The 115,343-nt window shown below is 44.8% G+C and carries 110 protein-coding genes and 7 pseudogenes (1 of these 117 running past the window's edge); 85 read left to right on the top strand and 32 right to left on the bottom strand.

The annotated features are described in order from the left end of the window. The 11 genes from trpD to C9991_RS14500 form a co-directional block, all read left to right on the top strand. Positions 1–976: the 3' portion of an anthranilate phosphoribosyltransferase gene (gene trpD, locus C9991_RS14550; protein ID WP_106813218.1), read on the top strand. The gene continues 23 nt to the left of window position 1, outside the view; only the last 976 of its 999 coding nucleotides appear in the window; the start codon falls outside the window, past its left edge; it ends in the stop codon at positions 974–976. Between the two features lie 15 nt (positions 977–991). Beyond that, positions 992–1,777, top strand: a complete 786-nt coding sequence (trpC, locus tag C9991_RS14545) for an indole-3-glycerol phosphate synthase TrpC (protein WP_106813217.1) — start codon at positions 992–994, stop codon at positions 1,775–1,777. Positions 1,778–1,852: 75 nt separating this feature from the next. After that, entirely contained in the window at positions 1,853–2,611 is a 759-nt protein-coding gene (locus C9991_RS14540) for a phosphoribosylanthranilate isomerase (protein WP_232823360.1), read from the top strand. Between the two features lie 96 nt (positions 2,612–2,707). Then, positions 2,708–3,484 carry a tryptophan synthase subunit alpha gene (gene trpA / locus C9991_RS14535; protein ID WP_106813216.1) on the top strand — a complete coding sequence of 259 codons (777 nt, stop codon included), beginning with the start codon at positions 2,708–2,710 and terminating at the stop codon, positions 3,482–3,484. A gap of 44 nt (positions 3,485–3,528) precedes the next feature. Continuing rightward, positions 3,529–4,740: a tryptophan synthase subunit beta gene (trpB, locus tag C9991_RS14530; RefSeq protein WP_106813215.1), complete on the top strand. Its 1,212-nt coding sequence runs from the start codon at positions 3,529–3,531 to the stop codon at positions 4,738–4,740. Further along, the gene (locus C9991_RS14525; protein WP_106813370.1) at positions 4,727–6,124 is read left to right on the top strand and encodes an anthranilate synthase component I family protein; all 1,398 of its coding nucleotides are present in this window, start codon (positions 4,727–4,729) and stop codon (positions 6,122–6,124) included. Before trpB ends, C9991_RS14525 begins: the two co-directional genes overlap by 14 nt. Positions 6,125–6,199: 75 nt before the next feature. Continuing rightward, a complete protein-coding gene (locus C9991_RS14520; protein WP_106813214.1) occupies positions 6,200–6,763 on the top strand; it encodes an anthranilate synthase component II in 564 nt (187 codons plus the stop codon). Positions 6,764–7,015: 252 nt separating this feature from the next. Beyond that, entirely contained in the window at positions 7,016–8,575 is a 1,560-nt protein-coding gene (locus tag C9991_RS14515; RefSeq protein WP_106813213.1) for an alpha-L-fucosidase, read from the top strand. Between the two features lie 26 nt (positions 8,576–8,601). Continuing rightward, on the top strand, positions 8,602–9,621 hold the full coding sequence (locus C9991_RS14510) for a hypothetical protein (protein WP_157949500.1): 1,020 nt from the start codon (positions 8,602–8,604) through the stop codon (positions 9,619–9,621). 54 nt (positions 9,622–9,675) lie between these two features. Continuing rightward, the gene (locus tag C9991_RS14505) at positions 9,676–11,223 is read left to right on the top strand and encodes an arylsulfatase (RefSeq protein WP_106813211.1); all 1,548 of its coding nucleotides are present in this window, start codon (positions 9,676–9,678) and stop codon (positions 11,221–11,223) included. 32 nt (positions 11,224–11,255) lie between these two features. Continuing rightward, a complete protein-coding gene (locus C9991_RS14500; RefSeq protein WP_106813210.1) occupies positions 11,256–12,941 on the top strand; it encodes a sulfatase family protein in 1,686 nt (561 codons plus the stop codon). Positions 12,942–13,079: 138 nt separating this feature from the next. On the opposite strand, the gene serB is transcribed toward C9991_RS14500, so the two are convergent. After that, positions 13,080–14,309: a phosphoserine phosphatase SerB gene (gene serB / locus C9991_RS14495; protein ID WP_106813209.1), complete on the bottom strand. Its 1,230-nt coding sequence runs from the start codon at positions 14,307–14,309 to the stop codon at positions 13,080–13,082. 81 nt (positions 14,310–14,390) lie between these two features. Further along, the gene (locus C9991_RS14490) at positions 14,391–15,302 is read right to left on the bottom strand and encodes an AEC family transporter (RefSeq protein WP_106813208.1); all 912 of its coding nucleotides are present in this window, start codon (positions 15,300–15,302) and stop codon (positions 14,391–14,393) included. A 240-nt stretch (positions 15,303–15,542) separates the two neighbouring features. Here C9991_RS14490 and C9991_RS14485 point away from each other — a divergent pair, with 240 nt between their 5' ends. The 3 genes from C9991_RS14485 to C9991_RS14475 all read left to right on the top strand — a co-directional run bounded on the left by C9991_RS14485 (position 15,543) and on the right by C9991_RS14475 (position 20,951). After that, on the top strand, positions 15,543–17,447 hold the full coding sequence (locus C9991_RS14485; protein ID WP_157949499.1) for a TlpA family protein disulfide reductase: 1,905 nt from the start codon (positions 15,543–15,545) through the stop codon (positions 17,445–17,447). Between the two features lie 207 nt (positions 17,448–17,654). Further along, a complete protein-coding gene (locus C9991_RS14480) occupies positions 17,655–18,131 on the top strand; it encodes a hypothetical protein (RefSeq protein ID WP_106813206.1) in 477 nt (158 codons plus the stop codon). A gap of 141 nt (positions 18,132–18,272) precedes the next feature. Next, on the top strand, positions 18,273–20,951 hold the full coding sequence (locus C9991_RS14475) for a leucine-rich repeat domain-containing protein (RefSeq protein WP_106813205.1): 2,679 nt from the start codon (positions 18,273–18,275) through the stop codon (positions 20,949–20,951). Positions 20,952–20,981: 30 nt separating this feature from the next. Here C9991_RS14475 and C9991_RS14470 read toward each other — a convergent pair whose 3' ends face one another. Together C9991_RS14470 and C9991_RS14465 are read right to left on the bottom strand one after the other, a co-directional pair. Then, on the bottom strand, positions 20,982–21,578 hold the full coding sequence (locus C9991_RS14470) for an IS630 family transposase (protein WP_232823346.1): 597 nt from the start codon (positions 21,576–21,578) through the stop codon (positions 20,982–20,984). Then, positions 21,575–21,991 (bottom strand): helix-turn-helix domain-containing protein, encoded by a 417-nt coding sequence (locus C9991_RS14465; RefSeq protein WP_106812837.1) that lies wholly within the window; start codon positions 21,989–21,991, stop codon positions 21,575–21,577. The genes C9991_RS14470 and C9991_RS14465 overlap by 4 nt, the downstream gene beginning before the upstream one ends. Positions 21,992–22,357: 366 nt before the next feature. Here C9991_RS14465 and C9991_RS14460 point away from each other — a divergent pair, with 366 nt between their 5' ends. Both C9991_RS14460 and C9991_RS14455 read left to right on the top strand, forming a co-directional pair. Next, complete coding sequence (locus C9991_RS14460) at positions 22,358–25,195, top strand: TonB-dependent receptor (RefSeq protein ID WP_368356642.1); 2,838 nt, start codon at positions 22,358–22,360, stop codon at positions 25,193–25,195. Positions 25,196–25,213: 18 nt separating this feature from the next. Then, the gene (locus tag C9991_RS14455; RefSeq protein ID WP_198643830.1) at positions 25,214–26,743 is read left to right on the top strand and encodes a beta-helix domain-containing protein; all 1,530 of its coding nucleotides are present in this window, start codon (positions 25,214–25,216) and stop codon (positions 26,741–26,743) included. A gap of 121 nt (positions 26,744–26,864) precedes the next feature. Here C9991_RS14455 and C9991_RS14450 read toward each other — a convergent pair whose 3' ends face one another. Continuing rightward, positions 26,865–27,167 (bottom strand): hypothetical protein, encoded by a 303-nt coding sequence (locus C9991_RS14450; protein ID WP_106813203.1) that lies wholly within the window; start codon positions 27,165–27,167, stop codon positions 26,865–26,867. Positions 27,168–27,339: 172 nt separating this feature from the next. On the opposite strand from C9991_RS14450, the gene C9991_RS14445 reads away from it, so the two are divergent. From C9991_RS14445 to C9991_RS14435, 3 genes are all read left to right on the top strand, one after another. Continuing rightward, a complete protein-coding gene (locus C9991_RS14445; protein WP_106813202.1) occupies positions 27,340–29,136 on the top strand; it encodes a 1-deoxy-D-xylulose-5-phosphate synthase in 1,797 nt (598 codons plus the stop codon). 165 nt (positions 29,137–29,301) lie between these two features. Then, positions 29,302–30,075 carry a class I SAM-dependent methyltransferase gene (locus tag C9991_RS14440; protein WP_106813201.1) on the top strand — a complete coding sequence of 258 codons (774 nt, stop codon included), beginning with the start codon at positions 29,302–29,304 and terminating at the stop codon, positions 30,073–30,075. Between the two features lie 19 nt (positions 30,076–30,094). Further along, complete coding sequence (locus tag C9991_RS14435; RefSeq protein WP_106813200.1) at positions 30,095–30,823, top strand: SDR family NAD(P)-dependent oxidoreductase; 729 nt, start codon at positions 30,095–30,097, stop codon at positions 30,821–30,823. Between the two features lie 25 nt (positions 30,824–30,848). Here the strand turns inward: C9991_RS14435 and C9991_RS14430 are convergent, their stop codons facing one another. Beyond that, positions 30,849–32,426, bottom strand: coding sequence for an ATP-binding protein (locus C9991_RS14430; protein WP_106813199.1), 1,578 nt, complete (start codon positions 32,424–32,426; stop codon positions 30,849–30,851). Between the two features lie 228 nt (positions 32,427–32,654). On the opposite strand from C9991_RS14430, the gene mgtA reads away from it, so the two are divergent. Continuing rightward, positions 32,655–35,324: a magnesium-translocating P-type ATPase gene (gene mgtA / locus C9991_RS14425; protein ID WP_438269230.1), complete on the top strand. Its 2,670-nt coding sequence runs from the start codon at positions 32,655–32,657 to the stop codon at positions 35,322–35,324. 267 nt (positions 35,325–35,591) lie between these two features. Here the strand turns inward: mgtA and C9991_RS14415 are convergent, their stop codons facing one another. Then, positions 35,592–36,287: an MgtC/SapB family protein gene (locus tag C9991_RS14415; RefSeq protein WP_106813197.1), complete on the bottom strand. Its 696-nt coding sequence runs from the start codon at positions 36,285–36,287 to the stop codon at positions 35,592–35,594. Between the two features lie 177 nt (positions 36,288–36,464). Between C9991_RS14415 and C9991_RS14410 the strand changes: the two genes are divergently transcribed. From C9991_RS14410 to C9991_RS14395, 4 genes are all read left to right on the top strand, one after another. After that, a complete protein-coding gene (locus tag C9991_RS14410; RefSeq protein WP_106813196.1) occupies positions 36,465–37,160 on the top strand; it encodes a response regulator transcription factor in 696 nt (231 codons plus the stop codon). A gap of 67 nt (positions 37,161–37,227) precedes the next feature. Then, positions 37,228–38,598: a sensor histidine kinase gene (locus tag C9991_RS14405; protein WP_106813195.1), complete on the top strand. Its 1,371-nt coding sequence runs from the start codon at positions 37,228–37,230 to the stop codon at positions 38,596–38,598. Between the two features lie 665 nt (positions 38,599–39,263). Beyond that, positions 39,264–39,893 carry a hypothetical protein gene (locus tag C9991_RS14400; RefSeq protein ID WP_106813194.1) on the top strand — a complete coding sequence of 210 codons (630 nt, stop codon included), beginning with the start codon at positions 39,264–39,266 and terminating at the stop codon, positions 39,891–39,893. Then, positions 39,887–40,174: a winged helix-turn-helix domain-containing protein gene (locus C9991_RS14395; protein WP_106813193.1), complete on the top strand. Its 288-nt coding sequence runs from the start codon at positions 39,887–39,889 to the stop codon at positions 40,172–40,174. The genes C9991_RS14400 and C9991_RS14395 overlap by 7 nt, the downstream gene beginning before the upstream one ends. Before the next feature lie 156 nt (positions 40,175–40,330). Here C9991_RS14395 and C9991_RS14390 read toward each other — a convergent pair whose 3' ends face one another. Together C9991_RS14390 and C9991_RS14385 are read right to left on the bottom strand one after the other, a co-directional pair. Beyond that, positions 40,331–41,431 (bottom strand): type II toxin-antitoxin system HipA family toxin, encoded by a 1,101-nt coding sequence (locus C9991_RS14390; RefSeq protein WP_438269221.1) that lies wholly within the window; start codon positions 41,429–41,431, stop codon positions 40,331–40,333. Between the two features lie 18 nt (positions 41,432–41,449). Then, complete coding sequence (locus tag C9991_RS14385; protein ID WP_106813191.1) at positions 41,450–41,788, bottom strand: helix-turn-helix domain-containing protein; 339 nt, start codon at positions 41,786–41,788, stop codon at positions 41,450–41,452. 182 nt (positions 41,789–41,970) lie between these two features. Between C9991_RS14385 and C9991_RS14380 the strand changes: the two genes are divergently transcribed. The 6 genes from C9991_RS14380 to C9991_RS14360 all read left to right on the top strand — a co-directional run bounded on the left by C9991_RS14380 (position 41,971) and on the right by C9991_RS14360 (position 47,231). Then, positions 41,971–42,669, top strand: coding sequence for a helix-turn-helix domain-containing protein (locus tag C9991_RS14380; RefSeq protein ID WP_106813190.1), 699 nt, complete (start codon positions 41,971–41,973; stop codon positions 42,667–42,669). Between the two features lie 104 nt (positions 42,670–42,773). After that, positions 42,774–43,820, top strand: coding sequence for a TonB-dependent receptor (locus tag C9991_RS17110; RefSeq protein WP_232823359.1), 1,047 nt, complete (start codon positions 42,774–42,776; stop codon positions 43,818–43,820). Positions 43,821–43,859: 39 nt separating this feature from the next. Next, entirely contained in the window at positions 43,860–44,819 is a 960-nt protein-coding gene (locus C9991_RS17105) for a porin family protein (protein WP_232823358.1), read from the top strand. A gap of 109 nt (positions 44,820–44,928) precedes the next feature. Continuing rightward, complete coding sequence (locus C9991_RS14370; RefSeq protein ID WP_106813189.1) at positions 44,929–46,074, top strand: hypothetical protein; 1,146 nt, start codon at positions 44,929–44,931, stop codon at positions 46,072–46,074. A 246-nt stretch (positions 46,075–46,320) separates the two neighbouring features. After that, a complete protein-coding gene (locus C9991_RS14365) occupies positions 46,321–46,947 on the top strand; it encodes a hypothetical protein (protein WP_106813188.1) in 627 nt (208 codons plus the stop codon). Continuing rightward, positions 46,944–47,231: a winged helix-turn-helix domain-containing protein gene (locus C9991_RS14360; protein WP_176452265.1), complete on the top strand. Its 288-nt coding sequence runs from the start codon at positions 46,944–46,946 to the stop codon at positions 47,229–47,231. The genes C9991_RS14365 and C9991_RS14360 overlap by 4 nt, the downstream gene beginning before the upstream one ends. Before the next feature lie 227 nt (positions 47,232–47,458). On the opposite strand, the gene C9991_RS14355 is transcribed toward C9991_RS14360, so the two are convergent. After that, positions 47,459–47,935: an Lrp/AsnC family transcriptional regulator gene (locus C9991_RS14355; protein ID WP_021991194.1), complete on the bottom strand. Its 477-nt coding sequence runs from the start codon at positions 47,933–47,935 to the stop codon at positions 47,459–47,461. 149 nt (positions 47,936–48,084) lie between these two features. On the opposite strand from C9991_RS14355, the gene C9991_RS14350 reads away from it, so the two are divergent. Further along, on the top strand, positions 48,085–49,170 hold the full coding sequence (locus C9991_RS14350; RefSeq protein WP_198643829.1) for a 5-methyltetrahydropteroyltriglutamate--homocysteine S-methyltransferase: 1,086 nt from the start codon (positions 48,085–48,087) through the stop codon (positions 49,168–49,170). A 119-nt stretch (positions 49,171–49,289) separates the two neighbouring features. Here the strand turns inward: C9991_RS14350 and tatC are convergent, their stop codons facing one another. The 6 genes from tatC to C9991_RS17320 form a co-directional block, all read right to left on the bottom strand. Next, positions 49,290–50,081: a twin-arginine translocase subunit TatC gene (gene tatC / locus C9991_RS14345; protein WP_106813187.1), complete on the bottom strand. Its 792-nt coding sequence runs from the start codon at positions 50,079–50,081 to the stop codon at positions 49,290–49,292. Beyond that, the gene (locus tag C9991_RS14340) at positions 50,071–50,334 is read right to left on the bottom strand and encodes a Sec-independent protein translocase subunit TatA/TatB (RefSeq protein ID WP_232823357.1); all 264 of its coding nucleotides are present in this window, start codon (positions 50,332–50,334) and stop codon (positions 50,071–50,073) included. Before C9991_RS14340 ends, tatC begins: the two co-directional genes overlap by 11 nt. A 4-nt stretch (positions 50,335–50,338) precedes the next feature. Further along, positions 50,339–50,614, bottom strand: a complete 276-nt coding sequence (locus tag C9991_RS14335; RefSeq protein ID WP_308228278.1) for a CXXX repeat peptide modification system protein — start codon at positions 50,612–50,614, stop codon at positions 50,339–50,341. A 22-nt stretch (positions 50,615–50,636) separates the two neighbouring features. Further along, positions 50,637–51,602 (bottom strand): CXXX repeat peptide maturase, encoded by a 966-nt coding sequence (locus C9991_RS14330; RefSeq protein WP_106813186.1) that lies wholly within the window; start codon positions 51,600–51,602, stop codon positions 50,637–50,639. After that, the gene (locus C9991_RS14325; protein ID WP_106813185.1) at positions 51,599–52,807 is read right to left on the bottom strand and encodes a radical SAM peptide maturase, CXXX-repeat target family; all 1,209 of its coding nucleotides are present in this window, start codon (positions 52,805–52,807) and stop codon (positions 51,599–51,601) included. Before C9991_RS14325 ends, C9991_RS14330 begins: the two co-directional genes overlap by 4 nt. A gap of 547 nt (positions 52,808–53,354) precedes the next feature. Beyond that, a complete protein-coding gene (locus tag C9991_RS17320) occupies positions 53,355–53,627 on the bottom strand; it encodes a Cys-Xaa-Xaa-Xaa repeat radical SAM target protein (RefSeq protein ID WP_106813183.1) in 273 nt (90 codons plus the stop codon). Positions 53,628–54,057: 430 nt separating this feature from the next. Here C9991_RS17320 and C9991_RS14295 point away from each other — a divergent pair, with 430 nt between their 5' ends. The 17 genes and pseudogenes from C9991_RS14295 to C9991_RS14215 all read left to right on the top strand — a co-directional run bounded on the left by C9991_RS14295 (position 54,058) and on the right by C9991_RS14215 (position 69,008). Beyond that, positions 54,058–56,274 (top strand): site-specific integrase, encoded by a 2,217-nt coding sequence (locus C9991_RS14295; RefSeq protein WP_438269219.1) that lies wholly within the window; start codon positions 54,058–54,060, stop codon positions 56,272–56,274. 123 nt (positions 56,275–56,397) lie between these two features. Continuing rightward, entirely contained in the window at positions 56,398–57,144 is a 747-nt protein-coding gene (locus C9991_RS14290) for a hypothetical protein (RefSeq protein WP_106813182.1), read from the top strand. Between the two features lie 157 nt (positions 57,145–57,301). After that, positions 57,302–57,766 carry a helix-turn-helix domain-containing protein gene (locus C9991_RS14285; protein ID WP_411269388.1) on the top strand — a complete coding sequence of 155 codons (465 nt, stop codon included), beginning with the start codon at positions 57,302–57,304 and terminating at the stop codon, positions 57,764–57,766. Next, positions 57,763–58,881 carry an AAA family ATPase gene (locus tag C9991_RS14280; RefSeq protein ID WP_106813181.1) on the top strand — a complete coding sequence of 373 codons (1,119 nt, stop codon included), beginning with the start codon at positions 57,763–57,765 and terminating at the stop codon, positions 58,879–58,881. Before C9991_RS14285 ends, C9991_RS14280 begins: the two co-directional genes overlap by 4 nt. Positions 58,882–59,072: 191 nt before the next feature. Further along, on the top strand, positions 59,073–59,981 hold the full coding sequence (locus tag C9991_RS14275) for a DUF8464 domain-containing protein (RefSeq protein ID WP_106813180.1): 909 nt from the start codon (positions 59,073–59,075) through the stop codon (positions 59,979–59,981). A 151-nt stretch (positions 59,982–60,132) separates the two neighbouring features. Then, complete coding sequence (locus C9991_RS14270) at positions 60,133–60,696, top strand: type IV toxin-antitoxin system AbiEi family antitoxin domain-containing protein (protein WP_094881057.1); 564 nt, start codon at positions 60,133–60,135, stop codon at positions 60,694–60,696. Positions 60,697–60,706: 10 nt separating this feature from the next. Then, entirely contained in the window at positions 60,707–61,561 is an 855-nt protein-coding gene (locus C9991_RS14265; protein ID WP_106813179.1) for a nucleotidyl transferase AbiEii/AbiGii toxin family protein, read from the top strand. A gap of 265 nt (positions 61,562–61,826) precedes the next feature. Further along, complete coding sequence (locus C9991_RS14260; RefSeq protein ID WP_157949498.1) at positions 61,827–62,363, top strand: hypothetical protein; 537 nt, start codon at positions 61,827–61,829, stop codon at positions 62,361–62,363. Then, entirely contained in the window at positions 62,353–62,691 is a 339-nt protein-coding gene (locus C9991_RS14255) for a DUF4134 domain-containing protein (RefSeq protein ID WP_106813177.1), read from the top strand. Before C9991_RS14260 ends, C9991_RS14255 begins: the two co-directional genes overlap by 11 nt. A gap of 104 nt (positions 62,692–62,795) precedes the next feature. Further along, positions 62,796–62,972 (top strand): annotated as a pseudogene (locus C9991_RS14250) (conjugal transfer protein TraE); the annotation flags it as partial. A 228-nt stretch (positions 62,973–63,200) separates the two neighbouring features. Continuing rightward, positions 63,201–64,514, top strand: a complete 1,314-nt coding sequence (locus tag C9991_RS14245; protein WP_106813176.1) for a tyrosine-type recombinase/integrase — start codon at positions 63,201–63,203, stop codon at positions 64,512–64,514. A 5-nt stretch (positions 64,515–64,519) separates the two neighbouring features. Next, positions 64,520–65,836, top strand: a complete 1,317-nt coding sequence (locus tag C9991_RS14240) for a tyrosine-type recombinase/integrase (protein ID WP_106813175.1) — start codon at positions 64,520–64,522, stop codon at positions 65,834–65,836. 41 nt (positions 65,837–65,877) lie between these two features. Continuing rightward, on the top strand, positions 65,878–66,186 hold the full coding sequence (locus C9991_RS14235; RefSeq protein WP_157949497.1) for a helix-turn-helix domain-containing protein: 309 nt from the start codon (positions 65,878–65,880) through the stop codon (positions 66,184–66,186). Between the two features lie 248 nt (positions 66,187–66,434). Continuing rightward, positions 66,435–66,806, top strand: coding sequence for a MobC family plasmid mobilization relaxosome protein (locus C9991_RS14230; protein ID WP_106813173.1), 372 nt, complete (start codon positions 66,435–66,437; stop codon positions 66,804–66,806). Between the two features lie 3 nt (positions 66,807–66,809). Beyond that, positions 66,810–67,877, top strand: coding sequence for a relaxase/mobilization nuclease domain-containing protein (locus C9991_RS14225; RefSeq protein WP_106813172.1), 1,068 nt, complete (start codon positions 66,810–66,812; stop codon positions 67,875–67,877). Positions 67,878–67,879: 2 nt separating this feature from the next. Continuing rightward, positions 67,880–68,698, top strand: coding sequence for a hypothetical protein (locus tag C9991_RS14220; RefSeq protein WP_157949496.1), 819 nt, complete (start codon positions 67,880–67,882; stop codon positions 68,696–68,698). A gap of 7 nt (positions 68,699–68,705) precedes the next feature. Then, positions 68,706–69,008 (top strand): hypothetical protein, encoded by a 303-nt coding sequence (locus tag C9991_RS14215; RefSeq protein ID WP_106813170.1) that lies wholly within the window; start codon positions 68,706–68,708, stop codon positions 69,006–69,008. On the opposite strand, the gene C9991_RS14210 is transcribed toward C9991_RS14215, so the two are convergent. From C9991_RS14210 to C9991_RS14200, 3 genes are all read right to left on the bottom strand, one after another. Beyond that, entirely contained in the window at positions 68,995–70,116 is a 1,122-nt protein-coding gene (locus C9991_RS14210) for a PstS family phosphate ABC transporter substrate-binding protein (RefSeq protein ID WP_106813169.1), read from the bottom strand. The two genes, C9991_RS14215 and C9991_RS14210, sit on opposite strands and share 14 nt — an antisense overlap. Positions 70,117–70,340: 224 nt before the next feature. Beyond that, positions 70,341–70,673, bottom strand: a complete 333-nt coding sequence (locus C9991_RS14205) for a helix-turn-helix domain-containing protein (protein ID WP_106813168.1) — start codon at positions 70,671–70,673, stop codon at positions 70,341–70,343. A gap of 4 nt (positions 70,674–70,677) precedes the next feature. Further along, positions 70,678–71,022, bottom strand: a complete 345-nt coding sequence (locus C9991_RS14200; RefSeq protein WP_106813167.1) for a type II toxin-antitoxin system RelE/ParE family toxin — start codon at positions 71,020–71,022, stop codon at positions 70,678–70,680. Between the two features lie 477 nt (positions 71,023–71,499). On the opposite strand from C9991_RS14200, the pseudogene C9991_RS14195 reads away from it, so the two are divergent. The 10 genes and pseudogenes from C9991_RS14195 to C9991_RS14150 all read left to right on the top strand — a co-directional run. Further along, a pseudogene (locus C9991_RS14195) lies at positions 71,500–71,772 on the top strand (DUF4134 family protein); the annotation flags it as partial. A 198-nt stretch (positions 71,773–71,970) separates the two neighbouring features. Further along, positions 71,971–73,143: a site-specific integrase gene (locus C9991_RS14190; RefSeq protein ID WP_106813166.1), complete on the top strand. Its 1,173-nt coding sequence runs from the start codon at positions 71,971–71,973 to the stop codon at positions 73,141–73,143. 26 nt (positions 73,144–73,169) lie between these two features. Continuing rightward, complete coding sequence (locus C9991_RS14185; protein ID WP_106813165.1) at positions 73,170–74,438, top strand: site-specific integrase; 1,269 nt, start codon at positions 73,170–73,172, stop codon at positions 74,436–74,438. Between the two features lie 140 nt (positions 74,439–74,578). Further along, a complete protein-coding gene (locus tag C9991_RS14180; RefSeq protein WP_004302115.1) occupies positions 74,579–74,896 on the top strand; it encodes a helix-turn-helix domain-containing protein in 318 nt (105 codons plus the stop codon). A 2-nt stretch (positions 74,897–74,898) separates the two neighbouring features. Further along, positions 74,899–75,216, top strand: coding sequence for a hypothetical protein (locus tag C9991_RS14175; protein ID WP_198643828.1), 318 nt, complete (start codon positions 74,899–74,901; stop codon positions 75,214–75,216). A gap of 64 nt (positions 75,217–75,280) precedes the next feature. Further along, a complete protein-coding gene (locus C9991_RS14170) occupies positions 75,281–76,105 on the top strand; it encodes a hypothetical protein (protein ID WP_106813164.1) in 825 nt (274 codons plus the stop codon). Positions 76,106–76,389: 284 nt separating this feature from the next. Next, positions 76,390–76,779 carry a plasmid mobilization protein gene (locus tag C9991_RS14165; RefSeq protein WP_106813163.1) on the top strand — a complete coding sequence of 130 codons (390 nt, stop codon included), beginning with the start codon at positions 76,390–76,392 and terminating at the stop codon, positions 76,777–76,779. Positions 76,780–76,781: 2 nt separating this feature from the next. Then, positions 76,782–78,014 (top strand): relaxase family protein, encoded by a 1,233-nt coding sequence (locus tag C9991_RS14160; protein WP_106813162.1) that lies wholly within the window; start codon positions 76,782–76,784, stop codon positions 78,012–78,014. A gap of 12 nt (positions 78,015–78,026) precedes the next feature. After that, entirely contained in the window at positions 78,027–78,629 is a 603-nt protein-coding gene (locus tag C9991_RS14155; RefSeq protein WP_106813161.1) for a hypothetical protein, read from the top strand. A 122-nt stretch (positions 78,630–78,751) separates the two neighbouring features. Further along, positions 78,752–78,957, top strand: a pseudogene (locus C9991_RS14150) (transposase); the annotation flags it as partial. A gap of 325 nt (positions 78,958–79,282) precedes the next feature. Here the strand turns inward: C9991_RS14150 and C9991_RS14145 are convergent. Further along, positions 79,283–79,786 carry an immunoglobulin-like domain-containing protein gene (locus C9991_RS14145; protein WP_157949495.1) on the bottom strand — a complete coding sequence of 168 codons (504 nt, stop codon included), beginning with the start codon at positions 79,784–79,786 and terminating at the stop codon, positions 79,283–79,285. Between the two features lie 4 nt (positions 79,787–79,790). Then, positions 79,791–81,089, bottom strand: a complete 1,299-nt coding sequence (locus C9991_RS14140) for a chymotrypsin family serine protease (RefSeq protein WP_157949494.1) — start codon at positions 81,087–81,089, stop codon at positions 79,791–79,793. Between the two features lie 105 nt (positions 81,090–81,194). Here C9991_RS14140 and C9991_RS14135 point away from each other — a divergent pair. The 13 genes and pseudogenes from C9991_RS14135 to traN (C9991_RS14075) all read left to right on the top strand — a co-directional run. Beyond that, a pseudogene (locus C9991_RS14135) lies at positions 81,195–81,542 on the top strand (IS110 family transposase); the annotation flags it as partial. A 112-nt stretch (positions 81,543–81,654) separates the two neighbouring features. Continuing rightward, positions 81,655–81,780 carry a DUF4134 family protein gene (locus C9991_RS17195; RefSeq protein ID WP_420196823.1) on the top strand — a complete coding sequence of 42 codons (126 nt, stop codon included), beginning with the start codon at positions 81,655–81,657 and terminating at the stop codon, positions 81,778–81,780. A 51-nt stretch (positions 81,781–81,831) separates the two neighbouring features. Next, on the top strand, positions 81,832–82,134 hold the full coding sequence (locus C9991_RS14125; RefSeq protein WP_106813158.1) for a DUF4133 domain-containing protein: 303 nt from the start codon (positions 81,832–81,834) through the stop codon (positions 82,132–82,134). A gap of 151 nt (positions 82,135–82,285) precedes the next feature. Beyond that, complete coding sequence (locus C9991_RS14120) at positions 82,286–82,567, top strand: hypothetical protein (protein ID WP_106813157.1); 282 nt, start codon at positions 82,286–82,288, stop codon at positions 82,565–82,567. A gap of 6 nt (positions 82,568–82,573) precedes the next feature. Beyond that, complete coding sequence (locus tag C9991_RS14115; RefSeq protein WP_106813156.1) at positions 82,574–85,132, top strand: TraG family conjugative transposon ATPase; 2,559 nt, start codon at positions 82,574–82,576, stop codon at positions 85,130–85,132. Positions 85,133–85,138: 6 nt separating this feature from the next. Continuing rightward, positions 85,139–87,700 carry a hypothetical protein gene (locus C9991_RS14110; RefSeq protein WP_106813155.1) on the top strand — a complete coding sequence of 854 codons (2,562 nt, stop codon included), beginning with the start codon at positions 85,139–85,141 and terminating at the stop codon, positions 87,698–87,700. 67 nt (positions 87,701–87,767) lie between these two features. After that, positions 87,768–88,490 carry a hypothetical protein gene (locus C9991_RS14105; protein ID WP_106813364.1) on the top strand — a complete coding sequence of 241 codons (723 nt, stop codon included), beginning with the start codon at positions 87,768–87,770 and terminating at the stop codon, positions 88,488–88,490. Positions 88,491–88,533: 43 nt separating this feature from the next. Continuing rightward, complete coding sequence (locus C9991_RS14100; RefSeq protein WP_438269218.1) at positions 88,534–89,319, top strand: DUF5045 domain-containing protein; 786 nt, start codon at positions 88,534–88,536, stop codon at positions 89,317–89,319. A gap of 6 nt (positions 89,320–89,325) precedes the next feature. After that, entirely contained in the window at positions 89,326–90,462 is a 1,137-nt protein-coding gene (locus tag C9991_RS14095; RefSeq protein ID WP_106813154.1) for a hypothetical protein, read from the top strand. A gap of 48 nt (positions 90,463–90,510) precedes the next feature. Further along, a complete protein-coding gene (gene traK, locus C9991_RS14090) occupies positions 90,511–91,125 on the top strand; it encodes a conjugative transposon protein TraK (RefSeq protein ID WP_106813153.1) in 615 nt (204 codons plus the stop codon). Between the two features lie 43 nt (positions 91,126–91,168). Next, positions 91,169–91,555 (top strand): hypothetical protein, encoded by a 387-nt coding sequence (locus C9991_RS14085; protein ID WP_106813152.1) that lies wholly within the window; start codon positions 91,169–91,171, stop codon positions 91,553–91,555. A 2-nt stretch (positions 91,556–91,557) separates the two neighbouring features. Continuing rightward, positions 91,558–92,733, top strand: a complete 1,176-nt coding sequence (traM, locus tag C9991_RS14080) for a conjugative transposon protein TraM (protein WP_106813151.1) — start codon at positions 91,558–91,560, stop codon at positions 92,731–92,733. A 34-nt stretch (positions 92,734–92,767) separates the two neighbouring features. After that, the gene (gene traN, locus C9991_RS14075; protein WP_106813150.1) at positions 92,768–93,634 is read left to right on the top strand and encodes a conjugative transposon protein TraN; all 867 of its coding nucleotides are present in this window, start codon (positions 92,768–92,770) and stop codon (positions 93,632–93,634) included. Positions 93,635–93,636: 2 nt separating this feature from the next. Here traN (C9991_RS14075) and C9991_RS14070 read toward each other — a convergent pair whose 3' ends face one another. Together C9991_RS14070 and C9991_RS14065 are read right to left on the bottom strand one after the other, a co-directional pair. Continuing rightward, complete coding sequence (locus tag C9991_RS14070) at positions 93,637–93,945, bottom strand: helix-turn-helix domain-containing protein (protein ID WP_029425402.1); 309 nt, start codon at positions 93,943–93,945, stop codon at positions 93,637–93,639. Positions 93,946–93,958: 13 nt separating this feature from the next. Further along, positions 93,959–94,510, bottom strand: coding sequence for a hypothetical protein (locus tag C9991_RS14065; protein WP_106813149.1), 552 nt, complete (start codon positions 94,508–94,510; stop codon positions 93,959–93,961). 80 nt (positions 94,511–94,590) lie between these two features. Here C9991_RS14065 and C9991_RS14060 point away from each other — a divergent pair, with 80 nt between their 5' ends. The 14 genes and pseudogenes from C9991_RS14060 to C9991_RS13985 all read left to right on the top strand — a co-directional run bounded on the left by C9991_RS14060 (position 94,591) and on the right by C9991_RS13985 (position 104,265). Further along, entirely contained in the window at positions 94,591–96,774 is a 2,184-nt protein-coding gene (locus tag C9991_RS14060; protein ID WP_106813148.1) for a type IV secretory system conjugative DNA transfer family protein, read from the top strand. A 42-nt stretch (positions 96,775–96,816) separates the two neighbouring features. Then, positions 96,817–97,359, top strand: a complete 543-nt coding sequence (locus C9991_RS14055) for a glycoside hydrolase family protein (RefSeq protein WP_106813147.1) — start codon at positions 96,817–96,819, stop codon at positions 97,357–97,359. Positions 97,360–98,161: 802 nt separating this feature from the next. Continuing rightward, the gene (locus C9991_RS14050) at positions 98,162–98,890 is read left to right on the top strand and encodes a UpxY family transcription antiterminator (protein ID WP_106813146.1); all 729 of its coding nucleotides are present in this window, start codon (positions 98,162–98,164) and stop codon (positions 98,888–98,890) included. A 17-nt stretch (positions 98,891–98,907) separates the two neighbouring features. After that, positions 98,908–99,039, top strand: a pseudogene (locus C9991_RS14045) (SDR family NAD(P)-dependent oxidoreductase); the annotation flags it as partial. Positions 99,040–99,043: 4 nt separating this feature from the next. Then, a complete protein-coding gene (locus tag C9991_RS14040) occupies positions 99,044–99,793 on the top strand; it encodes a class I SAM-dependent methyltransferase (protein ID WP_057256617.1) in 750 nt (249 codons plus the stop codon). A gap of 578 nt (positions 99,794–100,371) precedes the next feature. Beyond that, the gene (locus C9991_RS14030; protein WP_009126113.1) at positions 100,372–100,758 is read left to right on the top strand and encodes a hypothetical protein; all 387 of its coding nucleotides are present in this window, start codon (positions 100,372–100,374) and stop codon (positions 100,756–100,758) included. Between the two features lie 161 nt (positions 100,759–100,919). Continuing rightward, complete coding sequence (locus C9991_RS14020; protein ID WP_004291535.1) at positions 100,920–101,135, top strand: hypothetical protein; 216 nt, start codon at positions 100,920–100,922, stop codon at positions 101,133–101,135. Between the two features lie 11 nt (positions 101,136–101,146). Beyond that, complete coding sequence (locus tag C9991_RS14015; RefSeq protein ID WP_004291534.1) at positions 101,147–101,368, top strand: hypothetical protein; 222 nt, start codon at positions 101,147–101,149, stop codon at positions 101,366–101,368. Positions 101,369–101,381: 13 nt separating this feature from the next. After that, complete coding sequence (locus tag C9991_RS14010) at positions 101,382–101,798, top strand: PcfK-like family protein (protein ID WP_004291533.1); 417 nt, start codon at positions 101,382–101,384, stop codon at positions 101,796–101,798. Further along, on the top strand, positions 101,795–103,126 hold the full coding sequence (locus C9991_RS14005) for a PcfJ domain-containing protein (protein ID WP_106813144.1): 1,332 nt from the start codon (positions 101,795–101,797) through the stop codon (positions 103,124–103,126). Before C9991_RS14010 ends, C9991_RS14005 begins: the two co-directional genes overlap by 4 nt. 24 nt (positions 103,127–103,150) lie before the next feature. Continuing rightward, positions 103,151–103,408, top strand: coding sequence for a DUF8466 domain-containing protein (locus tag C9991_RS14000; RefSeq protein WP_004291531.1), 258 nt, complete (start codon positions 103,151–103,153; stop codon positions 103,406–103,408). Between the two features lie 19 nt (positions 103,409–103,427). After that, positions 103,428–103,661, top strand: coding sequence for a DUF3873 domain-containing protein (locus C9991_RS13995; protein ID WP_004304291.1), 234 nt, complete (start codon positions 103,428–103,430; stop codon positions 103,659–103,661). Continuing rightward, a complete protein-coding gene (locus C9991_RS13990) occupies positions 103,658–103,903 on the top strand; it encodes a DUF6956 domain-containing protein (RefSeq protein ID WP_004291529.1) in 246 nt (81 codons plus the stop codon). The genes C9991_RS13995 and C9991_RS13990 overlap by 4 nt, the downstream gene beginning before the upstream one ends. A 53-nt stretch (positions 103,904–103,956) precedes the next feature. Further along, positions 103,957–104,265 (top strand): hypothetical protein, encoded by a 309-nt coding sequence (locus C9991_RS13985; RefSeq protein WP_004304290.1) that lies wholly within the window; start codon positions 103,957–103,959, stop codon positions 104,263–104,265. A 33-nt stretch (positions 104,266–104,298) separates the two neighbouring features. On the opposite strand, the gene C9991_RS17310 is transcribed toward C9991_RS13985, so the two are convergent. From C9991_RS17310 to C9991_RS13940, 9 genes and pseudogenes are all read right to left on the bottom strand, one after another. After that, positions 104,299–104,688: a hypothetical protein gene (locus C9991_RS17310; RefSeq protein ID WP_004291527.1), complete on the bottom strand. Its 390-nt coding sequence runs from the start codon at positions 104,686–104,688 to the stop codon at positions 104,299–104,301. A gap of 64 nt (positions 104,689–104,752) precedes the next feature. After that, positions 104,753–105,280 (bottom strand): glycoside hydrolase family protein, encoded by a 528-nt coding sequence (locus tag C9991_RS13975; protein ID WP_004291526.1) that lies wholly within the window; start codon positions 105,278–105,280, stop codon positions 104,753–104,755. Further along, complete coding sequence (locus C9991_RS13970) at positions 105,277–105,780, bottom strand: DUF3872 domain-containing protein (protein WP_004291525.1); 504 nt, start codon at positions 105,778–105,780, stop codon at positions 105,277–105,279. The genes C9991_RS13975 and C9991_RS13970 overlap by 4 nt, the downstream gene beginning before the upstream one ends. Further along, entirely contained in the window at positions 105,777–106,679 is a 903-nt protein-coding gene (locus tag C9991_RS13965; protein ID WP_004291524.1) for a DUF8464 domain-containing protein, read from the bottom strand. The genes C9991_RS13970 and C9991_RS13965 overlap by 4 nt, the downstream gene beginning before the upstream one ends. A 7-nt stretch (positions 106,680–106,686) precedes the next feature. Continuing rightward, positions 106,687–107,262 carry a conjugal transfer protein TraO gene (locus tag C9991_RS13960; RefSeq protein ID WP_106813143.1) on the bottom strand — a complete coding sequence of 192 codons (576 nt, stop codon included), beginning with the start codon at positions 107,260–107,262 and terminating at the stop codon, positions 106,687–106,689. Positions 107,263–107,264: 2 nt separating this feature from the next. Further along, a pseudogene (traN, locus tag C9991_RS13955) lies at positions 107,265–107,723 on the bottom strand (conjugative transposon protein TraN); the annotation flags it as partial. Continuing rightward, a pseudogene (locus C9991_RS13950) lies at positions 107,707–109,422 on the bottom strand (sensor histidine kinase); the annotation flags it as partial. The pseudogenes C9991_RS13950 and traN (C9991_RS13955), both read right to left, overlap by 17 nt. Further along, entirely contained in the window at positions 109,422–111,347 is a 1,926-nt protein-coding gene (gene tet(Q), locus C9991_RS13945) for a tetracycline resistance ribosomal protection protein Tet(Q) (RefSeq protein ID WP_106813142.1), read from the bottom strand. The gene tet(Q) and the pseudogene C9991_RS13950, both read right to left, overlap by 1 nt. A 659-nt stretch (positions 111,348–112,006) precedes the next feature. After that, on the bottom strand, positions 112,007–115,343 hold a 3,337-nt coding region (locus tag C9991_RS13940; protein WP_255414807.1), incomplete at its 5' end, for a helicase-like domain-containing protein.

The raw sequence follows: 115,343 nt of genomic DNA, 5'->3' as shown, positions 1-115,343 counted from the left end.
GCTTGCTGGCGAGAAGCTTCAGCGCGATGAAACTAAGGATATATTGCTCGGCATAACACGTGACGAGTATCCAGCCGAACAGATATCGGCTTTGCTCACAGCTATTCAGATGCGTGGCATTACAGTTGACGAACTGTTAGGTTTTCGTGATGGTATACTCGAGACTGGTGTTCCTGCCTTACTGGATAGCGACCGCTATATCGACGTAGTAGGAACAGGAGGCGACCGCAAGAATACATTCAATATATCTACAACATCTTGTTTTGTTATAGCAGGAGCAGGATACAAGGTGGCAAAGCATGGTAATTATTCTGCCACATCCACCTCAGGAGCTTCGAATGTTATTGAGCAGCACGGAGTAAAGTTTACGGCCGACCTCGACCAATTGAACCGTTCGCTTAACGAGTGTGGCATAGTTTACTTGCATGCTCAACTATTTGCGCGAGCAATGAAGTTTGTCGGTCCTATACGCAAGGCATTGCAGTTTCCAACATGCTTTAATCTCCTTGGTCCGCTTGTCAATCCGTCGCAGCCCAAATGTCAGTTGCTTGGTGTTGCAACGCTTGAGCAGATGAAACTTTATAGTGAGGTGTTCCATCGTATAGGTACCGATTATGCCATAGTAAACAGTATTGACGGATATGATGAGATTTCGCTTACGGGCGACTTCAAGGTTGCTACCAATTCATATGAACGCATCTTCTCGCCTTCCGATCTTGGCTTGCGCAAGGCTCTTCCCGAGGAACTTGTTGCCGGAGCTACCGAGCACGAGGCTGCAGAGATATTTGATGCCGTACTTGAGAACCGCGCTCTTCAGGCACAAAAGGATATAGTTATAGCCAATGCAGCCTTTGGTATACAAACTTTCGAGCGAGGAAAGAAGTCGATAGAAGAGTGTATAGCTATTGCACGTGAGTCGTTAGAGAGTGGCAAAGCATTGGCTACGTTCAAGAAGTTCAGAGAGATAAACAGTTAAGCAAGCATTTAAGCTATGGATATATTAGAAGAAATAGTTGCCCGCAAGCGTATAGACCTCGACCATCTAAAGACAGTATATACCGAGCACTACATCCACCGCGAAGTAGAGAAACTTATGGATGAGGGCAATCCGGTTGCGTCTATGCGCAAGGCTCTAATGCAGAGCAAGACAGGAATAATAGCCGAGTTCAAGCGTCGTTCGCCTTCAAAGGGATGGATAAAGGAGGATGCAGATGCAAGTATAATACCTCTTGCCTATCAGCAGTCTGGAGCTTCGGCACTTAGCATTCTTACTGATTTGCCTTATTTTGGCGGCAAAGACAAAGACATACGTATGGCTCGACAGTCGGGTGTAACGTTGCCTGTGCTATATAAGAATTTCATCATTGACGAGTATCAGTTATTCGAGGCTCGCCTCTGTGGAGCTTCGGCTGTGTTGCTTATAGCTGCCTGTCTTAAGAAAGACGAATGCAAGACTTTGCTAAATATGGCTCACCAGCTTGGTTTGGAGGTATTGCTTGAGATGCACAATGAGGCCGAAACCGAATATGCCGACCTTCAACCCGACCTATGCGGTATAAACAACCGCAATCTTGGAACTTTCCATACAGATGTGCAAAACTCATTCCTTCTTGCAAGTCGACTGCCAAAAGATGCTTGTCGTGTTAGTGAGAGCGGACTTAATGATGCAGCAACACTCGAAGCCTTGCGACTGGCTGGATACAATGGTTTCCTTATGGGCGAAAGGTTTATGAAGGAAGCAAATCCGGGCGAAGCGTTGAAAGAGTTTATTGTGTAATTGTAGTAGATGGATTAGTATCTGCCCCACACTAAAGCAAAATAAATATTAGAAACAAAGATATAACAATACATTATGACCAAGAATCTGCTTATAAAAGTATGTGGTATGCGCCAACCCGATAATATACGCGCAGTATCGCAATTGCCTATCCAGTATATGGGATTCATATTCTATCCCAAGAGCAGTCGTTATGTAGGCATGACATCGTCGGGAACTGGTTTGCTGCCAGATATTGCTGATAAGGCTATAAGCTGTTTTGATAACACGCAAATAAGTGATATTGGTGATAAGTATGTAGCAAGTTGTATCAACGGAGAGAAACAGCCAAACGGAAGTACATATATAAATAAGGTGGGAGTGTTTGTCGATGCCTCCGTTCAAGACATTATCACCCATGTGGTAAACTTCGGTCTTGATGCCATACAGCTTCACGGTTCAGAGTCTCCTACATTTATCCGCAACCTTAAGGCAACGCTTGTTCCAGATATATGTCCAAAGATAAAAATCTTCAAGGCAATAAGCATAGCGTCGGCAGAAGATTTCGATAGATGTAGCCTGTATGATGGAATTGTCGATATGTTTGTATTCGATACTAAATGTGTGGGCCATGGTGGAAGTGGCAAACAATTTGACTGGTCGGTACTTGACAGCTATAAAGGCAATACTCCTTTCTTGCTGAGTGGCGGCATAGGCTTTGAGGATGCAGAAAGGATAAAGAGCATACAACATCCACAGTTGGTTGGCATCGATCTCAACTCACGTTTTGAAATAGAACCAGGCTTGAAGGACGTGGAGCTTCTCGAGGCTTTTATCAACAATACTCTTGCATGACAAATGGTATTCTTAAAATAAAGTACTGAGACTCTTACTATAAAGTTTAGAGTCACTTTTCTCCCCGTAATAATAAAAACCATAAAAATAGCTATTATGAATAAGATAAATAGATTGTTTTCAGAGCGTGGCGACCGCAAGCTGTTGTCGTTGTATTTCTGTGCCGGCTGTCCGAAGCTTGACATGACAGCTGATGTGATACTAAGTCTACAGAGTCATGGCATCGACATGATAGAGGTTGGCATTCCTTTCAGCGATCCTTTGGCAGATGGTCCGGTAATACAGAGTGCGGGAACTGTTGCATTAAAGAATGGAATGACTCTTGAGAAACTCTTCGCACAGCTTGACGCTATAAAGAGCGAGGTAAAGATACCTCTTGTGCTTATGGGTTATCTTAATGTGATAATGCATTATGGTTACGAGCGTTTCTGCAAGCGTTGTGTAGAGTGTGGTGTGTCAGGCTTCATCATCCCCGATCTTCCCTTCGACGATTACTTGCGTGAGATAAAGCCACTTGCCGACCGTTACGACCTGCGTTGTGTGATGATGATAACGCCTGAGACATCCGAGGAGCGAATCCGTTTTATCGACGATCATACAGATGGCTTTATTTATATGGTTAGTTCGGCAAGCATCACAGGAGCGCAAAAGAGTTTTGATGAGGCTAAGCAGCAGTATTTCCGCCGCATCAACGCCATGCAGTTGCGCAATCCTCGTATGATAGGTTTCGGTATAAGCAATCGTCAGACTCTTGAGAGTGCCCAACAGAATGCAGCTGGCGCGATAATAGGCAGCAAGTTCGTTACATTGCTTAGAGAGAAGGAGAACCCCACAGAAGCGGTAGAACAATTGTTGGAGGACTTAAAGAAGTAAGAATATATACATAAAGCCCCACTTCCCAATAAATAAAATACAATATGACAAAGAGTTATAAATCCACCCCAACCAATGGCTTTTATGGACGTTTTGGCGGAGCCTACGTCCCCGAGATACTTCACAAGTGTGTAACCGATTTGCAACAGGCTTATCTGCCTATTATCGAGAGCGAGGAGTTTAAGAAAGAATACCGTTCGCTCTTGCGCGATTATGTGGGTCGTCCCTCACCTTTATATTATGCACGTCGTATGAGCGAGAAGTATGGATGTCAGCTATATCTAAAGCGCGAGGACCTGAACCATACCGGTGCCCACAAGATAAACAATACCATCGGTCAGATACTAATGGCAAAGAAGATGGGTAAGACGCGCATTATTGCCGAGACCGGTGCTGGTCAGCATGGTGTTGCCACAGCCACAGTATGCGCACTTATGGATATGAAGTGCGAGATATTTATGGGCAAGACAGATGTAGAGCGTCAGCACACCAATGTAGAGCGTATGCGTATGCTTGGAGCTACCGTGCATCCCGTAACTACTGGCAATATGACCTTGAGCGATGCTTGCTCCGAGGCTATACGCGACTGGTGTTGCCATCCGCAAGACACGTTCTATATCGTTGGCTCAACAATGGGACCACATCCTTATCCTGATATTGTTGCCCGTATGCAGAGCATCATTTCCGAAGAGATAAAATGGCAGTTGCAAGAGAAGATTGGTCGCGACTATCCCGACTGTCTTGTTGCATGCATAGGTGGCGGAAGCAATGCAGCCGGAACAATATATCATTATGTGGATAACGACAAGGTGAAGATAGTGCTTGCCGAGGCTGCCGGACATGGTATCGATACCAACTATACCGCCGCAACAATACATTGTGGCAAGGAGGGCATACTGCATGGAGCACGCACACTTGTTATGCAGACAGAAGATGGACAGATAGAAGAGGCGTTCACCATATCTGCCGGACTCGATTATCCTGGAGTTGGTCCTATGCACGCCAATCTTGCCGAGCAAGGTAGGGTTAAGGTACTTGCCATAAAGGACGATGAGGCTATACGTGGAGGCTACGAACTAACACGCATGGAGGGTATTATCCCAGCCATTGAATCGGCACATGCCATAGCTGCCTTGCAGCATCTCAAGTTCAAGAAGGATGATGTAGTGGTACTTACTGTTAGCGGTCGCGGCGACAAGGATGTGGAAACTTATCTCAATAACAAAGAAATGGCAGGAGAATATGGAAAATTCTAAACTGAAATATACAACAATGTCGCAAGACATTCTTGCCGACATTTACACCCCCGTATCTTTGTACATGCGCCTTAGATATAAGGGTGTGCAGAGTGCGCTTATGGAATGTTCCGACTATCACGACCGACAAAGCAGTCGCTCGTTTATAGCTACGCATCCGCTCGGAAGTGTATCTATAGCACACGGAGTGGCAACCTTGCGATTGCCAGGAGGTATAGTCGAGAAGCACGACATAGACGATAATTATACCTGCGATTGTGCAATAAATGCCTTTATGTCGCGTTTTGAGATAGAAGGCGACAATGCTGAAGTGTTCGGACTCTTTGGTTACACAACGTTCAATGCCGTGCGCTACTTTGAGCACATCGATGTTAAGGACGAGACTCAGGCCGAAAACGACGCTCCCGACATATTGTATATAATGTATAGGGACATAGTTGTGATAGACCATTTCAACAGTAGACTGACCCTTACAACGCTTGGTGGCAAGGAGGCTCTTGAAGATTTGTTGAAAACAATAAACAATCCTGCCGAGCAAGACTTTGGTTTTAAGGCTGTTGGCGAGTGCACTTCGCCATTGACCGATGATGAGCATCGTGCCAACATACGCCGTGGTATACAGCATTGTTTGCGAGGTGATGTGTTTCAGGTAGTTTTGTCGCGACGCTTTATACAGCATTATGAGGGCGACGACTTTAAGCTATACCGCACCCTGCGAAGTATTAATCCCAGTCCGTACTTGTTTTACTTCGACTTTGGAGGATTCCGTATATTCGGTTCTTCGCCCGAGACACATTGCCGCATAGACAATGGCAAGGCGTATATAGACCCAATTGCAGGTACAACAAAGCGTACGGGCGATGACGATGCAGACCGTCGTGCAGCCGAGTTTCTGCGTGCCGACCCTAAGGAGAATGCTGAGCATGTGATGCTTGTAGACTTGGCTCGCAATGATCTTTCGCGCAATTGTCATGGTGTAAAGGTCGACTTCTACAAGGATTTGCAATACTACTCGCATGTGGTTCATCTTGTTAGTCGTGTAAGTGGAACGCTTGATGAGGGCGCCGATCCCGTTAAGGCTTTTATCGATACATTCCCTGCCGGAACTCTTTCGGGTGCGCCAAAGGTAAGAGCAATGCAGATTATCTCCGAACTTGAGCCGCACAACCGTGGAGCTTATGGTGGCTGTGTTGGCTTTATCGGACTAAATGGCAACCTAAACCAAGCCATAACCATACGCACATTTGTTAGCCGTGGTGGCGAACTATGGTTTCAGGCAGGTGGCGGCATTGTTGCAAAGAGCAATGTGGAATACGAGTTGCAGGAAGTGAACAACAAGCTTGGCGCCTTAAGAAAGGCAATAAAGGAAGCCGAGGCCTACTAAGATTTATCACCGCCAATGGCGTATGAACAATTATGTGGTGGCTTTCTGTATAAACAACGAATTAAACAAAAACAAATGAAAACGGTAATAATCGACAACTACGACTCGTTCACCTACAATCTCTCTCATCTCCTAAAGGAGCTTGGAGCCGAGGTTACGGTGGTGCGCAACGACAAGTTCAAGATGGAAGACCTCGAGTCTTTTGACAAGATAATACTTAGTCCTGGTCCTGGCATCCCGTCAGAAGCAGGACAGTTGCTTGATGTAATACGCACGTATGCCGGCAAGAAACCCATTCTTGGCGTATGCTTGGGACATCAGGCTATAGGCGAGGTGTTTGGCGCACGCCTTGAGAATCTGAAGGATGTATATCATGGAGTGCAGACCGAAGGCACCCAACTGGGCAATGACTATATATTCCGAGGCTTGCCAGAGCGTGTAATGATGGGACGTTATCACAGTTGGGTTGTGGCACGCGATAGTATGCCCGATGTACTTGAGGTAACTGCAATGTCGGATGATGGCGAAATAATGGCCTTGCGACATCGCCAATACGACATTCATGGCATACAGTTCCATCCCGAGAGCGTACTAACACCCGAAGGTCATACTATAATAAACAACTTTCTTAAGGGATAACCACGGACAATAATGGATAATCCCTTGACAAAAATATACACACAATGACTTAATACAGATTTACTTTATACTCATTTTTAATTATTAAAACCGTGTAAAGAAAATCTGTATTAAGTCATTATGCCATGATATAACGCCCTTTTTATTTCTTTGTTTAATCGTTTGTATTTCATCTTTTTTATATAACTTTGCAAACGAACCACTATACTACTTATTTTTTTTGTACTGAACAATCAAATATAATATATTAATATGAAATTTTCACGCGCTATCTTATTTGGTATGTGCCTTGCTGTAGCTCCGGTTGCAGTTGTGGCTCAAACCAACAAATCGGAATTTGAACTGATGCAAAGCATCGTTGCCAATCCCGACAACACACCACGTCCGGTATTTCCTGTTCCGAGTCGTCGCCAGTTGTTGTGGAACGAAACAGAGTTTTATGCCTTCTTCCATTATGGTATGGACACATATACAGGCAAGGAGTGGGGCGACGGCACCGAGGACGAATCGACATTTGCCCCAACACGTGTGCCCGACCCAGCCCAATGGTTGCGTGTGGCCAAGCAAGCTGGAATGAAAGGAGGCATAGCCGTGGTTAAGCATCACGATGGATTCTGCCTTTGGCCAACAGCCACAACCACACACAGCATACTTAGCTCGTCGAGCGAGAACGCGCGTAAGACCAATATTCCGCGCGACTTTGCATGCGCAGCCCGCAAACTTAATATGAAGTATGGCTTTTATGTGTCCCCTTGGGACCTAAGTAGCAAGTATTGGGGCGAGAAGGATGCCGACGGCAACTATACCGACAACTATGCCAAGAAGGTGTTCTTTCCACAATGTGTAGAGCTTGCCAAATATGGTGCCGATCAGTTTGAGATGTGGTTTGACGGCGCTACCGGTGGCGACCATGCTGGCTATTATGGTGGCGAATATGGTGGTAAAGGCACTACAGGCTACCGCAAGATAGACAATGCACAGACCTTCTACGACATGCCAAACCTTCGCGACTCGATTCATGCCTTGCTTCCTAACGTAATAATGTGGGGCTTGGGAGGCGAGGTACGCTGGATAGGCAATGAGGCAGGATATAGTGGCGAGACATGTTGGTCAATGGGTAATGCCGAGAATGGTGACGAGAATGGATGGTTGTGGCATCCTGGCGAGAGCGATGCCAAGGCTACTACCGGCGGATGGTTTTGGAAGAAGAACGAAAAGGTGTTGTCTGCTGAACGCTTGTTTCAAATGTATCTTGAGACAGTAGGACGCAATGCCACACTAATACTTAACCTTCCTCCCGATGTTAATGGTCTGGTACCCGAAGCTACAGCAAAGCGTATGGCCGAACTTGGCAATATGCTGCGTACACGTCTTGGCGTAGACCTTGCACGCAAGGCTATAATAACTGCCAGCGAGGAACGTGTTGCTGGACAACACCGCAACTATTCGGTGCGCAACATGACCGATGGTAAGCGCGACACATATTGGGCTACCAACGACGGTACAACCAAGGCCTCTATAACTCTAACCTGGGCTAAACCCACAACTGTGCGATATGTGCAGCTGATGGAGCACATAAAACTTGGACAACGTGTACGATCGTTCACGGTAGAGACAAGCGAGGATGGTGTCAACTATACACAGCGTGCCACCAATATAGCCACAACCACAATAGGCTACAAGCGCATAATTCCGCTCAATGGCTCAACGCAAAAGAGCTATGACGGCGAAGGTTATAAGGTGCGTGCTATGCGTATAACCATCAACGACAGCAAGGCTTGTCCGCTGATTGAGAACCTCTCAGTTTATTAAAAACCACAATCTAAATGAATCTAAATATGAATTGTTTAAGATATACAGTAAAGATGGTAGCCCTCTGTATTGGCTTCCTTTCGTCGTCGTCGTTGTCTGCACAGATAGCAGAGCAGAAGTTGTGCGACTTTGAGTCGGCCAATTCCTACACATCCATCTCAGTATATGACACATGGGAGAATTCGCCCTTTCGCAATGGCACACTTTCTGGCAATGTGCGTGTAGTAGCCAATCATCTTACAGATATAGACCCTATACGTGGCTTCGTCCCTAATCCGTCGTCAAAGATACTTGCCTTGCAGCGCTCGCGTTTTGGCAGCAATACCTTCGGAGCACTTGTAGGGCTGAAGCAACCAATTGCACAAACCAAGCGCACACAGTATATACACGTTAAGATATATTCGCCAAAGGCGGCTCAGGCTATGCTCATAGGTCTTGGCAATCGCGACGATCGTCCTAATCAGTCGCCACTAACCGAGCAGTTCTGGAGCATTACATCGCAGCCACTTGTAGCCAACCAATGGAACGATGCTGTGTTTGCCGTGTCTGGCTCAAACGGTATAACCATACGCAATCTGCTTATCGTGCCCGACGCTACCTCTACACACAACCTTAACGACGACTTTGCCGTGTACATCGACGATATTGTATTGAGCCAAGACGAGGCTCCCTTCTTCTCTGCAAGCGGCAAGAGTGCCGTTAAGAGTTATAAGGCAGGCGATGTAGTAAGCCTAAGTCGTGGTGTAGACGGACAAGGTGGCGGCTTGAATGGCGACATACTTCTTGCCGATGGCACGCCACTTACGGGCAAGACAGCAATATGCGGCAAGCCGTTTAAGGTAAAGGCTGTGCCGGCACCCGGATTTAGATTCTCAAAGCTCGTAATACGTCATGGCCGAAATCTTGATGGCGATAAACAGCACAATTGGACTGAGACAACCATTGGCGTGGCTGAGTTCCGCAACGGAGAGTATAGAATTCCAGCCAACATAGTAGATGGCGATATGCGCTTTATTCCGTATTTCAGCAGCGAGACTGCCAAGTAATAGCTGTAGGAACGGCAATAAACATCTGAAGAACCAAACTATAACACTTTATTAATGAACAACAAAATACTATTCTTTTCAGCAGGATTGATGTGCATCCCAGTATTGCTCACAGCCAAGACTGTAAAGAAGCAGAAGGACAACAAGCAACGCCCCAATATTATATTCATAATGTGCGACGATATGGGATATGGCGACCTTGCATGCTATGGTCAGCCCTTTATCTCGACACCAAATATCGACCTCATGGCAAGCGAGGGTATGCGCTTTACACAGGCATATGCGGGCTCGCCAGTATCGGCTCCGTCGCGTGCCACACTTATGACCGGACAGCATTCGGGTCATACTCATGTGCGTGGCAATAAGGAGTATTGGTCGAATAGCAAGACTGTGATGTATGGCAATAATGTAGACTATGCCGTTGTAGGACAAGAGCCCTACGACCCTGCACATAAAATTCTGCCGGAGATACTTCATGACAATGGCTATCGCACTGGATTGTTCGGCAAGTGGGCAGGAGGTTACGAGGGGTCGGCTTCTACGCCCGACAAGCGTGGCATAGACGAGTTTTATGGATATATATGCCAGTTCCAGGCTCATCTTTATTATCCCAACTTCCTAAACCGCTACTCTCGTGCTATGGGCGACACGGCTGTTGTGCGCGAGGTTTTGAAGGACAACATCAAGTATCCTATGTTTGGCCGCGACTACTACAAACGTACCCAGTATTCGGCACGTATCATCCACGACAAGGCTCTTGAGTGGATTGACCGTCAAGACGCGCAGCATCCGTTTGTGGGGTTCTTTACCTACACGTTGCCTCATGCCGAACTTGCACAGCCAGACGACCAAATTCTTGAAGGATATAAGAAGAAGTTCTTTGTAGACAAGACATGGGGCGGACAGCAAGGTTCGCGATATAATGCTGTGGAGCATACACATGCCCAGTTTGCCGGAATGATAACCCGACTCGACGCTTATGTGGGCGAGATTATGGCCAAGCTTAAGGCTAAGGGATTGGACAAGAACACGCTCGTGATATTTACATCAGACAACGGACCTCATGAGGAAGGTGGCGCCGATCCGGCATACTTCGGACGCGATGGCAAATTGCGTGGCCTTAAACGCCAATGCTACGAGGGCGGCATACGCATACCTTTCATAGCATGGTGGCCAGAGCATATCAAGGCAGGCTCGGTTAGCCACCTACAGTTTGCATTCTACGACCTTATGCCAACCTTCTGCGATGTAGCGGGCATACGCAATTTCAGCAAGCGCTATACCAATCGCACTTTGCCAGGAGATGGATTCGACGGACTGTCAATAGCTCCTACATTGCTTGGCAATGACGCTGCCCAGCAACATCACGATCATTTGTATTGGGAGTTTCACGAGACCAATCAGATAGGTGTGCGCAGAGGCGACTGGAAACTAATTGTGGTAAAGGGCACCCCCAGACTATACAATCTTGCCAACGACATTCATGAGGATAACGATGTGGCAGCACAACATCCCGACATCGTGAACGAACTTGTCGACATAATACGAAAAGAGCATACCGACAGCCCAATGTTCAAGGTAACGCTGCCATACAATAACTGAAATTTCTATTAATCACAACTTATCTATAAAAGATGAACAAATCAATCTTATCTATCGCGGCTCTGTCGTGCCTTGCCTCTTCTATGCAGGCACAGCAAAAGGCAGCTGCCCAGCGTCCTAACATTGTGTATATTATGTGCGACGACCATGCTTTCCAGTGTATTAGTGCTTACGGACATGGTATATCCAAGCTTGCCCCTACACCTAACATAGACCGTATTGCCCAGCGTGGTATGCGTTTTGACAAGGCATTTGTTGAGAATTCTCTTTCTACACCTTCGCGTGCATGTCTTATGACTGGACTGTACAGCCATCAAAACGGACAGCGCCAACTTGGCGAAGGCATCGATACATCACGTACCTTCTTCACCGAATTGCTTCAGCAGGCAGGCTATCAAACTGGCATTGTGGGCAAGTGGCATATGGGATGCGACCCTAAGGGATTTGACTATTATCACATCTACAACGATCAGGGTCAGTACTGGAACCCACAATACCGCGGCACCGATACTCCTAACGGCAAGTTTATAGTAGAGCAAGGCTACAGCACCGACCTTACAACCGACCATGCCATAGAGTTTATGGAGAAGCGCGACAAGCAGAAGCCTTTCTGCCTTATGCTTCATCACAAGGCTCCACACCGCAACTGGCAAGCCAATCTTAAGTATCTTGGCATGTACGACAATGTGGAGTTTCCTATGCCCGATACCTTCTACGACGACTATGCCACACGTGGTTCGGCTGTACGCACACAGAAGATGTTGGTAACACAGCATATGCGCTGGGAGCAGGACTTTAAGGTGCCCGAGATGCTCGACCTTAACAACGAGGACAGCAAAGACTCTTACAACGCTCTGATGGGCGAGATAAACCGCATGACTCCTGCACAGCGTTCGGCATGGGGCAGATACTACTTCCCGCGCAACCGCAAGCTGCTTGAGGCCAACCTCAAGGGCAAGGACCTTGACAACTGGAAGTATCAGGCCTATATACGCGACTATATGTCTGTAATAGCAAGTGTTGACGAGAGTGTGGGGCGTGTGCTCGACTATCTTGACAAGAATGGTCTGACCGACAACACCATTATTGTATATACATCCGACCAAGGTTTCTATATGGGCGAGCATGGATGGTTTGACAAGCGATTTATGTATGAGGAGTCGCTACGCACACCACTCATCATTAGTTATCCTGGACATACCAAGCCTGGTAGCGTATGCACCAAGCTTGTTCAGAATATCGATTATGCCCCAACATTCCTTGATCTTGCTGGCATACAGAAGCCTAAGGACATGGTAGGTCAGTCGCTTGTGCCTGTACTTGATAATGGTGATGCACAGAAAAAGTGGCGCAGCAGCATCTACTACCACTACTACGACTATCCAACATATCATATGGTGCGCAAGCACGACGGAGTACGCACCGACCGCTATAAGCTTATTCATTTCTATGGCAAGGGCGGTCTCGACGCTGTACCCGAGAACAAGTATCAGGGTATTGAGGGCACAGTAGAGAACAATACCTTGAAGTCGCTCATCGATATTAAGTACTTTGAGCCTAAAGACGAGGCAGTGAATTACAACGAGTTGTACGACCTTCAGAACGACCCACACGAGCTTAACAACCTTTATGGTAAGCCTGGTTACGAGAAGATAACCAAGCAGCTGCAGAAGGAGCTTGACGCATACCGCAAGGCCCAGAAGGTTGACGAGTATTAATAAAAGGGAGTTAAGGAGTTAAGAAGTTAAGGAGTTAAGAAGTTAAGAAGTTAAGCCAAATGCTTTAATGCTATAAATCAAGCAAAAAAACTAATGGCTTAACTCCTTAACTTCTTAACTCCATAACTCCTAAATTCCTTAGAACTTGCCCTGCTCACCCAGGTAGCTGTCCTTAAAGCCAAGGAAGTAGAGCACACCGTCAATGCCTATAGTGTTGATGCTCTGCTTGGCATTGGCAACAACACGTGGCTTGGCATGAAAAGCAATACCAAGTCCGGCTTCGCCAAGCATAGGCAAGTCGTTGGCACCATCGCCTACAGCAATTGTTTGTGCAAGGTTCACCTTCTCCACTTGTGCAATAAGCTTCAGAAGTTCTGCCTTGCGTTGTCCGTCAACAATCTCGCCTACATATCTACCCGTAAGCTTACCGTCGTCGTCAATCTCAAGTTCGTTGGCATAAACATAATCTATGCCATATTTGCGCTGCAAGAACTCGCCAAAGTAGGTAAATCCACCGCTAAGAATCGCTATCTTGTATCCACAACGCTTAAGCACAGCCATCAGACGGTCTACTCCTTCGGTAATAGGCATCTTATTGGCTATCTCCTCAAATACACTTGAGTCAAGACCCTTAAGCAAAGCCACACGGCGTGTAAAGCTCTCCTTAAAGTCAATCTCGCCACGCATAGCACTCTCGGTAATAGCTTTCACCTGGTTGCCAACACCAGCACGTTCGGCCAGTTCGTCAATACACTCGGTCTGTATAAGCGTAGAGTCCATATCAAAGCATATAAGTCGGCGCATACGTCGATACATATCATCCTTCTGGAACGAGAAGTCAATCTCCATATCAGCAGATATATGCATCAGTTCCTCTTGCATTGCAGTGCGGTCGGTAGGCGTGCCACGCAGCGAGAATTCTATGCAAGCCCTCATATTGTGCTCAGGATGTTTGATGCTCATACGTCCGGTAAGTCGTAGAATAGAGTCGATGTTCAGTCCTTGCTTGCATATAATCTTTGTAGCAGCCTCAATCTGTTTTGCAGTAAGTGTGCGGCCAATAAGCGTAAGTATATATCTGTTCTTGCCCTGCTGATTAACCCAATTCTCGTATTCGTCGTCGGTTACGGGCGAGAAACCTATTTGCACACCAAGTTCGGTAGCCTTAAACAGCAATTCCTTCATAACCTGGCCAGAAGCCTCCTCGCTTATGCGTATAAGTATACCCAACGATAGGGTAGAGTGGATATCGGCCTGGCCAATATCCAGGATGTTAGCATTCTTGCTTGCAAGAATCTCCATAATCGAGGCAGTAAGACCAGGTCGGTCGTTACCCGTTATTCTTATTAGGATTTGTTCTTCTTTAATGCTGTTTTTATATTTAAACCTGTTATTGAACTTTCATTCTTCACTTAACTATTGGATTTTTCCCTTTTCCCTTTTCCCTTTTCACTTTTCAAACAGCAACGTTATAAGTGGTATTGTAAGTATTGACGCCACGGTTGTTATGAATGTAATTTCGGTCATAAGCGATGGGTTGCGTCCATACTTCATGCAGAACATTGTGCCGAACGAGGCAACGGGCATGGCAATAACCACGGTGTTGATGTTGTTGATAATATCGCTCACGCCACACAGCTTAAATAGAAAATAGACAGATACAGGCACAACTGCCAGGCGCAAGAACGAAGCCACATACACCTTAGGGCTACCTATAATCTCCTTAAGCGGTAGACGTGCCATCGACGAACCAATAATCATCAATGCTGCAGGAACAGTGATATTGCCAACCATTGTAACAGGGCGTGCTATTATGTCGGGCGTGTGAATGCCGAAAGCCACAATAAGCGCAGCTATAAAAGCGGCTATCATTGCCGGCGAGAACAACACCTTGGGGTTGAGGCTCTTGATGCTGTATTCGCCCTTCACGAGCATCACACCCGCCGTGAATATGAAGAAGGTGTTGGGCATATTAAGCAAGGCGGCATAAAAGATGGATTCAGGACCGAAGATTGACGAGACGATAGGGTAGCCTATGAATCCCACATTGGCAAACATCAATGCAAACCCTATCATGCCTTGTTCGTCGCGGTTTTTGCTAACAAGACGTGGCACCCAGAATCCAAACACAAGCAGAAGTATATAGGTAAGAAAACCTACTCCGAGTAGAGGTAAGATTAATGTGCGGTCGGGCAATTCCTTACCCATTACCGACGACAAAATCAATGCCGGACATGTTATGTCTATAACTATTGACGATAACTTCTGGTCGAATCGGTCGCCCATGTAGCCAAGCTTGCACAAGGTATAGCCCAGCACAACAATGATGAATAGAATCACCATTACTTCGATGTTTTCCATATAGCTGTTGTTTTTTTACTTACACTAGATATTCCGTGGCATGCCGAGGTGCAGCCTATCTTATGCAAAGATAGTGCAAACCGAGCGCAATGAAGCTTGCTTCAATTGCCGAGGTGCAGCCTATCTTATGCAAAGTTAGTGAAAGTCTTTCAGAAAAGCGTAGTTTTTATAATGAATAGTCGTTTTATTTTGTACTTTTGCAACACCATTTTATTTATTGCAAACAAAACCAGTAATAACATGAACACAAAGCATTCACGTCAGAAAGCCTTATCGCTTGTTGCCTTTCTGATGTTGCTTGTTGCTACGACGGCACAAGCCAAGCGAGTAGTTGAGCGTCCTTACTTCTTAGGCTCAAACAATCACAAATTAGAGATTGAGTGTGTGACGCTCGACAAGAAAGCTACCCTTCTTGACGTGAAAATATATCAGGCGAGTGGCGATGTAGGCATAGATTCTCATGCCTCTATTATGGCAAATGGAGTGAAATATGACTATATAGGCAGCAAGCAGTTGCCTAAAGGTGTATTTGTGAAAGTGCCCGAATGTGGATATGTTGCAGCCACATTGCGCTTTAAACCAATGCCCGAGACAACGACAGAGTTTGACTTTCGTGAAATAGCCGACAATTCAGGTTGGAACATTTATGGTGTGCGTCTCGATGGCAAACGTCCGCAGGCCGACATTCCGCAACACTTACTGCAGCAAGCGCTTGATAAGAACAGCAAGTTGCCATCAACCGACCTTAATCTTGGCAAGACAGTTGTAGCCGTGCGCTTGCTTGGATATAAACCAGAATACAAGACCACGCTCGATATTATTGCTGACAATTGGTTCTCGCCATACCGCATGCCATACGAACATGACTCTATAAGCGTAGATGGTACTTGTCAAGTCAGCGCCAATGCGATATTGCCAACTGTAGCAACAATACGTGTAAACAGAACGGAGATACCATTTTTTGCCGTACCTAATGACACTACAACCGTAACCATCGACCTGCCTACACTTACTCTTGCCGCAACGCATCTTTTTGCAAACGATGCTAACGTCAAAAACTATGTGTGGTTTGAAGGCAAACACGCTGCTATAGATACCGAATTGCAGAGCGTAAAGACAAAGATTGATGTGTTTGGCGTTACATCCTTTGATGATATTTGTGGTATGACACCGTTGCAATACCGCGATTATGTGCAGCAGAGTTATGAACGACTATTGGCAGCCATCAATTCCAATGCAGCTATTGGCTCTGCCACCCGAACATTGGCGCAGAGCATCCTGTCTATGAATTATGCCTCGGCTCTGTTTGGCTTTAAGAACAATATATCTATGGCCCCAATGATAGCTGGTAAAAGAGGTGTGCCACGTGCCGACATGAGTATTGACACCGTGTCTTACTTCAAGCCGCTGGAAAAACTCGCTTTACTTCACTCCAAGAATCAACGGTATTATTCTTATCTCAGGGACTTCACGTCTGCTCTTCGTCGTAAATATATGTCTGCCGACCCATTGCTTGACGATATAGCTGTGGGCAAGCGTCTAAGTCGTTCGTTCAACCGCAAGCGTCCTCTCACCGAGCAACAGATGGCAGCGGCTCATGACAGCATTGCCAATGATATGGTGCGCGAATTGCTTTTTGCCAACAACGAAGACTTGAAGTCGCAACTGTCGGCTGCCGACGAAAAAATGGCAGAGATTAAAAAGACAGCCAATACCTCTTCTTCATACTTATCTATTATTGACATAGACCCCAAGATGTCTGCCCAGCAGATATTGCCCACAATAACAGATAGGTATAAAGGTAAAGCTATACTCATCGATTTTTGGAACACGTGGTGCATACCATGCAAGGCAGCAATGACTACCATTCGTCCTTTGAAAGAACAACTTACTGATGTGGTGTATGTTTATATAGCCGATGCCTCATCGCCTGTAGATAAATGGGGCGAGATGATAAAGACAATTAGTGGTGTGCATGTGCGATTGACTGAAGAACAGGCTGACGCTCTTGCCAAAATATATAAGTTCTCAGGCATCCCTACGTATTTTGTTGTAAATAAGGAAGGAAAGATAACCTATCAAAAGACAAGCTTTCCTGGAGTGGAAACGTTAAGGGAGCAACTGGTGTCTGCCATGCAGCGATGACGTTGCTCATGTGTCGTCTTGTCAAACAGCGTTTTGCACCTACGAGAAATACTTGTTTTACTGTTGCATAACAATATTTTTAATGTATAAATTTGTGTTATTAGCCCAACGTTGCTACTTTTGTAATTAGATGGAAACCAATACTACAACGAGTTTGATAGTAGGAATAACATATACTTAGTTACTAACTAAAATATTTTTTATTTTATGAGAAAAACAATCGTTACAGCCGTTATTATTTCTGGTATAATTGTATTTTCTGCATGTGGCAACAAGACTACTGCAACGCACCACAGCAAGGATTCTGTTCAAACAAGCGACACTTTGTCAACTGACTCATCGGTTGCGCAAGCCGAAACAGCGGAAATGTCTGTTAATGAAAAGAAAGCGGCAGCAGACGCTCCTACTGCCAAAAGCATTGAGGCGGGCGGAACGACAATAACTGTAGGCGCACCGCTCGCCGAAACTCTGAAGAAGGCTAAGGGCGCAAGGTTTGAATACAATGCCGACTTCGGCGTTGATGTGGTTGTGGGCAACGTGATGATAAGAATCCCCGACGAGGACATAACGAAGGAGGGACAGGACTTTGTGAATGCCATACCGTCGGATATGGATCCGGACATCGCCTTCAAAATCTCCTTCATCAAGCCGTCGGCAAAGATAAAGGACTTTGAAAAGATTTAACCCAGATTGGTCATTTGGCCGTTTTGGTTTTAAGTCCATACAATAGAAAAAAACGAATTGTCGCTCTCGCCCTTGTGCCGGATCACGATGCAAGAGCGGGAGCGATTTCATTATTAACACACTAATACATTATATATTCTTATGACTATAAGAAAAACCCTTTCCTTGCTCCTCCTCTTTATAGCCACACACGCATTGGCACAGCAGGAGTTCAGTTTTGAAAATACATATATATTTGAGGCTTTTGACATCTCTACCGACAGTGAAAGCTTCTACTACATGATTGATAAGGATGAGAATGGCGAGATTATCACGTTTGTCAACAATGATGATGTGAACCACGAGGTGACCATCACGTCAAAAGAGCGCTACCATGTAACCAGTCTGTCAATATGCGGCGAAGCAAAATCGGCAAAGGCTGTGCGTAGGCTGAGGGTTGAGGGCATGGAATGTCCGGAGCTGCGGGACCAGAAGGATCCTTACGTGTTCTACCCCAAACGCACCTACACGTTTGAAGGCGATATGACAGGAAAAATAGAAATCAAGTTCCGCGTATACAAAGGACAGACCTTCATTCTGAAAAGCATCAAATTCAACGGCAACAAGGATGCCGGTGTGAAGTTCGCCACAGAGTCGATAGAGCTGAACCAAGGCGAGACCCAGCTGTTGCCCGACCTCACATCAGAGAACTATCGGGTGAACTTCGAGTATATCGAGGTGGATGACCCGTCGGTCATTGCCCTTTATTCCAACCAGTCGTCCAACCTTTATATCGACTATTCCGCCATCGCACTGAAACCTGGCACAACGAATGTCATAGCCCATTATGGCAAGTACTCGGACTATCCGGCAGGCACGGCGACACTGAAGGTAACAGTGAAGCCTGTTGACGTGGCTATCGATGGCGAGCCGGTGAACATAAAGCTCGATGAGGCAGGAACGCTGCGCGAGAAATGCGTTGACCTCGATGTGGAGGAGATAACGAATCTTATTGTCAGCGGTCCGGTAAACTCCGAAGACCTTGCCTATATCCGCAGCATGGCAGGCAGGATGGCAAACTTACAGAGCGTTGACCTCAGCGGCATCACACTGGTTGCCGACGGCGGATGCTACTCCACGGTGCTTGAATCATACCGCGATGTTGGCTTCAGTGAGGCTGCAACGAAATGGTATCTCTCTACAGAGGAGAAGGAAGAGGAGAGCAGCAGCTCCAACGGACTCGGCGGCGGCAGCTCCGTTACAAAGATATACACGATGGACCTTGGCGGACTCTTCGCCAATATGAAGACACTGAAGCGCGTGGTATTGCCGGAGGGTTTACCTCGGGTGGGCAAATATATTTGCTTCAATAGTAGTGTTGTAAGTATAACTGTGCCGCAGACTGTGGAGAGCGTTGGAGAGAAAGCTTTCAGCGGTTGTACAAAACTCGTGTATCATAACATTCCGGCAGTAAAGGAAATCGGCGAGTACGCCTTCAAGGATGCAGCCGTCACCACATTAGACCTGAGCCGTGCGGAGAAGATAGGCTTCAGTGCCTTCAATGGTTCAAACATCACAGCTGCCGACCTCTCCAATGTCGACTCCATACCGGATTGGGCATTTAGGCAATGTTATGCCTTGAGCGACCTGAAATTGTCGGACAAACTTTACTATGTTGGCGGAAACGCTTTCAGTGTATGCGAATCGTTGGGCAGTGTGGTGCTGCCGGAGTCATTGGGATATATCGGTGTATATGCCTTTGTGGGATCTGGGCTGAAGAACATAGAGTCGCATCTGCCGGCAACATGCGAGATTGAAAAAGACGCATTTGAGGGGACTCCATGGTATGAAACCAACGCAAAGGAGAACGAGATTCTGTATCTCGGCAATGCTGCCATTAAATATTATTACCAAGACAATCCTGTAGTTGCCGAGAAATGGGTGCTGCGTGAGGGAACGGAGAATATAGCAAATGAAATGGTTACGGATAGGTACAGAGATTATTTTGCCAATCTGAAGACCATCGTACTGCCGTCTACGATAAAGAGAATAGGTAAAAAATTCTGCCCTGAGTATGTGGAGAAATGTGATTTGCCCGACGGCATTGAGATTATTGGCTCTGAAGCGTTCCAATCGACGAAGCTGAAGAGTGTTACTGTGCCGGCATCGGTAAGGCAGATAGGCTACAGTGCTTTCGCAAATAACAGTTCGCTCATCTCCGTGGTGTATAACGCCAGCGGCGAGTGGGGGAAGGATTACAACTACGCTAAGAATATCGGTCTGTTCGAATTCTGCACTGGACTGGAGAAGGTGACGATAGGCAAGGATGTGAAGTTCTTTCCAGAATCGATGTTTGCCGGTTGCTCTGCCCTCGTCAAGCTGAATTTCGAAGCCAATTCTGCCTTGGAGAGCATTGGCGACTATGCTTTCTCTGGCTGCACAGCATTGAAGAACATCTCGTTGCCCTATACGCTGAACTATATCGCCAACAACGCCTTCAACGGCTGCAAGCTGAAGTCCATATACAACTATATGCCCGTGCCATACGGTTTCACCGACAAGGGCAGCAACACCGTCATATCATGGATAACGAAAGACGTTACGGTGTATGTGCTTCCGCAGTATCTTGAGACCTATAAGGCTGACCCTCTGTGGGGCTCCTGCAACATACAACCTATGGACGATGAGCATATCGCCCTTGGCATCGGTTCTGTTGCTGCAGACGGCGGCAAAATGCCGGCAGCTGTGTACGACTTGAACGGCAACAGAATACAGAGCCTGCAGAAGGGGCTGAACATCGTTCGCCAGCAGGATGGCAGCGTGGTGAAGATATACAAATAAATATTGTTAAGTAACTGTTCAAAATTAATTTTACAAATATGAATAATTCACGAATAAGTTCGTACCCACAGAGGCCAAGGCCCTGTTCGTACAATAGAAAAGCGAGTCCGTAGTCTCGTAATCTATCGGTCTTATCCATTTGCCCTTAAGTATACGCCAAAGAATCTCGGCAGGATTAAGTTCTGGAGAATAAGGTGGAAGATAGACGAGGAACAATCCTCTATTCTCCCAAATTTTCCTCAGTTCTTTCACCTTCCGATTTCTATGAACAGAAGCATTGTCCAAGACAATTACAGTCTTCTTCGTGACATTGAAAGAGAATCTGTCAAGATAGTCCACAATCTTGTCTGCGTTGATGGACTCTTTTGTGGTAAAGCCTTTATATTGGTTCCTTTTGGTAATCATACCAAAGATATTAAGCCGGGCAGCTTTCTCGGATGGGATGTAAACATCCTCATTCTTGAATTGCCAGCCATATGGAACATATCCATTTGTACAGACATGGCTTTCGTCGGCATAATATAGCACAAGTTCCCCTTTGGAATCAAGTTCTTCAAGTTCTTGCAACTTCTCTTTCTTGTATGCGTAGAGCTGCGGTGAGGGTTTGCCCCTTGGGCGTTTTCTTATACGCTTATATCTTGCACCAATGTTTCTAAAAAACGTTTGAAGGTAATGTCACTGGCTTCTTTGCCAGTCGCATTCTGCCATGCCTCACGTGCTTTAGACACGCTTTGACGGTCTTCCTCAATTGCCTTGCGGACTGCTTCTTCATCAGAACAATCCATAATAGGCTTTCGACCCTGACCAGGACGTGTCTCCAAGCCTTTGATGCCATTTTCTTCATAACGTTTTACCCATGCGTAGACAGTAGGTACAGTCACCTCAAGCATTTCTGCTATTTTGGGAGCTGATTTACCTTCTGACTTCAGCAATATGGATTTGCATCTGATACGAAAACTATGAGTAGGGCCATTATGATAGCCTTTCTCTAATTTGAGGCGATCAACCTCTGATAATTCAAGTACTTTTATTGGTTTCATAATTCTACTTTTTCTATAAAACGGAAAATGAACCATATTAGTACTGATATATATAAATAATTTAGATCACTTACTTAAGTAACTGTTCAAATTATCTATAAAGCGTGAAATGCCCCATATTAGTACTGATATATATATAAATAATTTAGATCACTTACTTAATAAGCTTTTTTAAATAAACATAAAGGGCTGTACACTTTTGTGGTTCAGCCCTTTATGTTTTTTGTTTTTAGGTGTTCTCATTGTCCGATTGTGCCTGTAGCCTTTTCTTAACTTCTTCGTTAACCTTTTTCAACCCTCGTGCAATGCTGCTGCAACATCATACCCTTAACTTTGCAACCGTAAAAAGTTAGCAAGTTAAAGACAATGACGAAACGCAACAAAAGGATAACCATTGCAGCCACAGCGCTGATGATGCTTGGCTCTACCACGACTGCCCTTGCCCAGCAGATTAAGGGCAGTGTGGTCGACAAAAACTCGCATGAGACTCTCATTGGTGCGGTAGTGACCGTTGAGGGCAGCAAGCTCAAGGCCATCACCGACATTGATGGTAACTTCCAACTCAATGGACTTAAGAAAGGAACCTACACCTTATACATCAATTATGTAGGATACAAACCCCAACGAATTGACGGGGTTCGGGTGACGGACGCAGCAGCGGAAGATGCATTGAGCATCGCTATGCTTCCCGACGAACAGCAGCTGAAGGAGGTAGTTGTAACTGCCGTGGAGCGACGCTCTACAGATGCGGCAATGATACAGGTAGCCAAGAACAGTCCCGTCATAGTGAGCAATGTTTCGGCACAAGAGATAAGCCGGACGCAGGACACCAATGCAGGTGAGGTGATACGCCGTGTGCCGGGTGTGAGCCTTATCGACGACAAGTTTGTAATGGTGCGCGGACTTTCGCAGCGTTACAACAATGTTTGGGTTAATGGCGGTGCCGTGCCTTCGAGTGAAGCCGACTCAAGAGCCTTCTCGTTCGACATCATCCCAAGCTCGCAAATAGACAATCTTACCATAGTGAAATCGCCATCTGCAGAATATCCTGCCGACTATTCGGGCGGCTTCATAATCGTCAATACTAAGGAAATACCTACTGAAAACAATCTTACCTTTTCCGTCGGTGGCAACTGGAACACGTCAACAGTATTCAAGAATTTCAGTTATGCTAAAGGCTCTGCCACCGACTTTCTTGCTTTTGATAACGGCTTACGCAGTCTGCGTGGCGGTATTGATGCCTCGCTCAACCAGCTTACCGACGTTGCGGGCAATAAGGTTGGTGACAACCTATATAGTCTTCGCGGTAACGGGCTCAACAATGATTGGCGTATAAAGAGCCGCAATCCTATAGGCGACATTAAGTTTGCCACGAGTATGACTCGCCAATGGAACATCAGCGGACGTACGCTTGGACTGCTTGCCGCCATTAATTACACCAACGAGTATCGCACATATACCAATATGAAGAACAATCTCTTCGGTATATACGATGCCGTAAATGACCGCTCCAATTATCTGCGTCATTCTACTGACGACCAGTATAATAATAATGTACGTCTTGGAGCGATGCTCAATCTTACCTTCCTCTCACGAGACGGCAAACACAAGTATCAGCTAAAGAACATATTTAACCAACTTTCAACAAACCGCTACACATGGCGTGAGGGAGAAGACGCACAGTCGAATATGGAACATAGTGCCGAATACTACTACCGCTCGCGCACCACCTATAACGGTCAGCTCGCAGGTAAACATACCTTCACTGGCGATGCCCTTGATTGGAGTGTCGGGTATGCGTATGCCAACCGTCGTTTGCCTGACCGTAGGCGATACCTCCTCAACGATATGCAGAACCCTGGCGACATAGCTCTGCATACTGGCAACGATATATCCCGCGAATGGACACAGCTCGATGAGCATATTTTATCCGTTGGCATTAACGACAAACATCAGTTCGACTTCTATGGATGGACTCCATACTTGCAGGTGGGTGGCTACGGAGAATATCGCACACGCAAGTATTTCACCCGCTTGTTCTACTATCAGTGGAACCCAGCAGCCAACACTTTGCCTTCCGATTTCCAGCACTTGGATATAACATCATTGTTGAGCGACGAACAGTATATGGGTTACAATAAACTGTATATGTTCGAGCAACAACAGATGCGCAACAATTATTGCGGTCATAATACTCTTGGTGCCGGATACTTGTCAGCCTCATTGCCTTTTGGTAAACTTGGAATACATGCTGGTGTGCGATTCGAGCATAACGACATGGAGCTGATATCCAATACACGCGACTATGAGAAGAGCGAGACAAGCCAACACTACCGCACCAACGACCTATTTCCTTCGGTAAATGCCACATACAAGTTTAACGACAAACATCAATTGCGCCTCTCGTACGGACGCAGTATTAACCGACCTGAGTTTCGCGAGGTGTCGTCATCAGTATTCTATGATTTCGACCTTGCAAGTGATGTGCAAGGCAACACCGAGCTAAAGAGTTGCTATGTTGACAATGTAGACTTGCGTTATGAGTTTTATCCATCACGTGGCGAGATAATCTCTCTTGCAGCTTTCTATAAGGACTTCGACTCGCCTATAGAGTGGACCTATACAGTGGCTGGCGGCACCAATCTTATATACTCTTACAAGAATGCCAATAGCGCAGACAACTATGGCTTGGAGCTTGACATACGAAAGGATCTCTCGTTCATTGGTTTGCGAGGTTTCAGCTGGTCGTTCAATGGAGCCTTGATTAAGAGTAAAGTGAAGTTTGAGAAAGGCTCAAAGGAGGAAGACCGACCAATGCAAGGACAGTCGCCATATCTTATAAACACAGGTCTGTTCTATAAGAACGAACCTATGCAGCTGGATATAGCCCTGCTATACAACCGTATAGGCAAGCGTATCATTGGGGTAGGTCGCAGCGAGGGCAGTTCTGCAAACGATGATAACGCTCGTGTTCCGCATAGTTATGAAATGCCTCGCAACACCATTGACTTCTCAGTAGGCAAGAAATGGGGCAAACACTTTGAACTGAAGTTCAATATACGCGACCTACTTGCCGAGCGTGTCTACTACAAGCAGTTTGCCAAGGTCAACAATGCCGACGGCACACACAAGACAATAGACGAGGTTTCGCGCTGCTATAAGCCAGGTCGCAACATCGGATTACAGGCTGTATATAAATTCTAATCAATATATTTAAACATTATGAACAAGACGTATCTTTTTGGATGCATGGGCATCCTGATGATGGCTGCAACAATGGGCAGCTGTAGTGACAACGACGATCCGACTCCTAATCCAGATGTCAACTACACATGGACCACAGACGGTGGCATAAAAGCTTGTGACCATCTGCTCTTCGGCGAGGATGGTAAGGATAATGCCGAAGGAACTGTAATAGGTAATGGCGACCAGCAGCTTGTGTTTAAAGGTAAGCAGACTCTGAAGAAAGGCGTTTACACCCTAAAGGGATGGGTATATATAGGCGAAGGCTCTGAACTAACAATTGAGCCGGGTACAATTATTAAGGGCGATAAGGTTACAAAGGCAGCCCTTATTGTTGAGCGTGGTGGCAAACTAATAGCTCAAGGTACAGCCGAGGCTCCTATAGTATTTACATCAGCACAGCCTGCTGGACAGCGTAGACCTGGCGACTGGGGTGGCGTTATTATCTGTGGTAAGGCCCGCAACAACCAGACCGAGATGCAGATAGAGGGTGGCCCACGTACCAAGCACGGTGGTGACGACGATGCAGATAATTCTGGTGTCTTGAGCTATGTACGTATTGAGTTTGCCGGATATCCTTTCAAGGCCGATCAAGAGATTAATGGCTTGACACTCGGTTCGGTTGGTTCGGGTACAAAGATAGACCACGTGCAGGTGTCTTTCTCTAACGACGACTCTTTCGAGTGGTTTGGTGGAGCCGTAAATTGTAAGTATCTCATTGCTTATAAGGGTTGGGATGACGATTTTGATACAGATAATGGTTTCTCTGGCAAGGTGCAGTTCGGTCTGTCCGTACGCGACCCACGTATAGCTGACCAAAGCCAGAGCAATGGTTTTGAGAGTGACAATTGTGCCGATGGTGCCCAGGTGTTGCCATATACTACAGCAACATTCTCCAATATTACATTTGTTGGTCCTAAGTCATCCAACGACTTCCAAAACAACAACTCTTACATAACTGCTGGTTCTTACTTCCCCAACAACGGCTCAGGACTTGGCAAGTTCCAGGCGGCCATGCAGATTCGCCGCTCATCACGCCTTAATTGTGTAAACTCTGTAGTTTGCGATTGGCCTATAGGTTTGATTATCGACGGCGAGAAGGGCGACACCCCGGCACAGGCTAAGGCTGGCAAGCTACGTCTACAGAATGTATTCGTTGCTAATGCAGATATTCTTGGTTCTGATGCCAACAAATGCTACGAGGACAAAGAATACGACTTCAGCAAGAAGGCTGTTAAGGCTGACAGCAAGCAGTCTTACTCGCACACTTTCTTTGAGGCTCAGACAGGCAACCGCTACTTTGTCGACAAGTCTTCGTTTCTGCTAACAGACGGCAAGGGTGTTGGTGTTCCATTCATGCCGCAGACTGGTAGCAACCTCTTCGGAGCACAAAACTTCAGTGGTCTTGATTCATGGTTCGACCAGGTAACCTACATTGGAGCCTTTAACGCTGGCGACAACTGGCTTGATGGATGGACATGCTTCGACCCGCAGAACGCACAGTACTAAATTGGCAGGAAACAATATTTTTAATTCATAAAAGATTCTTACACGGCAAAGTCTCACCCCCTTTGTCGTGTAAGTTTTTTCTTATTATTCCGAAGTTTTTGGGAATGTTGGCTATTATTTGTTATTTCGCGTTTGCCGAATCCCTCTCCACAGCATGCGCTTTAAGGTCTTTCAACTTCTTCGGCTTAGCGTCTTTCTGCTTCTTCTGCTTTGAGCCTTTCTGTTTTTTAGGTTTCTTGGCTTTCTGTTTGGCTACGGGCTGGTTGTAAGTCTCGGTAGCCGTGGTAATGGCATCTATATCGTTTTGGGTTGTAGAATTGTAGACAGCCGTATTGTTTGCAAACACGCCGATAGCCAATGCAGCTACGGGGATGATGAGCAACGCCTTGGGCATTGTCCATCGATTAGATTTCTTTGTGTTCATCCTGATAAATATTAGTTTTTTCGATGTGCAAAGTTACGACAAATTTTTATTAGTAGAATAATAGAACCAATAAAAAAGCCATTGTGGTAATATATTCTGAATTTGAGGTATAAAGAGAAACCGATATTATGTGTATCTTTGCATAAAATATATAACCAATAACAATAAAGCAATGTATATAGAGAAGATACAGAGTCCTGCCGATTTGAAGAAGCTGGACATCAAAGCCCTTGAGGTTGTGGCCGACGAGACACGCCAGGCTGTGCTCAATCGTGTGAGCAAGCATGGCGGACACGTAGGTCCTAATCTTGGATTTGTAGAAGCAACGGTAGCTTTGCACTATGTGTTCAATGCGCCAGAGGATAAGTTTGTGTTTGATGTCAGCCACCAATGCTATCCGCATAAAGTATTGACCGGTCGTGCAGCTGGATTCCTTGGCAACGTAGACGACATGAATGCCATATCTGGCTATTCTTCTCCAGCAGAGTGTCCCGAATACGACAACTTTGAGGTGGGCCACACTTCCACATCCATCAGTCTTGCAACTGGACTGCAGAAGGCACGCGACGTGAAGGGAACCAAGGAGAATATCATAGCCATTATTGGCGACGGTTCGCTGTCGGGCGGTGAAGCATTCGAAGGACTTGATGAGGCTTCGGAGCTTGGCACGGGCATCATCATCGTTGTAAACGACAACGAGATGTCTATTGCCGAGAACCATGGCGGTATATACAAGAATCTGCGTGCGCTTCGCGAGAGCCGTGGCGAGTGTGAGCACAACTGGTTTAAGGCATGGGGATTTGAGTATAAGTATCTGGAGGAAGGCAACGACATAGAACGCCTAATAGAAGTGTTCCGTAGTGTGAAGGATACCAACCGCCCTACAGTTGTTCATATCCACACAGAGAAAGGTCACGGCTATGCCCCTGCCGTAAACGACAAGGAAGCTTGGCATTGGGGAATGCCGTTCAATCTTGATGATGGTAGTCGACCGGTTCGCAATGCCGATGGAACAATGCCCGAGGTAAAACCATGCGAGACATATCCTGAGCTCTTCTCTGACTGGATGCTGAGCGAGATGAAGCATGACAAAACCCTCATTGCCGTCACAGCAGGAACGCCTACAGCTGCAGGCTTTACTGCCGACAAGCGCAAGGAGGCTGGCTCGCAACATCTTGACATGGGTATTGCCGAAGAGCAGGCTGTGGCTATGATTTCGGGTATGGCTAAGGGTGGACTGCGTCCGGTATGGACGGTATATAGCACATTCATCCAGCGCACTTACGACCAGATAGCACAGGATCTCTGCATCAACTCCAACCCAGCAGTAATCAATGTAGTAGGAGGCGGGGTGAACTCGATGAACGACATCACCCACATCTGCCTCTTCGACATACCGATGCTTTGCAGCATTCCGGGACTCATCTATCTCGCTCCTACCACATGCGAGGAGTATTTCGCCATGATGCGTTGGGCAATACTTCAGGACAAGAAGCCTATAGCCATTCGTGTGCCGAGCAACGGCGTAGTTCATACAACAGATAATGTGGACGAAGAGTATAGTTATGAGTCAAAATATAAGGTGATGCACAATGGTTCTGAGGTGGCTGTCATTGCTTCAGGCTCGTTCTATCAGAAGGGTGAGAACGTGGTGCGTATGCTTGCCGATAAGGGTATTGATGCTACGCTCATCAATCCACGCTACCTGAATGATGTGGATGCCGAAGCGCTCGAAGCCTTGAAGATGAACCATAAGCTTGTTGTAACACTTGAAGACGGCTGCAAGGATGGTGGCTTTGGCGAACGCATAGCTTCATATTACGGTACGTCAGATATGAAGGTGCTTGTATGTGGCATCAAGAAAGGACTCTACGACAGATACGATGTGGAGCAGTTGCTTAAGGACAACCGTTTGCTCGACGAGCAAATCGTGGAGGATGTATTAAGCGTTGAGAGAGTTGAGAGTTGAGAAAGTTGAGAATTGAGAGTTGGGAATTGAAAGTTATGATTACCTTTGTTGGGTGTTATCGTTGTTAGAAGAAACAGCATATCAAAACTCTCAACTCTCAACTCTCAATTCTCAACTCTCAACTCTCAACTCTCATCTTTCAACTCTCAACTCTCAACTTATATTATGGCATTATCCAACATAGAGAAACATTACAACAAGCATCCCGAAGACCTTCGCTTGCAGCGTAGGCACGGCATAGTAGAGTTTGAAACCACAATGCATCATTTGCGTAGGTTCATCAATCCCGACATGCAGCTGCTTGACATTGGTGCCGGAACAGGTCGCTACACATCGGCTCTTATGGCAGAAGGCTTTAAGGTTAAGGCTGTAGAACTGGTGCGTCGCAACATCGAGGTGTTCCTAAAGCGTGAGCCAACAGCCGATGTTGTGCAAGGCGACGCACGCAACATGCTGTTCCTGCCAACAGCAACAGCCGACGTAACGTTATTGCTCGGTCCGCTCTATCATCTTATTGGCGATGAGGAGAAGCTTAAGGCACTTAACGAGGCAAAGCGCGTAACCAAACCTGGTGGACTGATATTTGTGGCTTACTTGATGAACGAATATAGCATTCTGTCGTATTGCTTCGACGAGGACCGGATTGAAGGATTAATGGAGCGTGATGCAGTAGACAAGAACTTCCATATACAGGCACAGCCCGACGAGCTGTACGATTATGTGCGTATTGAAGACATCAATCGTCTGGATGAATGTGCAGGCTTGGAACGTGTCACTATATTCTCGCCTGATGGGGCTTCCGACTATATGCGCACACGACTCAACCGTATGAGCGACGAGACATTTGCCCGTTTCATAGAATATCAGAAGTGCATATCTGAGCGTGCCGACTTGATAGGGGCAGGTAGCCATGTGGTAGATGTAGTGAGAGTTCCATAATAATAATGTATACGAGTCAATGAAAAAAGCAATAGTAATAGGAGCCACTTCGGGTATAGGACTCGAAGTGGCTCGGCTTCTTGCCGAGCGAGGATATATTGTAGGTGTAGCAGGACGACGTGTTGATAGGCTTGAAGCTATAGTCAAGTCAAACGAGAACATCAAGGCTTATCGACAGATAGACGTAAGGGATGAGGTTGCGCCACAGCAGCTCAATGAACTTATAACCGAGCTTGGCGGTATGGATCTCTATTTCCATAGCTCGGGAATAGGGTGGGAGAACTGCGAGCTTGACATCGACCGCGAGATGAAGACCGTGGAGACCAACGGCTTGGGCTTCACACGTATGGTTACGGCAGCATACAGTTGGCTTGCCAATAATAATAAAGGTGGACAAATGGCTTGCATCACCTCCATAGCACGCACACGTGGATTGGGAGCAGCACCGGCCTATTCAGCCACCAAGCGTTTTCAGTCGCACTATCTTGAATGTCTTGCCCAGCAGTCGCGCATGCGCCGACTCGGTATCCATATCACCGACATACGTCCCGGCTTCGTAGCTACCGACCTTATAGCCGGAAGCCATTTCCCCTTGCAACTCTCGGCTAATAGTGTTGCACGCTCCATAGTCAAGGCTGTGATGCAAGGCAAAGAGACCGTAACAATCGACTGGCGCTATCGCATGCTTGTGGCTGTATGGGCAATGATACCACGATGGTTGTGGACAAGGCTGAGGTTTGTTAAGTAGAATATGATATGATTTAAAATCTTATTTAATCCACTTCCTTCCAGTCTACCAATCCTTTTCCTTTCTCGTCCAGTTCTATGGCAAGAGCAACAACTTTTTGTTTGTCAGCTTTGAACGGCTCAATATATTGCTTGGCTCTTATTTGCTCGGTTGCTGCGTCAATACCGCCATTGTTACTTAGCTTCAGTTCCAATACATATATATAATTGGTAGTTTGTACAACCATATCTATTCTGCCAGTAGCAATCATCTTCTCTACTTCCACGCGGCAACCGATAGCATTGAATATTGTGCTCATAATAAGGCGGTAGCGCTCCTCCATATCCATGCTTGCAAGCTTCTTGTTGCTATAGGGTACATCCGCGATGAGAGCCTTCAGGCATTTCATGGCTTCGGGGAGATTGCCCACGCTGAGGTAGAGATTAAGAAAAGCCTGTGTCGATTGCATGTCGTTACTCTTGCGCATGGCAAGCGTAGGCAATACAATTTCGTTTAATGCTTGTTTTACCTCAAAGTTAGGAATGCCCAAAAGGTAAGTTCCGTTCATGTAACCCTTAATAGTGAGATAGCCCGATTGGTAAAGAAACAGCTCCGGTCCGCCGCCCGTCACGTCAGAAGTTTCTATAATTGTGCTTAATAAGGCACAATTATCAAAATCTTTCAAACGAATCTCCATATCATCCACAAACTTAGGAAGCAACGAGGTTGCACCAGACGAAGCCCAGTAGTTCTTAAGGTCAGAATCAGCCAGTGCATTGATAAGGCTGAAAGGACTGAATACGTCCACCATGTTGCGGCGACTGAAATGATAGCCGTCGTAATATGCAGTCAACTGTGCTACTGCTTCATCGAATGTCCAGCCCTCATATTCTGCCAGCTTATTGATTTCTGGCTTGAAATCATGCAGCACCTCTTCCTTGGTAATACCGCAGATGGCAGCATATTCTGGCTCAAAACTGATGTTGCTCAGATTGTTGAGCACAGAGAATAGCGATATTTGCGTAAACTTGGTGATACCTGTGATAAAGACAAACTTCTCGTATTTGTCGTCGGCTTTCAATATGGCAAACACCTCTCTATATATAGAGGTGCATGCTTCATGCTGTGGAGTCTTCCATGAATGTTGCAATGGAGAGTCGTATTCGTCTATGAGGATAGCCACTTGCTGTCCAGTTTTGTTGTAAGCACCCTCAATGATATTATTGAATCTTACGGCAAGAGAACTATCTTGGCGTACAACAATTTCATACTCTGTTTCTAAAGTATGAAAAGCATTGTCCAGATAACTACGCACAGTTTCAGGTCCAGCGCCAGCCTGACTCATATCGAGCCTTATGACAGGTCGCTTCACCCATTCCTTCTCCATTTCCATTATCTTCAATCCCTCGAATAGTTCCTTCTTTCCCATGAAGTAAGCTTCGAGAGTATCGACAAGCACCGACTTGCCAAAGCGGCGTGGGCGGCTCAGGTAATTATACTTCTTTCCACTATTGGCAAGTTGCCAAATGATATCTGTCTTGTCAACATAAAGGTATCCTTCTTTTCTAATTACATCAAAAGACTGGATGCCTACTGGCAATCTTCTATTGTTTGTCTTTACCATAATATCCAACTCGTTGGTTTCTTATTGCAAATATACAATGGTTTTTTCAAATATCCATGCTTTTTCTTCTTTCTTTGTAGATTAATGTGTAGTGGCGATTATATGTGGAGCAGTGGCTCTAATAACTTTCTAATACCGTTCTAATAAATTTCTAACTGATGCTACGGAATACTTTGAGTAGTTTTGCATCGCGAAACAAAAAACATAGTAAATCCATAAAAGAAAAGCATTATGTGGAATACTAAAAAGAACAAAGTACAGAAGACCTTCAATGCCGAGAGGGTATTGATGGCAGCAAAGACACCAATTGAGGAAGTGTTTGCTTACTTCCAGACCACATCGTTAGGACTCGTCGACGAAGAGGTTGAGAAGCGTCAGTCGCTTTATGGAAAGAACGAGATTGAGCACGAAAAGAAGAAGCGTCCGTTGGTGATGCTTGCCAAGGCGTTCATCAATCCCTTTGTGGGTGTGCTCACCGTGTTGGTGGCTGTCTCGTTTGTCATGGATGTGTGGATGGCTGATCCGGCCGACAAGGATTGGACTTCAATCATCGTCGTTTCGACCATGATAATCCTTAGTACCATACTTCGCTTCTGCCAGGAGTGGAAAGCCAACCGTTCGAGTGAGGCATTGCAGAAGATGGTGACAAATACTTGTTATGTGATTAGAGCAGGAGCTGCAAGTCGTGGCGGTTCACCTGGCGATGAGATAAGCAATGAGGAACTTGTGCCAGGCGATGTTGTCATGCTCTCGGCAGGCGACATGATACCTGCCGACATACGCATCATAGAGTCGAAAGACTTGTTTGTAAGCCAGTCGAGCTTGTCGGGTGAGTCGGATTCTATTGAGAAATATCCCAATCTGTCAAGACAGCGCAAGCACTCGGGCTGTATTGTTGACTTGGACAACATCTGCTTTATGGGCTCGAATGTGGTAAGTGGTTCTGCCAAGGGCATAGTCTTTGCGACGGGCAACCATACCTATCTTGGTACAATAGCCAAGAGCATGGCTGGACATCGTGCAGCTACGGCTTTCGACAAGGGCATTACCAAGGTGAGCCTGTTGCTCATACGCTTTATGTTGATAATGGTTCCAGTCGTGTTTCTTGTGAATGGCATCACCAAAGGCGACTGGATGGATGCCTTCATCTTTGCCATATCCGTGGCTGTGGGTCTTACGCCCGAGATGCTTCCAATGATAGTAACCGCCAACCTTTCAAAGGGAGCGATGATGATGTCAAGGAAGAAAACCATCGTTAAGGACTTGAATGCCATACAGAACTTTGGCGCAATGAACATTCTTTGCACCGATAAGACAGGAACACTTACGCAAGACCATATCGTGCTGGAGCGTCATGTAAATGTAGACGGAACTGAGGATAAGGCGAACCGCATCCTGCGACATGCCTATTTCAATAGTTACTTTCAGACGGGACTGAAGAATCTGATGGATCGTGCCATCCTCTCGCATGTCAAGGAACTTGGACTTGAGACTTTAAGCAGCTCGTATAAAAAGGTGGACGAGATACCGTTTGACTTTACAAGAAGACGTATGTCGGTGGTAGTGGAGGACATGAATGGCAAGCGGCAGATTATCACCAAGGGAGCCGTTGAGGAAATGCTCACGGTATGCGCGTATGCTGAATATGATGGCGAGGTGCTGCCTTTGACTGATGTAATGCGCAGCAAGGCTCAACGTATCGTAACGGAGATGAATGCTCAAGGCATGAGAGTGCTGGCATTGGCACAAAAGAGCTTCTTGAGTAAGGAGAACAACTTTGCCATTGATGACGAGAAGGACATGGTGCTCATTGGTTATCTTGCCTTTCTCGACCCGCCAAAGGAGTCGGCAGCACAGGCTATAAGCCAGTTGCATGAGCATGGAGTGGAGGTGAAAGTGCTTTCGGGAGACAATGAGGCTGTAGTGAAAGCAATATCACGACAAGTGGGCATTAATACCTCTGCCTCTATCACAGGTCCTGAACTTGAAGTTATGAGCCGTGAGGCTAAGATGAAGACCGTGACCGAGTGCGTCATCTTCTCAAAGCTCACTCCCATGCAGAAAGCCGAGATAATCCAACTGCTGCAAGCAAGTAATAATACGGTTGGTTTTCTTGGCGATGGCATTAATGATGCTGCTGCCTTGAGAGAGTCGGATATTGGTATTTCGGTTGATTCGGCTGTTGATATAGCGAAGGAGAGTGCCGACATCATCCTGCTTGAGAAGGACTTAATGGTATTGGAGAATGGTGTGCTTGAAGGTCGTAAGACATTTGGTAATATCGTAAAGTACGTCAAGATGACAGCCAGTTCTAACTTTGGCAATATGTTTAGTGTGTTGGCTGCGAGTGCATTCTTGCCATTCCTTCCGATGCTGCCTATTCATCTCTTGATTCAGAATTTGCTATACGATATATCTCAGACCACCATTCCATTCGACCGTATGGATAGCGAGTATCTGCGCAAACCACGTGTTTGGGATTCTGGCGATTTGAGTAGGTTTATGATATGGATAGGTCCTATCAGTTCGATATTCGATATTGCTACGTATTTGCTTATGTGGTGGGTGTTCAAGTGTCAAGGTCCGGATATGGAATCGCTGTTCCAGTCGGGATGGTTTGTTGAGGGCTTGCTGTCTCAAACGCTTATTGTACATATGATTCGCACACGCAAAGTGCCATTCATACAAAGTTCAGCCTCATGGCCCGTAATGCTCATGACCTTCTCTATCATGGCAATAGGCATCTGCATACCATTTACATCGTTCGGTAGCTCAATAGGTCTCACACCTCTGCCTCTATCGTATTTCCCATGGCTCATAGGCATCCTGTTGTCGTATTGCGTGTTGACACAATGGTTGAAGACACGATATATAAGGGTATTTAAGCGTTGGTTGTAAGGGAGAGTTGCCATTAAATAATAAAAACAATCGGTCAGGCAAAGATCTTATCTATAAAAACTTGATAAGTCTTTTTTCATATACTACAGATGGCTCGGGTGTAAAACCCCGAACCATCTGTAGTATGACAGACACGGGACGCAATGCCATGATGAAATATGTGGAGGCATTGAAGACATACTCCTTGATTTTTTCAGAAGACTTTGGAGCGAAGGCATATGATATCAGTATTACACAAAGTTGTCCCTTTAATAATTCCAAATATTGTCAGAAGTCTTCTTGCGGCGACTCCTTTTTCTCCCAACCCACACTATATACTTCTGAGCGTGAGCGAAGTCGTGACACAACAAGGTCTAACAGAACTTTGTGCTCGCCTAATGTTGCCATGTCGCAGCATACTGTGACACGCTCGTCGTCGCCTTTGTAGAACAGAGAGTTAAGCTGTACATCTTGGTCGAAAGCGAGAGTGTCCATTATAAGCTTTTGTATGCTGTTCGATGCGTTTCGCTGACATTCGGCACGTATAGAATAGTGGTATACTTTGGCTGTGCGTTTTTCAAGAAGTGCGCATAGCGGACGGAAAAGGCAATGAGTCAACAATACACATATTACCAATATGGCTGCCTCTTTATAGAGTCCGACTCCAGAAAGAGTGCCACATGCTGCCGAACACCATATAGTGGCAGCTGTATTCAGACCTCTCACCGTTAATCCGTCCTTTAGAATGAGTCCTCCACCCAAGAAACCAATACCCGAAACTATCTGTGCTGCTACACGAGAAGGGTCGCCGTTGCCAGTAGTCATAGAGTAGGACAAAATAGTAAATGCTGCTGCACCTATCGACACTAAAATATTGGTACGCAGTCCAGCATTACGCTGGCGTATTTGTCGTTCCACTCCAATAAATGTGCCCATCACGAAGGCACATCCTATTCTTGTAAGATATTCAGAAAACAGAATCATAACTATTTGTTTTTTTTTGCAAAGATATCGTGTTTTATTGGTAGTGGGTATTAGAAAACAATTAGAGTGTGATTAGAATCTAATTAGAACAAATTCTAATAGTTTTCTAATACCGATTATTCTGTTTTATTTGTGGAAATGATGTAACTTTGCACCCAAACAAGACATGAGAAATGTATGATTAGTATATTGGTGATAGAGGACGAAAAGCGAGTGGCCGATCTATTAAAGATTGGCTTGGAGGAGAATGGCTATCAGGTTATGGTGGCTTATGATGGCGAGATGGGATTGCGCTTTTCCCATACCAATTCTTTTCAGCTAATTATATCGGATATCATTCTGCCAAAACTCAATGGTTTTGAGGTGTGTCAGCAAATTCGTAAAACCGATGAGCAGATACCCATTCTGATGCTTACGGCATTGGGAACTGCCGACGACAAGTTGGAAGGATTTGATGTAGGGGCTGACGATTATATGGTGAAGCCTTTCGACTTTCGCGAACTCTTGGCAAGGGTAAGGGTTCTGTTGAAGAGACGTGCCATATCGAGCGTTGATGTTGTTAAGGAGATGAAGTATGCCGACTTAACAATCAACCTTGAGCGACAAGAAGTAACAAGAAACAATATACCCATAAAACTCTCGCCAAAAGAATACAGTTTGCTGGTGTATCTTGTTGAGAATGTTGAAAAGGTAGTGAGCCGTGTAGAAATAGCAGAGAAAGTATGGAATACTCACTTTGATACTGGTACTAACTTTATTGATGTCTACATCAACTATCTGCGCAAAAAGATGGATAAGAACTTTGATGTAAAGCTAATTCATACCAAACCTGGTGTGGGGTTTATATTGACAAGTAGACAAGTATACAAGTAGACGAGTTGATTGTTGGTGAGTTGAGAGTTGATAGTTGATTTGCAAACTTAATTTTCCTTTTATCTATATGAAAATCAGAACAGCCCTTACTTTAAAATATACTTGTGTCACAGCAACAATATTCTTGCTGTGTACGGTTCTTATTTATCTTGTTAGCGAGCATACTCGCGACCAAACCTTTTTTCGAAACCTTAAAAGCGAGGGCATCACCAAGGCCAATCTCTTTCTTGCAGGTCAGGTGGACGCTCGTACCATGCAGTCGGTATATCTTAACAATCGTAAGTTTATCAACGAGGTGGAAGTGGCTGTTTATACTACTGACTTCCAAATGCTATATCATGATGCCATACATAATGACATAGTGAAGGAGACGCAGGGCATGATAAACGCGATATTGAAGAAGAAGGAGATAGAATTTCATATAGGCAAGTATCAAGGTATCGGTATGGTCTATATGTATAAGGGCAAGCAATATATAGTTACTGCCGCTGCCTACGATGGTTATGGCTACAGCAATCTTGTGGGGTTACAAGAGGCCTTGATTATAATGTTTATAGTAGGTTTGCTCTTGATCTTTGTTGCTGGATATTTCTTGGCACGAATGTCACTGAAGCCTATCCGTAATATCGTGAATGAGGCGGAGATGATAACGGCATCGCACATTAACCGTCGCATACCGGTAAAAAACGAAAAGGATGAATTGGGTGAACTCAGCATTGCCTTCAATGAGTTGCTTAAGCGTCTGGAAATTTCCTTTGAGTCGCAAAGACAGTTTGTCAGCAATGTGTCACATGAATTGCGCACTCCTTTGGCTGCCTTGACAGCCGAGCTTGACGTGTCGCTGCAAAAGGAGCGCACCTGCGAGCAGTATCGCCACGCTATGCTTAATATGCAGCAGGATGCAAAGCGAATGACACGACTGATTGACGGACTGCTCAATCTTGCCAAGGCTGATTATTGCAAGGAGGAGATAAGTATGAGGGAAGTTAGATTGGACGAACTGTTGCTTGATGTTAGAGAATTAATAATGAGAGCACATCCCGACTATAATATTGAGTTGGTTTTTGGCAATGAAGATGACGACGACGACCGACTTATAACCACGCTCGGCAATCCTTATCTGCTGAATATAGCATTCTCTAATCTGATAGAAAACAACTGCAAATATTCGGCAAACCATTCTTCTATGGTGCAAATATCCTTTAGAGATAAGTGGAGCGTTGTGCGAATGTCTGACAACGGTTTCGGAATCTCTGACAAGGATAAGGAGAATCTTTTCACTTTGTTCTATCGTGGAGCTAAAGAGCAGACAGTTGATGGTCACGGCATAGGTATGACCCTCGCCCATAAGATAGTCAGTCTGCATGGAGGAAACATAGTAGTAAATTCAGAACAAGGCAAAGGCACTATTTTTGTTGTGGAGTTGCCGCATGTGTGATGCTACTGTCGGCAAACCATTTTATTTACACTTCCTTCCAATCTACCAATCCTTTTCCTTTCTCATCCAGTTCTATGGCAAGAGCAACGATTTTTTATGTTGATAGAGATGTGTATCTCTATCTATATCTCTATCTGCCAGGAGAAACAGCTATGGCACTTAACATTGCTGAGCAAATAGCAAAGTTATGATCTATTGTAAACAAAGGTTAAATAATGGCTATTTTATTGCAAATCATTTGGTTTATAAAATAAACTAAGCTAAATTTGCAACCGTAATCATCAGTGTTAGAAGAGAATAATGCTGGCTAAAGCAAGTGAGAGTCGACCTCCTTGCTTCTCTTTTTCCAAAGATGGTTTATAAAATAAACTAAGTGTTTAACCTGGCACATCGCGTTTGATATAGGCAATNAGTTATAATTTATTGTAAACAAAGGTTAAATAATGGCTATTTTATTGCAAATCATTTGGTTTATAAAATAAACTAAGCTAAATTTGCAACCATAATCATCAGTGTTAGAAGAGAATAATGCTGGCTAAAGCAAGTGAGAGTCGACCTCCTTGCTTCTCTTTTTCCAAAGATGGTTTATAAAATAAACTAAGTGTTTAACCTGGCACATCGCGTTTGATATAGGCAATAAGTGTGTCGCAATAAAGTAAGAAAAAATGGAAGAGAAGAAGATTTCGGAGCAGGAGAGTCTTGAGCTTATCACTCGAATGATAAATCAGACAAAGAAGGATTTGTCTGTAGGCAATGGTGACAGTTTCCTTATGTGGGGCTACCTTAGTGCAGCAATATCGCTGGCAGTAATCGTCATGCTGCTCGCAACCAACGACCCAAGATTTGCTTGGCTGTACATGGCCATACCTATAGCAGGATTCACAGCCTCAGGCATAAAGACCTACAAGGCAAAGCGCAAGAGTCATGTGGCAAGCACTTATGCAAGCAACACTATAAATAAGGTGTGGGCAATTATTAGTGCCGTGTTTGCAGTCTACGCCATTAGCTGCCTTTTACATTTCGGAGAAGTAAGGAGTTGGAATGGAATGTTTTTGTTGGGTATGTTGTTGCCGGGTATAGGCACATACACCACTGGCGTAATACTTAAGGAGAAGTCGATACAGATGTGCGGACTTCTTGGTGTAGTGATTGGAACAGGACCGCTTCGCGACTTTGTTTGTGGTGAACAAGTTATCAGTATTATGCAGATGGGACATATGGTCTTGTCCTTTGTCATTACCCTTATCATCCCCGCACATATCCTTAACTTCAAAGCAAAAAAGCAACAATACTGAAAGAGTTGGATCCATTACTCCATAGCCAGTTGCGTCTTGCCGTAATGTCGATTCTGCTGAATGTAGAGGAAGCTGACTTCAACTATATCAAGGAAAAGACAGAATCGACGTCAGGCAACCTTAGTGTACAGTTGGACAAACTGGTCACAGCAGGCTATATATCAAAGACTACAGATGGCTCGGGCGTAAAACCCCGAACCATCTGCAAGATGACAGACACGGGGCGCAATGCCATGATGAAATATGTGGAGGCATTGAAGACGTATTTTGCAGGGTTGTAATAAGCGTTTGCAGAATGCAGTATGTAATTATATGATATTCGTATTTGACATGTAAAATCTATGAAAATCCGCAAAACAAATTGTGACACGCTCGTCATCGCCTTTGTAGAACAATGAGTTCAGACGGACATCCAGGTTGAAGGCGAGTGTGTCCATTTATTGTTTTATAATATCTTCAACTTCATTGTATATTTCTCTACACCTTTGCTCTTGCATTTTATTCTTTACACCTACAGCTACCATATCCTCTATAGAGGGATGAGCCGAATTGTTTACTGATGTAGCGTGTTCGCCATTATATCCCTCTGTGCAATGGGTAAGGTCGTATGCCGGAGCCAAATGCCAATGCCATTTGTAGTCCTTGTCTTTGGTAACAATAAAGCTGAAATTCTTGCAATGATCGTCTTTGTTTTCAGCAATATAATTGAATACCATTCTACGATACATTTGTTCTACATCCTTATAATTCTGTGTGAGAAAGCTAGTTAGTGCCAGTAGATTAACATAGTCAAGCACAGGGTTGCTAAGAGATATTGATAGCAAGCCACCTGCTGTAGCAGTGTGTATACGTTCGCCATCAGCTGTTATGTCAAAGCGGCGAGTGGTGAAATATTTGTCATTAATTAGTTTGAAGTCGGGTACGATAATGCCACATCGTTGTGCTTTCTCGTTATATTCAAATTCCTTTTTACCCATGTCTTGTGAGTCATAAGTATGCCGGAATTTGATAAGCCAATGTCCATCTTCATCAGAAAATATAGCCTTTGGTCGGCAACCTCCACTATTACCACTGTTGTATAGAAGCAGCCCTGCGTCTGTGTCTTGCTGTTCTCTTAAAACTTCAAGGGCTTTTTCTTGTAAAAGGTCGAAGTCTTGAAGCTCCATTTCTCTTTCTACAAAAGTCTCAGGCTCATAAGTTAAAGCTCCCATACCACCATTCCCTATTATGCTTAAGCGGTCGAGTGCAGAGAGTTCGAAGTCATTAATGCCTATTTTTAGTAACGTCTTGTGAAGAAGATAACGGCCATAGCCATCTGGTAAACTGTCTTCGAATATACCAAAGTTGCCATTGAAAGGATTAGGCTGAGCTATAAAAAGTCCGGGTTTCAATGGCAATTCCAATGGAGATATGCTGAATCCTTTTGTCAGCCATAGACTATCGTATTCGAAGACACAGCATTTCTTGTCGGCAGTTAATGTTAATGTGCCGACCTTTTTGTTGTGAAACTTAACTTGTAATGATTCTATCATTTTCATAATCAATGTAAGCTCGTTTTATCTCTTATAGGCTTTTTTCTTGTTCATGTTTCGCTTTATCTCTTGCAGTTCTTCCATTGTGTCATACTTCTGTTGGGAGAAGATATGACGGATTTCAGAAGTATATTCCATTGCCATAGCAATGCCTATTAGATTTTTGAGTGATATGAGTCCTTTCTGTTCAAATCTCACAATATTGCTCACAGCAACTCCCGACTTTTCTGCCACCTGCTCGCGAGTTAGATTCTTCTCTATTCTACGACGGCGGAATTCGGCAGCTATCTCCTTGGCAATCTCGTCTGGATTGTCGTGTAGATAGTTGTCCAATATTGCCAATATCTTATTTGTTTCTGTCATAATCAATAGCTTATTGATAATATATTATCGATTGCGAAGTTACACTTTTTTTTTGAAATGTCATAGTTGTATATGTTAATTTATAGGTGATAATTAGTTTTAATTGTTTTCTAATGCCAATCATTATATTTTATTTGTGGAAATGATGTAACTTTGCATCCAAACAATATAATGAGAAAATTATGAAGATACTTCCATACATCGGTTTCTGTTTTCTTATGCTTTGTGCATTCTGCACTGGCATCAACAGTTATCACAGAACTAAAAGCATGATAGCTCAGGACGTTAATAGGGCATTGGAGCAAGTGCTTGCAAAGATGCCAGATAATGTGGTTACTACAGACACCATACGCTGTTATCGCAACTGTCTCACCATTGCCGAATTGAAAGATACGGCAGGTATTGCCATGCGTACTGTGCGTAAGGATGGACGCTTGGAGACAAAGCTTGTGGCTGAGGCTAATTGTAGCTTTGCCACTACGTTAATGATGTCCGACCAGAAGGCTTCAGGTTCTATCTTGTTTGTAGGAATGCTGTGGCTATTGGGCAGTCTGTGGTACGTCAGGAGGAATAGGCCAGAGCTGATAGTGCAAGGTTTATCGTATGGAGGCATAGTATACCATAACGATATGTTCTTGACGCAATCGGGCGAGCAGATACATCTTACTCCTATGCAGCATTCCTTGCTCAAGATGTTTATAACCGCTGACACTCATATACTATCCAAACAAGATATTTGCGACCGGTTGTGGCCCAAGAAACCTGATGCCAACGACACGCTCTACACTCTGATAAGACGCATAAAACCTATTATAGAGGCTCATAGCATGCTGAAGATAGAGTCGGACAGAGGTAAGAGCTATAGCTTGATACTCAAATAGATAGGTTTGTTGTCAGTCAATTGTCAGGGAGATGTCAGCCTGGATAATTGGCTTTCTTGCAAGGAGAATATAAATTTGCATCAAAAACAAAAAACATGGTGCAAATGAAACGATTGGTTACACTTTCAATTATTCTGTCTTCCACATTCTGCGCTTATGCTCAGGATGTGGAGAAGACAATCACACTCGACGAAGTAACAGTAAAAGCAGCCAAGGTTGTGAACAAGGCTGACGGTATGATAATTTATCCTACCGATGCACAGAAGCAAGCTTCGAACAATGGCTATAGCATTCTTGAGAAACTCACACTTGCCAATCTTCGTGTCGACAATATCAGCCATTCTATTACTGCCATAGATAATAGGGGAGGAGTTCAAATTAGAATAAATGGTATCGTGGTTGGCAAACAGGAGATGTTGGCTCTCAATCCAAAGGATATCACGAAGATAGACTTTATAAACAATCCTGGTGTTCGTTATGGTGATGGCATAGCCTATGTTATAGATATTGTCACACGCAGAAACGAGAGTGGATATACTATCGGCACGGACCTTGCCTCGGCACTTACTACGTTGCAAGGTGATGGTATGGTGTATGGTAAGTGGAACCGCGGAAAGAGTGAATGGTCGCTTTCGTATGGTGTGAGCGGATACAAAACAAAAGGTTCAAAGAGCAAGCAGTTGGCAGAATACACCTTGACTGACGGCAGTATCTACACTATTGAGCGAAACGATGTGGAGTCGCTTCGTAAATCCATATCTCATGATGCAAAACTAACCTATAATTGGGCAGACTCTACAGCCACAGTCTTCCAGGCGTCATTGAGCGGAGCATTCAACAACGCTCCCGACAATTATACTGTTAAGGACATCACGGATGGCACTCGCCAATATAGAGCAACAAGTAGAGCGAAAGACAAAAGCCTTTCGCCTGTATTGGATATTTATTTCTTTCGTCAGCTCACCCCATGCCAATCCATCACAGCCAATGCCGTAGGTACCTATATATCCACACAGACAAGTAGCTATTATGACGAGGGTACGCCTTATCAATATGATGTGGATGGCAAGACAGCTTCTCTGCTTACTGAGATAATCTACGAGAACCGACTGAAGCCTTTTACTTTCTCTACAGGCTTGAATAACAGTTAAAAATACATCAAGAACGACTATCTTGGCGACGCTTCCGTTTTGACCAAGCCCAACAACAACCGCCTGTATGCCTTTGCAGAAATCAAGGGTATGTTCCAACCTTTTAGCTACACATTGGGGGTGGGTACAAGTTATATCCATTACACCCAGAATGGGCACAGATATAACTTCTGGACCTTTCACCCAAAGGCTTCTCTTACATATCAGATCAATAACAGCATGCAGTTGAGCTATACCTATCAGATGCAGGACAAAGTTTCCCGTATAGCCATGACGAGCGACGCAATGGTTCGCATAAATAGTATGGAATGGACTGTGGGTAATCCTGACCTGAAACCTTCGCACGATATGGAGCATCGATTGCAGTTCTCGTATAATAATAATCGCTTGCAGACCTTCGTTGAAGGGTATTATAAACAATGTCTAAAACCTAATATGGCTCACTATGAGCGAACGGACGACAATCAGTTTATTTATACCCAGATAAACCAAAAGGATATTGATGTATTGGATGTCTATGCGTACGCCAGCTATTGGCTCTTGCCCGAAAAACTTCAGATTGCTGCCAATGGCGGAATATATAGATGTTTCAATTTCGGCTACGATTATACACATTGCTACACCTCATGGTTTTATGCAGGCAGTATCACGGCTTATCTCGGCCACTTCACATTGCAAGGATACATAGATAACGGCAATAGATTCTTGGAGGGCGAATCTAAAGGCTACAACGAAGCTTATTCTGTTCTAAAAGCCTACTACACATGGCGCGACTTGCAGTTCTCATTGTCATGGGCTAATCCCTTCGATAGCAATCATAAGTCGTACGAGAACGAATTGCTCAACCGCAATCTGTATAAACACACTATTGGTTATTCTAAAGATAGTGGCAATCTCGTAACACTGAATATATCATGGCGACTGAGCCGAGGCAGCAAGCATAAGTCGGCAGAAAAGAAGATAAACCTGCATGATACGGATAATGGTATTATGAAATAAAGCATTACTCTTGTTAGGTTCTCAGTCATTACACTTAATATGATTTTTTATTAAAGAATTTGCACTTTAATATAGAAATCAGTATATTTGCACACAAAAAAATAGTAAAATGAAAAGAATATTGAAACTTTTGGCAGGAATACTATGTGGTAGCTTAATCGGTATAGCCATCGCTGTATTAGTGGCATATTTAATTGATGGAAAGGAGGCTCTTGATGTTGTATCTCACAAGGTGGATGCAGCGAAGCTTGCTGGTTCGATAGCTTTATCATGTATGTTGGCATTCGTGGCATTCATCCTGCAAATCCTGCTTCATGAAGTCGGCCACATGATTGGAGGTCTTGCCACTAATTATAAGTTCTTCTCTATCAGATTCTTCAAATATGCCCTCGTAAAAACAAATAATGGATTACAATGGCGACAATACGATATTGTAGGAACAGGTGGACAATGCGTAATGTATCTTGACAAAGACATTGATGTTGCGCAAGACTCAACACCATACTTTTGGTATAATGCTGGAGGCGTTGCTACTAACATCCTATTGACTTTAATAAGTATTATAGTTGTTAAGTATACGGATATGGGCATTGTTGGCTCATTGTTCTTCACACTAATGGCATTTGCTGGAATTGCTTCAGCTCTACTCAACGGAATACCAATGAATATGGGGGCAGGAATAAACAACGATGGACGCAACATACTTATGCTTAGCCGTAGCGCAATAAACCGCAGACTCTTTATACGCTCTCTTCAGATAATCGGTGAGTTGGGACATGGTAGCCGGCCAAAGGACATGCCTAAAGAATGGTTTAGCAGCGAGCTACCAACTGGAGGCAACGACTACTTTGGCATTGTTTCGTATATTTCCTACATCTCACTACTTGAGGACGAAGGACTTTGGAATGAAGCATGTATTGCATACGAACAACTTAACAATGTAAAACCAAAGCTACCTTTGCTTTTTTCTTTGGAAACTGCCAGTGAGCATATCCTCACTGAATTGCTGACACAGAACAGACAAGACATAGTGGAGAAACTGTGGACAAAACAAGCAGAAAAATATACAACGAGCAACTACAAATACTCGCCATGCAAGTTGGCTGCTCTTTATGCCATAGAACTATTGCATAACAAAAATGAAAAGAAAGCCTTGCAACTATATGAAGAACTGCAAAGACGCAAAGACATGTTCTATCTGCCAGGAGAAACGGCTATGGCACTAAACGTTGCTGAGCAAATAGCAAAGTTATAATTTATTGTAAACAAAGGTTAAATAATGGCTATTTTATTGCAAATCATTTGGTTTATAAAATAAACTAAGCTAAATTTGCAACCATAATCATTAGTGTTAGAAGAGAATAATGCTGGCTAAAGCAAGTGAGAGTCGACCTCCTTGCTTCTCTTTTTCCAAAGATGGTTTATAAAATAAACTAAGTGTTTAACCTGGCACATCGCGTTTGATATAGGCAATAAGTGTGTCGCAATAAAGTAAGAAAAAATGGAAGAGAAGAAGATTTCGGAGCAGGAGAGTCTTGAGCTTATCACTCGAATGATAAATCAGACAAAGAAGGATTTGTCTGTAGGCAATGGTGACAGTTTCCTTATGTGGGGCTACCTTAGTGCAGCAATATCGCTGGCAGTAATCGTCATGCTGCTCGCAACCAACGACCCAAGATTTGCTTGGCTGTACATGGCCATACCTATAGCAGGATTCACAGCCTCAGGCATAAAGACCTACAAGGCAAAGCGCAAGAGTCATGTGGCAAGCACTTATGCAAGCAACACTATAAATAAGGTGTGGGCAATTATTAGTGCCGTGTTTGCAGTCTACGCCATTAGCTGCCTTTTACATTTCGGAGAAGTAAGGAGTTGGAATGGAATGTTTTTGTTGGGTATGTTGTTGCCGGGTATAGGCACATACACCACTGGCGTAATACTTAAGGAGAAGTCGATACAGATGTGCGGACTTCTTGGTGTAGTGATTGGTACAGGACTGCTTCGCGACTTTGTTTGTGGTGAACAAGTTATCAGTATTATGCAGATGGGACATATGGTCTTGTCCTTTGTCATTACCCTTATCATCCCCGGACATATCCTTAACTTCAAAGCAAAAAAGCAACAATAATGAAAGAGTTGGATCCATTACTCCATAGCCAGTTGCGTCTTGCCGTAATGTCGATTCTGCTGAATGTAGAGGAAGCAGACTTCAACTATATCAAGGAAAAGACAGAATCGACGGCAGGCAACCTTAGTGTACAGTTGGACAAACTGGTCACAGCAGGCTATATATCAAAGACAACAGATGGCTCGGGCGTAAAACCCCGAACCATCTGCAAGATGACAGACACGGGGCGCAATGCCATGATGAAATATGTGGAGGCATTGAAGACGTATTTTGCAGGGTTGTAATAAGCGTTTGCAGAATGCAAAATGTACTTATATGATATTCGTATTTGACATTATTCTATTAATGCCAAATACGATATTAAAAAGCTTGTATGTTTCAATAAATAATTGTATTTTTGTTGTGGAAAATCTATGAAAATCCGCAATATAAACAAATATTCAATACTCTGTTAATTCTAATCTGCAGAGATGCTATCAAAAGTTCATCTGCAAAGATAAGCTGAACCATTCTACCCCATTTTTACAGGCACACCATGTGTATTCTTCACTTCTTTCATAACGAATACACTATGGAAATAGCCTACGCTATCGATATTGCCAAGCTTGGTGCGCATAAACTCTTGGTATGACTCCATATCGCGAGTTTGTATTTTCAGCGTGAAGTCATATTCACCACTCGTATTATAGCACTCGGTGATTTCTTCTATATCTTGTATCGCCTCCATAAAGTCATCCATCAGCATTTGCGAATGGCGCTTAAGGCGCATATTACACAATACCGTCATACCATTGTCTGTCTTCTTAGCATCGAGTATGGCATGATAGCCTTTGATAAAGCCCTCACGCTCCAATCGCTTTTGGCGGTCGAAGGTGGGCGAGGTTGAGAGATTAACCCTCATAGCAAGTTCTTTTACTGTAAGCGTACTATCCTCTTGAAGGATGTGCAATATCTTGCGATCTATACTATCAAGTTCCGAGAATTTCATTTTTCACCGAATAATATTCTGTTATTACAAAGTTTTCGAGCACAAAAGTAGCATATTTTCCTTAACTCACCAAATATTCTTTGCCGAAGCACGCAACTATCATACCTTTGCAAACGAAAAAATGATAACAATAAAAACAAACAACAATTATGACAAAGACTATTAATGGTATTCAGGTTCCACAGCGAGCTGATTTCGTAGGCAGTTTTCTTCGTCCAGCAGATCTCAACGATAGCAATCGCGACGAATACGTAGCACAACTTGTAGAGAAGCAGAAGGAATTAGGCTATACCCTCATCACAGATGGAGAATTTAATCGCATATTCTGGCACCTTGATTTCTTCTGGGGTTTTGGTGGTGTTACCCATGAGCCTGGTGGCGATATAGCCTTCAATGGCGAGACAGCACGTCTTGACAAAGTTTATCTCACAGGCAAACTTACTGCACAGCCTCATCCATTCATCGAGGCTTACAAGAAGCTAAAGAAATATGAAGACGACAAGCATATCGCAAAACTCACCATTCCTGCGCCAGCACAGCTATTCCAACAGCTCAATCTACCCAAGAACTTCCTTGGCACAAGAGCCATATATCCTAATATCAATGACCTTATAAACGATATTGCTGCTGTATACCAGGATTTCATTCGTCAGTTCTATGCCGTAGGAGGTAGATATCTCCAACTTGATGATTGCTCGTGGGGAGCAATTTTAGGTAGTTCAAATTCTATTTCATCACAGCGATATAAGGAATTAGGTAGCAACCTCGATGATGTAAAAGAACAGCTACTAACAGTCAACAACCTCGCTATAGAAGGGCGTCCTGCAGATTTGGTAGTGGCAACACACATTTGCCGTGGTAACTATCATTCCACATGGTTTAATAGTGGTGCCTACGACTCTGTAGCCGATAGGGCTTTTGCTCGCGAGAATGTAGATGTGCTATATCTTGAATACGACGATGAGCGCTCTGGTGGCTTTGAGCCTTTAGCAAAGGTTAGTCCTGACAAGCATGTGGTACTCGGACTGATAACCACAAAGCGCCCTGAACTTGAAGACGAAGACGAAGTTATAGCTCGCATCCACGAGGCTGCCAAATACATACCATTGGAGCGCCTTTCGCTCTCGCCACAATGTGGTTTCGCCTCTTGTGCAATTGGTAATAAGCTTACTGTTGAGCAGCAATGGGCAAAACTACAACTTGTAAAGCGTATCTCGGAGAAAGTATGGGGATAAGGGAGGCCGTATTGTAAAAATAGCAGATTGATTACTATGGAAATGCAAGTGTCAAATATATGACACTTGCTTTTTTGTGCGATTTTCAGACACTTGTATTTCGTCGAACTCACGTTATGTTATATAGTTTTTATCCGTTCCACTATCAATATGCTTAGTTCGTATAATCCATACATTGGCATCATAACCATAAAGCAAGTGAATAGGTCGGGAGGTGTAATCACAGCAGCTACAATGCCTATTAGTACAAGTGCATGCCGACGATATTTCTTCATAAATGTGGCCTGCAATATTCCCATCTTTGCCAAGAAAAATGACATGATGGGCAGTTGGAAAACCAATCCCATCATAAGTGTTAATGTTACAAATGTAGAAATGTATGAATCCAGATTAATCTGATTCACCACACTTGCCGCTACCTGATAAGTGCCCAAGAAACGCAAGGCAAAAGGAAACAACACAAAGTAGCTCATCAGCACTCCTAAGATGAACAAAAGGTATATGGCAGTTGCCACAGACACAGAGTATCGACGCTCGTTATCATATAATGCTGGAGCAATGTAGTGGTATAGCTCTACTACGATATAAGGAGAAACTAATAGCAATGACAGATACACAGATGTAGAAACATGAGTTATGAACTGGCTTGACAATTCGGTATTTATCATTTGGATTGAGTAATGATCGAAATGAAAATCCATACCCATTTGTCCCAAAAAGTCCTCTATTAAACGATAAGTAATGAAATGATTGTCGCATGGGGCTAACAACAAATTGAATGTGGTTTCTTTTGCGCAAAAAATAAATACTGTCAAGCAAACCGTAATGCCAATGATGCGAAAGAGCATCTTGCGGAATACCTCAAGATGCTCCCCAAAAGTCATCAGATTATCATTCTGATTATTTTTCATTCTCTTTCTTTTTATATTCTGTTTGCTCCTTATTTTTATCAGAAGCTTCATCCGTTGCTTGCATTTGTTGGCTAGATTGTGGCTCATGTACGTTCTCATCCGAAACGTCTTTCATTCCATCTTTAAAACTACGAACACCTTGTCCCAATCCCTTCATCATCTCTGGCAATTTCTTACCGCCAAAGAGCAACAATACCAAGGCTGCTATAAGCAGCAACTCGGATGTTCCTATCATTAACAACATTATCCTCATAGCCTTATGCCACTAAATATATTTCACATGTATCGAAATTAATTTCCCAGTTGCCGTTGTTTGTACTTTCCCATTGGTATTTATCAGCCATTCTGTTCCACCACGATTGGAACTTAAAAGCTGTTTCGCCTAAGTCTTTCACCAATTTCTCATACAAATCGGCATTCTCAGGTGTCAATATCTTAGCCAATTCGTTCAAGCCATTGCGACGTTCGAACAACTGCTGTATTTCATTTTTTTCCTCAGGTGTAACCTGACCTACAACTTTTTTTATTGCCATAATTCTATTGTTATTAATATTATTATAACTTTTCCTTTCTCACTTCAAAAGGATCAAGATATTTTATTTCGTTTATATTATGCCCTGGTAAGAAATTGCCATGCCTACGTATGCTTTGCAACAAATCGCGGCTTGCATTGCGTTCTAAGTGGGCCATTACACATTGTTCATGACTTGGGGTGTTCACCTCGTATGTCATTTTGCGATTCAGCCAAATACAACGCTTGCATTGATAAGCATCGCATTTACGACATAGTGGAGCATGGTCTAGTTTATACAACTGAGAATTTTTTATATCCAATCCACTCTTCAAGTCTCCAATACTATAATTCAAGTTTCCTATAGCATCTTCATCGTCTGCAAAATAGAAGGCGGGACAAACATAGAACATTCCATTAGGTGCCAAGGTTATTGTTGTATCACCAGCGCCACAATTGTTCATCTTGTAAAGCATCATTCTGTCGGTCAAGAGATTACATTGTACATTTTTGCCGTTAATGTAGATGCTCTCTATTGTTGCTGCCAACATTTTCAGAACTCCATTATATGCTTCGGTATCTTCGTCCTTGAAAGTCTCAGCATCAGACATCACGATATTCAGACGGTCAACCTGATGCAGCAACTTGCATACCTTTTCTACTTGTGTAAACAAAGATAGCTTGTCTATTCGTAAGACATAAGACCCGCCTTTCTTATACTTGGATGTTTTTATATCGTTAATACCGTCCAACACAATGACATCTCCATTGTCCGCATTACCCGAAGGCTGTATATTGGTATGGTCTATATTGTCAATTACTTTAAGATACTCTTCGGGCAGCTCATAACAAGGGTAAACAAATTGGATGTTAAGGTTTTCTTTCATAGCATAAATAATACCAGCCTTCAAAATATCAAGTGGCATCAAATTGCGTTCTTTCCTGTTATTTGAGTAATGGCAGAAAGATGTAGATGTGTCATCCAGCAATATTACAAGATATTGTATCATTTCTCACCTCCTTCCTTTTCGAGTTTACGGTATAGTTTGTTCCAATAATAATTGTTCGCTCTAACCCTTGCCTTGTGCATCTTGCATATGGCAGTAGAACGCTGATAAACAGTAGGAGTATCGGCAGCGTCATAATTTTCGCCTTGACACCAAGCGCAACCTTCAGCCACTTCACAGTCAATACACTCTTGTGTAGATTGTGTACATCTGTCCAAGGTCAAGAATGGTCTAAGCTTATTATGGTTAATACCCTCATGGATATTGCCAATAATCCAAGCCTTCTTGTCACGCAATGAATATTGTGCAAAACGAGTACATGGATAAAAGTTGCCTTCTGCGTCCACAGCCAGCATCATACCTGCACCACACCAGTTTTGGTTTTGCAGCTGACAGTCAAGGGGCTTGCCCATATGCTCGGAGAAGAAAGAACAGGTATATTCATGATAATAGTCGCCATCGATTATTGCATCAGCCAGTTCTGTAAGTTGATTTTCGAAAAGAGCATCGTCACCATCCTTCCATACATCCTCAAACACACAATTGATATTCACCTCATGTATGCCTAACGAGTAAAGATGAAGCACGCTCTCCTTGATATATGGAATATCAGCACTGCTAATCGTAACCTTAGTTCCTGCATTAGGGAATTGTTTTAACCATAATGGAATGTTTTTTACAACATCCTCATAAGACCCCTTTTCCTCTTCAGGCTTAAGCTTCATGCCTTGCTCCATCTCCTTTGTTTTCCATATGCGGTTGAGATCATGTTTGCGCTTGGTTCCATCAATCGTAATACCAATACTTAAATGTTCTCGATTTTTCTTGATGAAGTTCTGTACCTTTTCCGTATCATAATTGATGCCGTTAGTGGAGAAAGAGAAGCGGTAGGAATTAAACCAATGGTGGTTACGGCGAAACATCTCCAGCTTAAGATAATCACAAATCTTATCTATCAATTCTATTTCCAAGAAAGGTTCGCCACCAATAAAGTCCCATACTACACTCTCTTCCTTCATCTCATCCTCATGGTCGAGTATATAGTCAATGGCGGCTTTTGCCACCTCCCAGGTCATACGCTCTTTCGAGTTCTTGCCTACGAGGTAGCAATATTTACAGGCCAATTGGCAATCCTTAGTTACAATAAACGTGATGTTCTTGGCAGTGCCATTTTGCCAACCTTTATTTCGTTCTTTTATTGTTTCCATAGATTAGCGTAAATAGTTTTTACATGATTCAATACAACTATATAGACATGATCTCTTGCAATCTCCATGACAACTTCCAAGGCATCCATTGTCGCAATCATTAGAACATGATATTTCACAAGAGCGGCAGGAGTTTGTACAATCTGCCGTACAAGAATGCTCACAATGCCCCTTACATGAACAATCTCCCGACCAGTTATTATTTGCAAATGAATTTAAGGGAATATTGAGAAAAGTAAAAAATCCCAAAAAAGGTAACGTTCCATTAAGTACCTTTTTAAAGAAATCCCTTCTTGATTTCAGTGTTTTATTATCCATATTTTTCTTAAGTTAATTATTGAACTTTTGCAAGTTCAGAAGTTATTGCATAAGTAGTGACTTCTGTCGGCTGTAGGAAGCAAATGTTCTTTGGGCTTGTTAGATGATCTCTTGGCTTATGTATTCTCTGAACTTGCTGAAGTTAAGTATGAACAAGTCTGAAAAAAAACTAAAGGTTAGATCTGTATGTCTTGCATAGTATCATAACCTTATGAAAAGGTTAGGCTTGTTATTTGGATGAGCCTTTACAACTGCCAGAGCAAGAGTTAATGCAGCCACCTTTACAGCTACCTCCGCAAGCGACATGACAACTTGTATAACATCCAGTTTCACAGGTGGATTCACAATTTGCATTACAACCGCTTGTTGTCTTTTCTGCAGCATTCACTATAGTTGGAAAGCTTGACAACATAACTATACCCAAAACAGGCAGAATGCTCTTTCCTGCTTTCTTGAAGAAATCTCTGCGAGACTGAAGATCTTCGTTCTTATTATTTGCCATAGTAATAAAAAATAAATGCCTTGCAGAACTCCCGAGAATAGGCGATTAATAAATATTGGATAGATACAAAAAAAGACGTGGGAGTCTCTATTTCTCGCTCATCCCAAGTCTTCAGACTCTCTCACTCATTCAGCTATTGGAATAAGCAACTCTGATACAACGCCAATACAACGTCAAATCTCATGCAACATTCAAAATGATAAGAAAATGTGTGTAAATGCTAATATATACAGCATATAGTAGGCATTTAATAAAGTATGTATTTTGTTATTTGTTTGTTACTCTACTATTTGATTTTATAATTTATCATAGTTAATGGTTCGTAATTGGTTCTTGTTTTGGGTAACAAATCCAATTATTTTTCGTATCTTTGCACCGTGAGTAACAAATCTCGCAAAATGACAATAAGTAGAATAAATAACAAAGTAACATGAGAAGTAACAATGAACCTGTGCGCATACGCTACAAGGATTTAGCAAATGGTACAAAGTCGATTTATCTCGACACTTACAAAAGTGGAAAGAGGTCGTATGAGTTCTTGAAGCTTTATCTGCTTCCTGAGGACGATGATAAGGCTAAGGCTGTCAATGCCGAGACCTTGCAGAAGGCAGAAGTTATCAAGAACCAGCGAGTGCAAGAAATCCTATCGGGAAAGTTGGAAATAGTGAAGGCTTCTTTGGAACATCCGGCTTCTACAACTACTGCAAGCAAGAAGACTGCACGAGTAAGCAAGAAGGAGAATGGCAATACTGCTAAAACTGGCAAAAGTACCCAAGGAAAGGAACGTGAGGTAAACGAAGTCGTCGGAGCCGTTTCTGGCAGAGAAGGACACCAATGGAAGTTTATTGATGATGACGGTGAGGACAGAGCCATAGATGGAACAATCAAAAAACATAGAGGCAGACCCAACAAGCGTGAAGCTGTCACTCTTCGTTTCAAGAACCTTGCCAACGGCAGCAAGTCGCTCTACTTCGACATATATTATAATGGTGAGCGCAAGTACGAGTTTCTGAAGCTCTATATCAACCCAGAGATTACCGAGGCTGACAAGCAGAATAATGCCTTGGTCATGGAAACCGCAGAGCGTCTGAAAGAACGCAAGATGCGAGAGGTTGTCAATGGAGAAACTTTCACGGATCCTTCTGACGAGCTGAACCAAGTGGAGAAAGTTGAGGAATACACCAGTTCTGTGATAGTCCGTAGTCGCAAGATGCGCAATGGAGACCGTTCCCTCTTCCTTGATATATATTATGGTAAGGGACAACGTGCCTATGAGTCAGTTGGTCTTTACCTTCGTAAGGATGACAGCGAGGAGAAACACAAGGAAATCTGGAAAGAAGCTGAGAAAAAGGCCAAGGAACGCATGAAGGCATTGAAGGACGGAACTTTTGAGAAGCGTGTCGGCAGAAGAGGCTACAAGCCGCACGGAGAAGATCCAGATGCCAACGTGGACAAATACAAGGAGTATCTTGCCACTAAGAAGGTGAAGACAGAGATTGCCGTTGCAGAGACTGAGCGCAAGAGAAATTCTAAGACCAAGGAGCCTGTGAGAATCCGCTTCAAGGAACTTGCCAACGGCAACAAGTCGGTCTATCTATCCATCAATGTCAACGGTCGCCGTACCTATGATTATCTGCGCCTTTATCTCATACCAGAGGTTGACGCAGCTGCCAGGGAGCAGAACAAGCAGACGATGCAAGCAGTCTATGCCATCAAGGCACAACGCATCATGAGCATCACTAACGGTATCGCAGGGCTCAAAGACAAGTCAAGAATCAAAATGCGACTTGTGGATTGGTTGGAGATATTCCGTGACGCACAAGTGGAGCGAGGAAGACAATCTGCCCGAAACTGGGTGAACAGCGTGCTGAATGCAGTGAGAGAACACTCGCCAAACGTGACACTCGCAGAGATGACCAAGGAATACTGCAATGGTTTCATGGTGTTCTTGTTGAACGACTATATCACCTACAAGCACACCCATCCGTCCAAGTCCACGGTGATGAACTATCTCAAATGCCTCAAAGCAGCCTTCAACATGGCTATTGAGGAAGAGATAATGGACGACAATCCCGTATTGCGTCTTCGCATGGATGTTCTGAAAGGTGGCGGTACCAAGCGAGAGTATCTGACCGTTGACGAGGTGAAGAGACTGATTGACACCCCTTGCAAGCGTGAGGATATCAAGGCGGCGTTCCTGTTTTCATGCTTCTGCGGACTCCGTATCAGTGACGTGAAGAGTTTGAAGTGGAAGAACATCATCACCGAGGGTGACAAGACACGAGTTGAGATATTGCAGTACAAGACCAAGCAGCCTCTCTATCTTCCTCTCAACAAGCAAGCCCTTCGTTGGATGCCTGAGCGTGGATCTGCGAGTGACGAGGACAAGGTGTTTCCAACACTGCCAAGCAAGAACTACGACTGCATCCCGGAATGGAGCCGTGCGGCAGGTATCAGCAAACATGTGACCTACCATGTCTCAAGACACACGTTCGCCACGATGGAGCTGACCATGGGCGCAGACCTATACACTACAAGCAAACTTCTCGGTCATACGGAGGTGCGCACGACACAAATTTACGCAAAAATCATCAACAAGAAAAAGGACGAGGCTGTTTCCCTATTGGACAGTGCGTTCGAAGAATAAAAATGGAACATAATAATACATCAAACAACCAAGGACGAGAAGACTCCTCGTTCTCTCTTTTTACCCCAATGCAATGAATGCACCTTCGCTAACGGTGTAGGTGGCATTTGTGGTACCAACAAATTGTGGCTGTTCTTCAAGGAAGCCCATGAGTGCTATCAGACGGAAGTCATAGGATGCGGTAAACTGTATCACCGCTACAAAAAGGACTTTCTCAACAGCCATTCCTATACGGACTGCCAGTATGCGGCAGGAAAGAACGAGCACAAGAAGAACTTCTACATCATGGAGGAGTTTCTTGAAGAACGTGAGGACTTGGTAGTCATATTCTTTACCAAAGTGGATTTCGAGTATCATGACTACAAGGCTCTTCATCACAAGTTCAACACCACGGAGCCGCCTCCAAACGGTCAGTATCTCCATGGTAAACCACCGTCAATATTACAAACAGCACAAGAAACCAAACCGAAACAGGACTTTCAATGTTACTTTGATTCTACTCAGTTGAACCTCATTGCGCGCCATGCCAATGAGGTTCATTTGTTCTCAGCCGATGTGTCGGAAGAAGATATGCGAAAACTCTTCTCGTGCCAAGTCTGCAAGCAGCTAAAGGCGAGAAGTAACAGACGTGTGGCATTCTTCTTTGACATGCTCTGCAGCAAGAACTTGATTTGCAAGCAATGGCAATCGGTCATTGCCAAGCATAAACTCATCCTTTCTTCATCAACAGACAAGCCACTTACAACAACCAAGCTGTCCTCAGCAAACAGTGATGCCAAAAGTACTAACGCCAGTATCTATGAGGCTATCCGCAAGAAAGTGCAAGAAATAGCAGATTGCGGTAAAAATGACAGCAAGGATACCATCTGACAGATGAAAACCTTGACAGTTGGCTTGATAGTCGGTTGACAGTCAAGCGCACTTCCATCCGATTGGGCAGAAATGCCCTTACCTTTGCCCTCCGTAATCAGAAACCTGGTTATGGAGGGCGACCTCGTTATGTGTAACGATAAACAAAATTACGACAATGATTGGACAGACAACAAATCAGGCAAACAATCCACCAAAGGATGGCACTATCCTACCGCCAACGATAGACGTGGATAAACACGAGTTGACAGAACCAGAACTGGCAGATATGACACCAATGAGACTTGCCGAGCGCATTCAACAAATGGAAGAAGCATTCAAGCTGCTTGGACCAGTGGAGGATGTGTTGAACCGCATCAAGTGCTTGGAAAAATGGCTCTTTGCAGGAAAAGACGTGCTCACCCTTGACGAGGCAAGCGTATTCCTTGACGCTTCAAAGAGTCAGCTTTACAAACTGACACGTACCTTTGCCATTCCCCATTACAAGCCAAACGGCAAGACCATCTATTTCAGCAAGGAAGAACTGGTGGAATGGATCAAGAAGCACCCTGTGAAAACAAAAGAGGTGTATGAGCAGGATGCCATACGCTATGTGATGAACAAACCTTTGAAGAGCAGATGACGATGGAAGAAATGAACGACATGAGCCTCTTTGAAGGCGCAGCGGACAATGCTGATTTGTTGGAAAAGTTGCTGAAGGCATCGCTTATCCATGCGGACGAGACCTACCAGACACCGCCACAGATAATATGGGTGGACAACTCGACTATAGCCACGCTTGGCAACTTCAGTGCCTCCACAGGCAAGGCGAAGAGCCGAAAGACGTTCAACGTGTCCGCTTTGGTAGCTGCCTCGCTTGCTAACGGAAAGGTGCTGCAATATACGGCAAAACTACCCGATGACAAGCGTAAGATACTCTACGTTGATACGGAGCAGAGCCGTTTCCACTGTCACAGCGTGATGCAGCGCATCCTCCGGCTTGCAGGATTGCCCGACAACATGAACAGTGAGAACCTTGTGTTCTTCGGACTGCGAGAGTACAGTCCCAACCTCAGACTGCGACTGATAGAATATGCCTTGCAGACGCAAAAGGGCTTTGGCTTGGTCATCATTGACGGCATAAGGGACTTGATGCTCGACATCAACAATCCGAGCGAGTCCGTCCATATCATCAACAAACTGATGCAGTGGTCAAGCCGCTATGACCTGCACATACATTGTGTCCTACACTTGAACAAGGGTGATGACAATGTAAGAGGTCACATAGGAACGGAACTCAGCAACAAGGCAGAGACGGTACTTGTGATAAGCAAGAGCAATTCGATGGCGAATGTGAGTGAAGTGAAACCGCTCAACATCCGAGACAAGGACTTTGCGCCCTTTGCGTTCCAAATAAACAAGGAGGGACTTCCAGAAATTGCCAAGGACTATGTGGTTGACTCCACCACAGCCAAACAGCCGAAGATGACAATAGCCGACATTACCGATGAGCAGCATGACAAGGCACTTGGAATGGCTTTTGGCAAGAAAGTGGTGTCAGGTTATGAGAATGTGATAAACGCATTGACGAAAGGTTATACAACTATTGGTTTTGCCAGAGGTAGAACAGTGATGTCAAAGTTGCTGACCTTCCTATTGAAGAGCAAACTGGTGGTGAAGTGTGGCAATAACGAGTATTGCAGAATGAAGGACTACCCTTCGCTTCCGCTGCTTGAAGAGCAGGAGGTGAAGAAGTGAGGATGAAGCGAAAATCACTTCAAAAACCACTTCATTCACCTCGGTGTATATATAATAGTAGAACGGACGGATTTTGTGAAGTGGCATCATATTTAACTACATGGACATACGACAAAATGACTTCACAAAACCGTTCATTCACTCTGGTGTATATATAATAAGCGCACGAATGAACAAAAAATGAATGAAAGATGAACATACAACAAGCAAAGGAAATCAAACTCACGGACTATCTGAGCGCATTGGGACATCAGCCCAAACGATGCAGCAAGTCCACATCTTATTATCTGTCGCCATTGCATGCGGAGACAAAGCCATCGTTCAAGGTGAACTTCAGCCGAAACCAATGGTATGACTTTGCTCTTGGTAAAGGTGGCAATATCATTGCTCTTGCTCAACTTCTCTACAATACGGATGATGTGGGTACAGCATTGCAGCATATAGCAGCGGACATGAACAACCCAAAGTCCACAAAGGCAAAACCTCCCATACCGACACAAGTAGAGACAGACAAGATGGACAAAGTACATATCCAAGAATTGTCCTACCCTGTGCTTATGTCGTATCTGCGTTCACGCCATGTGGATGCGGACATAGGTAAACGCTATTGCAAGGAGATCTGGTACACGTTTAAGGGCAAGCGGTATTTTGGTATAGCCTTTCCAAATAACAGGGATGGTTATGAGCTGCGTAACCCATATTATAAAGGTTGTTTGGGCGAGAAAGACATATCCTTGATACATTCACAGCAAGTTGGAGTGCAGGACAGATGCTGCATCTTCGAGGGGTTTATGGACTTTCTGTCGTACAAGACTTTGGAAAAGCGAGGCGACAATGTGATTTGCATACAAGAGCCATGTGATTATATTGTACTGAACTCTATCAGTAGCCTTGGGAAATGCATGGAACGATTGGCGTGTTACACTGCTATCCATTGTTATCTTGATAATGACAAGGCAGGACTGATGGCTGCCCATACAATCATGGAGCGTTATCAAAACAAGGCAATCAACGAATCCACAAGATATGCAGAATACAAGGATGTCAATGATTATCTGATAGGCAGGAAATCCATTATTCCGCATAAAGAGGATGTATAAAGCGATAATTTTCTACGGAGAAAGTCAATATTCTCCGTAGAAAACTATCGTTTGCGTGATTTTTGCGTAGATTTTTGTACAAACATACTACACTTTTGAAAATATGTAGTAACTTTGTACAGAATTAAAGATGCAAATCATGGAAAAGTGTATGACAAATCCAAAATCTGAAGGCTATATCTCTGCAAAAGATATGGCAGGAAGAGCTGCATACTATAAAGTATTGCAAGCTGCCAAGAATGGCGAACTCACCAGAATAAAAAGAGGTGTGTATGCAACCGATGACCATTTGGCAAGTCAAATGCTTGATGTGGAAAAGGTTGTTCCTGGTGGTGTGTTGTGTCTGTATTCCGCTTGGTCACATTATCAGATGACTACACAAGTACCACAAGAATATTGTCTTGCAATAAAAAGAGGCCGAAAAATCACCCTTCCAGATTATCCCCCAATCACACTATACCATTGGAGTGATACCGCCTTTAACCTTGGAATTACGAATACAGAGATTGAGGGGTTCAAGGTGAGGATATATGATGTTGAGAAATGTGTCTGTGATGCTGTAAAGTATAGAAACAAAATTGGCATAGATGTCTGTACGGAGATTATAAAGGAATATCTTAAACGCAGAGACCGCAATGTCAGCAAACTGATGAAATATGCCTCACAACTGAGAGTTGCCAAAACATTGGGAACATATCTACAAATGGAACTATAAAACAAGAAATATGACAACGAAGAATTATGCTCGCTCAGTAAGAGCGAAACTGCTTAATATATCGAAAGAAGAGAATGTTTTCTACCAATCGATATTGACACGATACTTTCAGGAGCGTCTGTTATACCGTCTGTCGGTAAGTCCATACAAAGAACGCTTCATATTGAAAGGTGGTGCATTACTGTATGCCCATGAGCATTTGAAAGCAAGACCAACATTGGACATAGACTTCCTTGGTCAACAGATTAGCCGTGAGTTGGACAATATCAAGGAGACATTCCGAAATTTATGCGACATAGAATGTCTGGAAGACGGAGTTGTCTTTGACAAGGACAGCATTAGTGTAGAAGAAATCACGCTCAAAAAAGAATATAATGGTGTGCGAGTGCATGTCAAGGTAGGACTTGACACGGCAAGCCAAGTCATTTCCATGGATGTAGGCTTTGGCGACATAATAACACCTGCGCCTGTTGATCTTTCTTATCCGGTGTTGCTGGACACATTGCCAGAAGTTGACATCTTGGCTTACTCTTTAGAGACCGTGGTGGCTGAAAAGTATCAGGCAATGATAGACCATGCGACAGAAAACAGCCGCATGAAAGACTTCTTTGATGTGTACAGAATACTCAAAGCAGGAAATATTGACTTGAACACATTGCAAGAAGCCATCACAGCCACGTTTGAGAACAGAGGCACCGCCATCTCTACGGATTATAGCCTTTTCGAGGATTCTTTTGCGACAGATGCCAAACGAAATATTATGTGGAATAGTTATTTGAAGAAAATCAAATTCAAGGAGCCACTAACCTTCCAAGAAGTTTGGACATATATCACTCAGGAACTGAAACTATACATGGAAAAATAAAGGTATTACGATATGCCTTATCAAGCTCTCCCATTCGGAGGGCTTTTTTTATGCCCTTTTGCCAAACATGCGAAAACTAACAGAATAAACTGATTAAAGTATGATTGAGAGTATGATATATAGTTATAAATTGAATATATCTTAAACTTTGGCGACCATACTTTACAAAATTCTTTTATGTCGGATTTTACTCTTTACTTTGCACTCGCAACTGGCACTTTTGCCACTGCATAGAGTATAAATCATCAATAAAACAAAGTATTATATGAGTTCATTTTTGATATTCGCCATCAGCCTTACCATTGCATACGCTATCTACTATGCGGTGATGATAACGAGAGACCTGTATGGTAAGAAGGAAGAAGCCAAGAGCAACGAGGAAGTGTTTGACATTAGCAACATAACGGAAGAGGAAGCCGCAGTAGCCGTCAACGAAAGTGATGGTGGCTTTAGTGTTGCCGACAAGCAATACGACACAGGTTTCCAAGACGGCACATCATACGATGAGGACTATGGCATGGGAACAGAGAGTAACGGAACGAATGGTTGTCCTCCTGGTACGGATTCTTCTGGCAGAGAAGATGATGTTGATGAAGACGAAGAAAATGATGTCAACCAACAGAAACCGAAGAACGCAGCCGAGTCGTTGCAGGAAAAGATGGATGGACAGATGGAGTCCACTTCTCCCATATGGATAGACGGACTATGGCAGGACGACTTTACGGAGAGCCTATTGAGACAAGGCGAGACAAAGCCAGGACAACCAAACATCAAAACAATACCAGTCAAGGATGAAATTTAGCCATATCATAAAGAATGTAGTAAGTTCCTTTGTCTTTGCGCTGCTCCCCCTGTCCGCATCAGCCAAATGTGGCAATGTGGACTACAGCTGGGGAGCAGACGCACTGGCAGAAATGCACGATTATGTGGTGACGATGATGCTGTATGTGCTGTATCTGACATACGCCGTCGCTGCTGTGATGGTGATTATATCCGCTTTGCAGATATACATCAAGATGAACACAGGGGAAGATGGAGTCACCAAGTCCATACTGACGCTGATAGGAGCCTGTCTGTTTATGATAGGTGCATCCATCCTGTTCCCGGCATTCTTTGGCTACCAGATTTAAGACTCAACTGCAGAAGAGTATATCATGTGAAAGCGACAACACCTTTCTATATAATTATAATAAGGTGTTGCCAAACGAATCATTAACAAGTAAAACAAGAAAGAATGTTTAAGAAAACAACAAACTATCTGAAGAAGACCGCCAAGAGTGTTCTCTCTTCAGGACGCTTGAAGACATTGGCATTGATGCTCCTTGTGGGCGGTGGCATTGCCATGGCGCAGAACTCGGCTGGTGACTATACGGCAGGTACCACCGCGCTTACAACAGTGACGGAGGAAATCAATTTTGGGGTAAATCCAACTAAATATAATACTTGCATAAAATCATACTTATCGAACAATAACACTTCATACACAATGAATTACAGCGTAAAAGTGAATTATAATAATACTTAATCGGTTTGCATAAAGTTTGATTTCTATGGGAACATTTGTGGGAACCATATTATCTTTGCATTGAAAAAGGGTAATATTACCCCAGTTTTGAACATTCATAAATTTGTTTTTGAGATGAAGATTATACCGTATTTTCGCAAGAGTAATTCTGCCGTTTATGTAAGGTTGAGAGACGGAAAGGACGTTGATTACAAAATATCCACAAACTTGTATATTGACCCTATCCATTATGACGCATCCGTGCCTGGCTATTCAAAAGAAAGCAATGTGCCTCAAGAAGTGAAGGACAAGTTCAACAGACAACTCGCAGACATTCTTCTTTTGGTCGGCAAAGAATATCACACAGGCTGTACACTTGACTTCCTGCACCATATTGTAGATAACTATTTCAATCCCGACAAGCAGGGAAAGGAGCATGAGGACATTGACAACACCAAGACTGGTTTCTTTGACAGAGCCGAGCAGTATTTGAGAGAGGTAAAGAATGGAGCGGAAAGCAAATGTGCTATCACATCCATATTCCGTAGACTTCACCGCTATGAGGCATGGCAAAAGGAAATGGAAGGTCGTAAGGACTTTGTTCTTCGTATCGAGAATTTTGGAGCGGACGAGTTAGAGCGCTTTATGAAGTATATCACTGAGGAATACACATACTTCGCCAACAATCCCGACTTCTTCAGCCGATTTGAGATTTACCGCAATACAATGAAGCCATCATCTGCCAATTCCGCCTTTAGTGGAGGAACAAGGTTAAAGGCGTTCTTGAACTGGTGCGTGAAGAAAGGCTACACCACTGACACCTCATTTCGAACGGTCAAGGTGGACAAGCATGTGTACGGCATCCCTTACTACCTCACCATTGAGGAACGTGACCAAGTGCTGCACAGAGACCTCTCAATCAGTCCACGTATCGAACTGGCAAGGGATATGTTTGTGTTCCACTGTCTTGTTGGTTGTCGTGTTGGCGATTTGTTCGCTTTAACAAGAGAGAATGTCGTTGGGGATTTCTTGGAATACATACCGAGCAAGAACCTCAACAAAGGCAAGACAGAGGTAGTCCGTGTTCCCCTATGCGGCAAGGCATTGAATATACTGGCGAAGTACGAGAAGTACAGCCCGAGAATGTTCCCTTTGTTGGATGAGCATTTCTACAACTTGGCTATCCAGTTTGTTCTTGAACTCTCTGGTGTCAACCGCATGGTGCCAGTTCTCAATCCGCTAACACGGCAAGAGGAAATGAAGCCTTTGTATGAGGTGGCTACAAGCCATGTCGCACGAAGAACCTTTATAGCGAACATCTACAAGCATGTCAAAGACCAGGCGTTGGTGGCTTCTCTCACAGGACATGCTCCTAACAGCCGAGCATTCGCCCGATACCGCACCATAGACGATGACATGAAACGTGAAATTATCAACCTTATAAAGTGACGATTATGAACGTAACCGCTTTTATACGCAAGACATCAGCCAAAGACAAGGCTACAATATATTTCCGTGTCCGTGACGAGAAATGTGACATCAAGTGTGCGAGCGAACTGACCATCAATCCCAACCATTGGGATTCCAAGCGTCAGAGTTACAAACAGCGCATAGCTTTGGTAAAGGATAGCGAGAGACAGCAGCTTAATGATGCCATTCTTGACTTGAAGAGACTCATATCAAAAGAATACTATATAGGGGCAACCGCAGAATGGCTGAAACGTGTGATATTCGTCTTCCATCATCCCAATGCCTACAAGTTGAAAGACAACCAATGCCAGGAGACAAGGTTGTCGGTGCTTGTGGAGCAATACATTCAGGCAAAAGGCTTTGAGAAAAGACAGGCATCCGTAATACGTGCCAATATCGGGAAGATAGAACGCTTCGAACAATACCAGAAGACCGTGAAGAAACGCACCGACTATGTAATGGGCATTGACAATACTACAGCAGAAGATTTGGAAGACTTCTACCAGTTCTTGGTGCATGAGCATGAGTATGTCAAGTTATACCCATATCTGTACAGAAATGCGGCAAAGTCTGTGACGCAAGCCGTGCGTTCAGACAACACGCTGCACTCCAACTTCGCACGCCTGCGGACAGTCTTCATGTGGTGCATACATCGTGGCATCACCACCAACAATCCGTTTCTACAGTTTGAAATGCCAAAAGCCGTATATGGAACTCCTTGGTATATCAGCATAGAGGAGCGTGATTGTCTTTACGAACTTGACCTTTCGGACAATCCGCACTTGGCTACGTTCCGAGATATGTTCGTCTTCCAGTGCTTCCTCGGTTGCCGTTTCGGTGACCTGCTCAACCTCAAAAAGGAGAATGTCATAGACGGTGTGGTGGAGTATCTTCCGCAGAAGACCAAGAATCACGACGGAAGAACCGTCCGTGTTCCTCTTACAGAGAAAGCTCTCGCTATCTATGACAGATACAAAGACAGACCGACCCTTTCGCTGTTTCCACACTACAACGTGGCAGACTTCAACAAGGCTGTCCGTGCGGTCATGGAACTGGCACATCTTGACAGGAAAGTGCCGATACTCAACCCTCAGACCCGACAGAACGAGATGCGACCGATATGCGAAGTTGCCACTTCCCATGCTGCCCGAAGAACTTTCATCGGAAATCTCTACAAGCAAGTGCAAGACCCGAATTTGATTTCCTCTATGTCTGGTCACGCCAACGGAAGCCGAGCGTTCGCACGATACCGAACAATAGATGATGACATAAAGCGTGGACTTGTTGACCTTATCGGTTGATGGTTCACGTATTCACACAACAATCAAAAGAAAGGAATAATATGGATTTATACTCAATGATACAGAATGGAGCGCACTTCAAGGTAGAAGTGACCTCCGAGGATCTGGTCACCTTTGCCGATCGACTTATAACAAAGTCGCAGGAGATCAAGGCAATGGAACTGGCAAACAATCCCGACGAGGAGAAATGGCTGACCGCAGAGGAAGCAGCCAAAATGTGCCGTGTATGCGCCACCACTTTATGGTCTTGGGCGAAGTCAGGCTATCTTGTCCCTGCCAAGATGGGACGGCAGCGTCTGTTTGCCTTGTCGGACATTCAGAAGATACTCAATGACAGAGCCAAGAAGTAACATTTGTAACACCACAGCACCAGTCAAGACATTCTCTGAGAGCCTTGCTTCTTTTCTTCCCTAAGTTCGCCATAGCTTCACCTTACGGCAAGGCTGTTGGCAAATCTATCTCTTGTAGGTCAGTCGAACCGCCAAGCGTATCTTTGATTATTGGGGATGTTGGGGAGCAAGTATAGGTTTAGTGTACCACAAAACCACGGCTCACAAGCCGGGAGTGTCCGCACAGGTGCTTCAGACACGATAGGACAATGACATCCCCAACATCAACAGAACATAAGAAAAGAGGCGGTCGCCCGAAACAGCCGAAAGGAACGCAGCGCACCCACCCTGTGAAGGTGTATTTTGACGATGCCAACTACCGAAAGTTGCTCCGCATACAGAGGAGAGACAACACTCCGCTGTCCACCTTGGTATATAATCTTGCTGTAAACGGCTATGTCAAAGAGCCGATTTCAAGGGAACTCACGAAGTACATCCGTGACCTTTCGGGCATGGCAAACAACTTGAACCAACTGGCACACCTCGGACACATTCATGGTGGCTTGGCTGTGGCAGACGAGAACAAACGGCTGGCACAGTCCATCAGTGAGATTATCATCAAAATCAACGAACAGTTATAGTCTATGATAGCAAAGATTAAGCAGGGCAAGGGCTTTGGTGGATTGGTCTCATACGCCAACGACATCAAGAACAAGGACACGAACATCATCGCATCAGAAGGTGTTGACCTTTCTACCAACAAGTCGATTGTCGCCAGTTTCAACATTCAAGCCAAGGCTCGCCCGACACTCAAAGCGTATGTCGGGCATATTTCTCTGAGCTTTTCACCAGAGGATTACAAGCGAATGAGTGACGAACTGATAGCGGAAATATCAAGGAAGTATCTCCAGAGAATGGGGATAGTGAACACCCAGTTTGTCATCTTCCGTCACCACGACAAGGCGCACGACCATGTTCACATTGTGTACAACAGGGTGGATAATGACGGCAACGCAATCACTGGTGACAGCAACTTCAAGAAGTCAGCAGCCATCACCAAGGCACTCACAAGGGAATACGGCTTGACATTTGGCAAAGGCAAGAAGAATGTGAACCGTGAGCGACTGAAAGGCAAGGATGCCTCCAAGTACAGAATGTATGACCTCATTACCGCAGCATTGAAAGACTGTCGTACTTGGGATAGCCTTAGACAGGCTCTTTCCAAGAAAGGTATAACTATGGACTTGATACACAGGGCGGACGGAAGTGTCAAAGGGATTTCTTTCTCTGATGGCAATGTCACATTCTCTGGCGGCAGGATAGACAGAAGTCTTACCTTGGGAAATATTCAAAAGATACTGACTGATGAACGAAAAGCTGTCGGTGCTGTGGAGAATATCGGAAACGAAAGCTACACGGAAAACAAGGTGGCAAATGGCATGGATAATGCAAAGTCCTCGTCCTATTTCACATCGTCTTCTTCCCTAAATTCAGACAATGGGACAAGCGTATCTATTGCAGACGAAGAAAGCACTCCAACTGCTAATGACACAGATGATAATACTTCTATTGGCATGTCTGATGTTGTAGGAGCGGTTGCAGAGTTAGTGCTTCAACCTCATGCCGTTTCGTCAGTTGGCGGAGGTGGTGGTTCGTCACGTTCTGATGATGACGACAAGGACAAGAAAAAGTACAAACCAAGACGCAGATGATTATGGCAAACAAGAAACCTGTTCCTTTGAAGGACGAAGCGATAGACACTCTTGATGAATTGCAAGACAAATTGCAGACTTGCATCAATGCGCTCAATTCGTTGTCAGGCAAAATCGGCTCGCAACCAACGGATAACATAGATGTAGAAAAATTCAAAGTTGATGTGGCATCCGCTGCAAAATCGGCTGTCGAAGACTTGTTGGATGGCAGACAGAAGCAACGTGAGGAAAAGGATAAAAATGACAAAGAGAAATTTGGAATAACCCAAGATGAGTACATGGGGACTCTATCTGAAAGGTATGATATTGTCCTTTCCAGATGCGAGGGACTTCTAAACATTATAGAAAAAGAACGAGCTTTGGCTTTTTCTTTGAATGACAGGTATAAGAAATCCGATGATTGTATCAAGATTATTGGCAATACATTGGACTCTATCTGTGAAAATTTGGGGGTGCAAGCAAAAGTTGGCGTAACGCAGCCATCAATGCCCAAGACATTAAAGGAAGTTCCGTCGTTTCTTCTTTGCACCATTCCTTGGTATTGGATAAGGCGCATTTGGTATTCTCGCTATGTTAGACAATTAGCTCTTATACTCATGCTGTGTTCTTGGGCTTTGTCTATTGGATTGACTCTATTCTTGGCAAAGGACAATGCTGACTTGCAAAAAGACAAAAAGAAGAATATGCTTATACGCAAATTAGCCATTTCACAACCAAAAACTGCTGAATTTGTAAACTATGTGGATATGGTATATGCTGATGAAGCAGCCCATTCTAAAGAAATAAGCCAGTTATGGCAACAGTATTATATCAAGAAATAACGGAACTATGGATAACAAAATTATTGAACAATTGAGAGGAGAAGCAAAGGATGCACTCGTTCATTGGGCTAAGACTGATAAAGGATATTTCATGATGAAAGATGCCTTGGAGAAATATATTGAAGCCACAGGTGCCAATCGGTCTTGTGGAAACGGTAAGGAAACAATTCTATTGGGCAGACGCATTGCTGCCCAACGAATTGTGATTGATGCTATCCATTTACTCAACAAATATGAGCTGCATAAGATAGATAGCGAAATGCCTACCCTCATAGATGGAGCATCATTCAAGTCATCTATTTCACGATAATTTTCTCAGAAACGACCTTTCCTTTTATTGTTTCAGTCTTAATAACCAATCCTTTGGGAGAACGATTTATTTTCCTGCCAGATAAATCTGTGTAGAACGCTGATGAAGAGGATTGGGATGTTACCTTCTTTATGTCTGTACTTGTGGAAACTGGAACATAGCCACTCTCCTTCACGATGTTTTGCCCTGATGTAGTCGTTAAGTACTCGAATAGTTTGTACGCAGTAGAAGCCTTGTCTATATCAGAACGCACTGCTGCATATATTTCAGACACGTAGGGGTATGTGTTGTTTGAAATTGTACTTTTGTTTGGCTCAATACCATTGACACATATACTTTTCGCCCAAGCCTGCTCACCTCGTACCATGATGCTGTAATAGAAATATGGAGTATAAGCTATGCCGTTTTTATCATAGCGTAAAGAAAAAAATGGTCCAGCCATGCCATGTGTTATCATTTCTGGCCAGTCTATCATTGTTAAGCCCTTCATAACCAAGGTTTCCATTTTCTCTTGACTTCCAGAGTTGGCATTCCTTATGTAAGGACTAATTGTGGCATCGTTGCCTCCAACATCTTTCCAATTTCTTGTTTTTCCAGTGTAAATGTCTTGTATCTGTGAAATTGTCAGATTATTTACAGGGTTATTATTATTGACGATGAAGATAAATGCATCACGTCCAATAGGATGCTCTATCAATGAGACACCTTTTTCATCGGCATAGTTTTTCTCATCTCTTGATATATTGCGAGAGGCTATGATGAGTTCCACGTTGCCATCAATGAGGTTTGTGTATGAGCCGTGAGTGGTACTGCACTTCAATTTGCTTTCCAAGACTTCCTTTTCACCTTGCGATATTGTTGCCTTATCATAGTCAATCTTGCAATACCACGTTTGATCTAAGACCGCATTATTCCACCAAACATAAGGTAAGCCTAATGTTTTAGCTGTCAAAATGACACTTAGTGGTTGGGTTGAAGTAGAACAATCAATCACAGGAAAATCCTCTATAGTCATGATTGGAGAACTTTCATTTGTGGTTTCTTCCGCCTCACAACTTACAAAAACCATTGATATGGCAAGAAATAATATTGATATTTTTGCTTTCATTTCTTATCGGAATATTTTTTATAATAAACGAGCGTAAGCCTTTTTTATTGTATTATTGGAGTTGTACAATCTTCAAAATACCATTGCTTACATCTCAAAATAACACATCTGCATTCTCATATTGGGAACAATTGTTTGTGTAAGACGATTGTCTATACTGAGTTTCAATATATTATCCGTCACTTTATACAATTCTACCAAGATTGCACAATCTAACCGTCATCTTACCACAACGCAATCTTGCCTGCAATACCCAAATCAAGAGTGGCTGTTGCAATACCCAATGCTTGAAACACACGGCTCATGGTTGGTAATGTGATAACACTTGTACCTTTCTCCAACTTTGATATCTGAGCACGCTGCACTCCGATACGTTCACCAAGTTGTTCTTGTGTGAGGTTTTGCGCCAATCGAGCCTTGCGTATGGCTTCGCCTACAATATAGGCGTTCACATCTTCTTTGAGCTTGGCTTCCATGGCTTCGCGCTCAGGTGTACCTCTTTTACCCCAAAGTTTATCTTTCATATTGTCTGCTGGTATCAATTTCATCTGTGCCATAATGCTATTTCTTTTTACTGTTAAAATACTCTTTTCTTATCTCTTCCGCTTTGGCAATCTCTTTTAATGGTGTCTTCTGAGTTTTCTTGATAATACCATGTGTGGCAATAACCAAAGTTTCTTCCTCAGTGTCCCAAAAGGAGAAAAGCCTATAGCATATACCATTGTAGAGAGTGCGAAACTCCCATATCTCGGTATTCTCCAGTTTCTTGAAGATGTCAACTTTCATCACTCCTTCCTCAACCTTGAAGATGTTGTAGTATATCTTCTGCTGAGCTTTGAATGGCTGCGCATCCAAAAAGGCTTGTGCTTCTTCTGTCAACACCACTTTTAGCTTGTTGATGCCCATTTTGTTTTGAATTATGGTACAAAGATAACGATTTGTTTCCAAACAGCGATACAAAATTCGGTTTTTCATCTCTATCAGCCCCACTTTTAACACTCTCACTACTTGTTAGTATCAGATATGTAACTTGCTCACTCTTTTATTTCCCTAAATTTGATATTTCAAAAATAGGGAAGAGGAAAATGTGTATGTGGAAAGTTACGGAGAAAGTGAATACTATCCGTAATATCTTACATTGTTATCAAACTTTACCCACCTTCTTACAAGTCACCCTGCGCTAATAAATGTGTTAATCAAATCTTAATTCTATGTTAACAAGTCTTTACTGCCAAATCCCTTTTTTGAAGCCATTTCAATGCCGTTGAACACACCCTCTTTTAGCACATTCAAACTCCCCATTAAAATATGTTTTTTGGAACATTTTGGGAACATCATACTTGCCATTACATCTGTCATACACTGATAATCAAGTACTTAAACGCAATCTTGTGTTATTCGGAGGAAATTGCCAAATACGTGCCTATTGTGGTCAAACTCTGCTATGCCATTGCAGGTGTTGTAGCCGTAGTGGGTGCCATCAGCGTTTACATCGCCATGAACAACGAGGAGCAGGATGTCAAGAATATCTTAGTCCTCAGAAATGCGTTTGAAAAGACAAGAAAGCAAATGAAAGTAAATGCGCTAAGTATCAATGCTTTAAGTGATAATTTGAATTTTCAGATGTTTGCCAAACTCACTCTTAAAAAGACATAAAAGACTGTTTCTTGTTTCCGTTTTGTTTCTCGTTTCTCGGTTTATTTTCTTATCTTTACATCAGTTTTCCGAAGTAAGGGAAGAGAAAGAAAAGCAAATGTCAGCATAGGAAACCATATCTGACATAGACTTTCAACAAGAGGGAGAAAGACCCTCCAATGTAGCAGAATACAAAAACAAAATAACACTTCATACATCATGGCAAGACCAAAGAAACAAGTAAAGCTGAAAGAACCGATTAAAATTCGGTTGAAGTCGCTCGCAGATGGCAACAAGAGTATCTATCTTGACATCTACTATAAGGGAGTGAGGAAGTATGAATACCTCAAACTCTACCTCGTCCCCGAACTCAACCCCATCTGCAAGGAACAGAACAAGCAGACTATGGCGGTTGCAGAACGCATCAAGGCAGAGCGCATCAAAGCCCTGCATGGTCATGGCATACAGGACTGGGAGACAGTGAAACAAGGCTCGATGCTTCTTACCACATGGATAAAGAAGTATTGTGAAGGTGGTGTCGGTATCAAGAAGTCAACGCTCCATTGCCGTGTGGAAATGATGCACACTGTGGAGAAGTATCTTGACGAGACTAACAAAGGCTTCATTTCGCTTGAAGAGGTCAATGCGGAGTTCTGCCGTGGATTTGTGAAGTTCTTGCGTAACTTCCCAAACTCCCATATCAAGTATGGCGAGCCAAGACCTATCAGCGAGAATACGGCAAGCAGATACCTCGGAATGTTCTCCACTGCACTCAACAACGCTATGCGACAAGGCATTATCCGCAACAACCCTATGAAAGAACTGGATGCACGTGAACGCATCCAACCCAAGGATGGCAAGAAAGAGTATCTGACCATTGAGGAACTTCGCACCCTCATGGCTACGGACAGTTATCGTCCGGAAGTCAAGGAGGCTTTCATCTTCGCCTGTTTTACTGGATTGCGATTAAGCGACATGTACCGTCTTGCTCCGATGCACATCTTCAAGACCGTTGACGGAAAGGGCGAATACATAGACATGGAAATGCAAAAGACGGAGAAGCCAGTTATAATACCTCTCTCGGAAGAGGCTAAGCGGTGGTTACCAAAGCCAAGAGGAAATGATATTCCTTTCTTTGATATACCAACCACACAGACCGTTATAGGCAGAGCACTCCGCAAATGGGCGGAAGCAGCTGGAATTGAGAAGCATATCTCATTCCATTGCTCACGGCACACGTTCGGAACGATGATGCTCACGCTCGGTGCAGACCTTTTTACAACAAGCAAGCTGATGGGACATTCCAACATTCAGACCACAGAAATCTATGCTAAAATCGTGGATAAGAAGAAGGAGGAAGCCATAAACCTCATTGATGGTATGTTCACATAAATCATTGACAACGAATATATATATACATGACAATAACTATCAGACAAAAGGCACTTGCCAACGACAACATAAGCTTGTATCTTGACATCTATGATGGTGGCAAGCGCAAGTTTGAATTTCTTTCCCTCTATTTGTTGCCAGAGGTTGATGCAGAGACCAAAGCAAGGAATGAAGAAACATTGCAACGTGCTCACCAGATAAGGGCAGAGCGTATTCTTCATCCAGAGACCATCCCAGAGGTAGGTCACTTGATGATTGTGAAGGAAATCCCCAATGACGAGTCTCCCGAAGTCATGGACTGGATCCAGACTTACATCGACTGGATGAGCGACAACACAGACTATTCCAAGGCTATTGTTGACCAGTCAAAGTATCTGAAATACCTAATGAGCGAGTTCCTTGCCAACAAACGCAGACCTCACATCACTCTGAGGAAGTTCGACAAGGCATGGTTCAAGGCTTTCTTCCTTTGGTTGAAGAACGACTATGTACCACAGAAGTATGTACGAGTTGAAGCCAAGCCTTTGTGTGAAGGCTCCCTGCATAATGTTCAACAACGCATAGTGGCGGTGTTCAACAAGGCTGTCAAGTTCGGCAAGTTGAAGGCAAACCCTTTCTACCAGTTGGAGAAGTCAGACATCTTTCCCAAGCCAAAGACATCACATAAGCAGTATCTCACTCCCGATGAACTGAAAAGGTTCATGGCTTCAGACGAGAGAAGTCCAGGAGTTGCAGAAGCACGGAGAGCTTTCGGTTTTGCCTGTCTAACAGGACTTCGTATCAGCGACATCAAGGCTCTGCGGTGGAGTGACATCAAGAGAAACAAGGAAACGAACACGCTTGTAATCGTCCAGAAGAAAACAAAGGCTCTCAATGCCGTACCAATCGGCAATACCGCCTTGTCATGGATGCCACCCAAAGGCGATGATGATTTTGTGTTTCACCTTCCTGCCAAGGCTAATGTGGATGCAGCCCTTAAAAGGATAGCCAAAAAGGTGGGCATTGAGAAGAATATCTCTTTTCACTGCGCCCGACATACATTCGGAATTTTGGTGCAGGCGGTTACCGGCAACATTGAGACTACCAAGAAGCTGATGGGACACAAGTCGCTCAAATCCACCGCCATCTATGCAGATGTGCTGACGAATGAAAGGGTCAAGGCTGTTGACAACACGAAGAAAGCCTTTCGAGGTGGCAAACAGCGTGAAGAGAACAAGCAAATACCAAGAACAAAGCGGACAGCAGCCACCAACACCCATCCACGCAGAATAACTTTTTTACAGGATAACAAGTAAACAGAACTTTTCAGGATAACAACCAGTTAAATTCACTTTTGTAGTCCCCATATTTCGGGCAGGGATTTCTCTCTGCCTTGGGGGACTACACTTTCAAAACAAGCAGTACAACGAATCACAAACAATTAAATTACAGGATAATGAACAAAACTATCGACACCGAGACTCTTCTTTTGAAGGTAGAGTCACATGAGCACCGCATTGGGATAATGGAGAACCTACTCCGTGATGCCAAACAAGTATTGACACTGGAGGAAGCTGCCTTATTCATGGGAATATCAAAGAGCAGTCTCTATAAGATGACACACAAGCATGAACTTCCGTTCTTTCGTCCCAACGGCAAGATTATATACTTTGAAAAGTCCGAGCTTTTGAACTGGATGCGCCAGAACCGCAGTATGTCCGAGGCTGAGACCAAGGCAGCAGCAACCAAGCACATGAGTGAACTTTGTAAATAGAGATGGCGATGATGAAGGACGATATTTCCCATGAGGAGTACAGAAGCAAGTTGGCAAATGTCGCTGACCTTGCCGTGAGCTACATCAATACTGGCAACGGCTACTTTCGGATGCGTGATGCTTTCAACGGACTTGCCGAGCAATGCGGAGCAAACAAGGGCATCAATGATGAAGCAACCATTGGAAGAAGAAAACTTCTTGCCCAGTCTGTTTGCATTGAGTGCATTTCACGATTAAGCAGCCATTCTAATGACAGGTTGCAAGGCGAACTCTATGTTATTGCAGAGGACATTTCCCCAAGGAGAGGACGGCACAGATGATTTTCTCTTTACTGAGAAAAACAGTCTTGCCATTTATGGTTATAATATTCAAAATTTACAGAAGATGGATAAACAAAAGATACATTACTGCTTCACGCTGTCCGATACACAGATGGAGTATCTTCGTTGCAAGAAGTACAAGATTGACCGCATGGAATGCTTCATGTCTCTTGCCTCTCTTGCTGAACGTGGAACAACACTTGTTTCTATCAGCAAGACCCAACAAGTGGAAATCTTGTGTGGGCAATGTATGGTTGACAACACCCAACTTGCCAAACTCTGGGATAAAGACCGCAAGACCGTTCCCAAACTATTACAGGCTATGGAGGCTGTGGGCATTTCCTCTTCACAAAAAGTTGGAGACAACCGCATCATTACCCTGCATTCTCTCTCTGGTTGGTATGTGGACGGAAAATTTGTCAAGAACGGCTTTTCATTGAAGCGCAATGCGGATGGCTCTGCAATCGTCCATACGGAAGTTCCAAAAGCAAGAGTAATTGTTATGACAACGGAGGATGATACAAAGTCGGACAAGGAAGATGGGCATTCTGCCAATGGAATATCCGATACTGACAACAAGGGCAATTCTTCTACGGCAGAGATTTCTTCTTCCCTAAATTCTGCTTCATCTAATGATAATGGAAGTGTGGGTAAGGTCGAAACTAATGACAATCTTTCCGATGCTGTTACTGGTGGAATTTCCCCACAACAAAATTTCTCCAGACAATCTGTTGGCAATCCTTCTTCCATGCAAGAAGCAGATGCCAAACAGAATGAAGGAGAACACAACACATATCCACAGCATATGGCAGGAGGACAAACACAACAGTCTAACGGTTCTAATGCCAATGGTTACAAGCCTAACAGTTACCATAACGGCAATCAATAGGCATACAGAGGCTAATGAGCTACCATACCGATAAATCATCCAAAAGGACGATTTACAGCATAGACTACCGTCAAGCTGTTATACGTTTAAGCAGCCTTGGGGACGGACGCTGTTAAAAGTGCCGTCATTTTATAGGTACTTTTCGAGAAATCCTTTTGTAATACAGACGCCGTGTCCGTCTTTCTGTATTCCTAAAAGTTTCTCGGACTACTCGCAGGCTCGCAGTCGTGACCACCTTTGCAAGGTGCTTGTAATCATCCCATTTTAATCAGAGACAAGAACAAATGAGAAAGAAGAAAATCGTAAGGAAACCGCCTACAGAAGTCCATACCTACCGATGCACGGAAGAGGAATTGAAACGTCTCCAGACACATGCCAAGGAGTGTGGGTTAAGCCTGAGTCGCTATGTCGTTGAGACAGGCTTAAAGCACCGTCCACGCATGAGGCTCACCAAGGAAGAGGTGGACGCTCTCAACTCTCTCGCCATCGCAAGGACGGATTTGATAAAAATCAGCAACGTGCTATCCAAGAAAACGGCTGAGGAAAAGGCTCGGTTCTTCAAGAATGAGAAGTTCATGCGATGGTGGATTGATGCCGTTGCAGGACTTATCCAACATTGGTATAGCATTGAAGAGAATATCGCTACAAACGTACAGACCAAATCAAAGGAGTAATCATGATTATGCTCGCAAAGGTAGTATCGTATGGAGGCAATTCCGTAAGGTACGCATTGGAAAAGGAGAATGCAAAGACGGTCAAGGTGAACAATATGCCCGATGGTCTTGACCCTACCGCCATCTGGTACATGATGAAGCATCATTGCCAATATCATCAGGCAGAAAGAACTGTTGGCAGAAAGTTGGAAAGGTTCATGACCACTTTTGTACTTTCCCCATCAAAGGAGGAATCTGCCAACTTCACGATGGAAGATTGGTCTAACCTCCAAGATGAAGCCTTGGAAGTTTTGGATTCAGTTGGACTTACGCCCAATGGTTTCTCCAATGAGATAAAGACCAATTTCACCAATTCTATGAATGTGGGTGGACTGCACTCTGACTCCAAGTCAGGAACGCTGCACCTTCACATTGACTGCTGTCGTGTGGATATGGAGGGTAACACCAACGATGTGCATGATATTCATCTTCGGGCAATGAAGGCTGCGGAAATCATCAATATGCGCCATGGATGGGAACAACCGCAGGAAATTCGGAATATGCGGAAGGTGGAGCTTGCGGAGGATTGTGAAAACACTCTCAAAGATATGCAACAGTTCAACATAGACAGATACTTCAATCTGTTGCGCATGAAAGGCTATGAGGTAAAGCCACGCTACGACAAACAACGGAAACTTGTCGGCTACACAGTCGGCAAGAATGCTTCTGTGTTCAAGGCTTCTGAGATTGGCAGGAAGTTTATGGCATCAAAGATTGAAGACACCTGGAAGAAACTGCATCCACAACCTACACAAGTCAAGACAAAGCCGGTTTCTCCATCCGTTGCTCCTACGCCTCGCCCAGTTTGTCCTGTCGCTCAGACTCCAACATCATCAAAACCAAAGGCACAACCTCAACTTGCACAAACGGCATTCACAATCAACATTGGCGATGGAGTCAAGAAGGTGTGGATTCCGAACTCTGTCAAAGATGTCTTTTCTAATGAGGTTCAGATTCCAGAGGATAATGATATTGCGACAACAGAGAATGTCGCTCATGTAGCGATGCTGTTGTTTGCAGGGTATATTGACGCAGCTACTTCCATGTCTGAATCATGTGGCGGTGGTGGTTCTGCTCCTTCTTCTGGTTGGGGCAAGAAGGATGATGAAGATGACTGGAAGTTTGCCCACCGTTGCGCACAGATGGCTCATTCCATGTGCAAGCCAAAGCCACGCAGCAGAAGTTTCCACCGATAAATCAATGACAATATGGCTATCAGAAAAAGCAATATAAACATAGACACAGAAGAAAGATCCGACTTTGACAACATGATGAATGATGTCGAAAACGAGGTTGAGGAGCAGCAAGCCGAGGATGGACTTGTAAACCGAGTTCCTGAGTTGAAGCAGTTGAGTGAGGATATTGACAAGGCTACAAACTCCTTCATCAATGCCACACTTGAACTGGAATCTGCCATTCAGCAGTATCAACGTGCGGAAGTTCAATTGGGTGGTGCTGTGACTACTATCAGCAAAAAGGTTGATACCATCAATCAGCACATAGACAAAGTTTTGGAAAATGCTCCCACGAAATTAAAGGTGTCTGTAAATGTCAATGATGCTGACTGGCAGAAAATCCAAGAACTGTTCACCAAAGAACGTCAATGGATGGTCTCACAGATGCAGGAGCATATCCGTGAGGTCAATTCCATGTTTGCTGATGAACGGAAGAAAGTCCGTGAGCGATACAAGGAATATGATGGCTGCTATCTCGGTCACTATGCACAATGGTTCTTCTGGTTTTTCTTCACGATTGGCTTCTTTGTGGTTGCAGGAGGTGTTGGAATGATAATTGCACAGAACTATATATGAGATAATATGAGATAGACGAGTTACTGCCTAACATTAAGTTTGCACTTAAAATTAGGCAATTACTATTATTATCTCGATAACCAATCAACCAATTTAATTACCTTCTTCGTGCCATAATGATAAGAATGATGCTGCGCAAGAGATACATTATCGAAACCATTAACGACATGCTGAAGAATACGGCACAGATTGTACACTCACGCCATAGATCTGTAAGCAACTTTATCATGAACCTTATTTCAGCATTGGGAGCATATTGCTTCTTCGACAATAAGCCAAAGGCATTGCAGGGATACTGCATCGCACCAAACAGCTGTCACTATTCTAAGGGCAAAACAACTTCTTTCAACCTTCTGTTATTACCCACTCCTAATGGTATGGGGAGGAGGCGTATTCACGCTGCATTTATATTGTATAAAACACTCGGTTATCCCGAACTTGGATATTCATTGTTATATTGTGTATCTATTTTCGGCCGCAATGATTGTTCAAACGAGAGCAAAGCCGAGCTTGCTTGAGCAATGTAGAGTGTAGCCAATCTCCACATTTTCTCGTTTGCAAAGGTACGGCAATAATCTCTGCAACACAGTTGCAGAGATTGCGTCAGCACTTGTATTTGGACAAAAAAGTGAAAACCTTTTCACCTCTTGTCTTTAATAAACCGTAAAGACTGAATAAACGTAGCGTTTTTCCTTGCCATTTATTTCTATCTCCCTGCCCAAGCGGTATTCGCCAGGAGAGAAATCTTTCTCGTAGCTCTCGCTTCGCAGAGGAATATTTATGTCATAGCTTCCGCCGTTGCCAATATTCACCGCCAACAGGGTGGCTGAATACAACGCTCCGCCCTTGCTCCTTTCCCTGTGTTCAAAGGGTATCCAATTTTCGCCAATCTTTTTCTCAACGACCCTTTTGCCTGTTAGCGAAATTGATGAACACTTAGTGTTGTTGACAATCTTGGCAGACACAATGGTGTCAACGGGTGCCTTGAAACGATTTGCAGACAATTCCATCATGATGCTGTCACAGCTATCGCTGTGCAAACTGTCACTCAGAGCCACCGCAACGGAATCGTTGCCGTTTGAGCCAGTGGCTTGTATGGAGCATCCTGTAAAAGAGCTACATATGGACAATGTTAATATACATATCAGATTTCTCATACGTTCAATACCTCTTAAGATGCAATGCTTTCAAAACGTTATCCGCCTTAGAGTAGATGAGGTAGTTCTTTCCCATTTTTTCAGGGTGTCCATATACGACACCGACTGTCAAGCGTGTATTATACTTCGATATATAGGTGTATACAATTCCACCGCTATCTCCTCCATCTGCGGTACATTTCACAAGTGTCATATCAGAGAATGTCGCCGTTTCGTCTTCAGACAGAACAGTACAATCTATATCCTGTATATAACCACCTGTGCGTTTCGTTGTTGCGCCATATTTGTTCACGTATGTCCCTTCTCCTGGTTTGTTTGTCGTCGTCGATAGAACACTGCTTGAACTGCCACCAATATAATTGTTGATGTTGAATTCATCCAAATAGCCGCATGGAATAAAAGAAGCTTCGGCATTTCCTGTTGAGACAATTCGGGAAGAACAAATGCCAAAAGGATTGAAATCTTTATCATAACAGTATTGCCCAACGCTGACCACATGCCCTGCGGTCACTAATCCACAACGTTTTTGTCCAGAAGTCTCTTGGGCGCGAAATGCGAATGTGCCGTAGATAGGTTTATCACCTGACATTGAAATAAGACACGTATCACCTGCGCCAATAGGAAATTTAGATATTGTAGCCAATGTTGTGTAAGAGCGCGTATTAACAAGCTGTGTGGAAAGGCAAGGATTATCTGTATTGATTTTTCCCATGTTTGTGAACACTACAGCAGGGTTATCGTAAAAATTTTTAAACTCCTTTATTCTTGATTGAGAACAATCGGCAAGATAAACTACAACAGCGTTGTTTTTCTGACTGATACCGATGGCTGTTAAGTTACTTTTCAAACTTGTGCTCATTTCAGCATATTTTGAATACAGATGCGACTTTATATTTTTCAACTCTTGCAATGAATACACACATCGTTTAAATTTCAACAGAGAACTATTTACGAGGGATTTTATCCTGTTAACACCACTAACGGAATCCCCCTTTATTGAAATGGTCAAAAATCCATCTTTTTCGATGAAAGAACCACCATAGTAGTCTGGATAGCTGTCCTCACCATCCACAGATCTCGTGGCAACCTTAATTTTGGCAAGCAAACTGGCGTTTATCTCGTTAGCTTCTTCCTGACAGTCGGAAGGCACTTCTTGAAGTAAAACGTAAGATTGATTTTGACTTTCATCTATAGCCGTTACGTCTGTATCGTTATCAGAACTGTCAAAATCATCATCTTTATTGCAACCAACGATTGTAATAACGCCCCAACACAAACAAAAATAAAATATAAATTTCTTCATACGCATAATATTTAAGTATTTCTATAAAATATTACAAATTTAAGAACATAAACAGTTTGTTGTTTGTTTTATTAACCATAATTAATAAGTTTAACATTACAGTTCTTAAGTAACCTGATGCTTCATCACCATGTTGTTGAGGTTTCTATGGAGAGCACCAGCGTCTACTGGATACCAATATGGCGTGTGCTGTCTCCCCACTTCAAGCTAAATCTTGCCAATCCGTATTTCATCAAGCAGCTCCCTGGTCGCAAGAGTGACGTGAAGGATACGCAGTGGATTGCCGAGTGTACGATGAAGGAGCTTATACGCGGCAGCTTCGTACCTCCTGAGACAATCCAACAGCTGCGTCAGTACGACCGCCGTATATTCGACCTCAACGAGGAGATAGTAAGAAAGCTGTCAAAACTTGATGCCGTGCTGCAACGCTGCAATATACGTCTGAGCAACTACTTCCCATTCTATCTACGTTAATTTTTGTTATCTCTTGCTAGTAGAATTGTGTTTTGGTACGTTATTGTTTCTGATTTGTTTCTTTTGGGTTTTTACTGCTTTAAATAGTGTTGTGTTTCAAATAGTTACATCAAATCAGCAGAATATCAAGAAGAAGATCATGATGATTGTAGGAGCATGTATCTTCCTCGTGGCAGCAGCACAGGCATTGCCATTGTTCTTCGGTGTGACCAACTAACGAGTGAGAGTTATTCAGTGCATATTCAGTAATTGAGAAACGACGTGAAGAATGGCAAGAGAAGAGCTGGAAATCCGCTACCCCGACTACCCACTGTTCAAGGGACTCCAGAAGCCCCTTGAATTCATGGGAATACAGGGGCGGTACATCTATTGGGCAGCAGCCACGGCAGGAGGAGCCATCATCGGCTTCATTGCCACCTACTGTCTGATGGGTATCATTGCAGGACTGATCGTGTTGGTCGTAGCAATCACTACGGGTGCAGGTCTCATCATGTTCAAACAACGGAAGGGACTGCATACCAAGAAGAACGAACAGGGAGTGTTTATCTATGCCTACAGCAAGCGCATATAAAAATGTGAAACAAAAAAAATATCGACATGACCAAGATGTGGATGACAAGTAGAAAGTGAACGACTGGTAGGCTCATTCTCCCCCAAGGGTGTGGGCCTACCTTTATTTGTTTCAGCAGAAAGCATTGCATCTTCGCTACTAAAGTACAGCTATGAGCATGAAAGGAAAGAATATTATTATAACGGCATTGGCAGTGACATTGCTGACCGCTTGTAAGGATAAGACCTACAAGCCACCCACATTGGATGCCATGAGGAGTGCTGACAAGGCAAGAGTAGCTTGGGCGAGAGAAACAGAAGAACATTCTGCAACCTTGGAGATACAATCGAACAATGCAGATTCCATTGCTGTGGATAGTACATCTACAAACAGCAATACCATTGAAAGAAATACAAATGAACATCATTCATCCATCGAAGAAACAGAAGAATAAACGAGTATGGTACTATATGTAATCTTATTTTTCGTGGCAACCTGCATTGGCATGGCCATATCGGTCTATGCCTTTGGCACTGGTGGCAAGCGGAAGAAAATCTTTCAGGACATCTACTTCTCCGTGGAAGATACGGACGGTATCGGTGTGCTCTATACCAAGACTGGAGAATATTCTGCCATTCTGAGAATGGAGAACCCAGTGCAGAAGTATTCTGCCAATATAGACAGCTATTATGAGTTCACCAACCTGTTTGCTGCTATCGCACAGACTCTGGGTGAAGGTTATGCCCTGCACAAGCAGGACATCTTTACCCGAAGGCAGTTCAAGGATGAGAGTGGCAAGGGACATGAGTTCCTGTCAGAATCCTATTTCCACTATTTCAACGGAAGAGAATATACGGACAGCATGACCTATCTGACCATTACGCAGGAGAACAAGAAGAGCCGTCTGATGTCTTTCGACAGCAAGAAGTGGCGAGATTTCCTGGTGAAAATCAGAAAGGTGCAAGACCAGCTGAAGGATGCCAGTATCAAGTCGGAGTTTCTGAACAAGCAAGAGGCAAGTCTGTATGTTGACCGCTTCTTTGCCATGAACTTCCGTGACAAGACGGTGAGCATGACAGGATTCAAGGTAGATGACGAGATGATAGGTATGGGTGACAGACGCTGCAAGGTATATAGTCTTGTGGATGTGGATTGCGCCAACTTGCCGACACAAATCCGTCCGTTTACCAACATAGAGGTGAACAACACAAGTATGCCTGTGGACTTTGTGGCATTAGTGGACAGCATTCCAAGTGTGGAGAGTGTGGTGTATAACCAAATCATCTTTGTGCCGAATCAGAAGCGTGAGCTTGCCCTGCTAGACAAAAAGAAGAACCGCCATGCCAGTATGCCAAACCCAAGCAACTTGATAGCCGTGGAGGACATCAAGCGAGTGCAGGAGGTGATAGCGAGGGAAAACAAGCAGTTGGTATATACCCACTATAATCTGATAGTGACGGTGAAGCCCGACACGGATATACAGAAATGCACCAACCATCTGGAGAATGCCTTTGGCAGGATGGGCATCCATATCTCGAAACGAGCCTATAACCAGTTGGAACTGTTCGTCAACTCATTCCCCGGCAACTGCTATGGGATGAATGCCGACTACGACAGATTTATGACTTTGGGCGATGCCGCCACCTGCCTGATGTACAAGGAAAAGATAGTACATAGCGAAGACACGCCATTCAAGGTCTATTACACCGACCGCCAAGGAGTGCCAGTAGCCATCGACATATCGGGAAAAGAGGGAAATAATAAGCTGACCGACAACAGCAACTTTTTCGTTCTCGGTCCTTCGGGAAGCGGCAAGAGTTTTTATGTAAACTCCATGGTGCGCCAAGCCCATGAGCAGGACACCGACATCGTGTTGGTAGATACAGGAAACTCGTATGAGGGACTATGTGAATACTTTGGAGGCAAATACATATCCTACACAGAAGAACATCTTATCACGATGAACCCTTTCAAAATCAAGCGAGAGGAATGGAACATCGAGAAGTTGGGATTCCTGAAGAACCTGGTGATGCTGATATGGAAAGGAAGTCAAGGCACAGTGAGCAAGACAGAAGACAGACTGATAGAACAAGTCATCAACGAGTATTACGATGCCTATTTCACCACCAAGAGAGTGAGCAACCTCTGTTTCAACACTTTCTATGAGTTCAGTACTGAGCGACTGCCGAAAATATGCGAGGAGAACGGTCTGCATGGCATAGACCTGTCATCCTACAACTATCTGTTGAAGGACTTCTATAAAGGAGGCAGCCATGATGTGACGCTGAATGAGAACATGGACAGCAGTCTGTTTGATGAGACCTTCATCGTCTTCGAAATCGACAGTATCAAGGATGATCCACTGCTCTTTCCACTGGTGACACTCATCATCATGGACGTGTTCCTGCAGAAAATGCGCATCAAAAAGAACCGAAAGATGCTCATCATCGAGGAGGCATGGAAAGCCATCGCCTCGCCCATGATGGCGGAATACATAAAATATCTGTATAAGACCGCCAGAAAGTTCTGGGCAAGCGTGGGTGTGGTGACACAGGAGATACAGGACATCATCGGCAGTGAGATAGTGAAGGAAGCCATCATCAACAATTCGGATGTGGTGATGCTACTCGACCAGAGCAAGTTCAAGGAACGATTCGACACCATCAAGGCGATACTCGGTTTGACCGATGTGGACTGCAAGAAGATATTCACCATCAACCGTTTGGAGAATAAGGAAGGACGCAGCTTCTTCCGTGAGGTCTTTATCAGGCGAGGACAGACCAGCAATGTGTATGGTGTGGAAGAACCGCATGAGTGCTATATGACCTACACCACGGAACGAGCGGAGAAGGAAGCATTAAAACTCTACAAGCGAGAGTTGAAATGTAATCATCAGCAAGCCATCGAAGCCTATTGCAAGGATTGGGATGCAAGTTGTATCAGCAAGAGCCTCGCCTTTGCTCAAAAGGTAAATCAGGCAGGAAAAGTACTGAATTTAGGGAACAAAAATAAAAAGTAATCAAAGATGAAACGACTTCTATCCATCATAATGCTGATAGTCTGTGTGTTGGCAAAGGCTGACGCACAGTACTATAGCGTGAACTATGACAAGCAGACGGTGGCTGCTATGGCTGCTGCCTACGGAACGGAAGCCGTGGCAGAGGCATACTATAACGAGCAGGTGCAGAACATATTGAAACACTATAATGCTGCGGAAGTGGCGAGTGCCGGTATCTATGCTTCCAAGTTCTTGGAGCGCAAGGCAATGACAGAGTTGGGCATCTGGAACAGTAGCACAGAGAACTACTATTACCGCCGTATCTACAACATGGTGTCGGGCAAAATCATGCCGAAGATATGGACGGTGGCAGGAATGATGCTGAAAAGTCCGCAGACTGCCCTCTATTGGGGAAGTTATCTCGTGAAGATATGTGATGACACCAAGAACCTGTGTATGCAGTTTGAGAGTGTGGTGACAAACAGCACCCTCACATTCTCGGACATTGCCTTTCTGCAAATCAACCAGGAGATAGCAGCCATCTTGAAACTTTCAGAGATTGGCAATGTGGATTGGAAAAAGATGGTGGATGACCTGTCAAAAGTTCCGGGCAACTTCACTGTGGACAATCTGAAAGCCGACATCGACAATCTGTATAAGGCAGGAGCCAACCTTGCAGGAGCAGGAATGAACAATATCGGCAATGCCCTGTTGCAGAGCAGCCAGTTCAACGACCTCTTCCAAGGCAAGCTCAGTGCAGCCATCGACATTGTGGATAACTATTCCTCGCTGTTCAAAAGTCTCGACAAGAGCGTAGGCAACACCCTCTTGGGCATGATTGGAGGCAAGGACAACCTGGCAGGACTTTTCTCTCTTGCCAACTATAACCTCACCTCATGGATGACGGACTATCTGGATGAGACGGCAGGAAACTACTACACGCAAAGATGGTATATCGCCCGACGAGACCAAGGACGAGAAAAACTGTGCGACTATGTACCGCCCACCGATGACAACAGCATCTTGAAAGGCGACCACTGGTACAGAATCAACACCAAGGATGCCAACTTCTATCCCAACAATAGCCAAAAGGAAGCCATCCTGCAAAACTCTGAGAATCATGCAGGATGGTCAAGAACAAGGGTGCAACAGCTCAACAACCAGAATGATGGCTTTACCTACAGTATCAGCTATTGGTTGAACAGCTACATCATCAGTAGCAAGAAAAAAGGACAGAAACAGAAGGCATACGCCTACGAGATACAGGTGTACAAGAGTTGGAACAGGACAGAAGAAGTGTATGAGGCTGTTTTCGACTCCTATTCTATGGACTTGAACACCTTCAAGGCACAACTGCAAGCCCGGTTGAGCGAATGGAATGACAACGAGGAAGGCTATATCTATTATATAGGCAGTGATGCACGCAACTACTATCAGGCAACCGATGCCGCCAAACTGAAGGGATGCGAGAGCGTGACCATCAGCGTAACGTGTAGCGATGGCGTGCAGCTGGGGCAAGGCACCACACAATACAAATGTAAGGGATGTGGCGGTTCGCTGAATGACCACAGCAAGAAATGCGCCATGACAACATCGGTGACAGAGAACGACCTCGACCTCTCAGATTTGTATAAGCAGGAGCAGGAAGCCAATGCCAAGGTAGCCACCCTGCAATCGCAAATCAGTCAGTTGGAAGCCGAGAACAAGTCACTTGTCAAGCAAATCGCCAATGCAAGTGTGGAAGATGCAGCCAAGTATCGGGAGCAATACAACAAGAACAAGGCTTCCATCGAACAACTGAACAAAGAACTTGCCACATGGCAACAGAAACAAAGGGAAATAGAGGAAGCCAAGGCAGAGGCAGGAAAAGACAATGAGGTGGCAACCGATGACTACTATCGCATACCTGCTATCATGAGCGACTGCAAGAGTGCCTATAACTTGACTTGGCAAGGGGAAGGAACATGGAGCGGCTATACTTACATCAGAAAAGCCACTATGCCCAACATCAACGGCATCATCACCTTCAAGGCAACATTGAAGATTGCCCGAAAACCAAAATATTTCTTGGGCATCAAGATACACAGAGCCATCCTGCAGATCAGTTGGGAGCTGACATCGGAATACACCAACACATCGGTAGTGGATGTGATAACGCTTGACCAAAGCAAGACCGAGCAGGAAAAGGCCAACGAGGTGAATAAGCGCATATCGGAAATAGCACAGGAATATCCATCGTGCAAGATAACCACCGAGTATGCTAAAAGCGCACCTGCCGATGACAATAACACCGACGATACCTTCCATCTGCTATGGTCGAGCGACAGACTGGAGATAGCTAGGGAGGTGGACAGCAGAATCACCAAGATATACGCAGACTTGGTATCGTTGGAGAAGATGATGCACTACAAACGCAACATCATCGACGTGCTGATGGACATCGCTCCACATATCAATGCTGACGAAGGACGACGATTGAGTCTTGTGGAAAAATGCAAGAAACGTTGGTTAAGAAAAGCTGCCGACACCAAACACTCAGATGACTATCATGGCAAGTTTAATGATGAAGACAATGAAAATGAGAAATAGAAAAGAATACAAGGCTGATGCAGCGGAGAGGGTTGCAGGGCCAGTGAGCAAGAAGCGACGAATGGATATTGTGAGAACATTGCTGATAGCAATCTTGCTCCTCGCTCTCCCCTCTAAAACATTCGCCCAATGGGGATTTGATGTTGCTAGTGTGGAAGCCTACATCAATGACCACAAGAAACAGCGGAGCCTGTTGCTTGCAAGAAGTACTTTGGAATACAGCAACAAACTGTTGCATAGCTACAGCAAGGACGAGACAAAAGCATACAAGGAACTGAACGTTGACCTTGACAAGTACAACAGGGCATTTGATGTGATAGATGTGCTATATCAGAGTTTACGAACCAGTCTGAACGTGTACTCCACCTACGAGAGTGTGAGCGACAGAATATCGGACTATAAGAAACTGCTTGATGATTACAACGAGAAAGTCATCAAACGAAAGCGTATTTCGCTTGCCGATACCATACTGATAGGTATTAACCGACGAGCCATAGAGAATATCGCAAATGAAGGCGAATACCTCTACAAAAGCGTGAGCGACTTGGTGCTGTATGCCACAGGAGCGGCAGCGTGTTCTACGGCAGACCTTCTTGTGGTATTGGAAAGCATCAACACCTCGCTTGACAATATAGAGAAGCATCTGAACAAAAGCTACTTTGAGTCGTGGCGATATATCCAAGTGCGCATCGGCTATTGGAAAGAAAAGGTTTACCGAACCAAAAGCAAGCAGCAAATACTGGAAGATGCCTTCGGTCGGTGGAGAGTGGCAGGTAAACTCGGATATTGAGAGAACGAAGAATTTATAATCCCATATATAATAATGTATAGGCATGGATAGAAAGAAAACAAGAATAGGAACCATCATGTTGATGTTGGGAGTCGCTATCAGCGGCAATGCCCAAAGTGGTGTAACATACAATCATGACAGTTCGAAAAAGAACCAGATAACGGTGATGGAAATCGGTAGTGGTAGTCTGTCACCAGAATTGTACTATCAGTTACTGCACAGCAGTTACAAGAAATCGGCTGCGAGTAAGAACAAACTCGTTTTTCGTACCACAGCAGGAATTGGTGCCTACAACCAAGTGGAATATGCCGAAGCCATCGACTCAGCCTTGACCAAGAGAGCTGAGATTGAGGTGTTGAATATGGCAGACCGTCAGATTGACCTCGCCTGGAAGGTGGAAGGAAGCAAAATCAACAACAAAATGAATGCCTTCAAGAGCAACATCGACCGCATCCTGCCTGTAGGCGGATCCATCGGTGACAAGCAGCGATGGACGGAATACTACCATGTCTATGAGACAGCCATCAAAGCCACCAAGGATGCCTATATGCCCAATGCCAAGCGCAAGAAGATGTACCTACAGATTTATGCAGATGTGGCGAAACAGAATGAGACACTTGTGAAGCAACTGGTGCAGATGTCGAATGCCTGCAAGACCAAGGAACTGTTGGCAGCAAACGGCAACTACCAGACTGCCAACAAACGAAGCGTCATCAGCAGTGCATCCAGCAAATGGCGAGAGGCAGGAATGGCAGTGAGAAACAACACATCTTCGGGCAGTAATAACGGCTCGAACGAGGATGACAATGATTTGAAAATAAATAGATAAGGAGTTATGGCAGACAACAGCAGCATATTATCCGACTTCGGTATCAACATCTTGGAAGAAGAGATTGATGACGTGATTTTCCAGACCAACGAGTTTCTGTGCGACGCTACTTTCACAGGCTCGAATGGGCCTTTTTGGTGGGTCGTTCAAATGTGTATGGCACTCGCAGCCCTCTTCTCTATCGTGGTGGCAGCGAACATAGCCTACAAGATGATGGTGAAGCATGAGCCACTGGATGGGATGAAACTATTCAAGCCATTGGTGATAAGCATCATCCTCTGTTGGTGGTACCCACCTGCCGATACAGGCATGACGAACAGTGGCAGCAATTGGTGCGTACTGGACTTTCTGAGTTACATACCAAACTCCATTGGAAGTTATACCCATGACCTATATGAGGCGGAAGCCACACAGATAGAGGACAAGTTTACGGAAGTTCAGCAGCTCATCTACACCAGAGACACAATGTACACCAACGTACAAGCCCAGGCAGACATTGCCCATAAGGGAACAACAGACCCGAATCTGGTGGAATCGACCATGGAGCAGACAGGTGTGGATGAAGTGACCAGCATGGAAAAGGACGCAGCCAAGCTGTGGTTTACCTCACTGACTGCAGGAGCCGTAGTGAACATCGACAAGATAGTAATGCTGATAGCATTGATCGTCTTCCGTATCGGTTGGTGGAGCACCATCTATTGTCAACAGATACTGTTGGGAATGCTGACGATATTTGGACCGATACAATGGGCGTTCTCACTACTGCCGAAATGGGAAAGCAGTTGGGCGAAGTGGCTGACAAGGTATCTGACAGTGCATTTCTATGGAGCCATGCTCTACTTCGTGGGCTTCTACGTGCTATTGCTCTTCGACATCGTGCTCTGCATACAGGTGGAGAACCTGACGGCAATCACCGCCAGTGAGCAGACGATGGCGGCATATTTGCAAAACTCGTTCTTCTCGGCAGGGTATCTGATGGCAGCAAGTATCGTGGCTTTGAAGTGTCTGAACTTAGTTCCAGACCTTGCGGCATGGATGATACCAGAGGGCGATACCGCATTCTCAACAAGAAACTTCGGTGAGGGTGTGGCACAGCAAGCCAAAATGTCGGCACAGGGGACACTTGCCCATGTGATGCACTGATAAAGGTAAAAAAGTAAAAGAGTGAAAAAGGTAAAAAACATTATAGCAATGGTAATCAAGAATTTAGAGAATAAGGTGAAGTTGGTGACTATCATCTGTAGCCTGTTTCTAGTTGGATGCGTGCTGATAAGTATCAGTAGCATCTGGACGGCGAAAAATATGGTGGTGGATGCACAGAACAAAATCTATGTATTGGACGGCAACGTGCCGATTCTGGTACAGCGCACAACGATGGATGAGACACTGGAGGTGGAAGCAAAGAGCCATATCGAGATGTTCCATCATTATTTCTTCACATTGGCACCCGATGACAAGTACATCAAATACACGATGGAGAAAGCCATGTATCTGGTGGATGAGACAGGATTGGCGCAGTACAATACGCTGAAAGAAAAGGGCTTCTATTCCAACATCATGGGAACAAGTGCCGTGTTCAGCATCTTCTGTGACAGTATCAAGTTCAACAAGGAGAAGATGGAGTTCACCTACTACGGCAGACAGCGCATCGAGCGTAGAACCAATGTGCTGACCCGTGAACTGGTGACGGCAGGACAGTTGAAACGAGTGCCGAGAACTGACAACAACCCACATGGATTGCTGATAGTGAACTGGCGAACCTTGCTCAACAAGGATATTGACCAGAAGACGAAGAGCAACTATTGAAGGTAAAAGGATTAAGAAGTAAAAAGGTAAAAAAGAAATAACGATGAACACAAAAGGATTTAAGCAGATGCTCATTGGGGAGAAGATGCCCGACAAGGACGACCCAAAATACAAGGAACGCTATGAGCGAGACGTGAGAGCTGGAAGAAAGTTTGCCAGGATGTGCAGAATCGACAAGGCTGCAGCCAAGGTGCAGAAATTTGCCGACTTGCATAAGACAATGTTCCTGGTCATCGTGTTCGGATTTGTGGGTGTGAGCTTCAGTTTCAACATCTATCGCATGGCAAGAGCTTACCATTATCAGGGAGAGCGACGCACCGCCACGGAGAGACAGGACTCACTGATAAAGGCTCGCCATCAGAATATGGGGAATGCAAAGAACATAGTAAGAACCAATGAGGATGCACGCCATCCTCATAAAGACAAATAACGATGAAGCTGACAGAAAGAATCAATTTCAGACAACCCAAGTACATGCTACCTGCGATTGTCTATCTCCCACTGCTCGGTGCATCCTACTTTATCTTCGACCTCTTTGATACCAAGGTGGCGGAGAAGCAAGATGCCAATATGCAGACTACGGAATATCTGAATCCGAACCTGCCACAAGCCCGTATTAAGGGCGGTGACGGTATTGGAGGCAAGTATGAGAACATGTTGAACGCCTACGGCAAGATAGAAGACCATAGTGCCGTGGAGAATATAGACCGAGACAATGAGCAAGAAAAAGAAGAATACCAAAGCAAGTATTCGGATGCAGAACTGCAACAGTTGGATGCCGAAGCCAAGAGGCAAGCAGAAATGGAAAAACAGAGAGAAGCACAAGAAGTCCATGAGCGACAAAGAGAGAATGAGGCGTTGGCGGAACTGAACAAGGCACTTGCCGAGGCAAGGCTGAAGGGACAGCAAGCCACGCAACAGAACTCATCGTCTTCAGCAACAGCATCCGATGAAACAACAGCTACAGCCAAGGGCGGTATCAATATTGAGGGCAAAATCAAGGTGAATGAAAATGCCCGAAAGGAAGCAGACGAGAATGACAAGCCAAGTGAAGTGGTTAAAAAGGTGAAGACATCATCTGATTACTTCAACACATTGGCGGTGAACGAGAAAGAGCCGACACTGATAAAGGCTATCATTGACGAAACTGTGAAAGCCGTGGATGGAAGCCGTGTGCGCTTGCGATTGCTTGATGATGTGGAAATCGGTGAGATGATAGTGAAGAAAGGCGCATACCTGTATGCCACCATGAGCGGTTTCAGTTCACAACGAGTGAAAGGTACGGTAAAAAGTGTGCTGGTGGATGATGAGATAGTGAAAATCAATCTGTCACTCTATGATACAGACGGCTTGGAAGGCTTGTATGTGCCAAGCAGCCAGTTCCGTGAGACTACCAAGGATGTGGCAAGCGGAGCCGTAACCGGCAATGTGGATATGAATACCACCAATACAGGCAGCAGTTTTTCGCAATGGGGCATGCAGACCATGCAGAATGCCTATCAGAAAACAAGCAATGCCATAGGCAAGGCTATCAAGAAGAATAAAGTGAAACTGAAATATGGCACCTTTGTGTATCTGATAAACAGCAAAGATACCAAGAGCAAGTAAAAGTTAAACACTACAAAGTAAACATTACACCCATATGAATATCAAGAAGACCATTGGCGCACTGATGATGTGTGCGATAAGTGCCATACCGATGATGGCACAACAGACCTGTGCGGAGAGCTATCAGCCCTGCACCTACCAGGAGATGGAGCAGTTGACCGTGAACGAGCAAGTGACTACGGTCATTACGGCAAGTGAGCCCATCCGCTTTGTGGATATATCCACCGACAAGATAGCAGGAGACCAACCCATCAACAATACCGTGCGTCTGAAGCCCAAGGAAGGAATGCATGAAGATGGCGAGGTGCTTGCCATCGTAACCATCGTGACGGAACGATACCGTACCCAATATGCGCTGCTCTATACCACAAGACTACAAGAGGCAGTGACGGATAAGGAGATACAACAGATAGAAAAGAATGCCTATAACAATCCTGCGGTCACATTGTCCTCTACGGACATGGCTCGATATGCTCGTCAGATATGGAGTTCGGAAGCCCATGTGAACAATGTAAAGACCAAAGCCCATAAAATGGTGATGCGACTGAATAATATCTATTCGTCAGGTGACTATTTCTTCCTGGACTTCTCGGTAGAGAACAAGACGCACATACCGTTTGATATAGACCAAATACGATTGAAGCTGACGGATAAGAAGACCGCCAAGGCAACCAACTCGCAGATGATCGAGTTGCATCCAGTGTTTACGTTGGAGCAGACCAAGCGATTCCGCTATGGCTACCGCAATGTGATAGTCATTCGGAAAATGACATTTCCGAATGACAAGAAGTTGACAATAGAAATGACGGAGAACCAAATCAGCGGTCGCACCCTATCACTGAAAGTGAACTACAGCGATGTGCTGTCAGCCGACTCATTCAATCCGATATTTCTGAAATAGAGCTACGCTAAGTGATTCAGAATAGGCAGTTGAAGACAACGCTCTATCTTAGCCAAGGTTTCGAGGGATAGGTTTTCCTGTCCTTTGAGTACCTTGGAAACATATTGCTGGCTACAGCCCATGAGTTCAGACAATCGCTTTTGGGTCATACCCAATTCCTCCATCTTGTCGAGCATCATCATTGCAATGTGCTGAGAGTAGCGAAGCCATGACTTGTTAGCCATGCGCCACTCTGCATTCTCACGCCATTTGGATGGAGTTGAAGACTGATGTTCTCTCAGTTTGGAAACAATTTCGTTTGTAGTTCTCATAATAACCTCCTTTCTATATGATTTCATTTAAGAAGTCCATAAAGGAATCCTTGTCGGCAATATCGTTGTTAAGTAAGAAACGTCTCACCTTTTCCATTCGGGCGAGTTCAACCAAAGTATGTTCACGTTCCTGCATAGTACGAGTCAACTTGATTGCACCGCCAGTGATAATGTAAATACCCGGTTCGAGTTTGATAGCATAGATGCGGAGCCAAGAAGCATGACGTGGCGTATTACGCAAGCGTGCCTTCTCTTTGCCCAACAACATTTCCGAAGTACGACTATTCTCCAATGGACGGAAAATCTTGTCAAGGTCAGCATCAGGAGAAATATCCATGATGAGACATTGCAAGCGTTCGCTATCTTCAATCGTATCATAGATGGCTTGATTGACATCAGTGATTTTGAAGTAGGACGCCAAATCATCAATATTATGCTTGAAGAAGCTACGCAACCATGCAACATCGTTCCATTGCCCAAGAATTGAGTCAAGAACGTTGTCGAGGCAGTCATCATATCTGACAGCCCAAAGGTGCTCGTTTTCTGTAATCAGGTCGAATGTCATAATCTTATTGTTTTTATAGTGCGAAGATACAACAAATAATTGAGAAATACAACTTATAGGTTGATTATTTAAGAATATTTATGGAAGAAAGCAAGGAGTTACAAGGATTTTACAAGATATTCAGGGCGGTCATCTACATATCCGTGTTGATGGAGTTCTTTGAGTATGCCATAGACCCAAGAGCGATAGACGGTTTTGGCGGTGTGGTGTGCGACCTGCACGACCGCATCAAGCAGTGGTTCATCTACCATGACGGCAACCTTGTGTATAGCAAGGTGGTGACGTTCTTGTTGGTGTGCATCACCTGTGTTGGCACGAGAAACAAGAAACATCTGGAGTTTGATGCCAGAAAGCAGGTGCTGTACCCACTGGTGAGTGGCGTGGGACTGCTGGTAGTGTCCGTGTGGCTCTTCGGCTATGTGATGGACACTCGTCTCTATACCCTGAGATTGAACACCATTCTCTATATGGTGGCAACCATCATCGGAACAGTACTGGTGCATGTAGCCTTGGATAATATATCGAAGTTTCTGAAGGAAGGACTGATGAAAGACCGTTTTAATTTTGAGAACGAGAGTTTCGAGCAATGCCAGAAGGAGGAATACAACAAATACAGCGTGAATATCCCTATGCGCTACTACTATAAGGGCAAATTCCGCAAGGGGTGGGTGAATATCGTGAACCCTTTCCGAGGTACATGGGTTGTGGGTACTCCTGGTAGCGGTAAGACATTCTCCATCATCGAGCCGTTCATCCGTCAGCACAGTGCAAAAGGCTTTGCCATGGTCGTTTACGACTACAAGTTCCCAACCTTGGCAACCAAACTGTACTATCACTACAAGAAGAACCAACAGTTGGGCAAACTGCCAGAAGGCTGCAAGTTTAACATCATCAACTTTGTGGATGTGGAATACTCCAAGCGAGTGAACCCGATACAGCAGAAGTACATCAATAACTTGGCAGCAGCGAGCGAGACCGCAGAAACACTGCTTGAATCCCTGCAAAAAGGAAAGAAGGAAGGCGGAGGCGGCAGCGACCAGTTCTTCCAGACCTCAGCCGTCAACTTCCTCGCCGCCTGTATCTACTTCTTTATCAACTACGGCAAGGAACCATACGACAAGGACGGCAAGATGTTGATAGCAGAGAAAGTGCTTGATCCGAAGACCATGCAGATGAAGCCAACCGGAAAGGTATTTAACCATGCAGGAGAAGAAGTGGAACCAGCCTATTGGTTGGGCAAGTATAGCGATATGCCCCATATCCTCAGTTTCTTGAACGAGAGTTACCAGACCATCTTCAATGTATTGGAGACCGACAATGAGGTAGCACCGTTGCTCGGTCCGTTTCAGACCGCCTTGAAGAACAAGGCGATGGAACAGTTGGAGGGTATGATAGGCACCCTGCGTGTCTATACCTCACGCCTTGCCACCAAGGAAAGCTATTGGATCTTCCATAAGGATGGCGATGACTTCGACTTGAAAGTCAGCGACCCAAAGAATCCAAGCTATCTGCTGATAGCCAATGACCCGGAGATGGAGAGTATCATTGGAGCATTGAACGCCCTAATCCTCAACCGACTGGTAACACGAGTGAACACAGGGCAAGGTAAGAACATACCAGTGAGCATCATCGTGGACGAGTTGCCGACACTTTACTTCCATAAGATAGACCGACTGATAGGTACAGCCCGAAGCAACAAGGTGAGCGTCGCCTTGGGATTTCAGGAATTGCCCCAGTTGGAAGCCGATTACGGCAAAGTGGGTATGCAGAAGATTATCACCACCGTAGGCAATGTGGTGAGCGGCTCGGCACGAAGCAAGGAAACGCTCGAATGGCTATCCTCCGACATCTTCGGAAAGGTGGTGCAACTGAAGAAAGGCGTGACCATTGACAGAGACAAGACGAGCATCAACCTGAATGAGAACATGGACAGTCTTGTGCCAGCCAGTAAAATCTCGGATATGCCGACAGGATGGATCTGCGGACAGACGGCAAGAGACTTTGTGGCAACCAAGACCGGCATGAATGGCAGTATGAACATACAGGAGAGCGACGAGTTCAAGACCAGTAAGTTCTATTGCAAGACCGACTTCGATATGGCAGATATCAAGAAAGAGGAAAGCGAGTATATACCACTGCCCAAGTTCTACACCTTCAAGAGCCGTGACGAGCGTGAGCGCATCCTCTATAAAAACTTCGTGCAGGTCGGTGAGGACGTGAAAGCCATGATAGCGGAGATATTCAACAAGAAGAATGCCAAGTGACAAGCCAATGACACCCCAAAAAGCAAAACAAGAACAACATCCATGACGAAAAAGACAAGAACATACATCATCCTGACACTCTTGTTACTGTGCCAGAGCATCATGGCGCAGAACAAGACACCCACCAACGATAGCTCAAGCCAAACCGACTTGGGCATTTTCGCTTTGCCTCCCTTTGAGCGAGCCGTGCGCTGTATCAAGTATTATGAGGGATGGCACGACATCAAGCGCAACTATCCCTATATCGGATGGGGACATCGGATATTGCCGCACGAGAAGTTCAAGAAGAACCTCACTTATCAGCAAGCCGATTCCTTGTTGCGCTCAGACCTCACCAAGTTATGCGCCATGTTCCGCAAGTATGGTAAGGACTCATTGCTTCTTGCCGTACTTGCCTACAATGTCGGACCTTATAAGATATTAGGGAACAAAAGATTTCCGAAGAGCCGTCTCCTGCAAAAGATTGAGCGAGGATTGCATGACATAGAAAAAGATTACCTTGACTTTTGCAGATGGAGAGGCAAGCATATCCCATCCATCAAAAGGCGAAGAATAACGGAACTTCAACTGTTATATATCCTATGAAAATACGATAATACTCCATTGGGCATCGAAGTAGTTCTGCGTTGCCTATCGAAGTTATACTTCATGATTACAACCCAAGCAGATTCTCCAATGGTTGTTACTGAATTTGGAATATTGATGGTAATCAAAGAACTGCAATTAAAATATTAACCTAACTATATACTAAATCGGATTGAAAACAGCATTTGTTTACACAAAATTTCTGAGATATAGAAGTAATCGGGCTTAAATAGTCTTAAATTTGCATTGTAGCATTAATCTTTCCTGCCATTTCCTCTCATTTCTCAATATTTTTTTGTATTTTTGCAGCCGGATTGTATAGCCAGACCGCAGTTGTCGCTGTAAGACGAGTTCTTTCATGATAACCGAGTCGGCAGCCTACGCCGTGCTGAGTGTAGTGAAGTCAACCATGACATATCTATACGAAAGCGGGCATTGGGTGGGAAGGCAATCCGGACATAGAAGGCGTTTATCGACGCTGTGTTTAAGGCGAACTGAAATCTTCCAAAACTATCAGTATCAAAGTCTTGAACGTAGCCAACGGTAGATGTCCCGGGTGTGATTATATCAATCCCGTGGAGACCTGTAAGCATAGATTGTATCCTTTTGGACGCAGTCCAATGTATTATATAGGTCTCTTTACGGTAATGATTTTCATATCGGCGTGGGCTCTGACGTTGTCTGTTCAACTTTGATAGGCAGTTGGAAGAGCCTCAGTTCGTGGAATAGACAACAGGACGATTCCACGCTTTTTTTTGTCGCAATTTAACGGATTTCTGTCTAGAAAAAAGTTAGCACCGATATGAAAGTCGATGAATGGACATCAGAAGATGTACACACCCCAGGAGGTGGTGAATTCCCTCCTTGTGCTGGACTTACCTCCAACGCCCTCCCCGAAGCTCAAAGCAATGTGTCTGCAGAGAGTTCACAAACAGGGGTGTCCACCAGAAGTGTCCATATATTAAGTAAGTCTAAGGTACAAAAAGAGGAAGAAACTCCTCATTGGTATGCTTTACGCACTACCTATGGTAGAGAGAAAAAAGCATACGAATATATGACAGCCAAAGGCATCACGGCTTTCTATCCTACCACCGAGGTAGTGAAACTTATAAAAGGTAAGCGCAAAATTGTTACCGAGTCACGTTTACCCAACATCTTCTTCGCCTACGGTACCGAAGAACAACTCAAAACTTTTGTTTACGACAACGTAAATCTCCCATTCCTTCGTTTTTACTATCGTCACGTCCACGTTGGGCGCAGAATAGAGAAGGTTCCTATGATAGTTCCAGACTATCAGATGGAAAGTCTCAAAATCATCTGTGCTGCCGATGCGGATAATACAATCGTGTCATTAGTCGAAGTGCCAAAGTTCGAGAAAGGACAGTTGGTAAAGGTTATTGATGGTGTATTCAAAGGGGTGGTTGGAATAGTTGCACGCTGGCAGGGGCAACAGAGAGTAGGTGTGGTAGTAGATGATTTGGTAACAATGGCAACAGCCTATATACCAAGTGCGTTTCTTCAAAAAATATAATAAAACAATTAATAAATATGAAATATGCTTTAGTAACAGGAGCCTCGCGAGGTATAGGACGTGCAGTGGCTTTGCGCTTAGCAAATGAGTATCCAGTCATAATCAATTATCATTCTAATTCCGAAAGTGCTAATGAGGTAAAGGAACAAAAATATGGACGAAATGGAATTGATGATGCATCTGCATCGTAATAACAAGAGACAGGGACCGGGTAGTGAAGACGCTACAAATCTTGCAGTTACACTGGCTAAGATAGATAGGGAAAAGTCTTACAAGATAGCAGACATAGGTTGTGGTACAGGCGAACAGACTATCTCTTTGGCAAAAATGCTGAAAGGTAACATTATTGCAGTGGATTTGTTTGAGGAGTTTCTTGAAAAACTGAAAGAGGACAGCAAGAATGAAAATATCACGGCACATATTGAGACACTGGCTGCATCTATGGACAAGCTGCCTTTTGAAAAGGAGGAGTTCGATATTATCTGGTCGGAAGGGGCAGTTTACAATATCGGATTCAAGAACGGCATCAACTATTGGAAAGAGTTTCTCAAACCGGGAGGAATACTTGCAGTCTCTGAATTGTCATGGATAACAAACTGTCGCCCGAAAGAACTGGAAGACTTCTGGAACGGAGAGTATGCTGAAATGGACACAATAGCAGGAAAAATCAAAGCTCTGGAAGAAGCCGGATATAAGGTTCTCGGACACTTTATACTTCCTGATGACTGCTGGCTTGACAATTATTACAACCCCCTATTAGACAGCCACAAGGACTTTATGGAGAAGTTCGGCGACAATGAAGTTGCCAGAGTTATTGTTGAAAGAGATATACAGGAAGCAGACTTCTACAAGAAGTACAAGGATTATTACAGTTACGGTTTCTATATAGCACAGAAACTATAAAAAAAGCCTCCGGCGGGGTAACTCTCCGGGGGCTTCGTGCATCTGCACATTAAAAAATACATAAAATCTATATAAATAGGTTGGTTGATAAAAAATATATCGTATATTTGCGCATCGAAGTTACGAAAAGAGTGTAATTTATTGGAAATGAGCGTAGGTTAATTGCTCTTGATAGTAATAGGTTACGATTTAGTTAGTTATCTACTGCATTATCCTTCTGCGCGTTGCGTAACCTTCAAAGAACTCTTCGTATGCAAAAGTAGCTATTTAATTCGAGATTTTGATATAAACTCCCGTTTTTTATCCCCTCATTCATAAGAATTTTCCGTAAAAGCGGTATTGTCCGTCGGCACACCATTGCCCAAAACGAGTTTGGAACAAACGTGTGCCGACTACCGCATAGCTGGAGAAAAGGGCATTGCCTCACGCCTAAACGATGTTTAGACAGATGAAGCAATGCCCCTTTCTTTTGCGCCTATGCCAAGAGGTGCTTTTACGGGTTTTCAAATGATTTTTCTTTTTTCGCTGTCTCTTTTGCCGGAAGCGGAAAGTGAATGCAGAGTGTGTCAGCCTGCCCCATGAATGAAACAGGCGCCCACACACAGCCGGACAAACCGGGAAGAATGATTGTTGCCACCCGGCTGAACAAGTTCCGTCGGATCGGAAACAATCATACTTCCTTTGTTGTGGTTTGCCCTTTTCACGCTTCCGGTGATGTCTTTTTCCTTTTGGTGATTCTTTTTTTTACGGATTTTCCCCTGAAGTTTTTTTCTACACAATCTGCCTCTGTTTTCGTTTACCTCCATTTTGCGCCTTTCAGTAAGCCGCATCAGTCAGTCATTTTCGTTCTGGGCGCAAAGGTAATTCCGGGATTGGACGGGAAAGCAAGGTCAAGCCTCCTGTTTTCGGTAAAAATCTCCAGCCCTGCGGGTAGTATTTTGACCGAAAAACCTTGCATTCCCTAATCCCTACCTTTTCAAGCACCCGAAACGAAAACGACCGATGCGACAGAAAGACGCATAAAAAAAATGTCGGATAAACGAGAGGCAGATAAGATAGTTTGAAACTCAACTCCCTCAGCTCTTGAATCCGCATTAAAAACAAAAAAATCAAAAACAGCGAAGATATGACGGCAACGGCAAATTTCAGACAAATGGCGCAACACATCGGGTTGGCGATATGCGGCTTGATGATGCGCACCGCCTTCGGGGTGTTCGGCATCCTTTGGGGCATCATCAGAGAGATTGTAAACGGAGTGTTCCGAGTGGCGATAGGTGTAATCGTGGCTATCCTTTCCACCATTGCCTTCTTTGGCTTCATCCTTTGGTTATTCACCCTTTAACCCTTACCGACATGGCAAAAAGAAACAGCAAGACGGCAGCGCAGCAGTGCAGATATTACGAGGTGGACAACATCTTCGTGTATATGGTGGAAACGTACATCAACGGCAATTTTGAAACTTTCCGAAGATTGTACCACGAACTGAACAAGGACGCACGGAGGGATTTCATGGACTTCCTTCTCAGCGAGGTAGAGCCGACCTATTGGAGAGAGATACTGAAACAGATAATCTAAAAATGACAGCAATATGAAAGGAACAGACCATTTCAAGAGAACGATATATATGTACTTGGAACAGCGTGCGGAGGAAGATGCGCTATTTGCAAAGAAGTACCGCAACCCTGCCAAGAACATGGACGAGTGCGTGACCCACATTCTGAACTATGTGCAGAAAAGCGGTTGCAACGGTTTCACGGACGGAGAGATATTCGGGCAAGCCATCCACTACTATGAGGAAAACGAGATAGAGGTGGGCAAACCGATGGACTGCCAAGTGGTTGTGAACCACGTTGTGAAACTCACGGCAGAGGAAAAGGCGGAGGCACGTCAGAACGCTGTCCGCAAATACCAAGAGGAGGAACTCCGCAAGTTGCAGAACCGCCACAGACCGTCAGCGAGAAAAGAAAACCAACCCCAACCCTCATTATTTGATTTAGGCTTATGAAACCGAAGACCAAGATACAGAAAGAGGTGGCAAGACTTTCCGCCAACCTTCGCCCCATATCAGCGACACAAATAGATTGGGCATACCGCCACTGCGTTGAGCATATCGGCTACCGCACCAAGAAAGGGAACATCACCTGTTCCGACTGCGGTCACGAGTGGCACAGCGACAGCGGACTATGCGACACCCTTGAAGGCTGCACCTGCCCCAAATGCCATGCCGAACTCAAAGTGCAGGACACACGCAGACGCATCTACAAGGAAACGCAGAATTTCAGCGTGATAACCACCTGCAAAGGGTATCAGGTAATCCGCGTGGCGCAGGTCAGATGCGAGAGCAGGAAAGGCGAACCGATGCGTTTCTACTGCCACGAGGTCGTGCAGCGTTGGATTTCACCCGACGGCAAGGTTACGGACATGGCGTTGCTCCGTGGCTTCCTTTTCTGCTATTGCGATGTGTGGGCATTAGGCTGCGATATGGAGGTAAGACCGCACAACAGCCTATACGATGATGTGGTGGCAAGAAGCTGTGCATATCCAAAGATGAGGATATTGCCCCAACTCAGACGTAACGGCTTCAAGGGCGATTTCCACGGCATCTCCCCCGTGCGTCTTTTCAAAGCCTTGCTTTCAGACCCAAGAATTGAAACCCTTATGAAAGGCGGTGAGATTGAGGTCATGAAACACTTTCTTTTCAATACCCGTACTGCCGATGAATGTTGGGCATCATATCTGATTGCCAAGCGTCACAAGTATCAGATAGACAACCTCTCAATGTGGTGCGACTATCTGCGTATGCTCAAAAAACTCGGTCAAGACCTCCGTAACCCGAAGAACATCTGTCCCGAAGATTTCATGGCGGCACACGACAACGCAACCCGAAAAATTGAAGCCATACACGAGAAGGAAAGAGCCGCAGAGCAACGCCGTTGGGAGATTGAAAGGCGTGAGCGTGAGCAACAGCGACAACTCCAACGAAAGAAAGATGCGGAGGATTTCATCGCCAACAAATCCAAATTCTTCGGCTTGGTAATCACGGACGAGGAAATAATCGTCAAGGTGCTTGAAAGCATAGACGAGTATTACAACGAGGGCAAGACGCAGGGCATCTGCGTGTTTGGCAGTGGATACTACAAGAAAGCCGACACCCTCATACTATCGGCAAGGATTGGCGATGAGATTATTGAAACCGTAGAGGTGGACTTGCGAACCCTCGAAGTGGTGCAGTGCCACGGCAAGCACAACCAGGACACCGAATATCACGAGCGCATCATAGACCTTGTGAACAAGAACGCCAACCTTATCCGTGAGCGGATGAAAGCGGCATAGCATAACCCCTAAAACAACATTGATATGGAAGTAAGAATTGAAAGTATGATTTGTGTGTGGGATGATGCAATCCCCACGATGTTCCTTGAATTTGTGAACCTCCTCACTCTCACAACGAGTGAGGGGGAATTGAGAAAGAGCGTAAAGGAGTTTGCCGAGAAGCACGAACTTGACAAGTTTTTCCTTTACGGCTTCGGCTCACACCATTTCTACCTGCACCAACGCTACACAAGCAACCCCGAAATGGTGATGAAGAACAGAGTTCTGTCAGTACATTTTTAACCATCTAAAAAGCAACATTATGACAACACGAATGACCATCAACGGAGTAAGCACCTGCGCGGAAGCAGGTACGGAGAAATACGAGCGTTTCCAATCGGGTATCGGAAGACGCAGGCGGACACTTGTGCAGTACGACTACCGCCACCCCATAGACAGAGAATTGTTCTCTTGTGTCAAACCCACGTTGGACGAGTGCCGAGCCGCACGGGACAAGTGGCTGAACGCAAAGAAGGGAAAGGAGGACAGACTATGAACACGACCTATCAAACGCTGATAGTCAAGTTCAGCGAACCTATCACGGCATTGGACGGTATCTTTGACGATACCGGAGCGTGGGGAACGGACACCCTCAAGGGGTGGATAGATGATTACGAAAGCACACGTTTCACCGCCACCGACAGCCATACGGCAGTCATCACGAGCGAGTACAATATGGAATGTGTGAAAGAGTGGCTACAACGGCAGACCCCCATTTCCGAAATGCGAGAATTTTGAACGGGATGGCGGTGTCCGCACCGCCAATACTTAAAACCCTAAAAACAAAAGATATGATAGCCAAGACGATATTACAGCAGATAGGCGGAAAACGCTTCACCGCCATGACAGGTAGCCGTGATTTCATAGATATGGGCAACGGCTTACGGATGAGCCTTGCAAGGAACAAAACAAGTGCCAACCGCCTTGACATCATCTATGACGAAGGGGCAGACCTCTACAATATGCGCTTCTACCGCAGGACGTTCAGCAAAAAGACCTTTGAGTGCAAGACAAAGGACATTGCCGTACACGAGGGTATCTATTTTGATATGCTGGAGGAAATGTTCACGATGGTGACGGGACTTTACACACGCTTTTGAGTGGCGGGGCGGCGAGAGCCGCCCTACTTTCTTTCAGTGAGCATGATGGCGGACAAAGAAAGTAGCAAAGAAACCTTTGTCCAATCTGCGATAACTAAAAAATCCGCAAGTAAAACTTGCGGAGGCTATATATTGGGTCGTTATTTTTTGGTGGAGGGGAATGATAATCTCGAACCGTTGAACTACACATTTCTGCTTCGTCTCCATTTCCCCCAACGATTTGATACGTTCAATCATTTTTGTTGTTCCTTTCTGAATTTTCCTAAATACTTTCTTCATAATTTCGCTATACTTTTTATGGTTAATAACTATGTTTTGTATTGCTCTCACAACACTTACAACTTGAAGTGTTATTTGGAAACCGATAGGCAAAAATGGCTCAACGATGTCAATTAACGAGAAAATCCTACGATAATCTATCAAGTGATAGAGCAAAAGACGTGCCAAGTTAAATATGGCACGTCTTTTGCCAGTTTTGTCAGTCCTTTTATGGGATATACAACAGCGCAAACTCCGCCTTTCTCCGTTTGAGCAGCATGGCGTGGCGTTTTCCTTTGTAGTTGCAGAAGGCTATATACTCACGGTAGATGTTCCTGTCACCAGCTTCCAGCTTCTTGATTAAGGTGCTTTTGGGGATTGTTTTGCTGCCTAACAGCTTCGCCGGTCCCACATTGTAAGCTAACGTGCCAAGCAAAATCGAATCAACCCCGAATTTACGGAACATGGCGACAAATTTGCGCAGGTCTTTCCGCAAAAGTTCATCCGCATCCCGTTTTGTCATGGTTCGTGCCGAATACTTCTCGTTTGGCAAAAGTTTGTGACCCCAACCGACGTATGGGTAGTGTTTTTCTGAGTGCCAGCCTTCAAAGTAGCGGCAGCATAAAAAAGCACGTTCCATAAGCGGCAGTCGGTAGATTGCCGCCTGCCCGTCCGTTCCCTCTTGGCGGCTGATCTGCGCGGACACAGAACAGACCGTCAGAAGTGAACAGAGCATTGTCATGAATACACGCATCATTTCAACAAGGGGCTGAAGTTGCCGATGGGAACGATGGTAAGATCGTCGTCCTTTACATTCCTGTTGTTGAAGTCAAATTCCAGTTCGTAGGAGTTGCTAAAGTTATCCTCCACCACCACGATGAAATTATGCGCCTCATCACCCGCCGCCGTGTAGTACAGGCGGAATTTTTCGTTCTCCAGCAGGTAGCGGTCGTTAGGCAGGAAGGTGATGCCGTTATCCATTTTGAGCGAGCCTTCCCCCTCGAACTGGAAATAGCGGATGGTATAGAGCGTACCCGAAAAGTCGCCCTCCTTTTTCAGTTCACAGCGGATTTCCACTGTCTGCCCCTTTACTACCTTGTTCGGCACGGGCATGACCTCCACCGTGAAGGGATAGGACTGCTGGATGTCCATGTCATCGTCACATGACACGAGGGTGAATGACATGGCGGCTATCAGGCATAACGCCACTGCCTTGAATATTGATGTTCTCTTGTTTCTGTTGTTCAGTATGTTCATTGTTCTTCGATTTTTAGATGGTTGTTTTTCTGTTTTTTCGTTGTCAGTTGCAGGTACTCGTTCAAGTCCTTGCAACCGTCATAGAGGGAGGAACGGTCGGTGACACGTTCCCCGTATCGCATGGTAAGTGCGGCAAGCGTCCGCCGTCCGGCTTCGTCACGGTCGAGGAAGCAGCCGATGCGCCCGTATCCGTCCAGCAATCCCGCCGCCTTCTCCACGTTGGCGACTGAGTTCAGCACAAGACAGTCAGCGTTACCGGTTACACCAAGCGTCACGGCAGAGAGAAAGTCCATGAAGCCCTCGAACACGAGGCACTCGTCAGCCGGGATGTCATTCGCCTTTACCAGTGATACAGACTTCGGAGGTATGCAACCCTTGAAATATCGGCTTCTGACTTCATAGCCACCTGCCATGTTCGGAAAGCCAACGGCAAAATACCGTTTCCCACGCACACCGTAGTTCAAGCGGCAGCAGTGACGGGATGCGATGGCGTAAGGGATGCCCCGTTCCTCTAAATACTCCGTCAGCAGTGAGCGGAGCAGCGGAGCGACCTCCACATCCTCAAAAACGGATTCGGTCGGCTTCGAGAGATAGACGGGCTTTTCCCATCCGGCAACCGTCATATTGGCGGCTTCCGCTATGAACTTCGCTTGCTTCATGAAGTCATCGCTTTGCAGAAACTCCCCGGCAAGCGTGAAGATGTCGCCGCCCTTGCCCAAACCGAAGTCGTACCAGAGCTGTTTCGCCACGTTCACACGGAAAGAGGATGTGCGCTCGCCCCTGTACGGGGCAAGATACCACAGCTCGTTACCGCTCCTTCTGACAGGCTCATGCCCCAGCCGTGCGAGAAAATCCGCAAGCGGCATCCTTCTGACAGCATCTATTTCCGTCCTTTCCATGCCCGTGTCAGTTGATGATGAACTTGATACCGACCCCGAACTGCGTGTGGAACTTCCGTGTGTCGCCCCCCCAAAGGCAACGCTCCCGCAGGTGGGCAAGCAGGGCGATACGGTCTGCCACGTAACACTCCACATCGAGCGTCAGCGCACCGCCGTAGATGAAGGCGTCCCGGTCGTGCAGCGTGGAGCCGTCATGCAGCACCTTCTTCCCCCAATTTACCGCCTCATATCCGGCGAGAGCCGAAGCCCCGGCATAGACGAAAACAATCTTTCGGGCGTCCGACAGTATCTTGAAGTAATAGCCGCCCTCCGCCGTGAACTGCGCCACGGGTATCTTGGTGTCCTTGTAGGGATTGTTCTTCAACAGGTATTCGCCACCGAACACCCACTTGTTCCCCTTCTTCGTGTAGGTGGAGAGAGCCGCCCCGAAGCTGTACCCGCCGTCCTTGCCGCCGAGATTGAAGCCGTCCGCCATGTCCGCCCTCACCTCGATGCCCTGCATCTTCGGCAGACACCGCTGGGCGTGCGCCTGCCCTGTAAAAAGGGCAAGCGACGCGATGATTATTGCGATGTACTTTCTCATGGTCAGCGTACTTGAAGTTCGTTGATGGTACCCGCGCGTACCAAATCCTCGTTCTCAATCACGAAGGACTGGTGACGGCCGCCGTTCTTCTCGTTCAATTCCACCACGAGGCACTTGTCATCGGGGATGGTGAACTTCGCCATCGTGAAGACCGTGCGCTCGCTCTTTTTGCCCGGCACGAGGGTGGCGTAGTTCTGCGCGCGGAGCGGCAGAATAATCTGCTCCTGCACGGCAGTACGCTTCGCAACCTTCTTGTCCACGATTTTCCAAGTGATGTAGTCCACATCGAAAGGCACGTTGCTCTGGTTCTTTATCTCCGTGTGGAAATAAAGCAAGCCGTTGTGCGTGTAGATGCCTTTCAACAGGTATTGGATGCCGAAACGCTTGCAGCCGATATGCTTCACCTCGCGCTTGTTCTGTTTGTGGATGGACTTCATGATAAGGCGCACCAGCATCGGTGCAAGTGTCGCAGTGTATTCCTTCTTGGGAATACATCTCTTTCAGCATCAGAAGTAATACCTCATCATTGTCAATGGCGACAACATCATGGAATTTATTGTTATGATAAACAGGTGTATTGCTTGTATATCCAAGCTGTTCTTCAGCTTCCTGCATAGAAATTTCAACTGTGAAACGACTGCCTTTCCCTTTCTTGCTGTCTAAACGGATTGTTCCGCCAAGCATCGACACAATATTACGCATTATGGCAAGCCCAAGCCCGAAACCCTCCTTTGCGGCGGCATTTGATAGACGTTCAAACGCACCGAACGCTTGTTTCTGTTCCTCTTCTGTCATGCCTGTACCTGTATCTTCAACGACCAGTGTCAGAACTCCATTATCATATTCAGTAATCAAAGAAACACCGCCTTCTTCTGTGAACTTGACAGCGTTTGACAGCAGGTTATTCCCGATTTGTATTATTCGCTCTTTGTCGGTCAATACAATGGCATCGTGTCCAGTCTTCACGGACAAGGACAGCCCTTTGTTCACGGCAACAGGCATGAACTCCGTTTCAAGTGTGTGCGTGATTGCTGAAATCCGGCAGGGTGACAGACGGGGCTGTTCCTTGCCGTTGTCCAGGCGGAAGAAGTCAAGCAAAGTGTTGAGCATATCCCGCATACGGTCGGAGGATTGCAGTATATTTTGGATATATTGCCCATTATTACCGCTATTGCATTCTTTCCGCAAAAGTTCGGTATAGCCGGTTATTGCCGTCAGTGGTGTACGCAACTCATGGATAATAGTATGTACCGCTTTCTTTCGGGAGGTTATGAGTACCTCATTTTGTTGCACGGACTGTTCCAATTGCTCGATCAAATCCGTTGTCTTGCGTTTGTATCGTTTAATGTTCTTTGCATCACGGTGTATGATGATATCGGAAATGACCAACAGCAAAAGAACAAATCCCCTCAAGCCGCCTATCTGCATAAATGATTTTTTACGCATGGCTGTTATCTCGCTTTCTCTATTTTGTAAATCAGATTGTACCTTCTTTTCGATTTGGCAAATCAATCCTTGCAGTTGTCTGTTAAGTTCTGCATTACGGGCAGCAAGACTATCGGCTTGTTCTGACAATCGACGGCTCTGCGCTTTCTGTTCGTTGACCATGTTTCTATTGGATGAACGGAGCGTAGTCGTTGTTGTCGTTGGCTTCGTTCCCTCTTTTTTGCCGAAGATGCTCAAGAAACCTTTTCGTTTTGGCTTTTTGGACTGTTCCTGCACACTTTTCTGCACAATAACCGGAATTTGATTGGCTATCTTCTTGTTAATAGATTGTTGTTCATCCATTAACCGGACTATCTGGAACATCTGTCGTTCCTTATCCTCTAAAAGACTGCGCACACTATCGATGCGCTCTGCTGGATAGGTGGCCTTGAAACGGCAGAGCATACTGTCCATTGCCATACGCCGTGCATGGTAATGCTCGATATCTTTATCGTTCCATTCCAGTATTGTTTCACCCAATAGAGAAAATTTTATCATTTGAATATTGATATTGTTTATTTCTTTTCGGAGCTCGTCTATTTTTTTATTGCCAAGTTCTAATGCTTCTATCTCCTGCCATTCATAGAGGCTATTATATGCCATACATCCGATAAGAATGGAGATAAGTATATATCCCAACCGTATTGCCTTATAGAAATTTCCTGACCGCTCCATTATTTTGATGACATTGATTTTTGGAACATGAATAAAAGTTTATCTTTTTCGTTCATGCGGATATTATCAGAATAACCGTCTTTTGTTATTTGATACCCACATGGCTTAACCATAAAAATGCCTAAGCCCTTAGTGTACGAACTTACTTCTGAGGCATAGTCTTTACTTGTATTTAATGGAACTTTCCCTTTAATATGACACCACTCATTATTACAACTGATGTCTTCAATCTCAGACATCATTTTTTGCAAATCTGTAATAGCTTTGGAACTCGCTACTTGGGGTATCTGCAACTCAAAATAGAGCATCGGTTCGAGGATGTCCACACCTGACTGTTGCAAGGCCAGCCTGAAGACATAAGGGGTCAGCTGTCTGAAATCAGCAGGTGTACTTACCGGGCTATAATACTCGGCTTGAGTAAAAGTTACTTTCAGATCAGTCACTTCCCATCCATGTAAACCAGATTGGCAAGACATACGAATCCCTTCAAAAACGGCATTTTGAAAAGAATGGTTCAGATAACCATAGGAGATGTCACTTTCGATTTGCAACCCTGTCCCTAACGGTAAGGGTTCAATAGTCAGCCCTATTGTGGCCCAATAAGGGTTGGGCGGCACTTCGATCTGAATAATCTTATTCACCTTTTTTATAGGTCGTTCTTTGTAGATAGTCTTGATCTCATCAAAATGGACCTTGACGGAAAATCGTTCTTCCAGCAATGTCTGTATGATTTCCTTTTGTGTCAAACCATATAACGAGATTTCCAATTCATCACTATATGAGTTTATGGAAAAGGACAAAGACGGGTCTTCAATCCACAATGTATTCAGAGCGGATATCACCTTGCTTCTCTCTTCGGGCCTGTCTGGCCGGACGGAGGATTTGAGAGCGGGATGCTGACGAGATAACCCTTGAATCAAACAAGGTTTAGCACCTAAATAATCTCCGATTCGAAAATCTTCCATATCTTCTACAATCGCGATATCATTGGCCCCCACTTCATCAACATTTATCTCTCTGCCCTGATAAATAGTCTTTAGATTTTTAATCTTGATGAATTTTTCCGAATCGTTGATTCTTACAATGTCTCGAAGTCTCAGACTTCCGTCAATTATTTTTAGAAAACTTCTTTTATGTCCTTTGGGGTCATGCTCTATCTTATAGAGATAAGCTGAAAGTCTGTTTGAGACTGATTCTGGAGGAAGTATAAAAGAAGAGATGGCGTCCAACAACTCATTGATACCGATATTGAACATTGCTGATCCATGTAGCACCGGATAGACTTTGGCTTTTGCCACAAGAGCGATTATCGTATTCCAATAATCAGCCGGTGAAATTTCGCTATCCGCCAAATATCGTTCTAATATATCGTCGTCATGGTTGCATACAAATTCTTTGTATTCTTCCTTTATATATGTTTGGGAGCAAACCGGATAAACCGATCCATCGACAACAGTTTGCATAAACAGGACATCTTGCGACAGATTTGTTTTTATATCCATATACAAACGCTCCAAATTCACACCGGCACGGTCAATCTTATTGATAAATATAATTGTCGGGATTTGCAGCTTTTGTAAAGTACTGAACAGCAACTTTGTTTGCGCTTGTATGCCTTCCTTTGCGGATAAGATGAGGACTGCTCCATCAAGCATTTTGAATGTCCGCTCCACTTCCGCAATAAAATCCATGTGTCCCGGAGTGTCAATGATATTGCATTTCACTCCATTCCAGATAATAGATGTCGTAGAAGCCCGGACAGTAATTCCTCTACGTTTCTCTATATCCATAGAGTCCGTTATGGTGTCACCATTATCCACACGGCCGCACTTTTCCGTTGCTCCACTGGCAAACAGCAGATTCTCGGTTACGGAAGTTTTTCCTGCATCAATGTGAGCAAGAATTCCTAAATTTATAATATTCATTTGGATTAAGCAATAATATACTACAATAGATGCATTGTCGAAATGCACCTTTTAATACCTCCTCGTAGCATGTGAGAACTACAGGATTACTAACTCGTATTAATATGTATATTATTACTGCCGCATAACGATTACAAAATTACACAAAAAAAATATATCTAACAAAAGTGGGAGGATTTTTTAACTTTTTTTAGCATAGACATTTTATTAGGGAAGCGTAGGTTCAACTGGCAAGTACAAATAAGTAGAAATGTTTGAACAACACCGTTTTAGGAAGTTGAAAAATCAAGTTTCTCTCTCGGTATAACGTTTATTTTGGCCAATATCTTCTTTAGTTTGGCATTTGAGTATTTCCCATTCGTGTTCTATTTAGCTCCTTATTATGAGTATGTAGCAAGTTGCTTATCAAATTCAGCCTCTTTGAGGGTCAAATATGGTTTTGCAAATGGTGACTGACAAGACATAAACAAGGTCAGCAGGATTTTTTACATAAATGAACATGAATGTATATAACCTAAAATAAGAATAAATTTTAATAAGGGCTGCCCAAAAAGAAAAAAATGCAGTTGCCATCCTACAGATACTTGCAGAAAGGATAAAATTTACTTTTAGACCTTTTGGGATAGCCCTTATTAATACTTCAGATAAAATTCCTTAGGTTATATTTTCAATCCTTTGGACCGGGTTTCCTCCTTGGCATACAGTCCCGGACGCCCGATTATGACATGGTTGGCAACGATACTATCCGCCGGACTGCGTATCTGCGGCGGTGCATTTTCGGGATATTGCGCCTGCCTGTTCCTCACATCTTCCGCTTCCGGCTTGAGCTGTTGCCCTTCATTCTCCTTTTCTGCGACTTCGGGCGTGGGTGGCGCAAGCTCCAGCTGAATTTTTCGGTCAAGGGCGGCAAGTTCGGACTTCAACTGCTTCAGCTCGTCCTCCTTCTTCCACACCTTACCCGCTATCTCCTGTAACTGCGGTATCTCCATCTCCAGCACCTCGTTCTTCGCCTTGTACTGGTCGATGATGGAGGGTATCCTCTCCATCGCGTTGAGGAAGTTGCGGGCGGCGGCCAACGGGTCAGCCATCGCCAGATGCCCGTTGTTGTAGGTGTACTTGTAGTTCCCCTCGACCACGAAGCGGTTGTCGGTGAACTCCAATCCCTCTTTGAGTATCCTTTCGCTCACCACCTTTATCGGAAAACCGTAAAGTTCACCGACCTGCGTGTACAACCCTCCGGTCGTGGCATTCTTGGCTATCTCCTGCAAACGCTTTCCGATGACCTTCTCATCGGCGGAATCCACTCCGTCCACCTTTATTATATTAAGGCGGTTGCCCTCCTTGTCGGTCTGCACCACCGACAGGAAGCGGTTCCAGTCCTCCGTCATGGCATCTATGAAAGCCGTGTTGTTGCGCAACTCGCCGGTCTTTGACTCCAGCTTGAACTCCGAATCACGCTTGCCCTTGTTGAACGACTTGCGTTCCCCTTCGAGCGATGCGATCCGCTTCTCCAGTTTCGCCTTATCCAAAAGGTCGGTGTTGCCGGATAACAACGCCATGTATTCCGAGAAGTTCATGCCCGATTTCTCGTCCATTGCCCCCTCGTCGATGGTACGCGCACCCATCGCACCGCTTTTGAGCTGCGAGATGAAAGTTTGCTTGCAGTGCAGGAGGTTGAACTTGTAGCTGTCCAGTGACTTCTCCACCGCGTAGATGATTACATCCACGTTGTTCCCGGCGAAATGCTTGGCAATCTCATTTCCTGCCCTAACTCCGCGTCCGTCACGCTGTTGCAGGTCGGATGGCCGCCACGGTGTGTCCAAATGATGGATTGCCACACACCTTTTCTGCGCATTCACACCCGTTCCGAGCATGGAGGTGGAGCCGAACAGCACACGCACCGTTCCGGCATTCATGGCGTCTATCACCGCCTTCCGCGCCTTGTCGGTCTTGCACTCCTGAATGAAGCGCACCTCGCTTGGCGGTATGCCGTAGTCCTCCGTCAGCTTGCGCTTGATTTCCGAATAGACGTTCCACCCATCGCCCGGCTGATATGTCCCCAAGTCCGAGAAAACGAACTGCGTTCCCTTTTGCGCGTCGTATTTTTGGTAATATTCCGCGATCATCTTGGCACAGTGGCTCGCCTTGTTGTCGGGATGGTCTTCATAATTCGGGTCTATCATGCGCATGTCGAGTGCCATTTTCCGGGCATAGTCCGTGGCGATAAGCATCTTCGCCTTTTCTTCCGTTTCCGAAAGCGGCAGCCTGCCCAACAGGGTGGCATCGCCCGTCTTGGCGAACTGCATCAGCTTCTGAATGAAGTCCTCCTGCTCCGGCGTGGGCGGTATGTGGTGCAGTATCTCGTTCTTGGCGGGGCGGTCAACGCCCACATCCTCCGCCGTTCGGTAGTCCGTAATCTCATTATAGAAGGCGGCAAGCTCCGGCACTTTGATGAAGTATCGGAAACGCTCCTTCTGCACCACGTTGTTCGTCACGTTGAACTCAAAATCCGTCGTCTTCTTGGCGAATATCGCCGCCCAAGCGTCGAAACACCGGATATCCTGCCGTTCCAGCTCCTTCGGGCGCAGGTACTTGAACAGCAGATACAATTCAGTCAGCGAGTTGCTGATGGTCGTGCCGGAGAGGAACGTAGCTCCCAAATCTTTGCCCGTGCGCTCCTGTATGGTGCGTATGGCAAAGAGCATGTTCAACGCCTTCTGGCTTCCCTCGCTGTTTCCCAGCCCCGCCACACGGTCGTGTCGTGTATTGAAAGTCAGATTTTTGAACTGGTGGCTCTCATCTATGAAGATGTGGTCGATGCCCATCTGCTTGAAATCCACCACGTCGTCCGTGCGTGACTTTATGGCGTGTTCCACCTTCTCCAGCTTCGCTTCAAGGTTGTGCTTGCGCTTCTCCAATCCTTTCAGCATCGCCCGCGACACGTTCTTTCCCTGCTGCCGTAGCACTTCGAGGTTTTCCTCCACCGTGTCAAGCTCTGCTTGCAGGATGCGCTGCTGCAATTCCGGCGACTGCGGTATCTTGCCGAACTGGTCGTGCGACATGATGACGCAATCGTAGTCGTTGTTCTTTATATTATTGAAGAAGCGCACACGGTTAGCGGTCGAAAAGTCCTTCTCCGAAGCGTACAGAATACGTGCGTTGGGATATGCCGCCTGATAGGTGGCTGCAATCTCCGCAACGTTGGCTTTCAGCCCGATAATCATCGGCTTGTGTGCCAAATTCAGACGCTTCATCTCATGCGCGGCGATGCACATTATCAGCGTCTTACCGGTTCCCACCTCGTGGTCGCAAATTCCGCCGCCGTTCTGTTTCAACATCCAGACGCAATCCATCTGTGAGGGATAGACGCTCTTGATACCCCGGCTTGCCAGCCCTTTCAGGTTGAGGTCGGGAAAGGTCTGATGGGAGCCGTCGTAGCGCGGGCGCACGAAACAGTTGAACTTGCGGTTATACATCGTCACAAGCCGCTCCTTGAACTGCGGCGACTGCTCTTCGAGCCATTCGGAGAAGCCGTTTCGTATCTCGTCAATCTTGGCGTTGGCGAGTTGTATTCCCTCGCTGTCGCGCATCTTGATGTCGTTGCCATGCTCGTCCTTGCCGATGGACTTCATCATGTCAGGGCAGGTGTTGTGCAGGGCGTGTTTTAGGAGGTGCATACCGTCATAGTTCCGGTAATACCCCTTCACCAGAAACTCGTCCGTGATTTTCATGGTGCGGTAGCCGCACACCACCGAAAACTCGTCCATGCTTGCGGAATAGGCGATTTTCACCTCCGTGTCGAACAGCCGGCTCATGTAGGCGGCATAGACACCCGTCGGAATCCAGCGTTCCCCGAAATTGAAGTCCAGATCCTCGAAGGCGATGCGCTGCGGCTCGGCATCTTTCAGAGCCTCCAACGCCTGCTTCACCTCCGGCATACGCTCATTTTCGGGATTGTCACCCATCCATGCCTCTATGCGTTCCGCTTTCTCTATG

The sequence above is a fragment of the Prevotella merdae genome (genome assembly GCF_900290275.1).
In the GTDB taxonomy this organism is placed as follows: domain Bacteria; phylum Bacteroidota; class Bacteroidia; order Bacteroidales; family Bacteroidaceae; genus Prevotella; species Prevotella merdae.
This window is presented reverse-complemented; position numbering and strand designations above follow the sequence as displayed.

Excerpts from the sequence above, each read along its gene's own strand:
- trpC (WP_106813217.1), top strand. The coding sequence starts at position 992 with ATGGATATATTAGAAGAAATAGTTGCCCGCAAGCGTATAGACCTCGAC.
- C9991_RS14540 (WP_232823360.1), top strand. The coding sequence starts at position 1,853 with ATGACCAAGAATCTGCTTATAAAAGTATGTGGTATGCGCCAACCCGAT.
- trpA (WP_106813216.1), top strand. The coding sequence starts at position 2,708 with ATGAATAAGATAAATAGATTGTTTTCAGAGCGTGGCGACCGCAAGCTG.
- trpB (WP_106813215.1), top strand. The coding sequence starts at position 3,529 with ATGACAAAGAGTTATAAATCCACCCCAACCAATGGCTTTTATGGACGT.
- C9991_RS14525 (WP_106813370.1), top strand. The coding sequence starts at position 4,727 with ATGGAAAATTCTAAACTGAAATATACAACAATGTCGCAAGACATTCTT.
- C9991_RS14520 (WP_106813214.1), top strand. The coding sequence starts at position 6,200 with ATGAAAACGGTAATAATCGACAACTACGACTCGTTCACCTACAATCTC.
- C9991_RS14515 (WP_106813213.1), top strand. The coding sequence starts at position 7,016 with ATGAAATTTTCACGCGCTATCTTATTTGGTATGTGCCTTGCTGTAGCT.
- C9991_RS14510 (WP_157949500.1), top strand. The coding sequence starts at position 8,602 with ATGAATTGTTTAAGATATACAGTAAAGATGGTAGCCCTCTGTATTGGC.
- C9991_RS14505 (WP_106813211.1), top strand. The coding sequence starts at position 9,676 with ATGAACAACAAAATACTATTCTTTTCAGCAGGATTGATGTGCATCCCA.
- C9991_RS14500 (WP_106813210.1), top strand. The coding sequence starts at position 11,256 with ATGAACAAATCAATCTTATCTATCGCGGCTCTGTCGTGCCTTGCCTCT.
- C9991_RS14490 (WP_106813208.1), bottom strand. The coding sequence starts at position 15,302 with ATGGAAAACATCGAAGTAATGGTGATTCTATTCATCATTGTTGTGCTG.
- C9991_RS14485 (WP_157949499.1), top strand. The coding sequence starts at position 15,543 with ATGAACACAAAGCATTCACGTCAGAAAGCCTTATCGCTTGTTGCCTTT.
- C9991_RS14480 (WP_106813206.1), top strand. The coding sequence starts at position 17,655 with ATGAGAAAAACAATCGTTACAGCCGTTATTATTTCTGGTATAATTGTA.
- C9991_RS14475 (WP_106813205.1), top strand. The coding sequence starts at position 18,273 with ATGACTATAAGAAAAACCCTTTCCTTGCTCCTCCTCTTTATAGCCACA.
- C9991_RS14465 (WP_106812837.1), bottom strand. The coding sequence starts at position 21,991 with ATGAAACCAATAAAAGTACTTGAATTATCAGAGGTTGATCGCCTCAAA.
- C9991_RS14460 (WP_368356642.1), top strand. The coding sequence starts at position 22,358 with ATGACGAAACGCAACAAAAGGATAACCATTGCAGCCACAGCGCTGATG.
- C9991_RS14455 (WP_198643830.1), top strand. The coding sequence starts at position 25,214 with ATGAACAAGACGTATCTTTTTGGATGCATGGGCATCCTGATGATGGCT.
- C9991_RS14450 (WP_106813203.1), bottom strand. The coding sequence starts at position 27,167 with ATGAACACAAAGAAATCTAATCGATGGACAATGCCCAAGGCGTTGCTC.
- C9991_RS14445 (WP_106813202.1), top strand. The coding sequence starts at position 27,340 with ATGTATATAGAGAAGATACAGAGTCCTGCCGATTTGAAGAAGCTGGAC.
- C9991_RS14440 (WP_106813201.1), top strand. The coding sequence starts at position 29,302 with ATGGCATTATCCAACATAGAGAAACATTACAACAAGCATCCCGAAGAC.
- C9991_RS14435 (WP_106813200.1), top strand. The coding sequence starts at position 30,095 with ATGAAAAAAGCAATAGTAATAGGAGCCACTTCGGGTATAGGACTCGAA.
- C9991_RS14430 (WP_106813199.1), bottom strand. The coding sequence starts at position 32,426 with ATGGTAAAGACAAACAATAGAAGATTGCCAGTAGGCATCCAGTCTTTT.
- C9991_RS14415 (WP_106813197.1), bottom strand. The coding sequence starts at position 36,287 with ATGATTCTGTTTTCTGAATATCTTACAAGAATAGGATGTGCCTTCGTG.
- C9991_RS14410 (WP_106813196.1), top strand. The coding sequence starts at position 36,465 with ATGATTAGTATATTGGTGATAGAGGACGAAAAGCGAGTGGCCGATCTA.
- C9991_RS14405 (WP_106813195.1), top strand. The coding sequence starts at position 37,228 with ATGAAAATCAGAACAGCCCTTACTTTAAAATATACTTGTGTCACAGCA.
- C9991_RS14400 (WP_106813194.1), top strand. The coding sequence starts at position 39,264 with ATGGAAGAGAAGAAGATTTCGGAGCAGGAGAGTCTTGAGCTTATCACT.
- C9991_RS14390 (WP_438269221.1), bottom strand. The coding sequence starts at position 41,431 with ATGAAAATGATAGAATCATTACAAGTTAAGTTTCACAACAAAAAGGTC.
- C9991_RS14385 (WP_106813191.1), bottom strand. The coding sequence starts at position 41,788 with ATGACAGAAACAAATAAGATATTGGCAATATTGGACAACTATCTACAC.
- C9991_RS14380 (WP_106813190.1), top strand. The coding sequence starts at position 41,971 with ATGAAGATACTTCCATACATCGGTTTCTGTTTTCTTATGCTTTGTGCA.
- C9991_RS17110 (WP_232823359.1), top strand. The coding sequence starts at position 42,774 with ATGAAACGATTGGTTACACTTTCAATTATTCTGTCTTCCACATTCTGC.
- C9991_RS14370 (WP_106813189.1), top strand. The coding sequence starts at position 44,929 with ATGAAAAGAATATTGAAACTTTTGGCAGGAATACTATGTGGTAGCTTA.
- C9991_RS14365 (WP_106813188.1), top strand. The coding sequence starts at position 46,321 with ATGGAAGAGAAGAAGATTTCGGAGCAGGAGAGTCTTGAGCTTATCACT.
- C9991_RS14355 (WP_021991194.1), bottom strand. The coding sequence starts at position 47,935 with ATGAAATTCTCGGAACTTGATAGTATAGATCGCAAGATATTGCACATC.
- C9991_RS14350 (WP_198643829.1), top strand. The coding sequence starts at position 48,085 with ATGACAAAGACTATTAATGGTATTCAGGTTCCACAGCGAGCTGATTTC.
- tatC (WP_106813187.1), bottom strand. The coding sequence starts at position 50,081 with ATGAAAAATAATCAGAATGATAATCTGATGACTTTTGGGGAGCATCTT.
- C9991_RS14340 (WP_232823357.1), bottom strand. The coding sequence starts at position 50,334 with ATGAGGATAATGTTGTTAATGATAGGAACATCCGAGTTGCTGCTTATA.
- C9991_RS14335 (WP_308228278.1), bottom strand. The coding sequence starts at position 50,614 with ATGGCAATAAAAAAAGTTGTAGGTCAGGTTACACCTGAGGAAAAAAAT.
- C9991_RS14330 (WP_106813186.1), bottom strand. The coding sequence starts at position 51,602 with ATGATACAATATCTTGTAATATTGCTGGATGACACATCTACATCTTTC.
- C9991_RS14325 (WP_106813185.1), bottom strand. The coding sequence starts at position 52,807 with ATGGAAACAATAAAAGAACGAAATAAAGGTTGGCAAAATGGCACTGCC.
- C9991_RS17320 (WP_106813183.1), bottom strand. The coding sequence starts at position 53,627 with ATGGCAAATAATAAGAACGAAGATCTTCAGTCTCGCAGAGATTTCTTC.
- C9991_RS14295 (WP_438269219.1), top strand. The coding sequence starts at position 54,058 with ATGAGAAGTAACAATGAACCTGTGCGCATACGCTACAAGGATTTAGCA.
- C9991_RS14285 (WP_411269388.1), top strand. The coding sequence starts at position 57,302 with ATGATTGGACAGACAACAAATCAGGCAAACAATCCACCAAAGGATGGC.
- C9991_RS14280 (WP_106813181.1), top strand. The coding sequence starts at position 57,763 with ATGACGATGGAAGAAATGAACGACATGAGCCTCTTTGAAGGCGCAGCG.
- C9991_RS14275 (WP_106813180.1), top strand. The coding sequence starts at position 59,073 with ATGAACATACAACAAGCAAAGGAAATCAAACTCACGGACTATCTGAGC.
- C9991_RS14270 (WP_094881057.1), top strand. The coding sequence starts at position 60,133 with ATGACAAATCCAAAATCTGAAGGCTATATCTCTGCAAAAGATATGGCA.
- C9991_RS14265 (WP_106813179.1), top strand. The coding sequence starts at position 60,707 with ATGACAACGAAGAATTATGCTCGCTCAGTAAGAGCGAAACTGCTTAAT.
- C9991_RS14260 (WP_157949498.1), top strand. The coding sequence starts at position 61,827 with ATGAGTTCATTTTTGATATTCGCCATCAGCCTTACCATTGCATACGCT.
- C9991_RS14255 (WP_106813177.1), top strand. The coding sequence starts at position 62,353 with ATGAAATTTAGCCATATCATAAAGAATGTAGTAAGTTCCTTTGTCTTT.
- C9991_RS14245 (WP_106813176.1), top strand. The coding sequence starts at position 63,201 with ATGAAGATTATACCGTATTTTCGCAAGAGTAATTCTGCCGTTTATGTA.
- C9991_RS14240 (WP_106813175.1), top strand. The coding sequence starts at position 64,520 with ATGAACGTAACCGCTTTTATACGCAAGACATCAGCCAAAGACAAGGCT.
- C9991_RS14235 (WP_157949497.1), top strand. The coding sequence starts at position 65,878 with ATGGATTTATACTCAATGATACAGAATGGAGCGCACTTCAAGGTAGAA.
- C9991_RS14230 (WP_106813173.1), top strand. The coding sequence starts at position 66,435 with ATGACATCCCCAACATCAACAGAACATAAGAAAAGAGGCGGTCGCCCG.
- C9991_RS14225 (WP_106813172.1), top strand. The coding sequence starts at position 66,810 with ATGATAGCAAAGATTAAGCAGGGCAAGGGCTTTGGTGGATTGGTCTCA.
- C9991_RS14220 (WP_157949496.1), top strand. The coding sequence starts at position 67,880 with ATGGCAAACAAGAAACCTGTTCCTTTGAAGGACGAAGCGATAGACACT.
- C9991_RS14215 (WP_106813170.1), top strand. The coding sequence starts at position 68,706 with ATGGATAACAAAATTATTGAACAATTGAGAGGAGAAGCAAAGGATGCA.
- C9991_RS14210 (WP_106813169.1), bottom strand. The coding sequence starts at position 70,116 with ATGAAAGCAAAAATATCAATATTATTTCTTGCCATATCAATGGTTTTT.
- C9991_RS14205 (WP_106813168.1), bottom strand. The coding sequence starts at position 70,673 with ATGGCACAGATGAAATTGATACCAGCAGACAATATGAAAGATAAACTT.
- C9991_RS14200 (WP_106813167.1), bottom strand. The coding sequence starts at position 71,022 with ATGGGCATCAACAAGCTAAAAGTGGTGTTGACAGAAGAAGCACAAGCC.
- C9991_RS14190 (WP_106813166.1), top strand. The coding sequence starts at position 71,971 with ATGGCAAGACCAAAGAAACAAGTAAAGCTGAAAGAACCGATTAAAATT.
- C9991_RS14185 (WP_106813165.1), top strand. The coding sequence starts at position 73,170 with ATGACAATAACTATCAGACAAAAGGCACTTGCCAACGACAACATAAGC.
- C9991_RS14180 (WP_004302115.1), top strand. The coding sequence starts at position 74,579 with ATGAACAAAACTATCGACACCGAGACTCTTCTTTTGAAGGTAGAGTCA.
- C9991_RS14175 (WP_198643828.1), top strand. The coding sequence starts at position 74,899 with ATGGCGATGATGAAGGACGATATTTCCCATGAGGAGTACAGAAGCAAG.
- C9991_RS14170 (WP_106813164.1), top strand. The coding sequence starts at position 75,281 with ATGGATAAACAAAAGATACATTACTGCTTCACGCTGTCCGATACACAG.
- C9991_RS14165 (WP_106813163.1), top strand. The coding sequence starts at position 76,390 with ATGAGAAAGAAGAAAATCGTAAGGAAACCGCCTACAGAAGTCCATACC.
- C9991_RS14160 (WP_106813162.1), top strand. The coding sequence starts at position 76,782 with ATGATTATGCTCGCAAAGGTAGTATCGTATGGAGGCAATTCCGTAAGG.
- C9991_RS14155 (WP_106813161.1), top strand. The coding sequence starts at position 78,027 with ATGGCTATCAGAAAAAGCAATATAAACATAGACACAGAAGAAAGATCC.
- C9991_RS14145 (WP_157949495.1), bottom strand. The coding sequence starts at position 79,786 with ATGAGAAATCTGATATGTATATTAACATTGTCCATATGTAGCTCTTTT.
- C9991_RS14140 (WP_157949494.1), bottom strand. The coding sequence starts at position 81,089 with ATGAAGAAATTTATATTTTATTTTTGTTTGTGTTGGGGCGTTATTACA.
- C9991_RS14125 (WP_106813158.1), top strand. The coding sequence starts at position 81,832 with ATGGCAAGAGAAGAGCTGGAAATCCGCTACCCCGACTACCCACTGTTC.
- C9991_RS14120 (WP_106813157.1), top strand. The coding sequence starts at position 82,286 with ATGAGCATGAAAGGAAAGAATATTATTATAACGGCATTGGCAGTGACA.
- C9991_RS14115 (WP_106813156.1), top strand. The coding sequence starts at position 82,574 with ATGGTACTATATGTAATCTTATTTTTCGTGGCAACCTGCATTGGCATG.
- C9991_RS14110 (WP_106813155.1), top strand. The coding sequence starts at position 85,139 with ATGAAACGACTTCTATCCATCATAATGCTGATAGTCTGTGTGTTGGCA.
- C9991_RS14100 (WP_438269218.1), top strand. The coding sequence starts at position 88,534 with ATGGATAGAAAGAAAACAAGAATAGGAACCATCATGTTGATGTTGGGA.
- C9991_RS14095 (WP_106813154.1), top strand. The coding sequence starts at position 89,326 with ATGGCAGACAACAGCAGCATATTATCCGACTTCGGTATCAACATCTTG.
- traK (WP_106813153.1), top strand. The coding sequence starts at position 90,511 with ATGGTAATCAAGAATTTAGAGAATAAGGTGAAGTTGGTGACTATCATC.
- C9991_RS14085 (WP_106813152.1), top strand. The coding sequence starts at position 91,169 with ATGAACACAAAAGGATTTAAGCAGATGCTCATTGGGGAGAAGATGCCC.
- traM (WP_106813151.1), top strand. The coding sequence starts at position 91,558 with ATGAAGCTGACAGAAAGAATCAATTTCAGACAACCCAAGTACATGCTA.
- traN (WP_106813150.1), top strand. The coding sequence starts at position 92,768 with ATGAATATCAAGAAGACCATTGGCGCACTGATGATGTGTGCGATAAGT.
- C9991_RS14070 (WP_029425402.1), bottom strand. The coding sequence starts at position 93,945 with ATGAGAACTACAAACGAAATTGTTTCCAAACTGAGAGAACATCAGTCT.
- C9991_RS14065 (WP_106813149.1), bottom strand. The coding sequence starts at position 94,510 with ATGACATTCGACCTGATTACAGAAAACGAGCACCTTTGGGCTGTCAGA.
- C9991_RS14060 (WP_106813148.1), top strand. The coding sequence starts at position 94,591 with ATGGAAGAAAGCAAGGAGTTACAAGGATTTTACAAGATATTCAGGGCG.
- C9991_RS14055 (WP_106813147.1), top strand. The coding sequence starts at position 96,817 with ATGACGAAAAAGACAAGAACATACATCATCCTGACACTCTTGTTACTG.
- C9991_RS14050 (WP_106813146.1), top strand. The coding sequence starts at position 98,162 with ATGAAAGTCGATGAATGGACATCAGAAGATGTACACACCCCAGGAGGT.
- C9991_RS14040 (WP_057256617.1), top strand. The coding sequence starts at position 99,044 with ATGGACGAAATGGAATTGATGATGCATCTGCATCGTAATAACAAGAGA.
- C9991_RS14030 (WP_009126113.1), top strand. The coding sequence starts at position 100,372 with ATGAATGAAACAGGCGCCCACACACAGCCGGACAAACCGGGAAGAATG.
- C9991_RS14020 (WP_004291535.1), top strand. The coding sequence starts at position 100,920 with ATGACGGCAACGGCAAATTTCAGACAAATGGCGCAACACATCGGGTTG.
- C9991_RS14015 (WP_004291534.1), top strand. The coding sequence starts at position 101,147 with ATGGCAAAAAGAAACAGCAAGACGGCAGCGCAGCAGTGCAGATATTAC.
- C9991_RS14010 (WP_004291533.1), top strand. The coding sequence starts at position 101,382 with ATGAAAGGAACAGACCATTTCAAGAGAACGATATATATGTACTTGGAA.
- C9991_RS14005 (WP_106813144.1), top strand. The coding sequence starts at position 101,795 with ATGAAACCGAAGACCAAGATACAGAAAGAGGTGGCAAGACTTTCCGCC.
- C9991_RS14000 (WP_004291531.1), top strand. The coding sequence starts at position 103,151 with ATGGAAGTAAGAATTGAAAGTATGATTTGTGTGTGGGATGATGCAATC.
- C9991_RS13995 (WP_004304291.1), top strand. The coding sequence starts at position 103,428 with ATGACAACACGAATGACCATCAACGGAGTAAGCACCTGCGCGGAAGCA.
- C9991_RS13990 (WP_004291529.1), top strand. The coding sequence starts at position 103,658 with ATGAACACGACCTATCAAACGCTGATAGTCAAGTTCAGCGAACCTATC.
- C9991_RS13985 (WP_004304290.1), top strand. The coding sequence starts at position 103,957 with ATGATAGCCAAGACGATATTACAGCAGATAGGCGGAAAACGCTTCACC.
- C9991_RS13975 (WP_004291526.1), bottom strand. The coding sequence starts at position 105,280 with ATGATGCGTGTATTCATGACAATGCTCTGTTCACTTCTGACGGTCTGT.
- C9991_RS13970 (WP_004291525.1), bottom strand. The coding sequence starts at position 105,780 with ATGAACATACTGAACAACAGAAACAAGAGAACATCAATATTCAAGGCA.
- C9991_RS13965 (WP_004291524.1), bottom strand. The coding sequence starts at position 106,679 with ATGGAAAGGACGGAAATAGATGCTGTCAGAAGGATGCCGCTTGCGGAT.
- C9991_RS13960 (WP_106813143.1), bottom strand. The coding sequence starts at position 107,262 with ATGAGAAAGTACATCGCAATAATCATCGCGTCGCTTGCCCTTTTTACA.